The following is a 110,662-nucleotide window of genomic DNA, read 5'->3' as shown; positions in this document are numbered from 1 at the left end:
CCGAGCAGCAGCGCCGAACGCCCTTCGACGTCGCGCAGATTGACGTCGTTGCCGATGGTCGCGCCGACGATCCTGCCGCTGGAGGCGGCGATCATGGCGATCTCGGGTTCCGGATTGTTCCAGGTCGACACCGGGTGCAGCCCGACATCGGCGCCGAAGCCCACCGAGGCCATCGGCTGGCACTTGGTGAAGATCTCGGCGTCGGGGCCGATGCCCACTTCCAGATATTGCGACCAGGCGCCGCGCGAAATCAGCTTGGCCTTGATCTCCATCGCTTCGGGCGAACCGGGTTTCAGCTTCGACAGATCGTGGCCGATCAGTCCTGCGATGTCGGCGCGGATGGCGTCGGCTTTTTCAGCCGAACCGCGCGCCTGTTCCTCGATCACCCGTTCCAGCAGGCTGACGACGAAGGTGACGCCCGATGCCTTGACCGCCTGCAGGTCGACCGGGGAGAGCAGGTAGGGTTTTGCTGGATCGCGCCCGGTCTCAAAACTGTTGGCGGCGATGTCATCGAGCGATCCGATCGGTCTGCCCTCGGCCGAGCGGACATGCCCAGCGGGGTCAGCCATCTCGCAAAGGTCTCGCATGGTTGGTGCCGCACGCGAGGTGATGTCGAAGACCGTGCCATCGCGCACCGTGACGACCAGCGGGTATGCGGCATCGCTACCTCTGGCGCGTCCGACAAAAAGGCCCTCGGTGGGCAGGTGGGTCGGGTTCGTCATAGCGCTCTGTCCTCTGAGTGATCGACAATGTGGCGAAGTGATCGTCAATGTGGGCGGCCGGATCGGCGCGGCACTTTCACCGGATTCCCGTCAAAGGTCTATCCCGTCGCAGGCGATCGGAACTCTGGGTCTCCGATCGCCTCGGCGGCAGTCCACAGACGAAAGCCGGAGTGCTCTTTCAAAAATGTGAAATTCTGACTAGGATTTTCACCAATCGCAGCGCATTCAGGTGACCCTTGGCGACAGCATTCTCCGATCCGATCTGGCTCAAGCCACAGGCAGCTTCCACGTTTCAATCGCTTCCCAATGGCGAACGTGTCGATCTCGCCATTGTTGGCGGTGGCATCATGGGCTTATCGACCGCCTTGCATGCCGCCCGGCTTGGCCTGTCGGTGCAGGTGCTGGACGCCGGCGAGATCGGCCAGGGCGCATCAGGCTTGAATGGCGGTCAGGTCATTCCCGGCCTGAAATACGATCCGGAATGGCTGCTGGAGCATTTTGGCCTTGAGCGCGGCGAGGCGCTTGTCAATTTTGCGGCGTCGACCGCCGATGCGGTGTTCGAGCTGATCCGCGACGAGAAGCTGGCGGTGCCGTTCGTTCGCAATGGCTGGATCCAGGCGGCGCACACCGAGGCCGCGCTGAAGGCGGCGGGAAACCGTGACCGGCAATGGCGCGCACGGGGCGCGGATGTCCAGTTGCTGAACGCAGCGGAGATCGCGGCCAAGACCGGTGCGCAGGGCTATCTCGGCGGCTGGCTCGATCGCCGCGCCGGTGTTATCGATCCGCTCGCTTACACATCTGAACTCGCCCGTGTCGCGACCGCGGCTGGCGTGAGGGTAGCCGAGCGCGAAAAGGTCGTGCGGCTCACCAAGACCGCCGGCGTTTGGCGTATTTCGACCGAAAATGGCCTGGAATTGCAGGCAAAGGCGGTCGTTCTGGCGACCAACGCCCATACGGACGGTCTGATCCCCGGCCTTGCGCAGACGATCGTGCCGCTGCATTCTTTTCAGATCGCCACAGCACCGCTGTCGTCCGGTCAGGCGGCCCCGATCCTGCCGGAAGGGCAGGCGGTGTCGGACTCCAGGCGCATCCTCGTCTACTACCGCAAGAGCGCCGACGGCCGGCTGGTGCTTGGCGGGCGGGGTCGCATGGCGCTGCCGACGAGCGCCAGCGACTGGGCGCATCTCGAGCGGGCGCTGCGGCGGCTCTATCCCATGCTGTCCGGCATCGCCATCGAGAAGCGCTGGTTCGGCCGCGTGGCGATGACGCCGGACCATCTGCCGCACATCCACGAGCCGGAGCAGGGCCTGCTCGCCGTGGTCGGCTGCCAGGGTCGTGGTGTCGGCCTGATGACCGCTCTTGGCGAGCGCATCGCCGGCTATCTCCAAAGTGGCGACGCCAGGCATTTGCCCTTCCCGGTCTCGCCGATCCGACCGATCCCGTTTCACGCCTTCCGCCAAGTCGGCGTCGCCGCGACCATCGCCTGGTACCGGCTGCTCGATGCGTTGGAGCGCTGACCAAAGCAATTCCTGTCAATGGGTTTCCGTTTGGGATTCCGCTTGACAGTTTCATGGATATGAAAAACTCTAAGCCAATTTCAAATTCCGATAGGCAGGTCGATGTCGACCCTAGTTGCAACATCAGCGCCAGAGGCCCGGTCTTCTCAGGGCTTCCGGGTCGCCATGCTGCTCCCGGGCGCTCTGGTCACTTTCCTGCTGATCCTGTTTGCCCTCGGCCTCGTGCTTTTCCTCGCCTTCCGCAACAATGACGGTTCGCTGCTCGGTGCCGGTTTCAGCTTGGCGAACTTCGCAACTGTGGTGTCCGATCCGCTGTACTGGACGGTGACGCTGCGTTCGCTGATCATTGCCGCTCTGGTCACGCTGGCGACCGTCGTCACTGCCTATCCCGTCGCCTACTATCTTGCCTTCCACGCCGGCCGGCGGCGCGGCCTTCTGCTGTTTCTGGTGACGCTGCCATTCTGGACCAGCTATCTCCTGCGCGTCTTCGCCTGGAAGATCGTGCTCGCCTACAATGGCGTTTTGAACTCGGCGCTGATCGAAAGCGGCATCTGGTCCGAGCCGACATTGGCCTTTCTCAACACGCCGGCCGCCGTCGTCGTCACGCTGGCGCACGCCTACGCGCCTTTTGCCATCCTGCCGATCTACGTGGCGCTGGACACCATCCCGAAATCGCTGATCGAGGCCGCTTCCGATCTCGGCGCGCGGCCCTTCACCTCTTTCCGCCGTGTCGTGCTGCCCAATTCGATGCCGGGCGTGCTGGCGGCAGCCCTTGTCGTCTTCGTGCCGACGGTCGGTGACTATGTCACGCCGGCGCTCGTCGGCGGCCCGGCCAGCACCATGATCGGCACGCTGATCCAGGCGCAATTCGGCAAGGCCAACGATTGGCCGTTTGGCGCCGCACTCTCCGTCGCCGTCATGCTGGTCATCCTGTGCGTGGTGCTGGTCGCGCGTTTCGCCGACCGCAGATTTGGCAGCCGCACATGAGCGCTGCACGCACGCAGGGAGGCGGCCGCTGGCTCGGCGTCTACGTCGTCGCCTATCTGGTCTTTCTCTATCTGCCGGTGCTGCTGATCCCGCTGTTTTCCTTCAACAACTCGATCCAGGCAGCGTTTCCGCTGCAAGGCTTCACCTTGCAATGGTACGCGACTTTGTTCGGCAATTCGGCGCTGACCGGTGCACTCCTGAACAGCCTCGTCATCGGCGCCATTGCCGCCACGAGTGCGACGCTGTGCGGCATCACCGTATCCTACATGGACCTCTACGGCCGCTCGCCGCTGGCCGCCACCATCAGCGCCATCGCCCGGCTGCCAATCCTGATCCCCGGCGTCATCGTCGGCATATCGCTGCTGATCCTCATCAATCTCATTGGTCTGGGGCCATCGCGCATCGCCATCGTTCTCGGTCACATATTGGTGGCGCTGCCGACGACCGTGGTGATCATGCGCAGCCGCTTCGCCGCCATCCCGAAAACCATTCGCGAGGCGGCGCTCGATCTCGGCGCCTCCGACTGGACGACGTTCCGGCGGATCATGCTGCCGCTCAGCCTGCCGGCCATCGTTTCGGCCTTCATGCTGGCCTTCCTGATCTCCTTCGACGAATTCATTGTCGTCTTCTTCCTGGCCGGCACCGAGCCGACGCTGCCGCTCTACATCTGGAGCCAGCTGCGTTTTCCAAAGTCGCTGCCGACGGTGATGGCGCTGGGCACGTCGATCCTGGCTGTGTCCTTCATCATCGCTGCAGCGGCTGAAATCCTGCGCCATCGCGGCTTGTCCGCCACGGCGCCAAAGCCCGCGGATCCGTCACAACCAAAACAAACCAAGAGAGGAGAACTGCAATGGCATTCGACCTGAAATCGATCTCTGCAAAGACTGTTTGCGCTGGATTGACGGCGTTCGCGCTGGCGCTGTCGTCGACCGTCGCTTTCGCCGGCGACAAGCTGCAATATTTCACCTGGTCGGGCTATGAACTGCCCGATTTCAACAAGAGCTTCCTCGCCGCGCACCCCGACGGCGTCGAGGCCTCGATCTTCGGTGACGACGATGACGCCTTCACCAAGGTCAAGGCCGGCTTCCGCCCCGACATCGCGCATCCCTGTTATGACAAGGTGGCGCGCTGGAACAAGGAAGGCCTGCTGCAGCCGATCGACACCAAGCGGATCAAGAACTGGGACTCGATCTTCCCGGTGTTCAAGAACCTGCCCGACCTGCAGGCCGGCGACGGCAAGGTCTGGATGGTGCCATGGGACTGGGGCAACACCTCGATCCTCTACCGCACCGACCTGGTGAAGAACCCGGAAGCGAGCTGGAACCTTTTGTGGGACAAGCAGTATGCCGGTCGCATGGCGACGATCGACGCGGTGCACGACACGCCGGTCGTTGCCGCACTGCTCGCCGGCGTTAATCCGTTCGACATGACGCCGGAGCAAATGGACAAGGTGGCCGAGAAGCTGCGCGAGCAGCGCCCGCTGCTCTCCAATTACACCACCGACATGACCTCCGTCGAACAGGCGCTGGCCAGCGGCCAATTGGTCGCCGCCATGACCTGGAACGCGTCGGCCACCTCGCTGAAGAAGCAGGGCGTGCCGGTCGAGTTCATGAAGCCGAAGGAGGGCATGCTGACCTGGGCCTGCGGCTTCGTCATGCTCAAGGACGCCAAGAATGTCGACCTCGCCTATGACTTCATCAACAGCCGGCTGGAAGCCGACTCCGGCAAATACCTGATCGAGGCCTATGGCTATGGCAGTTCGCTGAGCTCCGCTTTTGCCACCGTGCCGAAGGAGGAGCTGGAGAAATTGCAGCTGCCATCCGACCCGGAAGTGATGCTGAAGACCACCATCTTCACCGGACCGATGAAACAGAATGACGACCTCGCCAAGATGTTCGAAAAGGTCAAGGCAGGCGGCTGAACCCTAGAGCACCGCGCGGCGTCAGCCACGCGGTGTCACCCGAGACACTGCAAACGAGGTCGGGAATTGATGGACATACTGGACGAAGCTGCTGAGAAGCCGAAGGACGATGCCGATGTGCGGGTCGGCCGGCGCGTGCGGGCGCTGCGGCTGGAGCGCAACCTGTCGCTGGCCGATCTTGCGGCAAAAGCCGGCGTGTCGATCGGTGCGTTGAGCCAGATCGAACGCGGCATGTCCTCGCTGCGCGTCAAGGTGATCTGGCCGCTCGCCGCCGCCCTCGACATCGAGCCGTCGGCGCTGATCGCCGACGGCAACGATGCCGTCAACGATCTCTATTGCGTGCGTGCCGACAAGCGACGGCAAATCCCGGTCAAGTCGGAAGGCATTGCCAAGGCGCTGCTGTCGCCGCCGGGCGCGACGCTGACCGGCATGCTGGTGACGGTGGAAGCCGGCGGCGGCACCGCGGAGGCCTATGCGCATGCCGGTCATGAATTCGGCTTCGTGCTGGCCGGCGAGGTCGAACTGGTGGTTGATTCGACAAATTACGTGCTGAAGACCGGCGACAGTTTTGCGTTCAAGAGCACGCTTTTGCATGCCTTCCGCAATCCAGGCGCCGAGCGTTGCCATATCCTCTGGGTCAACACCACGAAGCCATCCGAGGTTCGCGATGGCGCCTGATCCACTTGTGCGGCTACAGGCGGTCTCGAAGATTTTTCCTGGCGGCATCGTCGGGCTCGACGCCGTCGATCTCGACATTATCAGCGGCGAGTTTGTCACGCTGCTCGGGCCGTCGGGTTGCGGCAAGACCACCAGCCTGCGCGTCATCGCCGGTTTCGAAAGCCCGTCGAGCGGCAAGGTGTTGCTCGATGGTCGCGATATCACGGCCCTTCGGCCGTTCGACCGGCCGGTCAACACCGTGTTCCAGGATTACGCACTGTTCCCGCACATGAATGTCGCCGAAAATGTCGGCTTTGGCCTATCGCTGCGCAAACTGTCTGGAGCCGAACAGGCAAAGCGCGCCGGCGAAGCCCTTGACATGGTCGGCCTCGCGGACAAGCTTGGCGCCCGCGTCTCCGAACTGTCGGGCGGCCAGCGCCAGCGTGTCGCACTGGCGCGTGCCATCGTCTGCGAACCACGCGTGCTACTGCTCGACGAGCCGTTGTCGGCGCTCGATGCGCATCTGCGCGAACAGATGCAGGTTGAACTGAAGCGGCTGCAGTCGCGGCTCGGCACCACCTTCGTCATGGTCACCCACGACCAGACCGAAGCGCTGTCGATCTCCGACCGCATCGTCGTCATGAACAAGGGCCGCATCGAGCAGATTGCGCCGCCGGCCACACTTTATGACCGGCCCGCCACGAAGTTTGTGGCGAGCTTCATCGGCACCATGAATCTCCTGCAGTCGCGCTTCGTTGGCCGAGACGGCGATCGCCTGCGCTTCGCCGCCGGCGCCCTGCCGCTGGAGGCCATTTCTGAAACCGGCGAAGCTCTCGCCGAGGATGCCATGCACACCGTCGGCGTGCGGCCGGAAGATCTCCTGGCGATGACCGAGGCCGCGCCCGGCACAGCGCCGGCACGCGTCAACAGCATCGTCTTTCACGGCCGCACGTTGCGTCTGCACGCTGAACTCGGGCGGGGGGCACCTGTTGTCATAGACGCGCCGCGCCAGGCCGAGGGTTTTCAATTCCAGGTCGGCGACGTGGCGCATATCAGCCTGCGCCGTGGCGCCAATTGCCCGGTGCTGCCAGGTTAGTTCATCGACCAAATTCACGCTTGACTCCAAGAGTTGTTCCTGTTTTGTTCTAATCGTAGACGAGAAACAGGAGCGTTCTTCGCCGGGCGTATGAGTATGTATCGGCAAGGTGAATTCGATTTCGGCATACCAGAGCCTCCGTGGCAACCGAAGCGGCCGGATCGTGCCTTCTTCGGGTTGTTCTTGCAGCCGAAGGACTATGGTTCATTCGCCAATCTGCAGACCCAGCTTTGTCATCGACATGAAGTCGGTGAATCGCTGCTGTCGGTTGAACGGTTCCATCCGAGCCTGCAACATGCCGGCGACTACAAGCGGTTACGGTCCAGGACCGTCTTTGCGGGATCTAGATCGGGTCAGCGTGTCCACATGCCTGCTTTCGAGGTCACGTTTGGCCACGTCGGCAGCTTTCCCGGTCGCCCGGCAACAAGGGGCAGGCCACCTCATCGCCCATTTGTGCTTCTCGCCGATGATGGACCGGTTTTTGAACTTCACAAATTGCTTGGTGTCGAGATGCTCAGGAATGGGCTCAAAGCGTCGGATCATTTCGTTCCGCATCTGACACTTGCCTACGATCAAAAGTTCATCTCTCGGCAGCCCATCGAACCGATCAGCTTCGTTGCCCATGACTTCATCTTTGTTCACAGCCTGCGCGGCCTGACAAAATACCTCTTCCTGGATCGTTGGCCTTTGCCATGTGGCATCATAGTTCGCAAGCTGGGCGATCCGTCCTGACACGGATTGTCAGCTACCGCACGTTCCGACGATGGCAGGCCAGCAAGCTGTTCCCCATTTGCAGTGCGTCTGACACGAGGAATACAAATGACCATCGCGGAAATTGCCAAGGATTTCACCGAGCTGCTCAAGCAGGGCGATAACGAAGCTGCTGCCGAGAAGTACAACGCCGATGATATAATCAGTCTCGAAGCCATGGCGGGGCCGATGGCCATCTCCCATGGCAAGGAGGCGCTCAGGCAGAAGGGCCAATGGTGGCAGGAGAACAATGAAGTGCATGGCGGCTCGGTCGAGGGCCCCTACGTCAACGGAGACCAGTTCGCGGTGCGCTTCAAGTTCGACATAACGCCCAAGGCTACCGGCGAGCGTGTCACCATGGATGAAGTTGGCCTCTACACGGTCAAAAACGGCAAGATCACCGAAGAGCGCTTCTATTATTGAGGCCGTGAAATACCATCGGCTTGCGGGAGCTCGGTCTCGTCGCTGAAGGTTGAAAAATAAGCATGGCGGCCGGGACGATGTCCCAGGCCGCCATGTGAGAGGCTCAAATGGTCTTCACGTACTGCGCAAGCTGATCGGCCACCGTGCCCCAGCCGTCGAAGAAACCCATCTCTTCATGGTTGTTGCGGGTCGCCTCGTCGCCATGGATGGCGGTGGCGGTGTAGCGCGTGCCCTTGCCGTCCGGCTGCAAGGAAATGACAGCGGTGATGAAGGGTTCCCCTGACGGCCGGTAACCCGGCAACAATGCATCCGTCCACACCAGCCGCTCGTTCGGCACGATTTCGAGATAGCAGCAATGGCGGTCGTTGACCTCATTGCCGTCGGGCGACTGCATGCGCGTCCGGAACAGACCGCCCGGCCTGAGGTCGATCTCGCAGTCGGTGATCATCCAAGGCCTAGGCGTGAACCATTGCTTGACATGCTCAGGCGTCGTCAAGGCGCGCCACAGCAATTCGCGCGGCGCATCGATGACGCGCTCCAGCACGAGGTCCAGCCTGGGATCCGGCTTGAGGGGATAGATCATTTTTCTGTCTCCTGGAGGGTCATCACATAGGCGTCGAACTGGTCGAGGCGGCGCTCCCACAGCGTGCGCTGTTCGGCCAGCCAGTTTTCGGCAAGCTTCAGCGGCTCGGGTGCCAGTTGATAGGTCCTGACCCGGCCGGTCTTTTGCGAGCGCACCAGCCCGCAACCTTCGAGGATTTTGAGATGTTCGATGAAGGAGGGCAGGGCCATGTCGAACGGTTGGGCAAGCTCGCTGACCGAGGCAGGGCTGCGGTTCAGCCGCTCCACCACGCGTCGCCGCGTCGGATCGGACAGTGCGCGAAAGATGCCGTCGATCGGTGGACGGCTCGGAGTTGTGGTCTGAAGGCTTGTCATTGGTCATCCCGGGTGTCGTCGAAAGCGGCTCAAAAATACTTAGGAAAATTCCTTAGTGTTGACAAGCCCAAAAACACTGGGACACCGGTGCGACCGCTGGCAAAGCGCGCAGAGCTCCTTAATCTGCGGTCAGATTCGAAATCGGAAGGGCCGCTGTTTTGACGATCATCATCTACGGCATCACCACCTGCGACACCGTCAAGAAGGCGCGCGTCTGGCTGGAGGGCCATGATGTTTCCTACCGTTTTCACGATTTCAGGGCAGAGGGGCTGGACGCCAAGCGTCTTGACGGCTGGGTTGGCAAGGTCGGCTGGGAAAAGCTGCTCAACAAGGCGAGTACGACGTTTCGCGAACTGGCGGAAAAGGACAAGCAGGGCCTGGATGAAAAGAAGGCCAAGGCGTTGATGCTGGCCAAGCCGACCGTGATCAAGCGGCCGGTGCTGGAGGTCGGTGATCGGATTCTGGTGGGGTTCAAGGCTGATGTTTATCAGGCGGCGGTGAAGTAGCGTAGCGAGAAGGCGACGCTGCCAATCTCCCCCCTTGCGGGGGATGGCCGGCAGGCCAGAGGGGGGTGTGAAGGATCGCCACCCTTTGACTGTTCGTCTCAGAATTTGGCCGGTGATTGGCTGACAGGTCGGCGGGACAGCACCCCCCTCTGCCCTGCCGGGCATCTCCCCCGCAAGGGGGGAGATTGGCCAATCGCCGACCTTACAGATTGTGGGCGCCCTTCAATCCGTCTTTCTGAGAAATGCCGCCAGCGCCACCGCATTGTTGTGCTTCTCATCATGCGCGCCGTAGAGCAGTGTCACCTTGCCGTGGCGAAGCAGGCCGCGCAATTCACCCACCGCATATTCATTCCCGTCCAACTCAACTCGGTACTGCTTCTGAAACTCAGCCCAGCGCGCCGCCTCATGGCCGAACCATTTGCGCAGATCGTCGCTCGGCGCGATGTCCTTCAGCCACAGCGCCAGCGCGGCGTCCTCCTTGCTGACGCCGCGTGGCCAGATTCGGTCGACCAGAACCCGTTGCCCGTCATCGGGCGCGGGTGGCTCGTAGATACGCTTGACCGCTAGGTCGAAGGCCATCGGACCCTCCGTAAGCGGGTCAGGCCCACTCGCCCTTGCGCATGACGGGCACGCGGGCGCCGTCCTTGTGAACGCCATCGATGTCGATCTTGTCCGAGCCGATCATCCAGTCGATGTGGATTAAACTCTTGTTGCCGCCGCGCGCCGCGATCTCGTCCTGGCTGAGCGAGGCGCCGTCGACGAAGCACTTCGAATAGCACTGGCCGAGCGCGATGTGGCAGGCGGCGTTCTCATCGAACAGCGTGTTGAAGAACAACAGCCCGCTCGCCGAGATCGGCGAGGAATGTGGCACCAGCGCCACCTCGCCGAGGCGGCGCGCGCCCTCATCCGTATCGAGCACCTTCTTCAGCACGTCCTCGCCCTTCGATGCCTTGGCCTCGACGATCCTGCCTTCTTCGAAACGCACCGAAATGTCGTCGATCAGCGTGCCCTGGTAGGACAGCGGCTTGGTCGAGGAAACATGACCCTCGACCCGCCTTGCGTGCGGCGTGGTGAAGACCTCCTCGGTCGGGATGTTGGGGTTGCAGGTGATGCCGTTCTTGGCGGTCGAGGCGCCGCCCATCCATTCATGGCCGTCCGCCAGCCCAACGGTCAGGTCGGTGCCTGGCCCGGTGAAATGCAGCGCATGGAAATTATGGCCGTTGAGCCATTCGGTGCGGCTGCGCAGCGCTGCGTTGTGCGCTTTCCAGTTGCCGATCGGGTCCTCCACATCGACCCGCGAGGCGGCGAAGATGGCATCGGCAAGCTTCACCACGGCAACGTCGTCGGCATCGCCGGGGAAGACCTGTCTGGCCCAGGCGAGGTCCGGATAGGCGACGATGTTCCAGTTGATGTCGAAGCCGGTGATCTTTTCCAGCGCCGGCTGGTAGGCCATCGAATTCGCCTTGTTGGCGCGCGCCACTTTCGCCGGGTCCTGTGCCGACAACAGCGACGGATCCTCGCCGCGCACGGCAAGCCGCGCCGCATTGTTGGCAAAGGCTTTCGCCATGCCCTCATAAAGCCAGCCGGCGGCGCGGTCGAAGCTCGCGTCGGCGCCGAAACGGTAGCGGGCCAGCGTCATCTCGTCATCGTTGAAGATCGGCGTCACCAGCCCGGCGCCGGCCTTGTAGGCATGCTCGACGATCCGCCTGGTCAACGGCAGTGCCGCGATCGATGAGGTCAGCACCAGATCCTGTCCTGGCTGCAATTGCAGCCCGACCTTGATGGCGACTTCCGCCAGCCTGTCGAGCTTCACCGGGTCGATCGATGCGGAAACGCCGCGCGAATGTGTGGTCATGATCCTGCCTGTCGTAGTTTGATGTCCGACCTACCATAGAGCGGCGGCGCGGTGCTTTCCACCGCGATCGCGCCGGCGGGTGCTGGGTTTGCGGACCCGAACCGCGCCATGGTTGCCTCGATCTCTTCCCTGATCCAGAGCTTGAAATCCCGGACCTTGCGGCTTTCCGCCTTGACGGACGAGGTCACCAGCCAATAGCCGAGCCCGCTCTGGGCGCGGATTCCGAACGGCGCCACCAGCCGCCCATCGGCCAGCGCATCGGCGGCGAGCAATTGCCAGCCCAGCATCACGCCGTGGCCGGCGATTGCCGATTCCAGGCACAGCATCGGGTCTGTGAAACGCGCGCCCTTCAGGAAGGTGACGGGTGGAACGCCGGCTGTCTCGAACCAGCTTTCCCAGTTGATCATCGCTCGCTCGTCGGTGATCGCGCAGGTCTGGGCAAGGTCCTCGATCGACTTCAGTTTTTGGGCGATCGCCGGCGCGCAGACCGGGAAGACTTCCTGCGCCAAGAGCAGTTCCGCCCGCCCGCCAGGCCATTTGCCGTCGCCGAGCCGGATGGCGATGTCGATGTCCGAGTGATCGAGATTGGCCAGCCGCACCGAAGCGTCGATGCGCAGCAGCACGTTGGGATGCCGGTCGAAGTGGCGAGATAGCCTGGGCAACAGCCACTTCGAGGCAAAGGCCGGCGCCACCGAAACCACCAATGTGCATTGCGTCGCCTCGTCGGCCAGCGCCACGGCCTGTGAAAGCTCACGAAATCCAGCACCAAGGCGGGCCGCGAAGACGGCGCCGAATTCGGTCAGCACCAGACCGCTCGCCGTTCGCTCGAACAGCGCCTGGCCGAGCTGTTTTTCGGTACGGCTGATCTGTTGGCTGACGGCGCTGACGGAAACGTTGAGCTCACCGGCCGCCGCCGCCAGCGATCCGAGACGGGCAACGGTTTCGACGGCGCGGAGGCCGTTGAGATGGACGCGGTTGAGCATGGCCATTGAGTTTTTCTAAACTGATCCGGCTGAAATCTCAATTGAAAGGCATGTCGAAACGGCAGATTTTCTCGGGAGAGACAGATCTGTGGAGCCGGAAATGCTGAGGATATTGTCGTCATCGCTAAAGGTCTTTTTCGCTGCGACTACTTCGCATGAGCCGCGCCAGGACAGCGAAACGCAGAGATGGCTGATCGATCCGCTTTCGCATCCGGTGCTGAACACCATGTCGGAGCGCGAACTGGGCGATGTGCCGTTCAGGCTGACGGCACGGCGGACAGTGCACGAGACGGTTTCACTATGCGGCGGCGGTCGCTGCTGAGCAGGTGCCAAGCGTTCCGGCTCGAGGAAAGTCGAGGCGAGCACGTCCCGCGTACGCACTGGCCCAACAGATGGCGATTGTTTCAGCGATCCCTGCACTTATTGTGCAGTGCAATGACATCAGCCACCTCGACAGCGCTGCGTTTCGCTCTCGCCGGCATGATTGCCATGGCGATTGCCATGGGCATCGGCCGTTTCGTCTACACGCCGATCCTGCCCGGGATGATGCAGGAACTGCATCTGTCGCCTGCCGATGCCGGCTGGATCGCGTCGGCCAATTATCTCGGCTACCTCGTCGGCGCGTTGGCAGCGGCGGGCGGCTGGGCGCATGGGCGCGAGCGCCTGCTGATGCTGGCGGGGCTTGGCGCCAGTGCGGTCCTTGCCGCGCTGATGGGGCTGACCGAAGCGATGGCGGCCTTTCTCGCCATCCGCTTTCTGGCCGGTCTGGCCAGCGCCTTCGTCATGGTGTTCATGGCCAGCATCGTGTTCAGCCATATCGCGGCTGCCGGCCGCAACGACCTGCAGGCCTGGCATTTCGGCGGCGTCGGGCTCGGCATAGCGGCATCGGCGGCGATGATGGCGGTGCTGGTCGCCGAGCATTCGGGCTGGGCGGCAGGCTGGCTGTGGTCGGCGACGATTTCGGCCTGTGGTTTCGTCCTCGTCACTCTGTTGGTCAATGAGGGTCCGCTCGGCAACGGCGAAGTCACCCGCGAGCCGGCACTGCGGATGGACCGGTCGTTGGTCAAGGTCATCATCGCCTACGGCCTGTTCGGCTTTGGCTATGTGGTGACGGCGACATTCCTGGTCGCCATCGTTCGGCAAGGCGGCGGCAGCCGCATCTTCGAGGCCATGGTGTGGATGGTCGCCGGTCTTGCGGGCTTTCCCTCCGTCTGGCTCTGGCAGAAGATCGCGGCCCGGACCGGCCTCTATGCCGCCTATGCGCTGGCGTGCTTCATCGAAGTTGCCGGCGTCACCGCCAGCGTCGCCATCGGCGGAGCCACCGGGCCGCTGCTTGCCGGCGTGCTGCTCGGCGGCACCTTCATTGCCATCACCGCATTTGGCCTGCAAGCCGCCCGGCAGCAGGCGCCAGAGGCGCCGCGGCGGATCTTTGCCCTGATGACGGCTGCGTTCGGCCTTGGCCAGATCATCGGTCCGGTCGCAGCCGGATTTCTGGCGCAAATGTCCGGCGATTTCTTCCTCGCCTCGATCACCGCCGCAACCATGCTGGTCGTCTCCGGCGCCATCACATGGTCGGCTGCGCCAAAATCGCCATGATTGTGGGCTTGCTGTGCCGGGCATCGGGCACGGGCATTTTCTTTCCCACTAATGTGTGACTTTATGCCCGCTGTCGTCAGCTGATTTGCGCCTAGATCGAGGAATTCGCCACAGTGTTCGTATCCTTTTTCCCGCAGCCGAAGCTCTTTTTCACTTCGGCCGCCGTCTGGAGCCTTGCGGCGATCCTGTTCTGGTTCTTCGGTGGTGAACAATTGGGTGCGGTTTTCGGATTGCCGCCCGCCGCGGCCGGCGCGCCGCCCCTCATCGGCATCGCCATCCTCGTATCGAAGCCGTTCCTCTGGTTCTATCTCTATTTCGCGTTCTGCGTGCTCGTCTTCTATGCATTCTGGAGTTGGTATTCGCCGCATCCATGGCAGCGCTGGTCGATCCTGATGACCGCGGTCATTCTGTTCTTCATCTATTTCAATGTGCAGGTCAGTGTCGCCGTCAACGCCTGGTATGGGCCTTTCTTCGACTATGTGCAGGGCCTGATGTCGGGGACTGGAAAGTCTACCAACAGCGAATTTTATATCGGATTGGCCGATTTTTCGTGGCTGGCGCTGGTCGGCATGAATGTGCAGGTGGTCAATGCCTTCATCGTCAGTCACTGGATCTTCCGTTGGCGCACGGCGATGAACAACTACTTCGTCGAGAACTGGGGCAGGCTGCGCCATATCGAGGGTGCCTCGCAGCGTATCCAGGAAGACACGATGCGGTTCTCGCAGATCATGGAAGATCTCGGCTCCAGCTTCGTCCAGTCGATCATGACGTTGATCGCATTCCTGCCGGTCATGATCCAGTTGCAGGCCCATATCACCGAGTTGCCGATTATCGGCGCGATCCCGCAGCCATTGGTTGTCGCGGCCCTTGCCTGGTGTCTGTTCGGGACGATCTCGGTCATGGTTGCCGGTCTGAAGCTTCCAGGGCTGCAGTTCCGCAACCAGCGTGTCGAAGCCGCCTACCGCAAGGAACTCGTCTACGGCGAGGATCATGCGGACCGGGCCCAGCCGGCCACCACCGCCGAGCTGTTCGAGAATGTTCGTCACAATTATTTCAGGCTCTATTTTCACTACATCTATTTCAACGTCGTCCGTTACACCTACCTGCAGGCCGACAACATTTTCTCGCTGCTGATCCTCGGTCCCTCGCTGGTGGCGCACAAGATAACGTTCGGCGCGCTGAATCAGATTTCGAACGCGTTCGGCAAGGTGACCGGTTCGCTGCAATTTCTGCTCACCTCCTGGTCGACCATCGTCGAGTTGCAATCGGTCCACAAGCGCCTGCGCGCCTTCGAGGCGACGCTCCAAGGCGAGCCGCTGCCTGAAATCGACCAGCGCTATCTGGCAAGGCAGGGCGCCGAGGACCCAGCCTAAAGACCGAGTTGGAAATCGAACCGGGTTGGCGGCTCAGCCGCCGACCGAGACCTGCCTTTGGCCAGCATCCTGGCGCGAAACATAGTCGCGAAAACTGATGCATTCGACATCCGCCTTGACGCAGACGTCGCCGGCAAAGCGCTCCAGCGCGTTCCAGTAGGCGCCGTCATTCATCAGCGCGAAGTGGAAGCCGAGTTCCAGCGGAATGCGTTTTCCCGCATACTGCCTGTCGAAGGCGGCGCGGAAGGCAGCATAGGTCCGGTTGGCGAACTCGCCCGCTTGGCTTGGCCGCTCGAAGCCGCCGGAATGCCTGACATAGAGATTGTAGTCCATGGCAATCACCGGCCGCGACTTCGGTCCTTCGGGAATCTGAGGCAGGGAAAAGTGCATGATGCCGTTGCTGGCCGTCGGTCGGGCAGGGCCTTGCGAGACGCCGCTGGCATCGAATTGATATCCGGCCGCCGGCAGCGCTTCGTAAAGCGCCTTGCTGGTCGACAGGTACGGCGCGCGAAAGCCGACCACCGCATGCCGCGCGAAATCGCGCCAGCCCTGTGGTTCGGGTGCAATGCCGTTGATCGCATAGGCGTTTTCGAGAATGTGCTCGAACGAACTGAACTCTTTCAGCCAGTCCGCCTTGCTCCAGTCCTTGCCGTCGAAATGGCCGCAGCCATGGCTGGCGATGTCGTGGCCTTCATGCGCGGCAAGGCCGATCTGTTCGAGCCGCTCGGTGACTTCCTGCTTGGAGGCGGCAAAGCCGATGTTGGATTTGCCGGCGCTTTTGCCGGGTGCGGTGTACTCCTTGCGCGTCTCCGTCGACAGCAGGAAGACGCAGGACAGAAAATAGGTGAAATGCGCGCCGGTGCGCTCAGCCAATGCCCGGCTGCGTTTCCATTGCGAAATATCGCGGGCGCTGTCGAATGAGATGATGACGACCTGTTTCGGCTTTGCCGGCACCGGCGGATCGGCCAAAGCCCCGCCACCAGTGGTGAGCGCGGCAAGCGAAAACGCAACAACGCGGAACGGACGAAGCATAGGCAATCTGATCTTCACTCGGGGAACGTCTGCAAGCCGGCTATCGCCTAAATGTGGCGTGGGTGCGATGAGCCTTTTCGGCTGCTTGTCCGGGGCAAACATCCGTTTGCCCCGGACAATAGGCGATTTTCCGGTTGAACCCCTTCCATGCCGGCAAAATTTCGCTAAAACGCGGGCTGACAAAGGCCCGACGGGGCAGGAATGGTTTGATTTGATGTCCGACGACAGTTTCATCCGTGAAGTCAACGACGAGATCCGTCGCGAACAGGCGCAGGCGCTGTGGGACCGTTTTGGCCCCGCTCTGATTGTCGTTGCGATCCTCGTGGTGCTCGGCACCGCCGCCTTCGTCGGCTACCGCTATTGGGACGAGACGCGCGCCAACCGCTCGGGCGATGCGTTCTCGCAGGCGCTGAAGCTCGCCAATGACGGCAAGAACGATGAGGCGCTGACCGCGCTCGATCAGTTGGAGAAGGATGGCTACGGCGCTTATCCATTGCTCGCCCGCATGCGCGGCGCGACCGTCAAGGCGAACAAGGGTGACGTCCCCGCCGCCGTCAAGGATTTCGACGAAGTCGCCGCCGATACGGCCATTCCCCAGGGCATTCGCGACATGGCGCGCCTGCGGGCAGCACTGCTGCTTGTCGACCACGGCTCCTTTGCCGACGTCTCCAGCCGTGTCGAAGCGCTCACATCCGACACCAACACGCTGCGCCACACGGCGCGCGAGGCACTCGGCCTTTCCGCCTGGAAGGAAGGCAAGACGCAGGATGCGCTGAAACTGTTCGACCAGATCGCCGCCGATGACGGCGCCCCGCGCAACACCCGCGAGCGCGCAACATTGATGTCCGAGCTGATCCGCGGGTCGGGCAGTGCGTCGTGACCTTCAAAGTCGCCATCATCGGCAGACCTAACGTCGGCAAATCGACTCTTTTCAATCGGCTGGTGGGAAGGAAGCTGGCGCTCGTCGACGACACGCCGGGCGTCACCCGCGACCGTCGCGTCCATGCCGCCAAGCTCTACGACCTGCATTTCGATGTCATCGACACCGCCGGCTTCGAGGACGCTGGCGCCTCGACCTTGCCCGGCCGCATGCGTGCGCAGACCGAGATCGCCATCCGCGAAGCCGACCTGATCTTCTTCACCATCGACGCCAAGTCCGGCCTGTTGCCTGACGACAGGACCTTCGCCGAGATCGTGCGCAAGTCCGGCAAGCCGGTCGTGCTGGTCGCCAACAAGGCCGAGGCGAAGGGCGCCCAGGGCGGCATGCTGGAAGCCTGGGAGCTCGGCCTTGGCGAGCCGATCCCGGTTTCGGCCGAGCATGGCCAGGGCATGCCCGATTTGCGCGACGCCGTGATCGGCGCGCTCGGCGAAGCGCGCGCCTTCGGCGAAGAAGAAGATGGCGAAGACGAAGACGTCGCTGCCGGCGAGGTGCTGATCGGCGAGGATATCGCCGATCCGGATGCCGAGCACGCCTATGACGACACCAAACCGATGCGCATTGCCGTCGTCGGCCGCCCCAATGCCGGCAAGTCGACGCTGATCAACGCGCTGATCGGTGAAGAGCGGCTGCTCACCGGACCGGAAGCCGGCATCACCCGTGATTCGATCTCGGTCGATTGGGATTGGCATGGCCGCCGCCTGAAACTGTTCGACACGGCCGGCATGCGCCGCAAGGCCAGGATCCACGAAAAGCTGGAAGTGATGTCGGTGCAGGACGGTCTGCGCGCCATCCGGTTTGCCGAGATCGTCATCATCGTCCTCGACGCCACCATCCCCTTCGAGAAGCAGGATCTGCAGATCGCCGACCTGATCATCAGGGAAGGCCGGGCGCCGGTGATCGCCTTCAACAAATGGGATCTGATCGACCATCCCCAGGAGCTTCTGGCCGAACTGCGCGAGAAGACGGAACGGCTTCTTCCCCAGGCGCGCGGCCTCCAGGCCGTACCTGTCTCCGGCGAGACCGGGCGCGGCCTCGACAAGCTGATGGATGCCGTCATCAGGACGCACAAGGTGTGGAACAGCCGCGTCTCGACCGGCAAGCTCAACCGTTGGCTGGAAGGCATCCTGGCACACCATCCGCCGCCTGCCGTGGCCGGGCGCCGGCTGAAGGTCAAATACGTCACCCAGGCCAAGACCCGGCCGCCGGGTTTCGTTGTCCAGTGCTCGCGGCCCGATGCGATGCCGCAATCCTATGTCCGCTATCTCTCCAACAGCCTGCGCGAAGCCTTCGACATGCCCGGCGTACCGATCCGCATCGCGCTGCGCACGTCGGACAATCCATTCGCCGGCAGGTCCAACAAGCGCAAATAAGCGGTCGGGCTCGAATGAGCCCCTTTGCTCGCGGGAATTCTCCGCAACGTTGGCGGGACAGCACTCCCCTCTGGCCTGCCGGCCATCTCCCCCGCAAGCAGGGAGATCAGCAGTTCGTTCTGACGGCGCCTTTCTTGCAACGTTGAAGATTCGCGAGAGCACTCGCGACATCCAATCTCCCCCTTGCGGGAGAGATGTCCGGCAGGCCAGAGTGGGGGGTGTGAAGGAACGCGACGCTGGATACCTGTTCCGGCTGTCTAAGCGACCTCCTTCAACCGCTCGTCCCGTGGCAGCGCCTGCAACGCCGCCTGCAACAATATGTCGGCCAGCCGCGCTGCCACCGGATCCAGTTCAGCATCCTTCTGGTGCAGCACCAACGCCATTTTGGGCAATGCCGGCAGCCCGGCGATCTCCGGCGTCATTGCGCTGACGCTGGCCGGCAGGCCGATGTCGGTGCGGATCGTCAGCCCCAGTCCCGCCGCCACAGCTGCCCAGATGCCGCCAAGGCTCGGGCTGGAAAAGGCCATCCGCCACGACAGCCCGGCGCGGTCGAGCGTTTCGGTTGCCACCGTGCGCAGAAGGCATGGCGCTTCGAGCGCCACCAGCGGCAACGGCTCGCCGTGCCGCAGGCTGGTCTCGATGCGCTTTGCCGGCCCGATCCAACGCATCGGCACATCGGCGACATGCTGGCTGTAGGGCAGCGTTTCGCCGCAGTGCCAGGCGAGCGCGATGTCGAGACTGCCTGACATGACCCTTTCGGCAAGGTCGTGGCTGCGTGCGATCCTGGCTTCGATCTTCACCTTGGGGTGCGCCCGGGCAAATCGGCCGAGCACGTCCGGCAGCACCGCCTCGCCGAAATCTTCCTGCAAGCCGAGCCGTACCCAGCCTTCCAACTCGACATCATGGATGGCGGATGCCGCCTCGTCATTCAATTCGATCAGCCGGCGCGCATAGCCGAGCATGGTCTCGCCGGCCTCGGTCAAAGCGAGGCCGCGTCCTGATTTGCGGAAGATCGGCGTCGCTGCCTGTTCTTCCAGTTTCTTCAATTGCGCGCTGACCGCCGACGTCGACCGGCCAAGCCGGTCAGCGGCCTTGGCAAAGCTACCCAGCTCCATACCGGTGACGAAACTGCGCAGGACGTCGAGGTCGAAAGTTACGCGTCGCATGTGTGAAGTCCCGATTTTCAGGATTGTATGTCCAAAACTTCCTGATTTTCAGGATGAAATTATGGCGGTAGGGACAGATCGTCAAGGCCGGACCACTGGCCAGCACGGGAAATGAAGTCATGTCCGCCATTGTCAATTGCACCGACCGGCAGCCGTCAGAACTCCTGGAAGATACGGCAGCCGGTTCCGCCGAAAGGGTATTCAAGCCCGGCCATCGCTGGAAGGTTCTGGGCATCGGCGTCGCCGCCAATGCCGCCTTCTCGGCTACGTTCTCCGGCATCCCGGCGACGGCGGTCGTTCTTCGCCAGGGCTATCACCTGGGCAATGCCGAGCTCGGCCTGGCGCTCGGCCTTCTCGGGCTGGGGGTCGCGCTCAGCGAACTGCCCTGGGGCCTGCTCACCGATCGCTGGGGCGATCGCCGCGTGCTCCTGGTCGGGCTCGGCGCGACGGCGGTGTGGCTCCTGGTCATGGCGATGCTGGTTGTGCCGACAAAGGCCGGTACTCCCGGCGTCACGCTGCTCGCCGCGAGCCTGCTCATCACCGGACTGCTCGGCGGCAGCGTCAACGGTTCGAGCGGCCGCGCCATTATGGGCTGGTTCCGGGAAAACGAGCGCGGCTTCGCAATGAGCATCAGGCAGACGGCGGTGCCGCTCGGCGGCGGCCTTGGCGCGCTCGTGCTGCCCTCGCTTGCGCTGGCTTTCGGCTTTGGCGCGGTGTTCGAGGTGCTGGCGGGCGCATCCGCTCTGTCTGCCCTGTTCGCCTGGCGCTGGCTGCACGAGCCGCCGACGGCGGGGGAGGGCCATCTCGCTTCGGCTGTGGCCGGACCGGCGCCGCTGCGCAACCGCGATGTTTGGCGTATCGCGACCGCCATCGGCCTGCTCTGCTTTCCGCAGGTGGCCGTGCTCACCTTCGCCTCCGTGTTCCTGCACGATTTCGTTGGGTTGGGAACGGCGGCGATCAGCGCGAGCCTCGCCGCCGTTCAGATCGGCGCCATGGTCATGCGCATCTGGAGCGGCCGCTTCACCGACCGTCACGGCAACCGCCGCCAATTTCTTCGCTTGTGCAGCGCGTTCAGCGCCCTTGCCTTCGCCATGCTTTGGCTGCTGGTCCTGTTCGGCCCAACCGTTCCGGGCGGCCAGCTCATCTGCTTGGCGGTCCTTCCAGTCGTGCTTATTGTCGCAGGCATCTCCGTCTCCGCCTGGCACGGCGTCGCATACACCGAGCTTGCCACCCTTGCCGGCGCCAGCCATGTCGGGACCGCGCTCAGTCTTGCCAACACCTTTGTTTTTGTCGGCTTCTTTCTGGTGCCGGTGGCCATTCCGGGGCTCTTGCACCTCTGGTCCTGGTCCGGCGTCTGGCTGGCGGCCGCCATCTGCGCGCTGATCGCCCGGCCGATCTTCCTGCGTCCGGCCTGAATAGTCGGCCGCAAAATCGCCTGACTTCGCAACCACGACCTCGGGCCGACCGGGAAAACCCGATCGAAGCCGTTAACGTCCCATCAAGGTTAATGCATCATTTTGCTCTCCAGTGGGGTCAGTCGCGTTCCTGGAGAGTGTTCCGTGCATCGACGTGTGTTGAAGCGGCTGGTTGCCGCCGCCGGTGAGAGAAAACGTGGCTTTCTGGCTCCGCTCGTCATCGGTTTCGGCATCTGGATCGGCTTTCCGACGGTCGCCGCCTATCAGGACATGACGAGCCTGGTTTCCGGCCTCGAAGCATCGAGCACGCGCTGGAATTCCTATGTCGAGAAATCCGTCGCCGGCTCGACCCATGCGGCCGAGATGCCCTTTGCCGATTCTGATGTCACCGGCTCCATCTCCGGATCGGGTGTCCACCTGGCCGGTGTCGGCAACGTGTCGTTTCGCGGCAAGGGCGGCAAAGTCAGCGGCACGCCCGATGAGGACCGCGTCGTGCGCGCCGAGAAGAAAGGGCGCATCGTCCAGATGTCTCCCGTCGCACCGCCGAAGAACTTCAACGCCGGCTCGATCTTCGAGCGCACCTCCTCCTTGCTGCGGCCCAGCATGGACAGCGGCCTGAAAATGGCTTTCGCCAAGCCGCAGATCAAAGGCAAGGAAATCCAGATCGCCGCGGCATTCCATGCGCGCGAGGACAAGAAGCCGGATCCCGGCGTGCCGGCCATGCTGGCAGCGCTGGTCAACAACGACCATCCGGACGTGCTGGCCACCGCCTACGCGCAGTCCGAGCCTGATTATGCCAAGGCATCGCCCTTCGAAGCCCTGCTTCAGGACGAGCAGCCCAATGAGGGCCGCTTCATTCCGCCGATGGCCAAGGGCGATCATTCGTGGATCCAGAACCCGCTGCCCGCCAGTGTCTTCTCCCAAAAGGAGCAGGCATGCCTTGCCAACGGCATCTATTTCGAGGCGAGGAGCGAATCCGTGCGCGGCCAGGCCGCTGTCGCCCAGGTCATCCTCAACCGCGTCCGCAATCCGACCTATCCGAATTCGATCTGCGGCGTCGTCTACCAGAACGACAGCTGGTTCAACCGCTGCCAATTCTCCTTCGCCTGCGACGGCAGGAAGAAGCGCATCGATAGCCCAGCCGCCTACAAGACCGCCCAGGAGATCGCCATGGCCGTCACTGCCGGCAAGATCTTCATCCCGGAGGTCGGATCGTCGACCCACTACTATGCCCAATATGTCCATCCCGGCTGGGCGCGCACGATGCAGAAGATGACCAAGATCGGCCTGCATATCTTCTATCGGACCTATGGCGGCGGCTGGAGCTGAGTGCAGAGCAGCCGCTGATCTTTGATGTGGCGCGCAGCCTATCGAAGAGCCATTGCGCAGGGGATTCGCGCCATGCATCCTCGTCATCATGGCGGGCACGATGTCGCACCTTTCTAATTGATTGATTTTATTGCCTAAAATACATGGCAATGAACTTCCGCCCGTGGCTTGACGGGCGCAAACCCTCTAACTATGTTGCCGGCGACTTTAGAAGCGGACGGACGGTGACGGTCTGACCGGGCAGGGGGGTTGCGATGGCCGACAAGAATGGGCCAGACGGAACCGGAAAAACCGGCCGCGGCAATCAGCATGAACCCGATATCCGCGACGACGATCTTGAGCGCCGCCGCCGTGACCTTGAAGCTTCGCTTGCGACAAGGCGGCCGGGCCGGCTCGAGGGGAAAGACGACGCGAAAGCGGGCAGTGTGGCCGGTTATGGTCAGGCGCTCAAACTCTCCAGCGAGTTTATCGCCGGGGTGGTGGTGGGTGCCGGCATCGGCTGGATCATCGACCGTCTGGCGGGGACATCGCCATGGGGTCTGATCGTGTTTCTGCTGCTTGGTTTTGGCGCCGGAGTGCTCAATGTGATGCGTTCCGCCGGCGTTGTGGCAGAATTTGGACAGGGCGATAAATCGCGCCGTGACCAAGACGACAAGAAATGACCGCGCTTCATGTGCGGTAATGGTAACGAGGCCGTACGCGGCATTGACGGGGTTTGAACGTGGCAGCTGACAAGGTCGATCCGATCCACCAGTTCCATATCAACAAGCTGATTCCGATCGACATCGGCGGCTATGACCTGTCTTTCACCAATTCGGCGCTGTTCATGGTCGCAACCGTGATCGTCGCGGCTGGATTCCTGTTTCTCACGACGTCGAGCCGCAGCCTGGTTCCCGGGCGGCTTCAGTCGGTCTCCGAGATGGCCTACGAGTTCGTCGGCAACATGTTGCGCGATGCCGCCGGCACGCAAGGCATGAAGTTCTTCCCTCTCGTGTTCTCGCTGTTCATGTTCGTGCTCGTCGCCAATCTGCTTGGCCTGTTCCCGTATTTCTTCACCGTCACCAGCCACATCATCGTCACCTTCGGCCTTGCTGTGCTGGTGATCGCAACCGTGGTCGTCTACGGCTTCATGAAGCATGGTTTTGGCTTCCTGAAACTGTTCGTGCCGCATGGCGTGCCGGTCTTCCTGCTGCCACTGGTGGTGCTGATCGAAGTGATCTCCTTCGTGTCGCGCCCGGTCAGCCTCTCGGTTCGTCTGTTCGCCAACATGCTCGCCGGCCACATCACGCTGAAGGTGTTCTCCGGCTTCGTGGTCAGCCTGAGCGCGCTCGGCGCGGTCGGCGTCGCCGGCTCTATCCTGCCTCTGGCGATGGCGGTGGCGCTGACGGCACTGGAACTGCTGGTCGCCTTCCTGCAGGCCTACGTCTTTGCCGTGTTGACCTGCATGTATCTCAACGACGCCCTGCACCCCGGGCATTAGGTCCAAAAGTTTCCGGCCCAGGAATTTCCAACATTGGCGCCGGATGGAATCGCAACGGAATTTTAGATCCAAAGGAGTTGAACAAATGGACGCAGAAGCAGCAAAGTACATCGGCGCCGGCATCGCTTGCCTGGGCATGGGTGGCGCGGGCATTGGCCTCGGCAACATCTTCGGCAGCTACCTGGCGGGCGCTCTGCGCAACCCGTCGGCTGCCGATGGCCAGTTCGGCCGCCTGATCTTCGGCTTCGCCGTGACCGAAGCTCTGGGCATCTTCTCGCTTCTCATCGCGCTTCTGGCCCTGTTCGGCTGAGCACTCGGGAAGATTGGACAGGCCGGCCGCGCAAGCGGCGGGCCTGAATTTCGGGGATAGTCCATGTTCGTGACATCTGCCTTTGCGCAAGAGTCCGCGCCATCAGCCGATACCAGCCACGCTGCGACGGAAGGCGAAACGCATTCCGGCACCAGCGTGCCTGCTGAAGCGCATGGCACGTTTCCGCCATTCGATCCGGCGACGTTCCCGTCGCAGCTTCTGTGGCTGGCGATCACCTTCGGGCTGTTCTATCTCTTCCTGAAGCGGGTGGTGATGCCGCGCGTCGGCGGCATCATCGATGTCCGCAACGATCGCATCACGCAGGACCTTGATCAGGCGGCCAAGTTGAAGGGCGAGGCCGACGCCGCCGTTGCTGCCTACGAGCAGGAACTGGCGGAAGCCAAGACCAAGGCCAACGCGATCGGCCAGCAGGCCAACGACGCGGCCAAGGCCGAGGCCGACACCGCGCGCAAGAAGGTCGAGGCCGCGCTCGACGCCAAGCTTGGCGAAGCCGAAGCCCGCATTTCTTCCATCAAGGCCAATGCCATGAAGGAAGTCGGCAGCATCGCCGAGGATACCGCTTCGGCGATCGTCGAAGCCCTGGCTGGCGGCAAGGCCAGCAAGGCCGAGATCGCGGCCGCGGTCAAATCCGTGGCCCGGTGAGGAGCGCATCATGGATTACACATCTCTCGCGACGCTCTGGGCCACGGTTGCCCTGGTCATCTTCCTGGGCATTGCCGTCTACATCAAGGTGCCTCGCCTGATCGCCAAGGCGCTCGACGCCCGCGCCGCCAGGATCAGCAATGAACTGGACGAAGCACGCCGACTGCGCGAGGAGGCCCAGCAACTGCTTGGCCAGTATCAGCGCAAGCGCAAGGAAGCCGAGCAGGAGGCCGCCGACATCGTCGCCGCCGCCAAGCGCGAAGCCGATATGCTTGCCGCCGAGGCGCACAAGAAAACCGAGGACTATGTTGTCAGGCGCACCGCGCTTGCCGAACAGAAGATCGGCCAGGCCGAGCGTGACGCCATCAGCGAAGTCCGCGCCAGCGCCGTCGATATCGCCGTCGAGGCAGCGCGCGCGCTGCTTGCCGGCAAGATCGACGCCAAGGCCGGTGCCGATCTGTTCAAGGCTTCGCTTGCGGACGTGAAGTCGAAGCTGAACTGAGCCCTCACAGCCCTCATACAATTAAAGCCGCCCGGGCAACCTGGCGGCTTTTTTGCTTGGAGAGTGCGTGAGACGCTGAAGCGGTCAATCTCCCCACAAGGGGGAGATTGACTTGTCGCTGCTGCCGTTGCTCAATCCAGCCCAGCAAAGCTCTCTTCTTCGACCACTTCAGCGCCACCCAGCCTGAACGGCGAAAACGACACGCGATGCAGCCGCGCCACCGGGCCATGCGCTTCGATCGCGGTGCGATGGCGAAGCGTGGCGTAGCCCATATGGACTTCGAACCCGTAGCGGTCGTGGTGGTTGCCGCATCCGCACATCATGCGGTCCCGCATTACCTTGGCGACGATCGAGGCGGCAGCGATCGATTGCGAACGCTGGTCGCCCTTGATCAGCGCGCGCCCTTCACAAGGCAGCCCCGGTGGCACGTCGCGTCCGTCGGCAAGGGCGAGTTTCGGTCGGACCGACAGCCCGACCAGGGCGCGGCGCATGGCTTCCAGGCTTGCCTTGAGGATGTTGCTGCCGTCGATGCCCTCGGCGCTGATGGAGGCCATTGAGACCGCCTGCGCAGAGCCGAGAATTCGCAGGAACAAGGCCTCACGCTGCAAATGGCTGAGGCGTTTGGAATCGTCGAGGCCGTCCGGAATGTTGGCGGGATCGAGCACCACGGCCGCGGCGACCACCGGCCCGGCCAGGGGGCCACGGCCGGCCTCGTCCATCCCGGCGACCGGCCACAGGCCCTCCGCCATCGCCTTCGTCTCGAAGGAGAAGTCAGGCTTCTCGATGATCTCAAAGAGAGGCGGAGAATCAGAACGCGCGCGAGCCATGTTGCGGCGAGGTTCGCATCGGCTCTGATTCTCCGCAAGTCCCTCCGGGTCGGGTGGGGCGCCGGACCGGGAGGGCACCGTCTGCAGGCCGGGGCAGGCCGGACGGGATTCTGGTGCCGCGACGGATCAAACCACCGCGACGAATTGTCTCTCAAAGCAGCGTCAGCTGCACCTGGTCTTTCCCGGCGGCAACGAACTGGTCGGTCCGCAGCGTGCGCCGTTCGGCATTGAGGCCGAGCCGCTTGGCTGTGATCTCGAAGCGCCGGCCGATCTGCCAGGCGTAGGGACCGGCGCCCTTCATGCGCTTGCCCCATTCCGAATCGTAGTCCTTGCCGTCGCGCATCGAGCGGACCAGCGACATCACATGGCGGTAGCGGTCGGGATAATGGCGCAGCAGCCAATCCTTGAAGATCGGGCTGACCTCCAGCGGCAGGCGCAGGATCACGTAGCCCGCTTCGCGCGCGCCGGCCGCACGTGCGGAATCGAGGATGCGTTCCATCTCCGGATCGGTCAGGCCCGGAATGATAGGAGCCACCATGACCGACGCCGGAATGCCGGCATCCGAAAGCTGCCGGATCGCTTCCAGCCGCTTGGTCGGTGTCGACGCGCGCGGCTCCATGGTGCGCGCCAGCATACGGTCGAGCGTCGTCACCGACAGCGCCACCTTGGCGAGCCCGCGTTCGGCCATGCGTGACAGGATATCGATATCGCGCGTCACCAGAGCGGACTTTGTCACGATGCCGACTGGATGGCCGCGCGCTTCCAGCACTTCGAGAATTTCGCGCATGATCCGGTATTGCTTCTCGATCGGCTGGTAGGGGTCGGTGTTGGTGCCGATGGCGATGGTGCGCGGCTGGTAGCTGTCTTTCGAAAGCTCCTTGTCAAGCAAGCGCGCCGCATCAGGCTTGGCGAACAACTTCGATTCGAAATCCAGACCCGGCGACAGGCCCATGAACGCGTGCGTCGGGCGGGCAAAGCAATAGACGCAGCCATGCTCGCAGCCGCGATAGGGGTTGATGGAACGGTCGAAGGAAATGTCGGGCGATTCGTTGCGGGTGATGATTGTGCGCGGCTTCTCGACCTGCACTTCGGTCTTGAAGGGCGGCAGTTCCTCCAGCGAATTCCAGCCATCGTCGAACACGTGCCGGCTGACCGGCTCGAACCGGCCGGACGGATTGATACCCGCTGACCTGCCGCGGTTGCGGTCCGGGCGGACACGCATGCCGCTCTGCTCGACCATCGCGTTGGCCATCTCGGCTCTTCCTGCTCCGAAAGCTGCAATGTCGGCGCGCACGATCTGTTCCATTTTCGCCCGCTCCCAGGGACTGTCCATGTTGTGTCGAATCGCTCTGCTCATGAAATTATTCCTATTTCGTTGATAAGAACAAAGCAAGAACTTTCTATGGTGCGATGCAAAACTGGCGCTGTCGGGCGCTTTCCGCTATTCGGCTAAGGATGCTCAGTGTTCTCATCGAAACCCGCAACGACGAGGAGGGCCTCGCCCGCACGCTCGCCTCGCTGATTGGCGGCGCGGTCGAAGGCGTGGTGCGTGAAGTCATCGTCTGCGACACAGGCTCTACCGACCAGACGCATCATGTGGCCGAGCATGCCGGCTGTCAGTACGTGACGGGCGGTGTCGCTGCCGGCATCCGCCAGGCCAAGGGGGATTGGTTGCTGCTCCTGGAGCCGGGCGCGCGGCTGGTGGAGGGCTGGATCGATGAAGTTGTCGCCCATACGGCCAGGCAGACCATGGCGGCACGGTTTTCGCGCACGCGAGCCAGTCGCACGCCATTCCTGGCCCGGGTCTTTTCGGGAAACCGCGCCTTGGCCGACGGCTTGCTGATCAGCAAGCGTCAGGCGGCGGCCGCGGCCAAGAGTGCCGGCAGTGCCGAGGCCATCGCCCGCGGCCTCGCGACGAAGCGGCTCGACGCCGAAATCTGGATGGCGCCGGCCAAGCAGGAGCGCCGCCCCTCGACGTGATTTTTTGCAGTTGCTCAGGTCATTGTGCATTGCACAAAGTTTGACGCGGGGTTAGCTTCCGTTCAAGCGGGAATTGGGTTTGGGTCATGCCGAGAGGCGAGCACCGATGCGGCATCGGTGGTGCTCTCATAGCCGAGGACCCAATGAAGCTTTCAACCCCCGACACATCCGGCGCGGCCAGTCTCGAGGCCATTGCGCGCAACGGCAGCCTGCTGCGGCGCATCGCCGTGCGTATTCCAACCTATCTGACGGACCTGCGTGAGAACCCTGCCTGGCTGCCGATGTTCGTGTTGGCGCGCACCATGCCCGGACGCCGCATGCATTGGCTCGGCGCAAAGCGCGCCCGCCCGGTCGCCAATGCCGGGGATACGATGTTTGCCGGTGTCGAACGGGGAGCGGTCGTCGATGCGTTGCGCTCCGACGGGCTGTTCTCAGGCCTGGTCCTGCCGCCTGATATCCATGAAGAGATCGCCGACTTCGCCGGGCGCACGCCTTGCTTCGGCAATTTCGACCGCCGTCTCGAATTCATGCCGGGGGAACATGCCGAGGCCGAGAAACGCCTTGGCCGCTCGCTGCTTAGCGGGCATTTTTTCGAGCGCATCCTCGACTGCCCGGCGGCGCTTGCCATCCAGCGCGATCCGCTGCTTCTGGATATTGCCGCGCACTATCTCGGCGGCCAGGCGAAACTGATCACGACGCGGGTCTGGTGGAGTTTTCCCACAGGTGCCGCTTCGGATGCCGACAAGAACCTCGCCTCGCTCGGCAAGTATCATTTTGACCTCGACGACTGGCGCATGCTGAAATTCTTCTTCTACCTCAAGCCGGTCGACGCCGACACCGGTCCGCATGTCTATGTCAGGGGCAGCCACAAGCGCCGCAGCCTAAAGCATCAGCTTACCCTTCTGGTCGGCCATCCCGCGCAACAGGTTCTGGATGTCTATGGCGAGCAGAGCCCGGTGACGCTGACCGGCGAGGCCGGTCTCGGCTTCGTCGAGGACCCCTTTGGCTTTCATATGGGCACCGTGCCGGCACGCACGCCGCGACTGATGATGGAAGTCGGCTTCGGCGTATCGCCGCCGTCGCGCCGACGGTTTCATGGCGAGCCGGTCATCCGCTGAGAGCTGCCTATCCGAAGCTCATCTCGACAGGCGTCCAGTGAGCGCGGCGCCTGGCTTGGCGCTGTGCCCGGCTTTCGGCATCGAAGTCGACACGAGCCGGCTCCTGATTGAACCGCTCTCGGTCGTCCAGGGCGTTGATGATGACGATCGCCCTTGCGTCATCCTCTCCGGCGATTGCGGCGACATAGACGCCGCAATCCCGGCAGATCAAATAGTCGGCCGTCCTCAGCCCGAACTGATATTTTCGCAATCGCGCCTCATCCTTGACCGAGATGGTCAGTCTGCCGTCCGGATCGGCAATGGCGCGCGAACCATGTCTGACACAGAACGAGCATTGGCAGGCGCGAACTTCGATTTGCGATGGGTCGAGTTCGGTTGAAAATGCAAGGCGTATGTTGCCGCAATGGCATCCGCCGGTATGCGTGGTCATGGTTCTGCCTTGTCGTGATGGCGATGATCGCCTTCAGGCAAGGTACTTTTCCGAGGTTCGGTTTGGAATGGTGTTTCGAAGGCACCGGTGCTGTTCTGCCTGCAAAAGCGGCGTGGAACCGACGCTTTGCCTGGCTTTTACAAAGCCGATTTGCCGCGCCGTAAATGCTCGTCCAGGCGCGGCATGATCTCGACGAAGTTGCACGGCATGTGCCGGTAGTCGAGCTGCGCTTTCAGGATGCCGTCCCACGCGTCCTTGCAGGCGCCTGGCGAACCCGGCAGCACGAAGACGAAGGTGGCGTTGACGACGCCGCCGGTCGCCCGACTCTGGATCGTCGAGGTGCCGATCTTGTCGTAGGAAATCCGGTGGAACACTTCCGAAAAGCCATCCATGCGCTTTTCGAAGATCGGCTCCAGCGCGTCCGGCGTCACGTCACGGCCTGTGAAGCCGGTGCCGCCGGTGGTGATGACGACATCGATATTCTTGTCCTGTGACCACGCCAGAACCGTGTCGCGGATTTTCTCGCGGTCGTCGGTGACGATATTGCGGGCCGCCAGCAGATGGCCGGCCTCGGTGATGCGGTCGGCCAGCGTCTGGCCGGATTTGTCGTCGGCGAGGCTGCGCGTATCCGAAACGGTCAGCACCGCGATGCGCACGGGAATGAAGGAGCGGCTCTCGTCAATTCTGGCCATCTGCGCCCTCCGATGCGATGCTGCGCGTCGCGGCAACGAACCAGTCGGGCTGGCGGCCGCGGATTTCGGCGGCGGCGCGCTTGGCGACATTGCCGGTTTCGAACAGGCCGAAACATGTCGCGCCGGATCCCGACATCCGCGAGAACCCCGATCCGGCCTTGTTCAGCCAGGAAAGCGCCCTGCCGATTGCGGGTTGCACCTCCAGCGCCGCGGGCTCGAGATCGTTGCGGGTGATCTCCAGCCAGTTGCGCAGGCTGTGAAAATCGATGCTGCGCGGCAGCGGCGGCAAGGCCTCATTGTCGCGCCGGGAAAGCGCTGCAAAGACATCCGCCGTCGACACCGGGGTGCCTGGATTGACCAACACCAGGCCAAGCGCCGAAAAATCCGGCACCATCGACAGTTCATCGCCGATGCCACGCGCCACCAGCGGCTTTGCCGCCAGGCACATCGGCACATCGGCGCCAAGCGAAAGGCCGATCCGCGCCAGCTCGCTGCCATCGATGTCCAGCGCCCATGTCTCCACCAGTCCGCGCAGCACGGTCGCCGCGTCGCTCGAACCGCCGCCGACGCCGGAGGCAACCGGCAGGTTCTTTTCCAGCCGAATAGCGACCGGCGGTGTTCTCTCGTGCCCGGCTGTCTGCCGCAGGGCATCGCGCGCCTTGAGCACCAGATTGCTGGCGTCGAGAGGAACGGCCGGGGCGTAACGGCCGGATACGGTAAACTCATCGCCGTCGGCGGGCGCGATTTCGACCCTGTCGCCAAACCGTGTGAACACCGCCAGGCTCTCGATCAGATGATAGCCGTCAGGGCGCCTGCCGGTGACATGCAGCGCAAGATTGATTTTGGCGTGTGCGTGCCAGCTACGCGACCCGATGTCGGTGTCCACAATCGTCTGCGGGATGATGCTCAGTCCTTGGCCAGCCGGTATTCGCCGGTCTTCGGATCCTTGACCAAAGTGCCGATCGCGCCGTTGGCCGTTTGCTTTTCTGTGCGCCGCACCTTGGCGGTCACGCGCTCGGCTTCCCTAATGAAGGTGCGGTAGCCGAAATAGGCGGCAACGCCAACGACGGCGAAGAAAATGATCTGCGGCATGCCAAAACTCCTCCCACGCTGGGCCGGCGAAGGCGGCCGGTCGGGTCGGTTGATGCATGTCGACCCGCTTTTGGGAACACGACATGCATGAAACTCAAGCTCTCATGCTAGACGGTTTTGCCGGGTTTTCAAAGCCCGAAGCGAGACCACAATGCGCGCTCTTCCGCCGCATCGATCACGCCGCTGGCGGCAGCGGCTGCGATATCGGGCGCTGAAAAGCCCTTGCTTGAGCCGAACAGGCCGAAGCGGCTAAGGAAACCGCGCGGTGTCGTGATCAGCCTGAGTTGGGTTTTCGCCCCGAAACGGGTCTTGAGCACAGTGCGCATGTCGCCGAGCGCATCGACCAGCCCGAGTTCGAGGCCCTTGATGCCGGTCCAGAACAGGCCGGTGAACAGGTCCGGATCGTCCTTCAGTTTCGTGCCGCGCCGCTCCTTGACGAGGTCGATGAAGGTTGCGTGCACCTCGAGCTGCAGCGCCTTCAGCCGCTCGACATCTTCCTTTTTCTCGGGCTTGAACGGATCGAGCACCGCCTTGTTCTGGCCAGCGGTGTGGACACGTCGCTCGATGCCGATCTTCTTCATCAGTTCCGGGAAGCCAAACGAAGCCGAGACGACGCCGATCGACCCGACGATGGAGGACGGATCGGCAAAGATCTCGTCACCGGCGACCGCGATCATGTAGCCGCCCGACGCCGCGACATCCTCGACGAAGACCAGTACCTTTTTGTTCTTTTCCGTGGCCAGGTCACGGATGCGCTTGAAGATCAGCCTAGACTGCACCGGCGAGCCGCCCGGCGAATTGATCGAGATGGCGACCGCCGGCGCGTCGTAGGAAAACGCCTTCTCGATGAGGCCGGCGGTGGAAGCCAGCGACAGGCTCGGCCGAAACTGCCCACCGCCTGCCATGATGGTGCCGTGCAGCCGGATGACCGGAATGGTGACGACGGTGGAGCGCCAGGATTTCGGCAACAGGCGGTTGATGAGTCGTTTCACGAGGGCGCGGTCTCCGGTCGATAGGTTGCAGGCATGTAGGGATTTCCCGGCCAACGGCAATGTGGCCGGGCAGAATAGCTCAATCTCCGAACAGCGAGGCGAGGCCGTTGGTGATCATTTCGCTGCGCTCGTCGGGGCCGTTGCCTGATTGCGCGTGCAGCATCAGGGGCGGGCGGATGGCAAGCTTTCCCCGTGTCCCGAGCGCTGCCCGCACGACGATGCGGATCGCCGCCGCATCGGGACGAGGGTGGACGGCGAGCATCTCGGCATCGCCGAAGCGGCCGGCGATCGCATCGAGAATGGCTCCGAGCTGTTCGGGCCGGGCGATTACGGCGAACCCGCCGCGCGGCCTCACCACCGCCGCCGCACTTCTGATCCAGCTCTCGAACAGCCCGTCCTCCATGACATGGGCTTCCTTTCGCAGGCGATCCGATGTGGCGCGGTCCCGGGGAGCATTGAACGGCGGGTTCATGATGACGAAGTCGAAGTCGTTGTCGGCGAGGCCGGCGGCTGCCCGCGCCCGGCCCGATACGGTGACATCGGCGCCCAGCACGGATGCGCGATCGCTGAGATGGGCATTGCCGGGATGGGCAAGCGTCGCCGCCGCGAAGGCCGCCATTTCCGGCGCGCGTTCGACAAGCACCGCCTCTGCCGCCGGGCAGCGTGACAGCACCGCCAGTCCGGCAGCTCCGGCTCCGGCGCCGAAATCGGCCAGGCGCCCGCCAAAGGTCGATGGCACGGATGCCGCCAGCATCATCGCATCCATGCCGGCGCGATGGCCGCCCTGCTTGGGCTGGACGAGCCAGAACCGGCCGCGATGGAAAGCGTCGACCGTATGGGCCGGCGTATCCGGGACAAGGGCGGCGGGCGCGGCGGACATTATTTTCCGCGGATTTCGTTGGCGATGCCGGCATCCCTGAGGATGCGCCGTGCCGCGTCGGCCTGGTCGGCATCGACCATGACGCGTTTCTGCAAAAGGCCGATCGACCCTTCTAGAATGCTCATATTCTGATCGGCGACAAAGCAGGCGATGCCGGCGTCGCACATCAGCGATTCAACAAAGGAGATGATCACGGCATCGTTGGTGCGGACAAGTTCTATCATCGTATGAAACTCGCAGTTTGCGCTATTGATGTAAACGGGGAGGGGATTCCGAGGCAGAGCCCCGTTCCCTCTCGGGTCCCCGTTCCCTCTCGGGTCGTTGACATTCCGTCATCGACGCCGCGCCAATTCGCCACTTGCCGTGGCCATGTCCGCCGCCCTAGAGTCCATGCAGGGACTAAGGGTGCCGTCGCACGCTCTATACCAAGACGGGAGTGATTGTTGTGGGTGTCGTTCTCAACATCGAAAACGGGAAGCGGGAGCCCGCCTCCATCAAGGATCTGATCGATCTGACAGTGGCGGATATGGGGCGCGTCAATGAATTGATCCTGTCCAAGGCCGGCTCCGACGTCGAGATGATCCCGGAGGTCGCCAACCATTTGATCTCGTCCGGCGGCAAACGGCTGCGGCCGATGCTGACGCTGGCCGCCGCGCAGATGTTCGGCTATGCCGGCGAGGGCCACGTCAAGCTCGCCACCTCCGTCGAATTCATGCACACGGCGACGCTTCTCCACGACGATGTCGTCGACGAGAGCGGCATGCGGCGCGGCAAGAAGACCGCCCGCATGATCTGGGGCAACCAGGCAAGCGTGCTGGTCGGCGACTTCCTGCTCGGCCAGGCTTTCCGCATGATGGTCGATGTCGGCTCGCTCGAAGCGCTCGATATCCTGTCGAGTGCTGCCTCCATCATCGCCGAGGGCGAGGTTATGCAGCTTGCCGCCGCCAAGAACCTCGAAACCACCGAGGACGAGCATTTCGCCGTCATCAAGGCCAAGACCGCCGCACTGTTTTCGGCTGCTGCCGAGGTCGGCCCCGTCATTGCCCAGGCGACCCGCAACGATCGTGCGGCGCTGCGCTCCTACGGCATGAATCTCGGCCTTGCCTTCCAGCTGATCGATGACGCGCTGGACTATGGCGGCACCAGCAAGGATCTCGGCAAGAATGTCGGCGACGATTTCCGCGAAGGCAAGGTGACCTTGCCGGTCATTCTCGCCTATCGGCGGGGCACGAAGGCCGAGCGCACTTTCTGGAAGCGTGCCATCGAGGACAATGTCACCGATGACGCCGGTCTGGAAAAGGCGATCGGCCTGATGACTCGCCATGGCGCCATTGCCGACACGATCGGACGCGCCCGCCATTTCGGCGAGATCGCCCGCGACGCGCTGGCGCCGCTGGAAGCGACGCCGCAGAAATCGGCGCTGATCGACGTCATCGATTTCTGCATCAGCCGGGTGAACTGAGCGGCGTCACCCGGTTGCCGGCTACTTCGCCTTTCCCGGCAAAGCGATTGCGGCAAGCAGGCTGACAACGATGCCCGCCGCCGCCAGCCAGAAGGCGATCTGTATGCCGTCGGCTATCGCGGCCTTCAGTGCATCGCCGCTCAATCCGCCGACATGGCTGTTGGCGATCGCGATCAACGTCGCCATGCCGATCGCGTTGCCGATGTTGAGCGTCGTGCAGGCCATCCCCGAGGCGACGCCCTGTTCGTCGTGAGCCACGCCCGACGCGGCCGCGATCCACATGGCGGTCCAGACGATGCCCTGTCCGACACCGGAGATGATCAGCCCTGGAACGAGAGCCAGATAGAAGCTGTTGGCTGATGCTCCAAGGACCATCAGCGCCGTGCCGGCCGCCCCTATGACCATGCCGCCGACCAGGGTCGAGCGGGTTGAAAAGCGCGTTGCCAGGCGTTCACCGAGCTGCGTGCCGGCGGCGATGGCGATCGACGGCACCAGGAAGGCGAGGCCGGTTTCCAGCGCGGTGAAGCCATGCACGGTCTGCAACAGGACGGTGAGGAAATAGGGCAGGGCCCCGAACGTTCCCATGAACAGGAAGGTGATCGTCATGCCGGCGACGAGGCTGCGATTGCGGAACAGCCGCAGCGGCATCAGCGGGTCAGCGCTCTTCGCCTCAATCAGCGCGAAGGCGATGATGAAGATCGCTGCCAGCGCGGCGCTGGCGACGATCGCTGGCGAACCCCAGCCATATTCAGGTCCCTGGACCAGCGTGAAGACCAGCAATGTGGCGCCCGCAGTGACGGTCAGCGCGCCAGGCAGATCGAAGTTGCGGCGCTGGTGCCGCTTGGGATCGCGTGGAATGATGGCAAATGCGGCGATGATGGCTATGCCAGCCAGCAGCACATTGACGTAGAAGACCGACGACCAGCCGAAGGCGCCTGTCAGGAATCCACCGGCCAGTGAGCCAAGGGTGAGGCCGCTCGCGCCGGCACCGCCCCACACCGCCAGCGCCCTGTTGCGTTCCGGTCCTTCGGCAAACAGGCGATTGATCAGCGAGAGCGTCGCCGGGAACAGGAAAGCGCCGCCGATGCCTTGTACAGCGCGGGCAGCGATGATGATTTCCGGCGACCAGGCGAGGCCGCCGACCAGCGACGAAAGCGCATAGAGCCAGAGAGCGAAGATGAAAATGCGGCGCTGACCGATAAGGTCGGCGGCGCGGCCGCCGAACAGCAGAAAACCGCCGGTAAACACGGTGTAGGCGCTCACCACCCATTGCAAGGTCTGGCCGGAAAAGCCCAGCCCAGCCCCGATTTCGGGCAGCGCCACGAAGACGATGTTGATGTCGAGAGCGATGATAAGCTGGGCGAAGGCGAGCAATGCCAGCGTGGCGCCGCGCTTCGCGCCAACCCCTCCCTGTGTCGCAGTGGCGCCGAACGGCACCCCTTGATCGAGTGAACTCATGCCAATCTCCTTTTGATTCTTTATCGATCGACAAAGAATTGGGTTTGCAATCCGGAGTCAAGCGGATTATTTGTTGATCGATAAAGAAATGGAGACGGCGATGGCGGGACGGCCAAGGGAGTTCGACAGAGCCCAGGCTCTGCAGAAAGCGCGCGATGCCTTCTGGATGCGCGGCTACGAGGGCACCTCGATGGCCGACCTCGTGTCCATGCTTGGTCTGGCATCGGCGCGCATCTATGCCGCCTTTGGCTCGAAGGAGGATCTGTTTCGCGAAGCCGTTGTTCTCTACGAAACCAGCGAAGGAAGCTTCGCCACCAGCGCGCTTGCCGAGGAGCCGACCGCAAGGCGGTTTGTCGAGCGGTTGCTGCGCGATGCAATCGAAATCTACACAAGGCCGGACTTGCCGAAAGGCTGCATGGTCGTCTCGGCCGCCACCAACTGCGCCACGGAAAACGATAACGTGCTGCACTGGCTGGCCGAGCGCCGACTGGCGCGCAATGCATTGATTGTCGAGCGCCTGAGAAAGGGCGTTCGCGACGGCGACCTCAAGCCGGATACTGATCCGGAAGCGCTTGGCGACTACTACACCACGCTGTTGTTTGGCCTCTCTGTGCAGGCGCGCGACGGGGTGCCGAAGAAGCGGCTGCATGACCTGATCACCGTGGCGATGCCTGCACTCGACGGTTTCGTCTCACAGCCTTGAGTCTTGCTTCTGGCGCCTCGCGATTTCGACTGCAATTGGCTCGACAAGCTGCCCTGCCGCAAATTATCTATAAACATGGCAAAGGGCACGGACGACACCATCGCGGTGCGCATCAGCAAGGTTCTGGCGGACCGGATCATTTCCGGTGCGATCGAGCCAGGGGCCAGGCTTCGGCAGGATCATATCGCCGAGGAATTCCAAACCAGCCATGTTCCGGTGCGCGAGGCCTTCCGCCGTCTCGAGGCGCAGGGACTGGCCATCGGCGAGCCGCGCCGCGGCGTGCGTGTCGCGTCTTTCGATCTGGGCGAGGTCAAGGAGGTCGCCGAAATGCGGGCAGCACTCGAAGTGCTGGCGCTGCGCCACGCCGCGCCGCATCTGACATCGGCCATTCTCGATCTCGCCGAGGAGGCGACCAAGGCCGGCGACAAGTCCCGCGATGTCAGGTCGTGGGAAGAGGCCAACCGCGCCTTCCACCGCTTGATCCTGTCGCCATGCGGCATGTCGCGCCTGCTCGCGACCATCGACGACCTGCACGCGGCAAGCGCCCGTTTCCTGTTCGCGGCATGGCGGTCGGAGTGGGAGACGCGCACCGATCAGGACCATCGCGCGATCCTCACCGCCTTGCGGCAGGGAAACACCGAATCCGCGGCCGTCACACTGGGGCGGCACGTCCAATGGATTGGCCGCAAGCCGGTCAGGACGGCTTCCGGAACGACGCGCGAAGCCTTCGCCATAGTAGGTTAGACGGCCTCCGCCAAAGCCAGGGCTTGCAATCCCCAGGGAAGTGTGGATTCGATAATAGATCGAAAACAGAAATTATCTATAATTTGCAATCGATCGAAGGAATCCCAATGACAGACGTCGCATTCTCACCCGGCAAGCCGTCGTTCAGTCCGCTCCAGCTCCAGGATCGTTCTCTTGCCTGGCAGGTTGGAGCCGTCGTGCTTGGCACGCTGTTCCTGGCGCTGGCGTCCTATATCGAGGTGCCGATGGTGCCGGTCCCGGTAAACATGCAGACCTTTGCGGTGACACTGATCGGCGCCCTCTATGGCTGGCGGCTTGGCGCGCTCACCATCGCCGCCTGGCTGGTCGAGGGTGCGGTCGGCTTTCCGGTTCTGTCCGGAGGGGCAGCGGGTGCGGCGCATTTCGTCGGGCCGACGGGTGGCTATCTCTTCGCCTTCCCGCTTGTCGGCGCACTGGTCGGCTGGCTGGCCGAACGCGGCTGGAACGGCAAAAGGGTGATGCTTGCCTTCGTCGCCATGCTGCTTGGCAACCTTGCCTGCCTTGTGCTTGGCACAGCATGGCTTGCCGTCATGATTGGAGCCGAACAGGCCGTTACCTTCGGCTTCCTGCCGTTCATCGTCGGCGGCTTGCTCAAGTCAGCGCTGGGTGCCGCGACCCTCATGGCCCTTCCCGGCGGCAAGGCGAAGCCGGCCAATCCGTGACGATCAGGCTGCGCGCCCATCACCTCCTTTGCCTGCTCACCTATGTGGGCAAGGGATACAGCCCCGCCTTCATCGCCAATTATGATCGCGTCGCGGAGCGCCTGAGCCGGGGCGAGGGCATCCTCCTCGTTTCCGGCCCCGACGATGTCTGCGCTCCCTTGCTCGACGAGCCGGAACCGCATTGTCTCAACGAGAGTGTCGTCGAGCGGGACCGGCTCGCCGCGCTGGATGTAGAGGAATTGCTGGCGCGGCCAATCCGTGTCGGCACCCACCTCGATCTCGACACGGGGACCTTAGCCCGGATGCGGCAGGCGTTTTCGGCTGGCCTTGTACGCAAGGCCTGCGGCGGCTGCGAATGGAACGAACTGTGCAGCACGATAGCGGCCGGTGGATATAGCGACACGCTGGTGCAGCGGTCCGCCTCGCCAGCCGAGGGTTGATATTGGCGCCGAGCTCAAGGGTCGAAGCTGTGATATATTCGGCGCTGCGCAGGGCCATGGCCGAAATTCAAAATCGGAAAACTGCCCCCTGTCGCCATGATTTGTTAATCGGGTGCCCGGATTGTGAATTCGAGGCGGATTGAAGCGCGACCCCAAAAAGGCCATGCTTTGCCTGGAAAGATCGAGTCTACGCCGATCCCGCTGATGCGGAGATGGCGCCTGGCTGAAAGGGATACGATGCGGCAAGGATGTGCGCGCTGGCTGACAAGGCTGGCAATTGTGACAGGCATGACGATCTCGGCTTTGCCGGCCTATGCCAAGCAGACCAGCGAACCGGTCAAGATCACGTCATTTTCGGGCGCCTATCTGGCAGCCCGGATCGCCGAAGGCGATAACGACCTCGACAGCGCCATCGCCTACTACAAGCAAGCATTGGCCTTTGACCCGAGCGACACCGGCCTGCAGCAGAGCCTGATGCTGTCGCTGATCGCGCAAGGGCGCTTCGACGAGTCCCTGGTCTATGCCGACAAGCTCAAGGAAGTGCCTGACGTCGAGCGTTTCTCGCGCTTGGCGCTCGCCGTCGATTCCTTCCACAAGAAGGATTTCACCAAGGCGCAGTACTGGCTCAAGCTGTCGCTGGAATCCGATCTCGACCGGTTGATCTCCGGGGTGATGTCCGGCTGGGCGCAGCAAGGCGCCGGCGAGCCTGCCGATGCGATGGCGTCCATCGACAAGCTGCAGGGGCCGGATTGGTTCGGCCTGTTCAAGTCGTTCCACCGCGCCCTGATCGCTGATGCATCCGGCATGCCCGAAAAGGCCGAGGCGATCTATGCCGCGACCATGCAGGATACCGCCGCCGGCGGTGCCGCTCCCGAAACCTGGATGCGCAATGCCCAGGCCTACGCCTCGTTCCTGGTCCGCAAGGGCGACAAGACCAAGGCGCTGTCGGTGCTCGACCAGGCCGAGGCGTTTTCGCCGGGCAAGCTGGAAATCGTCGCCTTGCGCGACCGAATTGCAAAAGGCGACAAGATTGCGCCGCTGGTTGCCGGTCCATCCGATGGCGCCTCCGAAATCCTGCTCGACCTCGCCACCGCGCTCAACCGTGGTGGCGGCGAGCCCTTCGTCCGCCTCTATCTGCAATATGCGCTTGCTTTGAAGCCAGATAGCGACGCTGCCCTTGTGCAACTCGCCGCCGTGTCCGAGCAATTGAAGGACGGCGAAGGTGCCATCGCGCTCTATCGCCGGATTCCCGCCGCTTCGCCGCTGAAGGAGCTTTCGGACCTGCAACTCGGCCTCAATCTTGCCGATCTCGACCGTCACGAAGAAGCGATCACCCATCTGAAAGCCTTGGTCGACGCCCATCCCAATGACATGCGCGCCTATCTGGCGCTCGGTGGCGTCTATTCCTCGAAGGACGATTTCCGTTCGGCCGCCACTCTCTACGATAAGGCCGTCGAGGTGCTGAAGGCGCCGACCGCGGCCAACTGGAACATCTTCTACCAGCGCGGCATCGCTTATGAGCGCCTGAAGGAATGGCCCAAGGCCGAGCCGAACTTCCGCAAGGCGCTGGAACTGTTCCCCGACCAGCCGCAAGTGCTGAACTATCTCGGCTATTCCTGGGTCGACATGAACATGAACCTCAAGGAAGGCCTGGCGATGATTCAAAAGGCCGTCGACCTCAGGCCGAGCGACGGTTACATCGTCGATTCGCTGGGTTGGGCCTATTTCCGCCTCGGCAGGTTCGATGACGCGGTGCGCGAAATGGAACGCGCCGTGTCGCTGAAGCCGGAAGATCCGGTTCTCAACGATCACCTCGGCGACGCCTACTGGCGCGTCGGCCGCAAGCTGGAAGCCACCTTCCAGTGGAACCAGGCTCGCGACCTGAAGCCGGATCCCGATGTGCTGGCCAACTTGCAGCAGAAGCTGATGAAGGGCCTGCCGCCGATCGAATCCAACACGGCGCAGGAGACCCCGAAGGTCAAGCCGGAGCCGGTGCCCGCCCCGAAGGGATGAAGTCAGCCATTTGAATTCAACGCAAGCGGGGCTCTTTCGGAGTCCCGTTTTCGTTTGAACCGTATTAGGCTGGCTGCCTCAGAAGAGCTTGCGATAGACGACGAAGCCGGAGTGTTCGGCGACCTTGTCGTAAAGCTTCATCGCCGTGTGATTGGTCTCATGCGTCAGCCAGTACACGCGGCCCGAGCCGGCCGCCTGGGCGCGCTCGTAGACGCCCTCGATCAGCGCCCGTCCGATGCCTTTGCCACGCGATGCCTGCGTGGTGAAAAGGTCCTGCAGATAGCAATTCGGTGCGATCGCCGTGGTGCTGCGATGGAAGAGATAGTGCACGAGGCCGAGAAGCTGTCCCTCGCCTTCGGCCACCAGCGCGTGGACCGGCTCATAGGCATCGAAGAAACGAGACCATGTCATCTGGGTAATCTCACCCGGCAGGGCCGTTTCGCCCGAGCGGCCATAAAATGCATTGTAGCCATCCCACAGCGGCAGCCATTGCTCGAAATCCTGTCGCGCGACAGGGCGGATGACGATCGGGCTGGGCATGGCTGAAACCTGTTGTCGTTGCTGCACAGGCGAACAGAGCGCAGGCCCGAGAGATGGGCAATGGGCCAGCCTCTGCAAAGCTTTCAACATTGTCCATAATGTCGGCGCGACCGCATCGGCGTGCTTTGCTTGACGCTTTGCTGCCGGGTCTCTAGGACGTGCCGGCAAGCTAGCCTGTGCTGTCGAGGCCACCCGTGACAATTGAAATCCCCGCCCATATGCATCCCAGCCGCTCGTTCCAGGGGCTGATCCTGGCCTTGCACAACTATTGGGCAGCCTATGGCTGCGTTATCCTGCAGCCCTACGACATGGAAGTCGGTGCAGGCACCTTTCATCCGGCAACAACGCTGCGCGCGCTCGGCCCAAAACGCTGGAACGCTGCCTATGTCCAACCCTCGCGTCGTCCCAAGGATGGCCGCTATGGCGAGAACCCGAACCGGCTGCAGCATTATTACCAGTACCAGGTGATCCTGAAGCCGAACCCGCCCAATTTGCAGGAACTCTATCTCGGCTCGCTGGCGGCGATCGGCGTCGATCCGCTGCTGCACGACATCCGCTTCGTCGAGGACGATTGGGAAAGTCCGACGCTGGGCGCCTGGGGTCTCGGCTGGGAATGCTGGTGCGACGGCATGGAAGTCTCGCAGTTCACCTACTTCCAGCAGGTCTGCGGCATCGAATGCGCGCCGGTGGCCGGCGAGCTGACCTACGGGTTGGAGCGGCTGGCCATGTATGTGCAGGGCGTCGACAATGTCTACGACCTCAATTTCAACGGCCGCGAAGGCACCGACAAGGTCACCTATGGCGATGTCTTCCTGCAGGCCGAGCAGGAATATTCGCGCCACAATTTCGAATACGCCGACACGGCGATGCTTTTGCGCCACTTCGAGGATGCCGAGGCCGAGTGCAAGGCGCTGCTCGACGCCGGCGCGCCGGCGTCCAACGACAATCTGCCGATGCACCGCATGGTTTTCCCGGCCTACGATCAGTGCATCAAGGCCAGCCATGTCTTCAACCTGCTCGACGCACGCGGCGTGATTTCGGTCACTGAGCGGCAGAGCTATATCCTGCGGGTGCGCAATCTGGCCAAGGCTTGCGGCGAAGCGTTTCTGAAGACGCAGGCGGGTGGCTTGGCGGCCTGAGCTTCAGGCCCGCTTCATCATCTCGAGGGAACCGTTGATCGGCGGTACGGCCTGACCGCCGGCACCGTCGATGGTGCGCAATGCCTGCCGCACGCCCGGCATCGAGAAGGCGCCGTGAGCCTGCGCCGTGAAGCAGGCGCCGAGTGCGAGGATCTGCAGAAGTCTGGATGCCGTTTTCATGATCGTTGAGCCAAATGTTCCCTGCCTGAGCGTGGGTCGCTTCAGCGCTGCGTTCGGTTCATGGAAATCTTTGATCCAAGGACGGGTGGCGTGGTCTCGTCCCGACAGGGCGGTCAAAATTTGTGTAAAGGGTGACAGCAGCCAGCCGAGTTGCTATGCCCCGCCCGGACCACTCTCCCGCATGAGCTGACCCCGATGCCTGACCTGCTTCTAGAACTTCGCTCCGAGGAAATCCCTGCGCGCATGCAGCGCAAGGCGGCGGGTGATCTCAGGAAGATGCTGACCGACGGTTTGGTCGAGGCGGGACTGACCTATGAGGCGGCGCGCGAGTACTGGACGCCGCGGCGGCAGACCCTCGACATCAGGGGCCTGACCGCGCGCTCGAAGGATATAAGCGAAGAGATCAAGGGGCCTTCGACATCGGCGCCTGAACAGGCGGTCCAGGGTTTCCTGCGCAAGGCCGGACTTTCCTCGATCGCCGAGGCGCATGTCCATTCCGATCCGAAGAAAGGCGATTTTTATGTCGCCCACATTTCGAAGCCGGGCAGGGCGGCGGAGGAGATCATCGCCGAACTGGTGCCGGGCATCATCCGCAATTTTCCGTGGCCGAAATCGATGCGCTGGGGGCCGGCCTCGGCCAAGCCCGGTTCACTGCGCTGGGTACGGCCGCTGCAATCGATCCTGTGCACCTTCGGCCCGGAAACAGAGGAGCCTGTCGTGGTCGATTTCGAGATCGACGGTATCCGCTCCGGCAACATCACCTATGGCCACCGTTTTCATGCGCCTGACGCCATCACGGTACGCCGCTTCGACGACTATGTTTCCAAGCTGGAAGCGGCCAAGGTCGTGCTCGATGCTGATCGGCGCAAGGAGATCATCCTTGCCGACGCCCGCAATCTCGCCTTCGCCAACGGGCTTGATCTGGTTGAGGACGAAGGGCTGCTGGAGGAAGTGTCCGGGCTGGTCGAATGGCCGGTCGTGCTGATGGGCGAGTTCGAGGAGGCATTCCTCGCCATTCCGGCCGAGGTGATCCGACTGACCATCCGCGCCAACCAGAAGTGCTTTGTGACATCGCGCCCGATCTCCTCCCTGGAGGGGGAGATGTCGGCGAAGCCGACAGAGGGGGGCGCTGTCCCGCCGTCCTCTCGGCGTGAGGCGCGCCCCTCTGGCCTGCCGGCCATCTCCCCCTCAAGGGGGGAGATCAGCCAACTTTCCAACCGCTTCATCCTAACCGCCAATATCGAGGCGAAGGACGGCGGCAAGGAGATCGCCCACGGTAACGGCAAGGTGGTGCGCGCCCGCCTGTCCGACGCGCTCTATTTCTGGACGACCGACCAGGGCGATTTGCCTGACCTGCGTGAGCTCGAGGCATCGGCGGAAAAATTCGGGCTTGATCTCAAGAAGCCGCTCGACCAGCGCATGGCCCGCCTCGACCATCTCGGCGTGACTTTCCACGCCAAGCTCGGCACGCAAGGCGAACGGGTGGAGCGGATTGCGCGGCTTGCCGAGGAACTGGCGCCGATCATCGGCGCCGATCCGGCACTGGCGCGGCGCGCTGCCGTCCTGGCGAAGGCCGATCTCACCACCGAAGTCGTTGGCGAGTTTCCGGAACTGCAAGGCGCTATGGGTCGCAAATATGCGCTGCTTCAGGGCGAGCATGCATCGGTCGCCGCTGCAGCGGAGGAACACTACAAGCCGCAGGGCCCGTCCGATCGCGTACCGAGCGATCCAGTGTCGGTCGCTGTCGCGCTCGCCGACAAGCTCGATACGCTGGTCGGCTTCTGGGCGATCGATGAAAAGCCGACCGGGTCGAAGGATCCCTACGCACTGCGCAGAGCTGCTCTTGGGGTGGTGAGGCTGGTGCTGGATAACGAGACGCCGGTAAGCCTTCTTTCGATCGTAGCTGAACATCGAAGAATCATTGAAGACCAGATCGACCGCCGGCACGCTGAAGAGCAGGCCAAGTTGGGTGGCGACTATGTGAGTGCACGGGCGCACGCCGGCGACGGAAAGTCTGGGGATCGCGACCTGCTGGCCTTCTTCCACGATCGCCTAAAGGTCTACCTCCGCGATCAAGGCGCTCGGCACGACCTGATCGATGCGGTGCTGGCGACAGGTTCGCGCCCGATCTCCCCCCTAGAGGGGGAGATGTCGGCGAAGCCGACAGAGGGGGGCGCTGTCCCGCCGTCCTCTCAGCGCCAAGTACCCCCCTCTGCCCTGCCGGGCATCTCCCCCACAAGGGGGGAGATTGGCCAATCGTCCAATGACGACCTGCTGCAGATCGTGCGCCGGGTCGAGGCGCTGGGCTCCTTCCTCGACACCGAGGATGGCAAGAACCTGCTCGCCGGCACCAAGCGTGCGGCCAACATTCTGGCCGCCGAGGAGAAGAAGAAAACGGTGGTCGCCGAAACCGTTGAGTCGGCACTCTTGCGCGAGGATGCCGAGAAATCGCTGTTTGCGGCGGTGAATCAGGCTGAGAAGCAAGCCGGCGAAGCGATTCAAAACGATGACTTTTCCGCCGCCTTGCTGGCGCTTAGCGTGTTGCGCGAACCGGTTGATTCATTCTTTGAGCATGTTCTTGTAAACGATGAGGATCAGGCGGTGCGTGCCAACCGCCTGGCGCTGCTCGCCCGCATCCGCGCGGCCACCGGCCAGGTCGCGGATTTCTCGAAGATCGCAGGTTAAGGCGAAGAAAATATTCTTTGCCGCCGGCCGTTCGAGCCGGCTTACAGTCATATGGCGATGATCTCTCCGTGGCAAAAGGGACATGTTCCCCAACCCCACGGAGGCTTCTATGAATTCCGATCACGACATCGAAGTGACAGAAGAAACCCCGGCTTCCGCCGAGGCGCTGAATCCGCTTCCGAAACCATCCTCGATCATGCCGCCGCCGCAGCGGTCGAAGCCGCTGACCTGTCTGATGACGACGAAGACGGCGACGATGAAGATGGCGAAGAGTCCACCGAAACTGCCACGCTCTCGGATGACGACGAAGATGAAGACGACGAGGACGAAGACGAAGACGACGCCGAGGATAGCGTGAAGGCTGAAGGCGACGAGTCCGAAGAAGACGATGACAAGGAAAAAGCGGCCTGATTTTTTCAGCCGCCGGTTCCATCGATGGCAAGGCGGTGCTGAGGCGCCGCCTTTTCCTGTCAGTCGTCCCCGAAGCCGACTGTCAGCCGCCCCGGGCGACGGCCCGGTCAGTTCTCGAGAATGCTGACGCGCACGCTGTTTTCGTAGACATCGACCTGGATCAGCGGTTCGCCATTGACGATGGCGCGCTTGGTCGAGGAACTCATCGCGCCGCCGCGTTCCAGCATGCGTTGCAGGTCGGCGCGCTGGCCGTTGGTCCTGAACCAGCCATCACCCTCGTCGTCGCTGTCACGGCGGTGGAATTTGTGCCAGTTGGCGCGGTCCTGCCGCACCATCTGCGCGGCATTGTCCAGCGCATAGCCGTCACTCGCCTGATGGTCGCGATCGGAAATGCGCGCGACATAGGATCCCAGCATGTCGTCGGCGTGAGCCGCGACGACGCCAAGCAGTGACGCCAGCAGAAGGCCTGCCCCGGTTACGATTCCAGCTTTTCTCATGGTCCCCCCTTTACCCCTGATGAAATCCCGTCTGCCAGAAATGCCTAGAACGGGGTTGCCTGACAATGGTGCGCCGGGCGCCAGACCACCGTCAAGTCTCGCCATCGATGTCGGCTGCCTTTGAGCCAAGGCTATTTGGTGTAGCCGTTGGGAGGCATGCGCTGCCCTGCTGCCGGCGCCGGAGCGCTCGGCGGGGTGGGTTGGTTCTCGGCGTTCCCTGAGGGGGCTGCGGAGGCGGTGGCCGTTGCCGGCGCGGTGTCTGCCGCCGGCGCCGTGCCAGCGGCCGGCGCAGTACCTGTCGCTGGTGCAGCGGTTGGCGCGGGTGCCGGGAAGTCGGGACCGGTAACGCCGCCACGAATGACCATCGGGCCTGGCTGGAAGTCGTGCCCGGTCGCGGGCTTGTCCGGGATCGCCGCCACCTTTTCATCGGTGACGTCGGGCTGCGCTTCCCCTTTTGCCACCACCGACCGCCCATCGCTGGCATTGACTGCATCGGCGGTTCTAGGCTGGTTGAGGGCGCCGATCCTGACGATCGATGGTGTGGAGGATGGCGCGCCTGGAAAAACCAGGGATGACGCCTGGGCTTCGCCGGCCGCAACAGCAAGAATGATACCCAGCAGGATACGCGCAGACACTGATTTCGCTCCCCTTTGCCCAGAAGCTGTTCGATAGCAGGCCGGAATTGATGCCGGCTTTCGCGGAAACATAGCATTTTAGGGATTGATAAATCGCCAATGCTCCTGCTCGCCCAACAATCGTTTACCCAACAGCGACTTGCCCAACGGCCGCCATCGTACTACGCACCCCGCAGCTGTGAGGTGACGAGAGTGGCTGAAATACTTGCCTCGGGCGAGGCGCTGGAGCGGGCGCTGGCGCTGCTCATGGAAGGCGATGTCGTCGCCATCCCGACGGAAACCGTCTACGGGCTGGCCGGCGACGCCACCAACGGCATCGGTGTCGCGCGCATTTTCGAGGCCAAGGGGCGGCCGCGCTTCAACCCGCTGATCGCTCATGTCGCAGACATGGCGATGGCAGAACGCCTCGCGCTGTTCGATCCGCTGTCCAGGAAACTGGCGCTGGCATTCTGGCCAGGTCCGCTGACGCTGGTGCTGCCGCAACGGCCCGGCAACGGCATCCATCCGCTGGTCACCGCCGGGCTCGATACGATTGCCTTGCGCATGCCGAGGGGCTTTGGCGGCGACCTGATCGCCAGGCTCGGCTGCCCGCTTGCAGCGCCCAGCGCCAATTCATCCGGCAGGATCAGCGCAACGACCGCGCAAGCGGTAGCCGCCGATCTCGGTGCGCGGATAAAGCTGGTGGTCGATGGCGGCGCGACCCCGGTCGGGCTGGAATCGACCATCGTCAAGGCCGAAGGAAACGGATTGCGGCTGCTGAGGCCCGGCGGCATCGCCGCCGAGGAGATCGAGGCGGCTATCGGCATGGAGCTGTTGCGCGGCGGCATCGCCGGTATCGAGGCGCCGGGCATGCTTGCCTCGCACTATGCGCCAGGTGCTGCGATGCGGCTCCATGCCGGCACGGTCGGCGAGGGCGAGGCTTTGCTCGGCTTCGGCAGCCAGAGGGCGCAAGGCTGGCGCCGCGCCGAAGCCTTCCTCAATTTGTCCGAAACCGGTGACCTGCGCGAAGCGGCGAGCAATCTGTTCGCCTATATGCAGGAGCTTGACCGCAGCGGCGCGCGGACCATCGCCGTCGAGCCGGTTCCCTTCGACGGGCTCGGCGAAGCGATCAACGATCGGCTGTCGCGTGCCGCCGCCCCTCGTGACATCCCACAACCCGCAACATAGTTTTTCCCCATGACCGAAATCACAGAGACACTCGATCCCGCTCTCATCGATCGCTTCACGGCGATCGTCGGCGACAAATATGCGCTGCGTGAAGAGCAGGATATCGCGCCTTACCTCGTTGAACGGCGCGGGCTCTGGCACGGCGCGACATCGTTGGTGCTGCGGCCGGGCAGCGTCGACGAAGTCAGCCGGATCATGCGGCTGGCGACCGAGACAGGCACGCCGATCGTGCCGCAAAGCGGTAACACCGGCCTGGTCGGCGCCCAGGTGCCGGACAGGTCCGGGCGCGAAATCGTCCTGTCGCTGTCGCGGCTGAACCGCATCCGTGAAATCGATGTCTTGTCCAACACGGTGACGGTCGAGGCCGGTGTCATCCTGCAGACGCTGCAGGAGGCGGCCGACGCCGCCGACCGGCTGTTTCCACTGTCGCTGGCCGCGCAAGGCTCCTGCCAGATCGGCGGCAATCTTTCCTCCAATGCCGGCGGCACCGGAGTGCTTGCCTATGGCAATGCGCGCGAACTCTGTCTCGGTGTCGAGGTGGTGCTGCCGACCGGCGAGGTGTTCGACGACCTGCGCAAGCTGAAGAAGGACAACACCGGCTACGATCTGAAAAACCTGTTCGTCGGTGCCGAAGGCACGCTCGGCGTCATCACCGCCGCCGTGCTCAAGCTGTTCCCGAAGCCGAAGGGGCGCGAAGTCGCCTTCGTCGGCCTGTCGTCGCCCGAGGCAGCACTTTCGCTGTTCAGCCTGGCCATGGACCGTGCCGGGGCAGCACTCACCGCTTTCGAACTGATCGGCAAGCGGCCCTATGATTTCACGCTGGCGCATGCCCAGGGCGTGGTGCGGCCGCTGATCGAGGACTGGCCGTGGTACGTGCTGATGCAGATTTCGTCCGGTCGTTCATCGGAGGATTCGAGAGCCTTGATCGAGGACGTGCTTTCGGCCGGCCTTGAACAGGAATTCGTCGGCGACGCCGTCATTGCCGCGAGTCTCACGCAGGGCGATGCCTTCTGGAATTTCCGCGAGCTGCTGCCCGAGGCGCAGAAGCCGGAGGGCGCCTCGATCAAGCACGACATTTCGGTGCCTATTGCATCGATTCCGCGTTTCATCGCGGAGGCTGCCGGCGCCGTGGCGTCGGTGAGCGCCGGTGCCCGCGTCGTCTGCTTCGGCCATATGGGCGACGGCAATCTCCACTACAACATTTCGCGGCCCGTCGACGGCGACGATGAGGCGTTCCTCGCTCTCTATCATCCCATGAACAAGGCGGTGCACGATGTGGTGCGCAGCCTGCACGGTTCGATCTCGGCCGAGCACGGCATCGGCCAGTTGAAACGCGACGAACTGATCGCCACCGCGCCGCCGATGGCGATCGATCTGATGCGAAGGGTTAAGGCCGCTTTCGACCCGGCCGGCATCATGAATCCGGGTAAGGTTATCTGATCCTTTCGACATCTTGTGGCTGGTGGGATTCCGATAACCATCCCTGAGATCAGCAAAATTTAACCGACTTTCTTAAGCGGGGCGGTAAGGAGCCCGCGCTACTGTCTCCATACAAACGAGGCCGGAAAAACCGGCCCGGAGAGAACCGGACACCGGCTCTCAGGAGACAGACAGGAAGGCCACTCTATGAACACCGGACTGAAGCCAGTCTGGGCGGGACGCAACATGCGTCTCGACCCATTCCGCCTGCCGCAAGTGGTGAGCTACGCGACTCGCGACGACTACGGCGATGTAACCTTCACCATCGACCAGCGCGGCGCCGTGATCCGCCGCCTGCTCGAGATGAGCGGCCTGCCCGCAATCATCGTTCTGCCCGCCAATGCGTTCCGCGGCGTTGCCGCCCGCGCCATGGAAGACCCGGACGGCAATGTCACGGTGACCCTGGAACTCCTGCACAACGACCCGATGCTGTCGGTGCCGCTGCTTGTGGCCGACGATCTCGACGATGTCGCAGCCGACTGGCGCGCCTGGGCCGACGCTTACCGTCTGCCGATGCTGCTGATCGAATCGGACGGCGTTGCCCGCACCCTGGAAGAATCGCTCGGCGCCGCCATCAAGACGCTGCCGCCGCAGGATAGGCGCAAGGGGCGGATTTCGAACACGCGCCGCCCGCGTTTCCTCGCTCGCCGCAGAGCGGGCGCCCTCGGTCTCAGGCTGGTCATCGACGGCCAGGAGATTATTTCGCGCGACTGAGCATGATCCCGCTGGGAATGCTGAGACGGGAAGCCGCTAAACCAGCGGCTTCAGCGCCACCCACACAGCGCCGCCGATCAGGCCGAGGAAGATCAGCCAGCCGACCTGGTTGTTCGACCTGAACAGTCGCAGGCATTGGTCCGGATTGTCGATATCCAGAACCGCGATCTGCCGCGCCATATGGGCGCCGGCGGCAATCAGCCCGGCCAGCGCCACCACCGGCGCCTGCGCCGACGCGAAGGCGATCGCAAAACAGATCAGCGCGCCACCATAAAGCCCTGCCAGCCACGACTTGGTGTTGTCGCCGAACAAGCGTGCCGTCGAGCGCACGCCGACGATGGCGTCATCTTCCTTGTCCTGATGCGCGTAGATCGTGTCGTAGCCGATCACCCACAGGATCGAGCCGATATAGAGCATGATGGCAGGCCCATCGAGATCGCCGAACTCGACCGCCCATCCCATCAGCGCGCCCCAGGAAAAGGCAAGGCCAAGCACCAGTTGCGGCCAGTTGGTTATCCGCTTCATGAATGGATAGATGGCGATGACCGCCAGTGAGCAGATGCCGAGCAGGACGGCGAAGCTGTTGAACTGGATGAGCACGACGAGGCCGACCAGAGCCTGCAGGACGAGAAACAGCCATGCCCGCCGGCGGGTCGCCTTGCCCGACGGCAGCGGTCGCGAGCGCGTGCGCTCCACCTGGCTGTCGATGTCCTCGTCGACGAGGTCGTTGTAGGTGCAGCCGGCGCCACGCATGGCGATGGCCCCGACCAGGAAAAGCACGAGATACACTGGTGCCGGCAGCAGTGAGAGCAGCGGGTCGCCGGGACGCGGATAGGCGCTTGCCGCCAAGGCCGCCGACCACCAGCACGGCCACAGCAGCAGCTGCCAGCCGATCGGCCTGTCCCATCGGGCAAGCTGCGCATAGGGCCATATCGAGCGCGGCAGCACGCGGTAGACCCAATGGCCGTTCGGAGCATCGGCGACACGGCCCTGGGCCGCTTTCGACTGGATGTTTTCCATGTCCATGGAGTGGCAGCAGCGGCAGAAACCGTCAAGCGGCAAGCGGGAGAGTGGTGCACGTCAGCCTTTCACAAGGCAAAGATGTCGCGGGTGGCGAACCAGTCCCTGGCCATCTCGACGAAGGCCAGCGCTGCATTCGACACACGCTGATGCGTGTCATAGGTGAGCAGGATCCGCTGCATGGGCAGCGGATCGGATAGCGGCTTGCAGATCAGCGGCAGCCCGTCATAGCTGCGGTCGCCGTGCGGGCGGGTATAGCTGACCGCGACGCCGAAGCCGTTGGCGACCATGCTGCGCTGCAGTTCGAACGAGCTCGTCGTCATGTCGGCCGCTGGCGAAAGGCCGCGGCTGCGAAACAGGTCGAGCATGTGCTGCCAGCTGTGCGGCTGGTCCGTCGTGATCAGCGGATAGGCGGCCAGATCGGCAAGACTGACCATTGGCCGGTCCGCCAGGGCATGGCCTGCCGGCAACAGCGCGTGCGGGCGAAGTTCGCGCAGCAGGATGCGGGCGAAATGCGTCGGCAGGCTGAGATCATAAGTCAGGCCGAGATCGATGGCCGCATCACCCAGCCGTCGTCCCAGGGTCTCGAACGTCTCGTCGCGAACGACGATTTTGACGGCCGGATAGCGTTCGGAGAAGGCGCGGATCAAAGCCGGCGCGAAGAAAGGCGCCAGATCCTCGAAGCATCCCAGCACCAACTCACCGCTGACAGCCGATTTGCTTGAACCCAGGCCGACGAGTTCGTCCGTTTCGGTGAGAACCTGCCTTGCCTTGGCCACGACGGCGCGGCCGAACGATGTCGGCGACACGCCGCTTCCGCGCTGGCGGACGAACAGCTTCTGGCCGAAATTCTTTTCGACCGCGTCGATCGCCACCGAAATCGACGGCTGAGAAACGTTGAGCATCTTTGCCGCGCCGGTGACGCTACCGTGACGCGCCACGGCAACCAGATAGCGCAGCTGCGTGAGGGTCACACTCATAGGAGTACTCTATATGTCGGATGGAAAGTTATTATTTTACTGAATGAATTGATATTGCGATAATGGCTTCATTCCAAGAGGAGAACGCCATGGCTTCCCAGACTGCCACCCTCGACGCCACCATGATCGGCGCGTCCACGATTGCCGACTATCAGCGTGACGGCGCTGTCTGCATTCGCGGCGCCTTCAAGGGCTGGGTCGACACGATTGCCGCCGGCATCGAACGCAACATGCAGAACCGCAGCGCCACCGCATCCGACATCGCCAACGGCCGCGGCAGTTTCTTCGACGACTACTGCAACTGGGAGCGCATCCCCGAATTCGTCAGTCTGGTGCGGGGTTCGCCAGCCGCCGAACTGGCGGCTGCGGTGATGCAGTCGCGCACCGCGCAGTTCTTCCACGATCATGTGCTGGTCAAGGAGCCCGGCACGCAGAAGCCGACGCCCTGGCATCAGGACATCCCCTACTATTTCGTCGATGGCCGGCAGACGGTGAGCTTCTGGATACCCATCGACCCGGTGAAGGAAGCGACGCTGCGTCTGATCGCCGGCTCGCACAAATGGGACAAGATGATCCTGCCGGTGCGCTGGCTCGACGATAGCAACTTTTATGCCGGCGAGGGCGACTATCTGCCGGTGCCCGATCCCGACAAGGATCCGTCGATGAAGGTGCTCGAATGGGAAATGGAGCCGGGCGACGCCATCCTGTTCGACTTCAGGACCGCGCACGGCGCCCGTGGCAATATGACCGCGGCGCGGCGCCGGGCGCTGTCGCTGCGCTGGGTCGGTGACGATGCGCGCTATGTCGAGCGGCCGGGCCGCACCTCGCCGCCCTATCATGGCCATGGCATGCAGCCGGGACAGAGGCTACGCGAGGACTGGTTTCCGGTGGTTTTCTCCGCCTAGTCGAATCGCCAGAAAATCGGCGGCGGTGTCCGCCGCCATTTTCGGCGGGGGATAACGTTCCCGTGCGCAATCGCGATCTAAACACCCTGATGCCTTGACCCGTCCTGCAGAGAGCAATAGCGGGTTCTTTTTTAGGGACAGCATCAAGAGGTGGCCATGAACGTTCTTCTTCTCGGCTCCGGCGGCCGCGAACATGCGCTCGCCTGGAAGATTGCCGCATCACCGCTGCTGACAAAGCTCTATGCGGCTCCCGGCAACCCGGGCATCGGCAGCGAGGCTGAGCTGGTGAAGCTGGATTTAGCCGACCACGCCGCCGTGGCCGCGTTCTGCCGGGAGAAAAAAATCGACCTCGTGGTGGTCGGTCCGGAGGGGCCGCTGGTCGCCGGCATTGCCGACGATCTGCGCGCCGAAAATATCCGCGTCTTCGGTCCCTCCAAGGCTGCCGCACAGCTGGAAGGTTCGAAGGGATTCACCAAGGACCTCTGTGCCCGCTACGACATCCCGACTGCCGCCTATGGCCGCTTCAGTGATCTGGCCTCGGCCAAGGCATATGTCGAAAAGACCGGAGCGCCGATCGTCATCAAGGCCGACGGGCTCGCTGCCGGCAAGGGCGTCACCGTCGCCATGACGCTCAGTGAAGCACAGGCAGCACTCGATGCCTGCTTCGATGGTTCCTTCGGCGCTGCCGGCGCGGAAGTTGTGGTCGAGGAATTCATGACCGGCGAGGAGGCGAGCTTCTTCTGCCTCTGCGACGATAACACCGCGCTGCCCTTCGGCACCGCGCAGGACCACAAGCGCGTCGGCGATGGCGACACTGGCCCCAACACAGGCGGTATGGGCGCCTATTCGCCGGCCCCGGTGATGACGCCGGAACTGGTCGAGCGCACCATGCGCGAGATCATCGAGCCGACCATGCGCGGCATGGCCGAACTTGGCGCGCCGTTCTCCGGCGTGCTGTTTGCCGGGCTGATGATCACCGACAAGGGACCGAGGCTGATCGAATACAACACCCGTTTCGGCGACCCGGAATGCCAGGTGCTGATGATGCGGCTGAAGGACGATCTGCTGGTCCTGCTCAACGCGGCGACCGACGGCCAGCTTGCGCATACTTCGGTGCGCTGGCGCGACGAGGCGGCCTTGACCGTGGTGATGGCGGCGAGAGGCTATCCCGGAACACCGGAAAAAGGCTCGGTCATCCGCGGCGTCGAAGACGCGGCGAGCGACGGCGTCCAGATATTCCACGCCGGTACCGCCATCAATGGCGGCGCGCTGGTTGCCAATGGCGGCCGCGTCCTCAACGTGACGGCATCAGGCGCCACGGTCGGCGAGGCACAGAAACGAGCCTATGCCGCGCTTGACCGCATCGATTGGCCGGACGGGTTCTGCCGCCGCGATATCGGCTGGCAGGCCGTGGCGCGCGAACAGGGAACCTGAAGTTCCGCGTTGGCTCACCGCTGGCCGCGATCGAGTTCGGTGGAAGCGGTGCTGAGCGGATCGGACAAGGCAAAGGCAGCGTCGAGTTGTGCGGGCGAACGCCGCTCGGTCCGCTTCCAGGCGACATATTGGACAATGCCGAAACTCGGTCTCCGGGGCACCGTCTTCACGACTGGCATGCGGAAGCCGTCGCGGAAACGGGACCAGCGTGTGCCCAACGCTGCAACCATGTCCTCGAAAGTCGGCGGCGCGGCCACAGACGCAAAGGTGATGGTGACATTGCCGGCGAGGCCGGCCTCGCGTGAGACCGGAAGCGGTATCGAGGCGAGATAGTCCGGCGGCACGTCGATAAGCCCACCGAACGGCCATTGCGCGCGCAGCGTGGCGGCGTCTGTCGGCGCGACATTGACGTCTATGTCGTTAGGCGTGCCGGCAACCCTGTAAGGGCAGCGGAAACGGCCGCAATTGGCTTGCGCCGAAAACTGCCAAAGTGCGTAGCCTTGCCAGTTGCCCATCGGGAAATGCACGTCGATGTCGTTGGTGTAGCGCGCATACCAGAGCGGCAGCCGCGACAGGAGCCGGTATCGGTAGCTGTTGTCGGCAATGTACTGGGCGGTCCTGCCGTTGGTGTACAGCACCGGGAAACGGCCGATGCGGCGATGCACCTGGCGTACGAACTCCTCGGCGTCGTCAAGCGACATCCATTGCGAGGGATCATTGCCCTCAATGTCGAGAGCCATGAGATCGTCCGGCGCAGGCCCGGCGAAATCGAGGAAATTGTTGGCCTGCTCGACCGGATTGCCGGGGCGGGCAAGGTGATAGGCGCCCCATTTCAGGCCGAGTGCCTTGGCCACCACCCTGCGCGTCTGGAACAGTTCGCGCGTCACCGCATGACGTTTCCACAGCGCCTTGCAAAGCTTCACCTCGATGTCGTTGCCCAAGCAGAAATAGGCCGGCGGCATGCCGTCGGAGGCTTTGTTGATGAAGCCGACGACCCGCTTGTCGGTGGCGAGCTGGGCCCAATCGATGGAATTGTATTCGTAGGCATCGACGACCAAAGCGCGGTCGGCGTTCTTCCACGGCTCGGAAAAATCCGAGGCCTTTGCCGCCATGGACAGCGCCATCGTCGCCGCCAAGGCGAGAAGCGCTGTGCGGCGAAGAAGGCACGCCGTCCTTTTCAAAACAGGGAGTCCCCGTTGATCAAAGGCAAATCCTGAACCGTCATGGTTAAGGATTTGCTTCCGGGAGGCCGGCTTCAGAAAAGCTGGCGTCGCATCAGCGGCTAGAATCCAAACGGATCGGGCGCGGGCTCTTGCCGCAGCGTGCCTTCGGCGGCGCGTTTGCGGTGATGGGCCAGAGAGCATTGCGGGGAGCACAATATGCCGCGATCCGACCAGTAGGCGGCACCGTGGTCCAGTCTGCCCCCATGGTAACAGAACCCCTCCGCTCGATAGGGCAGGCCGCATTCGATGCAGCGGTAAGCGTCGGGTCTGGCAAGCATGGGCGATTCCGGTTGCTGGTTCTGATCTCACGCCGGTCGATCCGGCATGGCTTGAACTTAATACGCGCCGCCCCGATTGCAAAATCCGCGTGACAAATTTGAGGCTTACAAAAAATGTGCGCGCCATGACCATCCTCCGGGAGCAGCTTGCCTCCGTATCGGGATGCGGCGTACATCTTCCTAGCGGCTCGCGAGGCGCGAAGCCAAGCACTGTCAGGACCGGCATCCTGCATCTGACGCCCGGCGACGTGACCGTTCATGGGTTCAGGTCGAGCTTGCACGAGTATCTTGGCGACGAGACGGACGTGAGCTACGAGACGGCCGAAGAAACGATCTCGCATCGCGTGGGTGATCGAACGGCATCGAGGGGCACGTCAGTTCGATGACGTCGCGGATCAATGCTAGGTAATTACGCGCATCGTAGTTGGGTCGGTCGAGAGCCGCTTGTCTCAATGAAATCGAGTGTCGCTTCTGCGACTTCAGCAACCTGAAGCCGCTGAACACAATAGACCCCACCGGGGTTGTATTCTTTACAAACACCTGGAGCGATACATGGACAAGGCATGGGCGGCCGGAGCGTTTTGTTGGGGATACCAAACGGGCCCCATAGATCAGGAGACTGCAGACCGAACAATCCCACCGCCGGAGTTTCAACAGAGGCTGCAACGTGCATCGGGCCGCTGTCATTGCCAAGGAAAATTGCCGCTTCTGTCAACAACGCGACAAGGACTTCAAGCGAGGCCTTTCCGACGACAGTGGCCACCGGCGATGTTGCCGCTTCAATTATGCTTTGCGCAACGGGCCTTTCGTCAGGCCCACCGATGATCAGAGACCGCAGCCCGGTTTTGGCGTAGATCTCATCAATGACGGCGGCAAAATGTTGCGGCGGCCAACGACGCCCCTCGGACCTCGCGCCCGCATGCACAGCCACGTATGATTTCTTCGCCAAGGCGTTTTCGAAAAGAAGCCTGGCACACTCCTCTTGGGCAATCTTGGTGGGCTGCAGCCGAGGGGTTGGGTTTTGAATCGCTAACCCGAGGGCGCCCAATGGAGACAGGTATCTGTAGAGATAATGGGAGCCACCATGGCCGAACGGCGGCGCGAGGACGTTTGCCATCTGAATTTCCCAGAACTTAAACGGACGCTCGGGAGGATCGAAGCCAACCCGAAGTGGGGCGCCGGTCAAACGGTGCATGATCCGTGAGGTTTTTGTATCGGTAAGATCGATGCTGAGATCGAATTTTTGACGCCGCAGAGCAGAAATAAGGGCATAATAGTCGGTCAATCGCTTAAGCGGAGTCCTTCCTCTGCCCCCGGTTTCAAAGCCAACCGCCACGTCGGCAATCTGTTGCGCGACAATGAATTGCTTAAGGCCAGGCGCGCATATCATTGTTATCGAAGCGTCGGGATAGGCGAGGCGTAGATTGCGGACCAAAGCAGATGTCAGCGTGACATCACCCAGGAATTTTGTTTGGACAATGCATATCGAGCGAATTTCATTGCCAGATTTTGGGCTCATGATCGCGTTGCAGTCCATTTTGACTTTGTCACGATCTCACCTATCCGCCGAGATAACGGCGCCATGGAATAAGAGCCGTACTCCCTTTCGAATCATAGGAACCGATACAAGCCCTTGCCGCATCGGTCTTTAAGGTTTTGCGGTGCGCGAAGCAACATTGATCGAAACCAGCAATTGCTATCGTAAATAGGGCTAGTCTTATAGGTTCTGGCGCTTTCAATGCATGTCGGTGCGAGCAGATCGAAGTTTTGTTGGATTGGATCACCCACAAGTAGTCCCCCCTGATCGCGAGCCATGTTCTCGCTGTGTTCATCGCATGGCTTGGACGTTCGGCTCATTGATAAAGGCAGTGATGCAGATCATGGCGCATCGCCTCCAAGTACGGCGCGGATGCTCCGCCATGGCCACCGATCTCGCGCCACGAAACGGCGGCACGGCCCGCCAACGGCGCCGTCGGATCGAGCCACACGCCCGACGTCAGGAAGCATTCGGGCATGGGCATCGCGAACGCCGAACAATAGCGCGATGGGCGCGTGTTTGTCCTTGGAGCGATCTCGTGTCGCGACTATCGACTCGATCCCATGTGCTGACGCTGTGTGACGTAGCGCGGGGAGATCAGGCAGGCGCCGATCATTCGCCCGGCTCGAGCTGACGCGCTGTGGGGAAAGTGTAGGGGCGAGCCATTAGCGAGGGCGGCGATGTTTTGGTAGTCCCGGCATCGCGGGCCTTAGTTGCCGTTTTTGAGGAAAGGTGGGAGACCGCTGATACGGCGGGTGGTTTTGCAGCGGCACCGGCTCTAGGGTTGGGCGGGCCGATGCATCAGGAGGAGTGAGCGGCATGTATAGGGCACCGGTCGAGGATATCGCCTTCACGCTCAAGCACGTGGCCGGCATGAAATCGGCGCTCGATGCCGGCACCTTCGGCGATCTCGGCGAGGATCTGGTCGATGCCGTTCTGGGTGAGGCCGGCCGTTTCGCCACCGAAGAGGTCGCACCGCTCTACACGATCGGCGATCGGCAGGGTGCGGTGCTGAAGGGCGCCGCCGTCACCACGCCGCCCGGCTGGAAGGAACTCTATCGCCGCTGGATCGATGGCGGCTGGAACGCGCTCTCCGGGCCTGCGGAATATGGCGGCCAGGCGCTGCCGACCATGCTCGGCGTGGCCGCGCTCGAAATGTGGAACTCCGCCGCCATGGCCTTCGGCATCGGCCCGACGCTGACCATGGGCGCGGTCGAGGCGCTCGACAAACACGCCTCCGACGACCTCAAGGCCAAATATCTCGAAAAGCTCGTCTCCGGCGACTGGATGGGCACGATGAACCTGACCGAGCCGCAAGCCGGTTCGGACCTCGCCGCCTTGCGCGCCCGCGCCGAGCCGGCGGGTGACGGCAGCTACCGCATCTTCGGCCAAAAAATCTTCATCACCTATGGCGAGCACGATTTCACCGACAACATCATCCATCTGGTGCTGGCGCGGCTGCCCGACGCGCCGGCCGGCACGCGCGGCATATCGTTGTTCCTGGTGCCGAAATTCCTGGTCGGCGACGATGGCGCGCTTGGCGCGCGCAACGACGTCTTCTGTTCCGGACTTGAGCATAAACTCGGCATCCATNGCATCCATGCCTCACCGACCTGCACCATGATCTATGGCGACGGCTTCGAAGGTGCCGAACCCGGCGCCGTCGGCTGGCTGATCGGCGAGGAGAACAAGGGGCTAGCCTGCATGTTCACCATGATGAACAATGCGCGGCTTTGTGTCGGCATGCAGGGGGTAGCGGTCGCGGAAGCCGCAACACAGAAGGCGATCGCCTATGCCAATGAGCGCCGGCAGGGCAAGGCCACGAGCTACACTGGCACGGGTATGGCGCCTATCGTCCATCACCCCGATGTCCAGCGTAACCTGCTGACCATGAAGGCGCTGACCCAAACCGCACGCGCCATCAGCTATTCCTGTGCCCACGCCATCGACATGGCCCGAGTCTCCGCCGGTGACGAGGCGGCACACTGGCGCGACCGTGCCAATCTGCTGACGCCCCTGGCAAAGGCGTTCTCGACCGATATCGGCGTCGAAGTTGCCTCACTCGGCCTCCAGGTTCATGGCGGCATGGGTTTCATCGAGGAGACGGGAGCGGCCGCCTTCTATCGTGACGCGCGCATCGCGCCGATCTACGAGGGCACCAACGGTATCCAGGCGATCGATCTGGTGATGCGCAAGCTGCCGCTCGGCGGTGGCGACCATGTGCATGGTTACATCGCCGAACTGGCTGGTATGGCCGCAGCGGTGCGGACCTCGAACATGCAGGGTTTCGGCCGCACCGCCGACGCTCTCGACGCGGCACTTGGCGATCTCAGCGAAGCGACCCGCTTCCTGCAAAAACTGACGGCCGATGGCCGGTCGGAAGAGGCGCTGGCAGGCGCCACGCCCTATCTCAGGCTGATCTCGCTTGCCGCCGGCGGCGCCTATCTGGCGCGCGGTGCTCTTGCCGATCACAACCGCATAGCGCTTTGCCGTTTCTTTGCCGAAAACCTGCTCGGCGAGGTCAGCGCCTTGAGGGCGCGCGTCATCGATGGCGCCGAAAGCCTCGCCGCTGCCGGCAAGACGCTCGTCTCCGCCTGACGTTTCACAAGGAAAACACCGTGACAGACCATATCCTCGTCGAGCGCCAGGGCGCCATCCAGATTATCCGCATGAACCGGCCGGACAAAAAGAATGCGCTGACGCGCGCCATGTATGCGAAAATGTCAAAAACCCTGGCCGAAGGCGACGCCGACCCGGCGATCCGCGCCCACGTCTTTCTCGGCGTGCCCGGCGCTTTCTCCTCCGGCAACGACCTTGCCGACTTCATGGTCGTCGCCACCGGCGGCGACGGCGGCACCGAAGTCTGGGATTTCCTGATGGCCCTGGCCAAGGTCGAAAAACCCATGGTCTCCGGCGTCGATGGCATCGCGGTCGGCATCGGCACCACGCTCAATTTGCATTGCGACCTGACCTTCGCCACGCCACGCACCGTGTTCAGGACGCCTTTCGTCGACCTTGGCCTGGTGCCTGAGGCGGGATCGAGCCTGCTGGCACCGCGCATCCTCGGGCAGCAGGGTGCCTTCGCGCTGCTCGGCCTCGGCGAAGGCTTTTCGGCTGAACGGGCGAAGGCCGCCGGCCTGATCTACGAGGTGGTCGAGGAAGCAGCGCTGGAGGCCTCGGTGCTGGCGGCGGCCGGGCAGATCGCGGCCAAGCCGCCGCAGGCGCTGAAGATCGCGCGCGACCTGATGCGTGGCTCGCGAGACGACCTCGTCGCCCGCATCGGCGAGGAAAGCGAGCATTTTCGCGAGCGGCTGAAGTCCGATGAGGCCCGCGCTGCGCTCACCGCGTTCATGACGAGAAAGAAGGCCTGAGCCTCAGGGATAAAGCCGTGTCTTGTCCCAGCCGTCCTTCGCACTGCGCGTAAAAACGAGCCGGTCGTGCAGCCGGAACGGCCTGTCGTGCCAGAACTCAATGGTGCTGGGCACGATTCGGAAGCCGGACCAGTGCTTTGGCCGCGGGATCTCGCCGACCGGGTAGCGTGCCGTGTATTCTGCCACCGCCTTTTCCAGCGCAAAGCGGCTTTCCAGCGGTCGCGACTGTTTCGAGGCCCAGGCGCCGATGCGGCTGCCGCGCGGCCGCGTCGCGTAATAGGCGTCGGCTTCGGCGTCGCTGACGATCTCCACCGGTCCGCGAATGCGCACCTGGCGGCGCAGCGACTTCCAATGGAAACACATCGCCGCCTTCATGCTGCCAAGAATCTCCTGGCCCTTGGCGCTCTCGAAATTCGTGTAGAAGACAAACCCGCCTTCATCGAATCCCTTGAGCAACACCATACGCACATCCGGCATGCCGTCGGCATCGACGGTCGCCAGAGCCACGCCGTTGGGGTCGTTCGGCTCGCTTTTCGTTGCGTCGTCCAGCCATGCGGCAAAGAGGCGAAACGGCTCGGCAGCCTCGGTAAAGTCACCGCTTGTTAACTCAGTGTCACTCATAGTTTTTCTCAAATTGTCACGAAGCCAAGATTCTTACAAAACCAAGATTCTTAACGAAGCAAGGGGGAGGCTGCCGATTGTCGCGTATCGCGCAAGCTTTTGACAGCAGGCAATGGAGCGTTATCGCTTCGGCCAGCGCGAAAGCCGCGATCGTGGCGGTCGCCTTGCCGCTTGCCGCGTGTGGCGCCGGCGGCTTCAGCCTGGAAAAAGCCGAAGTCGACCGCTCGATTCTGACCAGCAGCACGTCGGCCTCGGCCGCGCCGGCCAATTTGGATCGCGACTCCGACCAGACGACGATCGGCAATGCAGTCTCCTCGGCCGACATTGAGCAGCTCGGCGGGCAGGCCGTCCCATGGGCCAATGCCGATACCGGCTCGCGCGGTTCCATCACCGATCTGGCGGAATTGAAGGACAACGGCCAGACCTGCCGCCGCTTCAAGGCCTCGCGCGAAAGCTTTGACGGCGTTGCCATGTTCGAAGGCGAACTGTGCCTGGCCAGCGCCGGTGGCTGGCGCATGCAGGACTTCAAGGCACTCTGATTTTCCGCGTCTGATATGCTGCTCCAGCACTGGAATTTCTTCCTATGCGAGCGCATATAGGAGGCAACCAGAGACTCAACTCTACTCCAGGGCAGTAAGCATGCGCGACCCCTATGAGGTGCTGGGCGTTGCCAGGAACGCATCGGCCAAGGACATAAAGTCGGCGTACCGGAAACTCGCCAAGAAGCATCATCCGGATCAGAACCCGAATGATCCCAAGGCGAAGGACCGTTTTGCCGCGGCCAACCAGGCCTATGAGATCGTCGGCGACGAAAAGAATCGCGCCGCTTTCGATCGCGGCGAAATCGACGCCGACGGCAAGCCGCGATTCCAAGGCTTTGAGGGCGCTGCCGGTGGCGGCGATCCCTTCGGCGGCTTCCGCCGGCAGCAAGGTCCGGGCGGTTCGCGGTTCGAATTCCGCTCTGGCCGACCGGGTGGCGATCCGTTCGACGGCAACAGCGACATCTTCAGCCAGATTTTTGGCGACACTTTTTCGGGCGCGCGCGGTCCCGGAACGGGCGATCGCCGCCAGCAGGCGACAGCAGCCGATCTGAACGTGACGCTCGACGTCACCATCGAGGAAGCGGCGACCGCCGAAAAGGTGACGGCGATGTTCCCCGACGGCCGCAAGGTGGCGGTCAAGCTGCCGGCCTATGTCGAGGATGGCCAGACCATCCGCCTCAAAGGCCAAGGCGAGCAGGGGCCGGGCCAGCCAGGCGACGCGCTGGTCAAGATCCATCTGCGCCGCCATCCACGCTACCGCATCGAGGGCCGCGACCTGCACGCCGATCTGCCGGTGGCGCTGGCGGATGCGGTGCTCGGCGCCAAGGTGCCGGTCGAGACGCCGACCGGCAGGCTTGCGGTCAACATTCCTGCCTGGTCGAGCTCCGACAAGGTCCTGCGGCTGAAGGGCAGGGGCCTGCCGGAAAAGGCCGGCGGTCACGGCGATCTCTATGCCCACGTGCGTATCATGCTGCCGGAAGGCGGTGATAGCGCGCTCGAAGCGCTGTTGCGCAGCCAAAAAGGCTGATCGGCGGCTTTTGTCCCTGAACTGTCCGGTTTGAGCGCTTGAAGGGGCTCTGTGCCTGTGCGATAGGGCAACCCACAAAGCTGAAATCTTGCGGAGAGCGCTGACATGGCGGGTGGACAGGGCCTAATGGCCGGCAAGCGCGGCCTCATTCTTGGCGTCGCCAACAACAGGTCGATTGCCTATGGCATCGCCAAGTCGTGCGTCGACCATGGCGCCGAGATCGCGCTGACCTATCAGGGCGAGGCGTTCAAGAAGCGCGTCGAGCCACTGGCGGCGGAACTGGGTGCCTTTGTCGCCGGCCATTGCGACGTCACCGATCCGGCGAGCCTGGACGAGGTTTTCGCCAATGTCGCCAAACATTGGGGCAAGCTTGATTTCCTCGTCCATGCCATCGCCTTCTCCGACAAGGACGAGCTGACCGGCCGTTATGTCGAGACGACGCGCGACAATTTCCTGCGCACCATGGACATTTCGGTCTATTCCTTCACCACCATTGCGAAGCGCGCCGAGGCGCTGATGACCAATGGCGGCTCGTTGCTGACGCTGACCTACTACGGTGCCGAAAAGGTCATGCCGCACTACAACGTCATGGGTGTCGCCAAGGCGGCGCTCGAGGCCAGCGTGCGCTACCTGGCGGTCGACCTCGGCGCCAAGAAGATCCGCGTCAACGCCATTTCGGCCGGCCCGATCAAGACGCTTGCGGCCTCTGGCATCGGCGATTTCCGCTACATCCTGAAGTGGAACGAGTACAATTCGCCGCTGAAGCAGACGGTGACGCAGGAGGAAGTCGGCGATTCCGGCGTCTATTTCCTGTCCGACCTGTCGCGCGGCGTCACCGGTGAAGTGCATCACGTCGATTCGGGCTACCACGTCGTCGGCATGAAGGCGGTCGACGCGCCTGATATTTCGACGGTCAAGGACTAACACCCGGCCAACCGTCGTCCGTCCCGATCCCGCACCGGAAGACCTGATGTACCCGCTGGTTTATATCGCGCGCCACGGCCAGACCGCGTGGAACGCCGAAATGCGGCTTCAGGGGCAGGCCGACACCGATCTCAACGCTCTTGGCCGCGAGCAGGCGACCGGAAACGGGCTTCGGCTAGCCGCGTTGGTCCCAAATCCCTGGGAATTCGATTTCCTCGCCAGTCCGATGAAACGGACGCGCGAAACGATGCAGCGTATTCGCGCTGCGATGAAGCTCGATCCGGGTGCCTATCGAACCGATCCGCGCCTCGTCGAGGTCAATTTCGGCGACTGGCAGGGATTTACCTTTCCCGAACTCGAGACACGGTATCCCGGAGCGAGCATGACGCGGGCTCTGGACAAGTGGAACTTTCAGCCCCCCGGCGAAGGCGCCGAGAGCTATCAGATGCTGCTCGAACGGGTGAGGCCATGCTTCGACGCGATCGACCGCCAGTCGATCTGCGTGACTCATGGCGGCGTCATGCGGACCCTGTTTCGCTTTGTGCTGGGCATTGCCGAGGCCGAGGCGGCGAACCTGGAGATACCGCAGGATCGTCTGCTCAAGCTTGAAGGCAAGAGCCTGGAATGGCTGTAAGCCCACCTCTGAGGGCGAGCCACCGCCCGATTTTTACTGGAAGCTCTAGTTGGCAGAGCTGTCCGGCAGTTCCATGTCGGTGACGATGTTTTCACCATTGGTTACATCGTAGGCGATGACGATGTCCATGCCCGGCTTCAGCGCGTCGAGATCGGTCTCGGCGTTCAGCTTGTAGGACTTGCCGTCATCCAGCGTCAGCGTCGCCGTGTCCTTGTCGATCTTCTTGATCAGGCCTTCGGTCTGGCCGGCGAAAGCGGCGGTGGAAAGCAGCAGCGTGGCGGCAACGGCGCCAATCAGGGTACGCATAATCGTTCCTCTTTATCATTGCACCGGCACGGCGGCGGCGGATACTCAACGGCGGATCGAAGAAAGCAGAAACCAGCCGAATGTGTCAAAACTTAAACGGCTGGGATGACAGTTTGACCACTGCGAAAAACGCCAATAGAAGGCAGGCTTCAGCCGGCTCCGCTGCCGGGCAGGGCACTTTCCATGTCTCACAACACGTTCGGCCACCTTTTCCGCGTCACCACCTGGGGGGAAAGCCATGGCGCCGCCCTCGGCTGCGTGGTCGACGGCTGCCCGCCTGGCATCCGCTTTACGCGCGACGATATCCAGGTCGAACTCGACAAGCGCCGGCCGGGGCAATCACGTTTCGTGACGCAGCGTCGCGAACCAGATGAAGTGAAGGTGCTGTCTGGCTTCATTTTCGACGAGGACGGCGAGACGATGATCACCACCGGCACGCCGGTGTCGATGCTGATCGAGAATGTCGACCAGCGTTCAAAGGATTATGGCGAGATCGCCCGCCAATACCGGCCGGGCCATGCCGACTACACTTATGACGTGAAATACGGCGTGCGCGATTATCGCGGCGGCGGCCGCTCCTCGGCCCGCGAGACGGCAGCCAGGGTGGCGGCCGGTGCCTTGGCGCGCAAGGTGGTTCCGGGCGTGGTGGTGCGCGGCGCGCTGGTGTCGATGGGCGAAAAATCCATCGACCGCGCCAACTGGAACTGGAATTTCATCGGCGATGCCGAAAATCCGTTCTTCACCCCCGATCCGGCGTCCGTTCCTGTCTTCACCAGATATCTCGACGGCATCCGCAAGGCGGGCTCCTCGGTCGGTGCGGTGATCGAAATCGTCGCCGACGGCGTTCCGCCAGGCCTCGGCGCGCCGATCTATGCCAAGCTTGACCAAGACATCGCCTCCGGCTTGATGTCGATCAACGCCGTCAAGGGCGTCGAGATCGGCAACGGCTTCGAGGCCGCCCGCATCACCGGTGAACAGAATGCCGACGAGATGCGCATCGGCAATGACGGCAAGCCGGTGTTCCTGTCCAACAATGCCGGCGGCATCCTCGGCGGCATCTCGACCGGCCAGGCGATCGTCGCCCGTTTCGCCGTCAAGCCGACCTCGTCGATCCTGACGCCGCGAAAGTCGATCGACAAGGACGGCAAGGACGTCGAGATCATGACCAAGGGCCGCCACGATCCATGCGTCGGCATCCGCGCCGTGCCGATCGGCGAAGCAATGGTTGCCTGTGCGATCGCCGACCACTATCTGCGGCATCGGGGACAGACGGGGAGGGGAATAGGGGAATAGGGCAATATGTTGCGCTCTTAGTCCGGCCGGCCAAATCTTTTTGCTTTTCCCTACTCCCGTACTGCCCTACTCCCTTATTCCCCTGCGAGCGAAGCGAGTACCCATGCCTTACGACCAGAAAAAAATCGTCGAAGCCCTGCGTGCTTTCGAACGCGGCGAGATCGTCGTCGTCATGGATGATGACGGGCGCGAGAACGAGGGCGACCTGATCGTCGCCGCCGTCCACTGCACGCCCGAAAAAATGGCGTTCATCGTTCGCCACACGTCCGGCATCGTCTGCACGCCGATGCCGCGCGAAGAAGCCAAGCGGCTTAACCTTGCGCCGATGGTCGCCGACAACGATTCCGCCCACACCACGGCTTTCACCGTCAGCGTCGATTTCAAGCATGGCACCACCACGGGCATCTCGGCCGAAGATCGCACTTTGACCGTTCGCAATCTTGCCAACGGCAATGTCGGCGGCTCGGATTTCGTCCGGCCCGGCCACATCTTCCCTTTGATTGCGCGCGAAGGCGGCGTGCTGATGCGCTCCGGTCATACCGAAGCAGCGGTCGATCTGTGCAAGCTCGCCGGCCTGCCGCCGGTCGGCGTCATTTCCGAGCTGGTCAATGATGACGGCACCGTCAAGCGCGGCCCGCAGGTGCAGGCTTTCGCCCAGGAGCATGGGCTGAAGCAGGTTTCGGTCGCCGACCTCATTGCCTACCGGCAGCGCAAGGAAACTCTGGTCGAACGCGTCGCGTGCTCGGAAATCGACACGCTCGGCGGCAAGGCACAGGTCTTCACCTACACGCTGCCGTGGGACTCCATGCATCACGTCGCGATAGTCTTCGGCGACATCCGCGACGGCGAGGAGGTCCCGGTGCGTCTGCATTCCGAGGATGTGGTGACCGATGTCTTCGGCACCAGCCACCGGCTCGACGCCATCATGAAGGCGATGGGTGAGCGCAGGCGCGGCGTCATCGTCTATCTCAGAGAAGGCTCCGTCGGCGTTGCGCATCAGGAACGCAAACGGCCGGCCAGCGGCGACCGCGAGGATCACGAAGAGGCTCGCCGCCGCGAAAACGAGTGGCGCGAGATCGGGCTCGGCGCGCAGATCCTCAAGGATCTCGGCATCTCCTCGATCAACCTGATCGCCTCGCGCGAACGCCACTATGTCGGCCTCGAAGGTTTTGGCATCCACATCGCCAAGACCGAGATCCTCTAGGCAGCTAGCGCCCGGCTCGAAACCGGGCGCTATCTGATTATTCCGCGGCAATCGCGGCCGCTTCACATCCGTCCATCTCGCACTCAGTCGTGGCAAGGCTGCGTTGGCCAAGCAGCACCGTGGCCAGCGCGATCGTGCCTGAAGCCACCGACACCCAGAACCCGTTCGGTGCACCGAACGCATCCACCACCGCGCCGGCCGCGAACGAGCCCAGCGCCATGCCGATGCCGATGCCGGTCATGACCCAGGTGATGCCTTCGGTCAGCATCGCTTCCGGCACATGCCGCTCGATCAGGCCGAAGGCCGTGATGAAGGTCGGCGAGATCGCCACACCGCTGATGAACACGGTCAGCGCCAGCAGCGGCACGGTGTCGGCGGCGAGCGGCAACAGCGTGCCGAGCGCGACGAGGGCGACTGCGATGGCGAGCTGGCGTTGCAGCGGCGCCTTCAGGCTGAGCGCGCCGACGATGATGCCGAGCACGAACGATCCCAGCGCATAAACGCCGATGACAAGGCTGGCGGCGCCGGGTTGGCCAAGCTCCTTGGTGATCGCCACGGTGGTCACTTCCGTCGTCGCGAAGGTTGCGCCGACGAAGATCAGGGCAAGCGTGATGATCTGAACCGGCCGCAGGCGGATCGCCGAGCCGCTTGAGTTATGGTCGACCGGCCGCACCTGGGGCTCGGTCGAGCGTTGCAGGATGAAGGCCGCTGATCCGAATGCGAGAAATAATGTGCTCACCAGAACGCCGGCTTCCGGGAATAGGGCGGCACTCAGGCCGACCGATAACGATGCCCCGGCGATATAGACCAGTTCATCGGCCACGGACTCGAAGGCGAATGCGGTGTTCATCTGCGGTCGTCCTCGGAAAATCTCTGTCCAGCGCGCCCGCACCATCGCAGGTATGCTTGGCATGGCGGCGGCCAGGAGTGCCGACACGAACAGCGTCCACACCGGCCAGTCCTGGTTGGCCGCCGCTATGAGGACGGCGAAAGCCAGCACCGCGATGATAGTGGTGGGCACGACGATTCGTGTCTGGCCCAGGCGGTCCACCAGTCTCGATATTTGCGGCGCGACGAAGGCGTTGGCCAGCGCGTATGTCGCCGAGACGGCTCCAGCCAGCCAGTATTCGCCGCGCGCCTGCGACAGCATCGCCACGATGCCGATGGGCGCCATGGCGATCGGCAGGCGCGCTAGGAAGCCGGCGGCCGCAAAGCCCTTGGCGCCGGGGGCACGAAAGATTTCCGCATAGGGATTTTGCATCGGTTGGTTCCTCGACAAAGGACGATTGGACAATTACATACGGAGCGTATGATTATTAGATAGAGCATACGCCGCGTATGTCAATTAGCATACGAAGCGTATGTGAATAGGTCCAGGACACATGCACAAACCCCGCAAGGAGATGATCGCCGAGACGCGCGCAAAGCTTATTGCGGCGGCCCGTCATGCCTTCGGCACAACAGGCTATGCGGAAGCCTCGATGGATGATTTCACCGCTTCGGCCGGGCTGACGCGCGGTGCGCTCTATCATCATTTCGGCGACAAGAAGGGGCTGTTGCAGGCGGTCATAGCCCAGATTGACGGCGAGATGGCGGCGCGCATCAATGAGGTCGCGTCGAGAGCACCGACCCGCTGGCAACATTTCGTCGACGAGTGCTCGACCTATATCGAGATGGCGCTGGAGCCGGAAATCCAGCGCATCATGTTCCGCGATGGCCCGGCCGTGCTGGGGGATCCAGCGCAATGGCCGAATGCCAGTGCGTGCATCGCTTCAATGACCGACCATCTGACCGCGCTGCAGGAGGAGGGGGTCGTTGTCTCCAGCCTCGACCCCGAGACCGCCTCGCGACTGATCATCGGAGCGAGCAGCCAGGCAGCGCAACGGATCGCCAATTCGAACGACCCCGAAACGACGTCGAAGAAGGTGGTGACGGCGTTCAAGCAACTGCTCGAAGGCCTGCTCAGGAAGCCGGATCCGCAGTCGAATTGAAGTTCTCACCGGAGCTTTCGTGCCGGCAGCTGTTCACGATAGGAATTTTTTCTTGACACCGTGCCCTCAGCTAAGGTATATATTCATCCATGGTGCTGATTTGCGCCAGTGACCCGCCGCACAGGCGGGTTTTTCGTTTGATGCTCCGTCAGCCAACGCGCTGGCGGGCTCCGAACCAACCCGTTACCCCGAATTCGTCGCCCTTTGGCGTCAGGGCCGGCAATTGACAATCGCCGGGTTGAGTCCATCCTCTTCCACCATCTCTGAGGCGGAGATTCGGGGCACATGTGGGATTTTGAGATCGGCCGGTCGGTGTCCATCATGATGCGGACCTGGCCGTTCATCGTTTTTCGCATGATCGTCTATTTCGGCATCACGCTGGCCTACATCATGGCGACCGGCACCGGTGCCTCTGTCGGCTATGGCGTCGGCCATATCTCCACTGATCCCGACGGGCCCATGTCCTTTGCCCTGTGGGGCGGCGTGGTCGGGTTTGGCATCGTCTCGATCGCGGTCTACTGGATCCGCGAATACATCCTCTACATCGTCAAGGCCGGCCACATCGCCGTCATGGTTCATCTGATCGACGGCCGCGACATTCCCGGCGGTCAGGACCAGATCGCCTACGCCAGGGATATCGTGACCCAGCGTTTTGCCGAGGCCAACACCCTTTTCGTCGTCGACCAACTCGTCAAGGGTGCCATCCGCGCCATCACCGGCCTGCTCGGCGGTATCGCCGCCTTCCTGCCGATACCGGGCCTGAGCGGCCTGGTCTCCTTCATCAACACCGTGATCCGCCTGTCGCTGACCTATGTGGACGAGATCATCCTCGGCTACAACATCCGCATCAATTCAGCCTCGCCGTTCGAGACTGCGCGCCAAGGCGTCGTGCTGTATGCCCAGAACGGCAAGGTCATGGTCAAGAACGCCGTCTGGCTGGCGGTCATCATGTGGGGCGTGTCATTCATCATCTTTCTGATGATGCTGGCGCCTGCTGGCGCAATTCTGTTCCTGATGCCTGGTCAGCTCGCCGGCTGGGCTTTTGTGCTCGCCATCGTCTTCGCCTGGGCATTCAAGGCGGCGTTCATTGAACCCTTCGCCATCGCCTGCTTGATGCAGGTCTATTTCAAGACCATTGCGGGCCAGGTGCCGGATCCCGCCTGGGACGCCCGGCTGGCCGAGGCGTCGTCGAAGTTCAGAGAGCTCAAGGACAAGGCGCTGGCCTCCTTCGGCGGTTCGCGCTGGGGTACGGCCGGCGCCACACCCTGATCCGCTGGGCGGGTGATGTCTGGTGAGGCAGGAACGGTGTTGAGGCGCGCCACGGTGGATTTGAGCTGTGTCTCGCCTTGCCCGGAAAAGGTCTCGCTCATGATCAGCTCCGGCAGCGGCAGCCGCCGTCCCCAGCCATGCGTTTCAAGGTCCGGTTTGGGAGCGAACTCGGAAACACGGCCGACGCAGAGATAGGCGATCGGCGTTACGTGGTCCGGAATGGCCAACAGCCGCTTCAGCGCCTCAGCATCGATGATGCTCACCCAGCCGACGCCAACGCCCTCGGCACGCGCGGCCAGCCAGAAATTCTGCACCGCGCAGACCGTGCTGTAGAGATCCATCTCCGGATTGTGCCAGCGTCCCAGCGGCGAACCCTTCGAGCGCTGCCGGTCGCAGGTGATACAGATGTTGAGCGCGCTCTCGCAGATGCCTTCCAGCTTGAGCTTGCGATACAGCGCCTGTTTTTCCGCCTCGATCGCCGGCAGTTCCTGCTCGCGCGCGGCCAGGAACAGGTCGCGCACCTCCGCCCGTCGTTTGACGTCGCGAATGACAATGAAATTCCATGGCTGCATGAAGCCGACCGACGGCGCGTGATGGGCGGCAAGCAGCAGCCGCGCCAGCACGTCGTCATCGATCGCGGTGGGCAGGAAATGGCTGCGCACGTCGCGCCGCGTGAACATGGCGCGATAGACCGCATCGCGCGCATTCTGGTCAAATCCATCGTCAATGGCAGCGGTCACATGTTCCGGCATCGCTTGTCCCCTTGCGATTGCAGATTCAAAACTGACAGAGCGTACTTTGTGCGTCCAAGTAGACGCACGTCGCTCTGATGCCATCCGCCTGACCACGCGGATGACAATGCCTGCCAGGCCGGTCTTCTGGCTCGGGATCAACCCGCGTCCGGTGCCTTCCCGTCATCGACAGTGGCATTTACCGGCGCGGTCCCCCTCACAGCGTTGGGCACGCCACGGAATTCAACCGTGTTCCCGATTCTCCCGCTTGCGGCGGGCACCAGGCAGTACCAGGGACCTTACGCCGAAGCGCCCGCGGGGCCAATGCCTGCGGCGACGCGAATGGACGCAGTCGCGATTTTCCCCAGTCATCGGCCGCCCGTGCATGGCCTTTGTCGATCCGGGTCACTAGATTAGGACGATGACCACCCGTCTCTACACCCATCCGATCTTCCTCGAGCATCTCACCCCGCCCGGACATCCCGAGCGGCCCGACCGCTTACGCGCCATCGAGCGCGTGCTCGACGACGAAGCCTTTGCCGGGCTCGATCGTATCCAGGCGCCGGAAGGCGACGAGGCCACCATCCTCTACGCGCATCCCGCCGATTTCGTCGCCCGCGTGCGCGCCGCCATCCCCGACGAGGGGATTGCCCGCATCGATGCCGACACCACTGCCAGCCCGAAGAGCTGGCAAGCNGCCATCCCCGACGAGGGGATTGCCCGCATCGATGCCGACACCACTGCCAGCCCGAAGAGCTGGCAAGCGGCGATCACCGCGATCGGCGCCGCCAACGCCGCCGTCGATGATGTCTTTTCGGGCCGCGCCGACAACGTCTTCGTCGCCGCCCGGCCGCCCGGCCATCATGCCGAAAAGACCACGGCGATGGGCTTTTGCCTGTTCAACACGGCGGCGATCGCGGCGCGTTATGCGCAGAAGAAACACGGTGTCGAGCGCGTTGCCGTCGTCGACTGGGACGTGCATCACGGCAATGGCACGCAGGATATTTTCTGGGACGATCCGTCGGTGCTCTATTGCTCGACACACCAGATGCCGCTTTATCCCGGCACCGGAGCGAAGACCGAAACGGGCGCCGGCAACATCGTCAACGCACCGCTGGCGCCGCAGACCGGCAGCGAAGTGTTTCGCGATGCCTTCCTGTCGCGCGTCCTGCCCGCGCTCGACAATTTCGCGCCCGACCTGATTATCATTTCGGCGGGGTTCGACGCGCACCACCGCGATCCGCTGGCCGAGATCAATCTGACCGAGGATGATTTCGACTGGGCGACCGGCCAGCTGATGCAGCGCGCGGCACGCCACAGCGGCAACCGGCTCGTCAGCCTGCTCGAGGGCGGCTACGATCTGCAGGGATTGGCATTTTCGGTCGCCGCCCATGTCGGGCGACTGATGAAAGGATGAATGATGGCCGATGAGACCAACGAAGACGTCAAGGCGATGAGCTTCGAGCAGGCACTCGATGCGCTGGAGAAGATCGTCGATGATCTGGAGCGTGGCGACGTACCACTCGACCAGTCGATCAGGATCTATGAGCGCGGCGAGGCGCTGAAGGCGCATTGCGACCGGCTGCTGAAGGCCGCCGAGGACAAGGTCGAGAAGATCAGGCTGTCGCGCGACGGCAAGCCGGTTGGAACGGAGCCACTCGACGCGGATTGAGGCTCGGTCCGAACGATGGCCTCGCCTCACCGGTTTTTGGACATGATCATGATCGAGGATATAACTCGTTCCGATTGAAACAGCTCAAGGACAAGAGGAGATACGGAAGCGATGTGCAGAAACGTCAAGACCCTGTTCAATTTTGATCCGCCGGCAACCCATGACGAGGTGCGCGACGCGGCTCTTCAGTTCGTCCGCAAGCTGAGCGGAACCACGCGACCCTCGAAGCAGAACCAGCACGCCTTCGACCATGCCGTCGAAGCCATCGCCGCCTCGGCGCACGAGCTGCTCGAATCGCTCGAAACCCACCAGCATCCGCGCAATCGCGAAGAGGTGGCGGCCAAGCTGCGGGCAAAGGCGGCGATCCGCTTTGCCTGATGCGGCCAGGCGGCCTTCGACCACCGACAAGGAGAGTCCATGAGCTTCTTCCCCGGGAAAGACCCTGAGGCAGGCGATGCCTTCGCCAGCGATCAGATCGAATTGATGGTCATCCCGAACGCCAAGGACATCGGTGGTTTTCAGGTGCGCCGTGCCCTGCCGACGGCAAAAAGGCGGCTGGTGGGGCCGTTCATCTTCTTCGACCGCATGGGTCCCGCGGTCCTGCGCGCCGGTCAGGCACTGGATGTCCGTCCGCATCCGCATATCGGCCTGTCGACGGTCACCTATCTGTTCGACGGCAAGATCCGGCACCGCGATTCACTCGGCACCGAAATGGTCATTCAGCCCGGCGACGTGAATTTGATGACCGCCGGCCGCGGCATCGTCCATTCGGAGCGTACGCCGGAGGAACTGCGTGGCGCGCCGATGTCGGTATCCGGCCTGCAGACATGGTTGGCTCTGCCGGACGACAAGGAAGAGGTGGCACCGGTTTTCGAGAATACCGCAGCGCTTCGGCTTCCCGAGATCGAAGCCGAAGGCGTCAACGGGCGCCTCATCATCGGCGATTTCCAAGGATTGCGGTCGCCGGTCAGGGCCGACACGGAGACGCTCTACGCCGACCTGCGCCTGGCGCCCGGCGCCAGCGTGAAAATCCCTGCCGATGCGGAAGAACGCGCCATTTACACGCTGGAGGGCGAAGTCTCGATTTCGGGCGATGTGTTCCCAGCCGAACGGCTGCTAGTGTTCCGTCCCGGTGACGAGATCGTCGTGTCGTCGCAGACCGGGGCGCATTTCATGCTGTTCGGCGGCGCCTCTCTTGGTTCGAAGCGTTACATCTGGTGGAATTTCGTCTCGTCGTCCAAGGAGCGCATCGAACAGGCGAAAGAGGAATGGAAGACGGGCCGCTTCGACATCGTTCCCGGAGACGAGGAAGAGTTCATCCCACTGCCGGAAAGCTGATGCCTGTCACCCAAAAGTGGCAGAACGAAATGCATAGACAAAAGATTAGGGCCTGATCCGCGTCACTGACACGCATTTACTTTCGCCGGCCGGCGGCCTATTCGCCCATCAACCGAAAGCCCGAGCACCGTGAACGCAACGCCGCATACGCCGCTTCTCGACAAGGTCCGCATCCCGGCGGACCTGCGCACGCTTGCCGAAAGTGAACTGCCGCAATTGGCGTCCGAGCTTCGCGCCGAGCTGGTCGACGCCGTGTCCCGCACGGGTGGTCATCTGGGCGCCGGGCTTGGCGTGGTCGAGCTGACAGTGGCGCTGCACTATGTCTTCAACACCCCCGATGACAGGCTGATCTGGGATGTCGGCCACCAGGCCTATCCGCACAAGATCCTGACCGGCCGCCGCGACCGTATCCGCACGCTGCGCCAGGAAGGCGGTCTGTCCGGCTTCACCCGCCGCGCCGAGAGCGAGTACGATCCCTTTGGCGCCGCCCACTCCTCGACGTCGATATCGGCCGGCCTCGGCATGGCCGCCGCCCGCGATCTCTCCGGCGGCCGCAACAACGTCATTGCCGTCATCGGCGACGGCGCCATGTCTGCCGGCATGGCCTATGAGGCGATGAACAATGCCGGCGCGCTCGATGCACGGCTGATCGTCATTCTCAACGACAACGACATGTCGATCGCGCCGCCGACCGGCGCGATGAGCGCCTATCTGGCGCGGCTGGCCTCCGGCAAGGCCTATATCGGCCTGCGCGATTTCGGCAAGAAACTGACGTCCTATCTCGGCAAGCGCGCGGATCGTGCGATCACAAGGGCAGTCGAGCATGCACGCGGCTACGTCACCGGCGGCACGCTGTTCGAGGAACTCGGCTTCTATCACATCGGCCCGATCGACGGCCACAATCTGGAGCATCTGATCCCGGTCCTGAAAAACGTCCGCGACAATGGCGAAGGCCCGGTGCTCATCCATGTCGTCACCCAGAAGGGCAAGGGCTATGCGCCGGCCGAAGCCGCTGCCGACAAATATCACGGCGTCAACAAGTTCGACGTCATCACCGGCGCGCAGGCCAAGGCGCCAGCCAACGCACCGGCCTACACCAAGGTGTTCGCCGAAAGCCTGGTCCAGGAGGGCCGCGAGGACGACCGTATCGTCGCCGTCACCGCAGCCATGCCGAGCGGTACCGGCCTCGATTTGTTCGGTGAAGCGTTCCCGTCGCGCACCTTCGATGTCGGCATCGCCGAACAGCACGCGGTGACCTTCGCCGCCGGCCTTGCCACCGAAGGCTACAAGCCGTTCGCGGCCATCTATTCCACCTTCCTGCAGCGCGCCTACGACCAGGTCGTCCACGACGTCGCCATCCAGAAATTGCCGGTGCGCTTTCCCATTGACCGGGCCGGCTTCGTCGGCGCCGATGGCGCCACCCATTGCGGCGCCTTCGACACCACCTTCCTGGCGACACTGCCGGGTTTCGTCGTCATGGCCGCCGCCGACGAGGCGGAGCTGCGCCACATGGTGCGCACCGCGGCAAGCTATGATGACGGCCCGATCGCCTTCCGCTATCCGCGCGGCAACGGCGTCGGCGTCGACATGCCGGAGCGCGGCTCGGTTCTCGAAATCGGCAAGGGCCGCGTCGTCAAGGAGGGCACCAAGGTTGCATTGCTGTCCTTCGGCACGCGGCTGCAGGATTGCCTGATCGCCGCGGAGGAGCTAGGGGCTGCCGGGCTGTCCACGACGGTCGCCGACGCCCGTTTCGCCAAGCCGCTCGACGAGGATCTGATCCGGCGGCTGGCCCGCTCGCATGAGGTGCTGGTGACGGTGGAGGAGGGCGCAGTCGGCGGCTTCGCCAGCCACGTGCTGCAGTTCCTCGCCCATGAAGGCCTACTGGAAAGCGGCCTGAAGGTGCGCCCGCTGGTACTGCCCGACGCGTTCACCGACCACGCCAAGCCGGAAAAGATGTATGCCGATGCCGGGCTCGATGCTGCCGGCATCGTGCGCACCGTGTTCGTGGCACTCGGGCACACAGTCCACGCCCAGCGCGCCTGAATCAAAGTCTCAATGACTTGAATCGGTTTGCCGGCCAACGATCTTAACGCGTTGTTTACGCTGACGTTTGGCGCTTTGCTTACCGTGTCTGTTGGCCGTTTTTCAATGGCGCCCTGCTAGATCGTGATCAGGCAGGGAGACAACAACAATGAAAACGCTTCTGTGCGGTGCAGCGCTTTGCGCCGTCATCGTCGCGCCGGCCACAGCCGAAACGCGCTATGATCGCAGCCTCGAAAAGGCGGCGATGGGCATCATCGCTGGCAAGATGGGCGACATCCGCGGCGGCTTTTCATTCAAGCAGGTGCCGCAACTGGTGGTTCTGCCGGCCCCTGTTTCCGCGCCTGCGGTTGCCATCGAGCCTGCACGCGAGCAAGCTTCAGGAGGGCGTGAGGATGGGTTGTCTCCAGCCGTCGAGCGTCCGGTTCCGCGAAGCGTATTCTGAGCTGGAGAGCAGCAAGCCTTGATCGGGATTGCCCGATCGTTTCAATGTGCTTGCCGCTGTGCGGGTGATCTAAGAAGGCGCTGGCAATGCTACTCCGCCGCAACCAACTCCGCTTGCTGCGCCGGTTTCTCGGGGCGCCAGGATTGCGCCGCGTGGCGGGCGCGGTCTGCCAGGGCGGCTAGGCGTCCGCGCAGGTTTCGTCCACCCACCACCGACGACAAGGTCACCGAATGCGTCGCAAAGCGGCGCTTGAAATCCTCGCCGCCGCAGAGAAAATCGATCGTGGTCAAGCCCCGGTCAAACGACCACTGGATGTAATCCATCATCAAGACCATGCCTGGCGAGGCCCGTTCGAAGGCCGGATCATAGGTGGTGACGAAAGCCATCATCGTTCCATGCTGCTCGAAATTGATCGATATGGCGATGATCTCGTCTTCGCGTTCGAGCACGAAGATGCGCAGCAATCCAAGCTTGGCCAGAACGGATATGAGTGCCGCCAGCGCGGGGGAACCTTCGTCGAAGAGGTCCGAAACGCGGCCGTGTTTTGCAAGCCATACCCGCTTCAGTGCCGCGACGCGCTCCAGCACCGGCTCGCGGGCTTCGTGCGCGTCCATCAGGCGGAAACGCAGCGCGCCGCCTTCCTCCATGAATTTGTAGCCACGGCGATAGTTTTGCCGGGTTTTTTTCGACTGGCTTTCAAACCATTGTGCGCCGCGTTGCCCGGCGCCGGAAACTCGATAGCTGACCTCGCTGCGGTGGCTTGGCTGCAAGATATTGTCTTGGCCTGGGGCGGCGGGACCGAGCAGGGTCCGGAATCGGGCATCGGGCAACAGACGATTGAGGTAGGCAAGATCGAAGCCGCCATCGTCGAGGATATGTTGCCAGAGTTGCGGCAGGATCTGTGGCTCGGCATCGGGAGCAAGCAGGACATCGCCATAGTCGCAGTGATCTTTCGCCGCCCACTCCAGCATACGGATGCCCGAGCGCCAGAAGGTCGCGAGCGCAATGACGGCCTCGAGGCGCTCGCCGCTCCAGACCATGCCGATCCTGAGACCGCGGCGGTCCTGATGCGGTGTGGTGTGCCACCAGGCCGAGATCCAGTCGGGATGCTGGAAAACGAGGCCGCCGGCGCGTTGCCAGAGCGCTGCCCAGGCGGGCGCGATTTCTGCCAGTCGCGCTGACGACGTCGCAATTTCGATCCGGTGCGTTCGCGGCATCCGGAACACGGCGGGTCCGTTCATGGCTTGCCCCCTTGCGGCGATTGCTGTGGCTCGGGCTTGTCGGTGCGGAAATGTCTGGCGATCTGCCGCCACATCCGCTTCAGCGGCAGAACATAGAGGCCTGCGAGCGACTGGTAGTCGCGCACGTTGCGTTCGATCAAACCGAACTTGAAGTCCTCGTCGGGTCTGGGAACGCATAGCGTTCCGAAGAGCCGATCCCAAAACGAGAAGAGCAGCCCGAAGTTCTTGTCGTAGTGGCGCGGGTCGGTGCTGTGGTGCAATTGATGCCAGTGCGGACACAGGATCAGATTGTTCAATGGTCCAAACGAGATCTTGAAATGCGTGTGCCTGACGAAATCCATCATCAGGATGTTGCGTATGATGTAGACGTTGACGCCGAAGACCGTCAGCTCGACGAGGTTCAGCGACACCAGCGACCAGATCCCGAAGCAGATGCCGGGAATGACGCCGTCCCAGGCCCGGTTCATCAATTCGTCGAGCGGGTGGACGCGATCCTTGGTGATGCCGACCATCACCTCGGCCGAATGGTGGACCTTGTGCAGTTCCCAGAGCACCGGGTAGCGGTGCTGGGCGACGTGATAGAGATAGTACGAAATGTCGTAGGCAAGCAGCATGGTGATGGTGAAGATCGTCACCGTCACCGGCCCTGCCGGTCCTTTGATCAGGGGCGGCTGGATTGCCAGCAGCGTGGAGAGCAACCAGTTCGTCGCATAGCCGACGGCGCTGACGAAGACGACGCCGGCGGGCAGCATGAGGAATGGCATCAGCGCCTTCCGCGTCACCCAGAACAAAAGGTCGGCTTTCGCCGAGGGATGCGTGATGACCTCATGCGGGACTGCGAACTCGAAGAACTCTTTCCAGCTCTTTTTCTCGACCGTGCGCCAGTAGGCGACCAGGGCGCTGACCAAAGCAGTCAGCAACAGAAGTCCGGTCGCCAGCAGGCCGGCGCCGGAAATCCGGTCAAGAACCTTGTAGACGATATCGCTGGCCATTTCCAAGGTTGCCGCCTCTCCATCCGGGTTTTCCGGTCGTCGCGGTCATAACATTGAAGTCCTCAAGCAAATGCGATGAAAATTGGTTAAGAAATCATGAGGCTTTCTAGGTGTTTGGTATTTATCCGCAGGCGGCGAGACCCCATGCTTCGGCGGTCATCCGTCTCAACGGGCGTAACGCATGGATATTCATAAGGATGGTCGGCGGGACGGAACGCCTCACCATCGTCACGGTGCAAGATGCTGGGTGTGACGATGGAACGGGAGACGAAATGCTTCCATCTGGCGCTCTTGCCATCGTCGTCGGCTTTCGCCATGAAGGCCGATGAATTCGCCTTTGCCAGCCAGCGCACGCCAGCGGCTCGACGACCTGCTCGTCCAGCGCGGGCTGTTTGCCAGCCGCTCACGTGCCCGCGACGCGGTCGAGCGTGGCACGGTGACCGTCGACGGCGTCATTGCGCGCAAGCCCGGCCAGAGCGTTTTGCCGCAATGCCTTCTTACCATCGATGATCCGGCGCAAGGCTATGTGTCGCGCGCGGCACTCAAGCTGATCGGTGGGCTCGATCATTTCGGCCTCGACCCTGCCGGCTGTGAAGCGCTCGACATCGGCGCCTCGACCGGCGGCTTCACCCAGGTGTTGCTCGAGCGCGGCGTGGCCCATGTCACCGCGGTCGATGTCGGTCATGGCCAGATGCATCCTGATATCGGCGGCGACCCGCGTGTGACGGTGATCGAAGGACTGAACGCCCGCGACCTCGCTGTTGCCGATCTCAGCGGGCGTATTCCGGATTTCATCGTGTCCGACGTCAGCTTCATCTCGCTGAAACTGGCGCTGCCGCCGGCGCTTGGTCTGGCGAAGGCTGGCGCCAAGGCCATGTTTCTGGTCAAGCCGCAATTCGAGGCGGGCCGTGATGCGATCGGCAAGGGTGGTCTGTTGAAAGATCCCTACGACGCCTCTCGTGTCGCCGGCCTGCTGCAGGATTGGCTGGACTCCGTTCCCGGTTGGCGCTCGCTGGGCCTGCATTTGTCGCCGATCGAGGGCGGCGACGGCAATCGCGAATTCCTGCTCGGTGGGATCAAGGACCGATGAGCGCGCGCTTCAGCATCAGGAAACTTGGCGCTCAGGGCGACGGTGTCGCCGAGACCGAGACAGGGGATCTGTTCATTCCCTTCACACTGCCCGGTGAAACGGTTACCGCCGCGCGCGAAAGGGATCGCGCCATGCTGATGGCGGTGCTGGAATCATCGCCGCTGCGCATCGATCCCGCCTGCCACCATTTCACCGAATGCGGCGGTTGCGCGCTCCAGCATTTCGAAGCCGAAGCCTATCGCCAGTGGAAACGCGAAAAGGTGGCGCACATCCTAAAGGGCAAAGGCATCGATTGCGAGATCGGTGACCTGGTCGCCTGCGCGCCGCAGACGCGCCGCCGTGTCGTGCTTGCCGCCCGCCGCACCGATACAGGCATGCTGCTCGGCTTCCATCGCCATCTGTCGCCAGAGATCATCGCCATATCGGAATGCCCGATCTCGCTGCCGGAGATCGTCGCTTCGCTCGATCGGTTGAAGGCGCTCGCCGAATTGGTCTGCGCAACCACCAAATCGTTCCGGCTGGCGGTCACCGTGACCGGTTCGGGTCTCGATGTCGCGGTTCATGAATCCGGCAAGCTGGGGGAGCATCAGCGCCGCATCGCTGCCAATTTCGTCATGGCGCAGGGCTTTGCCAGGCTGTCCATCGATGACGAAATCATCATCGAGCCGAGGAAGCCGGTGGTCATGTTCGGCAGCGTCGCTGTAGCCTTGCCCCCGGGCGCGTTCCTGCAGGCAACCGAGGCCGCCGAACAGGCGATGGCCGATATCGTCGGCGGGCATCTGAAGCGTGCCAAGAAGGTGGCGGATCTTTTCGCCGGTTGCGGCAGTTTTGCTCTGCGCCTGGCCGCGAAGTCGGAAGTCCATGCGGTGGAGGGCGATGCGGCAGCCCTTTCGGCCCTCGACCGTGGATCGCGTTTCGCCACTGGCCTGAAGCGGGTGACGGGCGAACGCCGCGACCTGTTCCGCCGGCCGCTGACGTTCAAGGAGTTGAATGCGTTCGACGGCCTGGTGTTCGATCCGCCACGCGCCGGCGCCGAGGACCAGTCGAAGCAGATCGCCCGCTCGGATGTTCCCTACGTTGCGGCGGTGTCCTGCAATCCGGTGACGCTCGCGCGGGATTTGCGCATCCTGCTCGACGGTGGCTACACCTTGAAAAGCGTCACCCCGATCGACCAGTTCCTGTGGTCGCCGCATGTCGAGGCAGTGGCGCTGCTGGAGAAGCCGAAGAAGAGGCGGTAGATCATTCGCTGGTTTGGCGACGCCGTGCTTCCGCGAGCACGCCCGTTTCTATTTCTCTCAATGTTTTCGACTTGCCTCTGTTGGGCAGCGACCCGAACACATCCTCGGGTCGCGTTGGGGGAAAGACCGGAGCAGGCCGTGTGAGCTGATCGGCGGTTGACTGGAGGCAACGGATTTTTCTCCAGTGGCCATCGCATCAGACCCGCGTGCCGCCGACCGTCATCTGATTCATGCGCAGATGCGGCTGGCCGACGCCGACGGGCACGCCCTGTCCGGCCTTGCCGCACATGCCGATGCCGGTGTCGAGCTTCATGTCGTTGCCGATCATCGACACGCGGTGCATGGCGTCCGGGCCGTTGCCTATCAGCATCGCGCCCTTGATCGGCTGCGTCACCTTGCCGTTCTCGATCATGTAGGCCTCGGTGCAGCCGAACACGAATTTGCCAGAGGTGATGTCGACCTGGCCGCCACCGAAGGAGACAGCATAAATGCCGTTCTTGACCGAGGCGATGATTTCGTCCGGCTCCATGTCGCCTGATGTCATGTAGGTGTTGGTCATGCGCGGCATCGGCTGGTGGGCGTAGCCTTCGCGACGGCCGTTGCCGGTTGCCTTCATGCCCATCAGCCGGGCGTTCTGGCGATCCTGCATGTAGCCGACCAGCTTGCCGTCTTCGATCAGCACATTGCGGGCCGAAGGCGTGCCTTCGTCGTCGACGGTCAGCGAGCCGCGCCGCTCGGGCATCGTGCCGTCGTCGACGACGGTCACCCCCTTGGCGGCGACCTGCTGGCCTAGCAGGCCGGCGAAGGCCGAGGTCTTCTTGCGGTTGAAATCGCCTTCCAGCCCATGGCCGACGGCCTCGTGCAGCATGACGCCCGGCCAGCCGCTGGACAAGACGATGTCGAAAGTGCCGGCCGGGGCCGGTATGGCCTCGAGATTGACCAGAGCTTGCCTGAGCGCCTCCTTGGCGGCGTGCTTCCAGCTGCCCTCGACCAGGAATTCGCCAAACGCCTTGCGGCCACCCATGCCGTAGGAGCCGCTCTCCTGGCGGTCACCATCGCCGACCACGACGGAGACGTTGATGCGGACCAGCGGGCGGATGTCGCGCACCATTTGGCCATCAGCGCGCACGATCTCGACATGCTGCCAGGATGCGGCGAGCGATGCCGAAACCTGCCGCACGCGCGGATCCTCGGCGCGCAGCCAGGCATCGATTTCCTGCAAGAGCTTTGCCTTGGCCTCGAAGGAAGGCGAGGGGATCGGGTTCTCTTCGCCATAGAGATGGCGGTTGGTGCGGGCGGGTGCGGCGGCAAGCGTCCCGGAATAACCGCCCTTGACGGTTGAAACGGCATCGGCCGCGCGCAGCAGCGAAGCTTCGGAGAGGTCGCTGGAATGGGCATAGCCGCTGGCTTCGCCGGCAACCGCACGCAGGCCAAAACCCTGGTCGGTGTTGAAGTTGGCGGTCTTCAGCCGGCCGTTGTCGAACATCAGCGCTTCGCTCTCGCTATATTCGAGGAACAGCTCGCCGTCATCGGCGCCGTTGATGGTCTCAGCGACGATCTGCTTGATGCGATCGTCTGAAATGTCGAATTGGCCGATCAGGCTGTTCATGGCGCGTCCGTTCACAGGAGGAATGGGTCTTTGCCACGATGTAGGCGCGAAGGTGCGCCGAGACAATCGTTCTGCCGCATTGTGAAGACAAAAGCGGTTTGCCAGCAGCCCGCCAATGTCACTTCTGGTTGATGAAGTCGGTGATGTCGCCGGGCTGTCAGGGGAGCGCGGCGAAGCCGTCGGCAAAACCCTTGAGGTCGACCGGGATGCCGATGCCTTCTTCCGGGGTCTGGAAGACGATGAAGGTGGCCGACGTGCCGGTCTTCAGCGTGTCGAGAAGCGGCTTTTCGAGAATGACCTCGGCATAGCAGCCGTCCTGGAAGCAGCGCACGAAATAGGCGCGGCCGATATCCTTGCCGTCGACATTGAGGCCGAGCCCGTTGGGCAAAAGCACGCCGAGCGGCGCCAGCACGCGCAGGATCTCCGCCTTGTTGTCAGCGGTGCGCAGCACCACGACCGACAATCCCATCTCGGGACGGTCCTCGGCGACGACGTTCTGCATCATCACGCATTGTTCCGAGGTGGCGCCGGCCGGTGTGTCGCAGATGATCGACCATGCGCCATGCGTCGAGCGCACGGTGCCGCTCGGCTGCGCGGCGTTGGCCGTGCCGGACACGATCGCGGACAAGCCGATGCCAGACAGGGCGGCGAGAAAGATGACCTTCGCCCAGTTTCTCGAAAACCGAGAGTTTCTCGAAAGCCAGTAATTCATGACGGCTCCATTGCGAATCACGGCACTTTAAGCCGCGCCAAAGCCAAGTAAAGGACGAGACCGCACCAGGTCTGCCCCGAAAAAGCCAATAGGGCGCTTTTCCCTGCCAATTTCGCCCGAATTGCGACGTTCGGCACGTGCGGCCCGCGGGAATGCTGCTGCGGGCTCACTGTAGGCGATTCGGTGCTGCCGCGGCTGCCGCCAAAGGCACATCCGGGCTTGCGCGCAAAAATGCCGCACGGTTTCGTCCGCTCCTTTCTTGCGGAGGGAAAAAGAGTATGGTTTGAACCAGCTTGAAACTGTCGGGATTCCCGTCCCGGCATTGTTCGTTATTCTCGTGAGTACCGCAGCGAGGAACTGGGAGACGATGAGGGCGATGAGAAATTTCCTGGCAAACGCCAAGGTTCCAGCAAGTGCCAAGTTTCTAAGTGCTTGTGCCGCTATCACGTTTTTCGCCGGCGCATCCGCCCATGCCGACCAGCCCAAGAACTGGGAGACAACCTTCCAGGCGCCGGCGACCGACATGATGCGGCAGATCGAGTGGTTCGGAAACTACACAATGTGGTTCATCGTCCCGATCACCATCCTGGTGCTGCTTCTGCTCGCCTACTGCATCGTCAGATTCCGCGCGAGCGCCAACCCGGTTCCGTCCAAGACCAGCCACAACACGTGGATCGAGTTGATCTGGACGATCGGGCCAGTCGTCATCCTGCTGCTCATCGCCATTCCCTCGTTCCAGCTGCTGACCGCGCAATATACGCCGCCGGAAGAAGCAAAGCTGACCGTCAAGGCGACCGGCAACCAGTGGAACTGGGACTACGAGTACCAGACCGAAAACACGCTCTCCTTCAACTCCGCGATCCTCCAGGACGGTGATCGGGCCGGCGCCGGCAAGGAGGACCGCAAGGTCTATCCGCGCCTGCTGGCCGTCGACAACGAACTGGTGGTGCCGGTCAACACCATGACCCGCGTGCTCGTCACCGCGACCGACGTGATCCACTCCTTTGCCATGCCGTCGTTCGGTATCAAGATCGATGCCATTCCGGGCCGCACCAACGAGACTTGGTTCAAGGCGGAGAAGGAAGGTATTTTTTACGGCCAGTGCTCGCAGCTCTGCGGCAAGGATCATGCCTTCATGCCGATCGCCATCCGCGTCGTCTCCGATGCGCAGTTCAAGACCTGGCTGGCGGCAGCCAAGACCGATCTGCCCGGCGCCAACAAGACGCTGATGGCCGAGGTCGACGGCCAGAACAAGGTAGCGGCCGCCGGCAACTGATGCCGCGGGTTAGCAAGATTTAGGGAACGGAGCGGAACATGGCAGACGCTGCAGCTCACGACGGGCATGACCACAAGCCTTATCACGGCTGGGTCCGCTGGGTTTATTCGACCAATCACAAGGACATCGGCACGCTCTACCTGATCTTCGCGATCATGGCCGGCATCATCGGCGGTGCCTTGTCGGTCGCCATCCGCATGGAGCTGCAGGAGCCTGGCATCCAAATCTTCAGCGGCCTGGCGCAGATGGTCTATGGCATGAACGGTGACGCCGCGATCGACGGCGGCAAGAGCATGTACAATGCCTTCGCCACCGCGCACGCCCTGATCATGATCTTCTTCATGGTCATGCCGGCGCTGATCGGCGGTTTCGCCAACTGGATGGTTCCGATCATGATCGGCGCGCCCGACATGGCGTTCCCGCGCATGAACAACATCTCCTTCTGGCTGTTGCCGCCGGCCTTCATCCTGCTTCTCACCTCGATGTTCGTGCCGAGCGCGCCGGGCGCCTTTGGCGTCGGTGGCGGCTGGACGCTCTATCCGCCGCTTTCGACCTCGGGCCAGCCCGGGCCGGCCATGGATCTGGCGATCCTGTCGATCCACATTGCCGGTGCGTCGTCGATCCTCGGCGCCATCAACTTCATCACCACCATCTTCAACATGCGCGCGCCTGGCATGACGCTGCACAAGATGCCGCTGTTTGCCTGGTCGGTGCTGATCACCGCCTTCCTGCTCCTGCTGTCGTTGCCGGTTCTGGCCGGTGGCATCACCATGCTGCTTACCGACCGCAATTTCGGCACCACCTTCTTTGCGCCCGACGGCGGCGGCGACCCGATCCTCTTCCAGCACCTGTTCTGGTTCTTCGGTCACCCTGAAGTGTACATCCTGATCCTGCCGGGCTTCGGCATCATCAGTCACGTCATCTCGACCTTCTCGAGGAAGCCGGTGTTCGGCTATCTCGGCATGGCCTATGCCATGGTGGCGATCGGCGCCGTCGGCTTCATCGTGTGGGCGCACCACATGTACACGACCGGCCTGTCGCTCGACACGCAGCGCTATTTCGTCTTCGCCACCATGGTCATCGCGGTGCCGACAGGCGTGAAGATTTTCTCCTGGATCGCGACGATGTGGGGCGGGTCGATTTCGTTCAAGACGCCGATGCTGTGGGCGCTGGGCTTCATCTTCCTGTTCACCATCGGCGGCGTCACCGGCGTCCAGCTGGCCAATGCCGGCCTCGACCGCTCGCTGCATGACACCTATTTCGTCATTGCCCACTTCCACTACGTGCTGTCACTGGGCGCGGTGTTCGCCATCTTCGCCGGCTGGTACTACTGGTTCCCGAAGATGACCGGCTACATGTATTCGCCCGTCATCGCCAACACCCACTTCTGGGTCACCTTCGTCGGCGTGAACCTGATCTTCTTCCCGCAGCACTTCCTCGGTCTCGCCGGCATGCCGCGCCGCACCATCGACTACCCCGATGCGTTTGCCGGCTGGAATTATGTGTCGTCCATCGGCTCGTATATCTCGGCCATCGGCGTCCTGATCTTCCTCTATGGCGTGTTCGAGGCCTTCCAGAAGAAGCGGATCGCCGGCGCCAACCCATGGGGCGAGGGCGCAACGACGCTCGAATGGCAGCTGCCTTCGCCGCCGCCCTTCCACCAGTGGGAACAGCTGCCGAAAATCAAGTAAGGCGGCTGCCCGCTCGAATACGAAACCGCCGGTCCGCCGGCGGTTTTGGCCAACGGATGATGGACTTAAGTACGCATGGCCCTTGTCGACGACCCATTGATTGACGAAGCGGGCTTTCGCATGTCGGAAGCGACGGCGGGCGATTTCTTCGCGCTGCTGAAGCCGCGCGTCATGTCGCTGGTGGTGTTCACCGCCTTTGTCGGCCTTGTCGCCGCACCCGTGACCATCAACCCTCTGCTGGCGGTGATCGCCATCCTGGCTATTGCAATAGGTGCTGGTGCCTCCGGCGCGCTCAACATGTGGTACGATGCCGACATCGATGCCGTGATGACCAGGACCGCCACCCGCCCGGTCCCGGCCGGTCGCATCCAGCCGCACGAAGCGCTGACCTTCGGGCTGGTGCTGTCGGTGCTGTCGGTGATGACGCTCGGCGTACTGGTCAACTGGCTGGCGGCGACGCTGCTTGCCTTCACCATCTTTTTCTACGCCGTCGTCTACACGATGTGGCTGAAGCGCTGGACGCCGCAGAACATCGTCATCGGCGGCGCCGCCGGCGCCATTCCGCCTGTGATCGGCTGGGCCGCGGTGACCGGGACAGTCAGCCTCGAAAGCATTGTCCTGTTCCTGATCATCTTCCTGTGGACGCCGCCGCATTTCTGGGCGCTGGCGCTGTTCAAGTCCGAGGACTATGCCAAGGCCGGCATTCCGATGATGCCCAACGTCGCCGGCCACGCTTCGACCCGCCGCCAGATCTTCGCCTATGCGCTGGTGCTGGCCCCGGTCGGCGTGCTGCCGTGGCTGCTTGGCTACACCACGCCGTTCTATGGCGTGGCCGCCCTGCTTCTGGGAGTCGGTTTTGTCTGGTACGCGTGGAAAGTGCTTGGCATGGCCGACGATGACGGCGTCATGAAACCGGCCAAGGCCCTGTTCGCCTATTCGCTGCTTTACCTCTTCGCCATCTTCGCTGCCTATCTGGCCGACAGCGTTGTCGAACGCGCGCTTGCCATGGGTGGAGCATGACCATGATCGAGGAAAAGCTCGAGACCGTCACGTTGACCGAGCGTCAGAAGAAGGCGCAGCGCAGCCGTTCTATCGCCATCGGTGTGGCGCTGGCGCTGCTGGTGGTCATTTTCTACATCGCGACGATCGTGAAGTTCGGCCACAATCTGGGCACGATGTGATGAGCGTCGAGACCTCAAAAAAAACGGCTGGCAAGAACGGCAACGTCATCGTCGCGGCTGTCTGCCTCGCCTTTTTCACCGGCATGATCGGCATGGCCTATGCCGCGGTGCCGCTTTACAAAATGTTTTGCCAGGCCACCGGCTATGGCGGCACGACGCAACGTGCCGAGAAGCAGTATGCCGGCCGCGTGCTCGACCGCGAGATCACTGTCCGCTTCGATGCCAACATCGCTGGCGTGCCGTGGGAGTTCCAGCCGGTCCAGCGCTCGATGACGATGAAGATCGGCGAGACCGTGCAGGCGCACTATCAGGCGACCAACAAGTTCGATCGTCCCGTGACCGGCCGCGCTACCTTCAACGTGCAGCCTGAACTGGCAGGTCCCTATTTCAACAAGGTCGAGTGCTTCTGCTTCACCGACACGACGCTGAAGCCCGGGGAGACGCTGGACATGCCGGTGCTGTTCTACGTGGACCCCGACATCGTCAATGTGCCGGAGCTCAAGGACGTGAAGACGATCACTCTGTCCTACACGATGTTCCCGGTCGAGAAGACCAAGCCGGTCGCCTCCTCGGAGCCGGCCGAGGGCAACAGCAAGACAATTTCGAATACCGAAGCAAATCTCGGGGGTTGATATGGCAGACGCGCACGCAAAACCACAGCATGACTATCATCTCGTCGACCCGAGCCCGTGGCCTTTCCTGGGATCGGTAGGCGCACTTGTCACCGCCTTTGGCGGCGTCTGCCTGATGGAGTACCTGAAGGGCGGCTCGTTCCCGATCTTCGGCTTCAACATCGCCAATCCATGGCTGTTCTTCATCGGCCTCGTGATCATCCTCTACACCATGTTCGCCTGGTGGTCGGACACCATTAAGGAAGCGCATGAGGGCCATCACACGCGTGTCGTGTCGCTGCATCTGCGCTACGGCATGATCATGTTCATCGCCTCTGAGGTGATGTTCTTCGTTGCCTGGTTCTGGGCCTATTTCGATGCCAGCCTGTTTCCGAGCGAAGCCCAGCAATATGCCCGCACCGCGTTTACCGGCGGTGTCTGGCCGCCGAAGGGCATGGAAGTTCTCGATCCTTTCCATTTGCCGCTCTACAACACCGTCATCCTGCTGCTGTCCGGCACCACGGTGACCTGGGCGCACCATTCGCTCATCCATGGCGATCGCAAAGGCCTGATCAACGGCCTGGTGCTGACTGTTGGCCTCGGCATGCTGTTCACCATGGTGCAGGCCTACGAGTACATGCATGCTCCGTTCGCCTTCAAGGATTCCATCTATGGCGCCACCTTCTTCATGGCGACCGGCTTCCACGGTTTCCACGTCATCATCGGCACCATCTTCCTGTTGGTCTGCCTGATCCGGGCGATGAAGGGTGATTTCACCCCCAAGCAGCATTTCGGCTTCGAGGCGGCCGCCTGGTACTGGCACTTCGTCGACGTGGTCTGGCTTTTCCTGTTCGCCTCGATCTACGTCTGGGGATCGGTTGGCGCGGTGATCGAGGGCCACTGATCCTGGCCTGAGGAGTTTTCGTTTCGAGAAGGCGGCCGCGGCAACGTGGCCGCCTTCTTCTTTTTGGCGCAATGATCGCTGATCGATAGCCGATGCGGCTGACAATTTTCCGGGCCATTTGCGCATTGATGATCGCGGCACTCCCGGCCTTTGCCGGCGAGAAGGTGGATCTGGTGCGTGTCCACAAAGCCGAACGCCGGCTGGAACTCATCGGCTACGGCAAGATCCTGCGCAGCTACGGCATCGCACTCGGCGGCGATCCTGTGGGGCATAAGCACCAGGAGGGCGATCAACGCACGCCCGAGGGGAACTATGTCCTCGACTGGCGGAACCCGAACAGCATCGCGCACAGGTCGATCCATATTTCCTACCCCAACACCGACGATCTGGCGGCCGCCAGGGCGCGCAATGTCGACGCGGGCGGCATGATCATGATCCACGGCCAACCGAATGGTTATGGCTGGTGGGGCTGGCTGCTTCAATTGGTCGACTGGACCGACGGCTGCATTGCGGTTACGGACTCCGATATGGACGAAATCTGGGCGATGGTGGCCGATGGCACACCGATCGAGATCGAGCGGTAAGCATGAGCGACGACGCTCCCATGAGTGAAGACAGGGCGATCTGGCCGCCGATCGATCCGATCTCGGCCGGCCTGCATGGCCGCTGCCCGCGTTGCGGCGAGGGGCGGTTGTTCTCCGGCTTCCTCACCGTCGGCAAGCGCTGCGTCAATTGCGGCCTCGATTATTCCTACGCTGATGCCGGCGACGGGCCGGCGGTGTTCGTGATCCTGATCATCGGCTTTATCATCGTCGGCCTGGCGCTCTGGGTAGAAGTCACGCTCAGCCCGCCGCTCTGGCTGCATCTGCTGGTCTGGATTCCGCTGGCTGTCGTGCTGTGCTTGACGGCGCTGCGGCTGATCAAGGGCGTGCTGCTGACGCTGCAATACCGCAACAAAGCGGCCGAGGGCCGGCTGGATCGCGGCGAATGAGCGAGGCTTCCGTTAAAACTGACGGTCGTTCGCGACCGCGATCGGCATTGCTGCTCGGCCTTGGCCTTATGCTGTTCCTGATCCTGCTGGTGCTCGGCACCTGGCAAGTGCAGCGCCTGTATTGGAAGGAAGGCCTTCTGCAGACCATCGACCAGCGTACCCATTCGGCGCCCTTGCCGTTGGTTGCGGTCGAGAAAGAGTTCGCCGCCACCGGGGATGTCGACTATACGCCGGTTACCGTCACCGGCACGTTCCTGCATCAAGGCGAACGCCATTTCTACGCAACCTGGGAAGGTGACGCCGGCTTCAATGTCTACACGCCGCTGGCGCTCGACGACGGCCGCTTCGTCCTGATCAATCGCGGCTTCGTGCCTTACGATCTGAAGGACGCCGCCAAGCGCGCCAAGGGACAGGTGACTGGCAGAGTGACCGTGACCGGGCTGGCCCGCAACCCGCTGCCGGCGAAGCCGTCGATGATGCTGCCCGACAACGACGTGGCGAAGAACATCTTCTACTGGAAGGACCGCGACGTGATGGCTGCGAGCGCCGGTCTGCCGGCGGGCGCCGCGCTGGTGCCGATCTTCATCGACGCAGACAAGACGCCAAACCCGGGCGGCTTGCCGGTTGGCGGCGTCACCATCATCGACCTCCCGAACAGCCATCTGCAATATGCGATGACTTGGTACGGGCTTGCCGCGGCGCTCGCAGCCGTGCTCATCCTGCGGCTTCGCCGTCCCGCGAAAGACGAATGAACGCGGCTGATGCCCTTGACAGGGCAGGGGTGCGCACCTCATTTCGGCTTTGATCAACCGGCCCGGATTTAATGCTTCAGACAACCACCAAACCACCTCTGACGATCCGGCTCTGCCAGCCGCGCGGTTTCTGCGCCGGTGTCGACCGTGCCATCCAGATCGTCGTGCTGGCGCTGAAGAAATATGGCGCGCCGGTCTATGTCCGCCATGAGATCGTGCACAACCGCTACGTCGTCGAGGGGCTGCAAAGCCTTGGCGCCGTCTTCATCGAGGAACTCTCCGAGATACCGGCCGAACATCGGCAGTCGCCCGTCGTGTTCTCGGCGCATGGCGTGCCGAAATCGGTGCCGGCGGATGCGAAGGCGCGCAATCTCTTCTATCTCGATGCCACCTGCCCGCTGGTGTCGAAGGTCCACAAGCAAGCGATGCGCCATCAGCGGCTCGGCCGTCATGTGCTGTTGATTGGTCACGCCGGCCATCCCGAGGTGATCGGCACCATGGGCCAGCTGCCGGACGGAGCGGTGACGCTGATCGAAACCGAAGCCGATGCCGCAAAGCTCTCGCCCGCCGATCCGCAGGCGCTCGGCTTCGTTACCCAGACCACATTGTCGGTCGAGGACACCGCCGGCATCATCCGCGCCTTGCAGGATCGCTTTCCGGCGCTGCAGGCACCGGCGGCGGAATCGATCTGCTATGCCACCACCAACCGCCAGGAAGCCGTCAAGGACACCGCGCCGGGCGCCGATCTCTATCTGATCGTCGGCGCGCCGAATTCCTCCAATTCGCGACGACTTGTCGAAGTCGCGGAGCGTGCAGGCGCCACCATGTCGCTTCTCGTGCAGCGCGCCGCCGAGATTCCGTGGAATGACATCGGCAACATCTCGACGCTCGGCCTGTCGGCCGGCGCGTCGGCGCCCGAAATCATCGTCGACGAGATCATCGACGCGTTCCGGCAGCGCTTCGATGTCACGATCGATCTGGCCATCACGGCCACGGAAACGGAGGATTTTCCGGTCATGCGGGTATTGCGCGATGTCGAACTGACGCGGGCCGACATGGCCTTCGTCAATGGAGCCGCGTAAGCCACATGGCGGTCTACACCGACGTTGCGGAAGGCGAACTCGGCGCATTCCTGAAGCACTATCCGGTCGGCGATCTCCTGTCCTACAAGGGCATCGCCGAAGGTACCGAGAACTCGAACTTCCTGCTGCACACCTCCAGCGGCTCCTACATCCTGACGCTCTATGAGAAGCGCGTCGAAAAGGCGGATTTGCCGTTTTTCCTGGGGCTAATGGGCCATCTCGCCAACAAGGGCGTGTCCTGCCCGCTGCCGGTGACCGCGCATGACGGCAGCGTCATCGGCACGCTCGCCGGCCGGCCGGCGGTCATCATCACCTTCCTGGAAGGGCTTTCGTTGCGGCGGCCCACAGCAACGCATTGCGCCGAGGTCGGCAAGGCGCTGGCGCAATTGCATCTGGCCGGCGCCGATTTTTCGATGACGCGTCCGAATGCCCTGGCCATCGACGGCTGGCGCAAGCTCTGGGATGCAGCGCGCGATCGCGCAGACGAGGTCGAGCCGGGTCTGGCCGCCGAGGTCGATGCCGACTTTGCCGATTTCGAGCGCAACTGGCCCAAAGACCTGCCGCAAGGCATCATCCATGCCGATCTTTTCCCCGACAACGTTTTCTTCCTCGGCGAAAAACTGTCCGGCCTGATCGATTTCTATTTCGCCTGCGACGACCTCTACGCCTACGATGTCGCCACCTGTCTCAACGCCTGGTGCTTCGAGAAGGATTTTTCCTTCAATCTCACCAAGGGCAAGGCGCTGCTCGCCGGCTACCAGAGCCTCCGGCCCCTGAGCGACCAGGAAAAGGCTGCGCTGCCGATGCTGGCGCGCGGTTCGGCGTTGCGCTTCATGCTGACCCGGCTGTACGACTGGTTGACCGTTCCCGATGGCGGGCTGGTGATGAAACGCGATCCGACCGAATACATCAGAAGGATGCGGTTCCACCGGGCGATCAAATCGTCTTCGGAATATGGATTGGCCTGATATGAGTATCATGAGCAAACAGGTTGAGATCTTCACCGACGGCGCCTGTTCGGGCAATCCCGGCCCCGGCGGCTGGGGCGCGATCCTGCGCTTCAACGGCACCACCAAGGAGCTTTCCGGCGGCGAAGCCGAGACGACCAACAACCGCATGGAACTGTTGGCCGCCATTTCGGCGCTGAACGCGCTGAAGGAACCGTGCACGGTCGACCTTCACACCGACAGCAAGTATGTCATGGACGGTATTTCCAAGTGGATCCACGGCTGGAAGAAGAACGGCTGGAAGACCGCCGACAAGAAGCCTGTGAAGAACGGTGAACTCTGGCAGGCGCTCGACGAGGCCAACAAGCGCCACAAGGTCACCTGGAACTGGGTCAAGGGCCATGACGGTCATGTCGAGAACGAGCGCGCCGACGAGCTTGCGCGTGAAGGCATGGCACCGTTCAAGAAAGGTCCGTTCAAGCCTGCAGCCGCGCCAAAGCCTGCTGCGCCGGCCAAACAACCGGCAATCGCGAAAGTGCGGCGCTCGACCCAGAGCTATTGAATTTCCGGAGCGGCGCGGCTAGGCGCGCATCGCGTTATCAACGGTTGACGGCCGACGACAGGCTGCCTTGACCAGCGTCCAGCGGACGTAAGGCCTTTGGTGGCGTCGCAGTTGCTCCAGAATACGGAGGGAGTAATATTTCCTACCATAGAGCAAAATGCGATAAGGAAACGGGCGTGGCAAACGTAGAAAAATGAGCGTGGCTGTGACCCCGCAACAAGCAGCTGTGATGCGTGAGGCTGTCGAGGCGGGCGAGTATGCCACCGCAAGCGAGATTGTGCGTGAAGCGGTGCGGGATTGGCTGGCCAAGCGTGAACTTCGGCACGACGATATCCGCCGGCTAAGGCACCTGTGGGATGAAGGCAAGGCAAGTGGGAGGCCGGAGCCTGTGGATTTCGACGCGTTGCGAAAGGAAGCTCGGCGAAGGCTGGCGGAAGCCTCGCGGAATGACCGTTAGGCTGGTCTGGTCACCCGCGGCCAAGGCGGACCTCATCGACGTCTACGTGATGATAGGCAGCGAAAACATACGAGCGGCCGATCGCTATTATGATCAACTAGAGCGATTCCTATTTTGAGAGAATCGTAGGATTCCCAAAGCCGGATGTTTGTGATTCAAGATGCTGGCTGGATTGGAGGCCAGNCTATTTTGAGAGAATCGTAGGATTCCCAAAGCCGGATGTTTGTGATTCAAGATGCTGGCTGGATTGGAGGCCAGCATCTGATGACGCGAGCGCTTTCAAATGATCTTCGTGAGCGTGCAGTAGCGGCGGTTGGCGACGGGGAGACCTGCCGTGCGGTTGCCTCGCGCTTTGGCGTTGCGGTTTCCTCTGTAGTGAAGTGGTCGCAGCGTTACCGTGCCACTGGCTCGGTGGCGCCGGGCAAGATGGGCGGACATCGCAAGCGCGTCCTTGAGCCGCATCGGGCCTTCATTATGGAGCGGCTTAATCAGACCTCTGAACTGACGCTGCGTCGGCTGAAGGACGAGCTGGATGCTCGCGGGGTCAAGGTCTCGCACAATACGGTGTGGCTGTTCCTGCGCCGCGAAGGCCTGAGCTTCAAAAAAAACTCTGTTCGCCCTTGAGCAGGCGCGTGCCGATATTGCCCGCAGGCGCCAGCGATGGCGCTCTTGGCAAAGCGGTCTCGATCCACAGTGCCTGGTCTTCATCGATGAGACCTGGATCAAGACCAACATGGCTCCACTGCGAGGTTGGGGGCCGAAAGGCAAACGGCTGCGCGGCTTGGCTCCACACGGCCACTGGCGCACGCTGACCTTCCTCGGTGCACTACGCTGGGACCGGCTCGCAGCACCTTGCGTCTTCGACGGACCGATCAACGGCCAATGCTTCCGTGCTTATGTCGAGCAGCAGCTCATCACCGTGCTGAAGCCCGGCGACATCGTGGTCATGGATAACCTGGGAAGCCATAAGTCGGCGGCCATCAGGCAGACGATCAAAGCTGCCGGCGCCAGGCTTTGGTATCTGCCGCCCTACTCGCCGGACCTCAATCCGATCGAGCAGGCCTTCGCCAAGATCAAACACTGGATGCGACAAGCTCAGAAACGCACCGTCGAGGACACGTGGCGCCACATCGGCCACCTCGTCGAAACCATCGAGGCAGCCGAATGCAAGAACTACTTCGAAAACGCAGGCTACGCTTCCGTCAAAATATGAAACGCTCTAGAAGCGCGGGCCTTGCAGCTGGCAGACCATCCGCGCATGGGTGTTAGGCACCCGATATCAGGTCTTCCGTACGGATGCTGGTGGAGGCGCCGTTTGTACTGCTCTACGAAACGATTCCGGACACGGATGATGGCCCTGTTGAGTGGGTTGAAATCGTCCGTGTGGTGGACGGCCGGCGGGATCTGAACCGTTTATTCTAGCGAGCTGTTTATCGGATCAGCAGCGCTGTACCCCAAAGCCCGAGCGCGAACACCGTATGCGACACCAGGTTCAGCGCACGGATCAGCATCGGGTTGGGCCGCTTCGAGGCGGCCCAACCGGCGCCCATGCCGGGTGCCAGTAGGAACCAGCCGGCGCCAACGGTGACGATGCCGAGGATGAAGGCCGGCAGGAATGTCGGCGCGGCAAGCCAGCNGCCCGCTCCGGCCAACACCACCAGGATGATGCCGTAGACGATGCCGACAAAATAGTGAAAGGCCCAGCCCAGCGCCTTTTCATGCGCGTAGGGCGCTGCACCGCCGATATCATCGTGAAAGACCTTGTCGCGGAGATGCCAGACCCAGCGACCGACCGGCCCCCAGTTCGGCCGTGGCTGCCCGAACGCCTTGTGCAGGAAGATGGCCCAGAGATCCATCGCCACCGTAGCGCCGATGCCGATCGCGATAGCACGCCAGAACATGTCAAACATCGAGGTCCCCCCAAAGGCAATCCCTGGAATACAAGGGCGATCGTCGGGCGGCGGCAACCGTTGCGGTCCAGCCCGACGTTGTCGCTGAAGTTCAGAGCTGCCCCAGAATATGAGCCGCACCGGACTCGTCGACACCGGGCTTGGTCTCGACATTGAGCGCGGTGACCTTGCCGTCGTCGATGATCATTGAGAAGCGCCTCGAGCGCAGGCCCATATCGTTGCTGATGTAATCGAGGCCCACCGCCTTGGCGAAATCGCCACTGCCGTCGGCGAGGAACAGGATCTTGCCCTCTCCGCCGGTGAAGTGCGCCCAGGCACCCATGACATGGACGTCATTGACCGAAACGACGGCGATGGTGTCGACGCCGCGCGCCAGGATGGCATCGTGGTTCTCGAGATAGCCCGGCAAATGGTTGTTGCTGCAGGTAGGTGTGAAGGCGCCGGGAACCCCAAACAGCACGACCTTCTTGCCCGAGAAAATCTCGGCCCCGGTGATCGGCTTGGCGCCATCGGCGGTCATCGTCTTGAAGGTCACGTCAGGCAGCTTGTCGCCAACGGAAATGGTCATGGATTCCTCGCTTGGGAAAATGGGAAGGACGTGTCTTTGCGTAGCGAACTCAACGGCTTCCTGCAATCGTTGGGACAGGCTGGATCAAGGGAAAGGCAGAACCCCTTCGACCGCACCTGCCGCACTCGTCAGCGTATAGTGAAGCCCGCCATCGGTCGGCGTCGTCGAGGGGCGATCGAGGATCGGCACGGTGAAAATCAGCTTGCCGTCCTTTTCGCTGCGGGCCGGGGTGCCGAACATGTAGTCCCGCTCGCCGGCAACGAAGAAATCCGCCGCCGCCGGATCGCCGGGAAAGCTCGCCTCGACAATCAGCGTCTCGTGGTCGCCCGGCAGCACATTGATGCCGAAATCGGACCTCGCGGGCCCAGGCAGTGCCGTAAAACTCGCCTTCACCAGCGCCGCGTCCTCGGCATTGTCCGGATCGGAGGCGGGGTCGACGGTCAGCCGCGTCTGCACCGGAATGCAGATCGTTTCGCAGATGCCGAGAAAGATGTCGGCATCGATCACCGCCGGCTGGTTCGGCGTCGCCAGCGTGAATGTCACCGGCAGAGAAACCGGATAGTTGTAGCCTGCCCATTTGCCATAGCCGTCGTCATGGCGCTGCGGCGCCGGAAACGACAGAGTGGCGTCGGCGATGTTGGTGCTGGCTGAAATGTCGAGTTGCGGCGGCACGCCCGCGTCGCCCGGATCGCGCCAATATGTCTTCCAGCCAGGCTTGAGCGCAATATCGAGAACGCCTTGGATACGGCCGGCATCGTCGGCTTTGCCTGATGTCACCAGCCGAACCTTGCCGCCTTCACTGTTGTACCACGCCGACGAAGAGGCGGCGGCGGGAAGAGCGGTTGCCGATCCGATGGCGGCGCCGAGCAGCAGGATTTTCAAGCTTCGCATGGCGGTGATTTGATCGTCCGTTCGTGGCCGCGCAATGATTTCATGGCCTTGCCGGTATCATATTTGCGTGACTTCGAGGGAGAAGAATGTTCGAGCCGCCGCAACAGGCTTTGGTCGAATCCAGCACGGCGCATCTTTTCGGCGCTTTGGAAACGCGTTACGCTCCCTTCATGGACTTGTTGCGCCACAAGAAGACGGTCGCCAGTCGCGGCTTTCTCGACGATCAGTTCCTGATTGCCATGCCCGGCATGAAGGACGACCGTTTCACGCGCTCGGTCATCTATGTCTGCGCGCACTCCGATGAAGGCGCCATGGGCCTGATCATCAACCAGACGCAGCAGATGCTGTTTCCGGACCTGCTCGTGCAACTGGGCATCATGAACGAGCAGGAGGCGATCCGCTTGCCGGCTCAGGCCCGCGATTTCGTCGTGCGCAATGGCGGCCCCGTGGACCGCAGCCGGGGCTTCGTCCTGCATTCGGGAGACTATCGGGTGGAATCGTCGCTGACCGTTTCCGACGACATCTGCCTGACGGCGACCGTCGACATATTGCGCGCAATATCGTCCGGCCGCGGGCCTCGTCATGCGCTGATGGCGCTCGGCTATTCCGGCTGGGGCGCCGGCCAGTTGGAGACCGAGATCGCCGAAAATGGCTGGCTGACCTGTCCGGCCAATGCCGAGCTTCTGTTCGACACCGACATCGAGCGCAAATACGACCGGATCCTCGCCTCGATCGGTATCGACCTTGCGCATCTCAGCTTGGCGGCCGGACACGCGTAATCGCGAACAGTCATGCGCAACATTCGCGGCTAGCCGAAGCCGCCTACACCTTCGTCATCCTAGGGCGATGCAGGAGCGAAGCTCCGTCGCGGAGACCCTGGGATCCATTCCGTGACCTATGTCGAAGGATGCAGCGGCGAAGAAATCTGAACCGTTTTCAACGCTTTAACCTCACGGCATGGCTCCTAGGGTCTGCGCCGCGTCGCTGCGCTCCTTGCTTCGCCCTAGGATGACGAAGCGATAGGCGTCTCGGCCAATCGCAGAGGTCCGCGCCTGGGCGACGCGCGCCTGAATCCCATCACGCTTGCGTCAGCGGATACTGTTCCTTCAGCGTCTTCAGCACCTGGTCGCCCGGCATTGGTGCGCCGAACATGAAGCTCTGGACATATTCGCAGCCCATCTGGCGAAGTTCCAGCGCGTCGCTCTCGTCCGAAATGCCCTCGGCGACGACGGACAGGCCGAGTTCATGCGCCATGTTGACCATCGATTTCAGCAGCACCGCGCGCTTGGGCGTGTTGTCGTCGACGAAGCTCTTGTCGATCTTGATGGTGTCGAAGGGGAAACGCGTCAGATAGGCCAATGAGGAATAGCCGGTGCCGAAATCATCCAGCGACAGGCCGATGCCGAGCTGCTTCAGCTTGGTCAGCACATGGGCGGTCTGCTCGGGATTGTCCATCACAAGCGATTCGGTGAGCTCCAGCCGGAAGCAGCGCGGCTTCAGATTGGCCCGAGCGATGACCGAGCGGACGTCGCTGACCAAGTCGCGTCGGATCAGCTGACGGCTGGACAAATTGACCGAGACCGACAGCGGCGCGTCACCGATCTGCTTTTGCCAGCTGGCGAGGTCTTCCGCCGCCTGCTGCATGGCAAACAGGCCGAGCTGCACGATAAGCCCGCAGCTTTCGGCGACCGGGATGAAATCCGCCGGCGGGATCATGCCGCGGCGCGGATGGTCCCAGCGCAGCAGCGCCTCGAAGCCGGCGACGCTGCCATCCTCGAGCCGCACGATCGGCTGGTAGGCAAGCGTGAATTCGCGTCGCTCGATGGCGCGGCGCAGGTCGGATTCGAACTGCAGCCTGTCGGTCCCTACAGTGCGGAAAGCCGGACGGAACGGCTCGATCCTGTCGCCGCCGAAGCGCTTGGCCTGGTGCATGGCAAGCTCGGCATCCTTGACCATGTCCTCGGCCGACATCTGCGGCGAATTCCAGGTGATCAGCCCGATCGACGCGGTCAGCACGATCTCGCGCTTGGCAAAGGTGATCGGGTTGTTGATGGAATGCTTGATTGCATCAGCGACCGCAGCGATGCGGGCCGGGTCCTGTTCGGACAATAGCATCAGCGCGAACTGATCGCCGGCAAAGCGCGACAGCGAATCCTTCGGCTTGAGCAGCCGGTGCAGCCGGCGTGCGATGGTCAGCAAAATGGTGTCGCCGGCCGAGATGCCGAGCCCGTCATTGACCTGCTTGAAACGGTCGATGTCGATGACGAAGACGGTTGGCCGCACCTTTTCTTCGGTGCGCGCGATCGAGATGATCGCTTCCAGCCGATTCATCAAAAGTTCGCGGTTCGGCAGGCCGGTAAGATTGTCGTGAACGGCGTCGTGCAGCAGCCTTTCCTCGGACTTTTTCTGCTCGGTCACGTCGACCATGGTGCCGACGCAGCGGATAACCTCGCCGTCGGATCCGATGACAGGGCGCGCGCGCAGCGAAAACCAGTGATAGTGGCCGTCGGCGCCGCGCAGGCGAAAATTCTGCGATACCCGGCCGCGCCGGTGTTCGAGCACGACGTCGAGCGTGGTGCGGAACGTGTCGCGGTCGTCGGCATGCAGCACCGGGAGCCAGTTGCGGGCCGCGCCGCCAAGGCTGTTCGGCGCCAGTCCGAGCTGGATGCTGACATCGGGCTTGGTGACGACGCGGTCGCGCAGCACGTCCCAATCCCATACCGTGTCGCCCGAACCGGCGACCGCCAGCGCCTGCCGCTCGAGGTCGGAGAACAGGCCCTGATGCAGCGCGCCGCCGGCAAAAGCATGCTGCATGACGGTGAAGCCGATCAGAAGGATGATCAGGATCAGCCCGCCGCCCAGGGCCGGCTGGGCAATGTCGTTGTCGAGCATGCCGGTGATCGCCATCCACGATCCGCATAGCCACAACAGCACCATGACCCAACTGGGCACCAGCATGATGGCACGGTCGTAGCCGCGTATGCCGAGGAAGATGATCAGGCCAAGCCCGGTCAGTGCGGTGGCGGCGAAGGACAGCCTGGCAATGCCGGCGGCGACCGCCGGATCGACGATGGCGACGCCGGCGATCAGCACCAGTCCGAGGATCCAGACCAGCGCGCCATAACTGAAATGGCCGTGCCATCGGTTGAGGTTGAGATAGGCGAACAGGAACACCACGAAGGTTCCCGCCAGCGCCACCTCCGTTCCCGCTCGCCACATCTGCTCGTTGCCGGGCGATATCTCGATGATCTTGTTGAGGAAGCCGAAATCGACGCAGATATAGGCCAGCACCGCCCAGGCAAGTGCCGCGGTTGCCGGGAACATCGAGGTTCCCTTGACTACGAAAAGGATGGTCAGGAACAGCGCCAGCAGGCCCGCGATGCCGATGACGATGCCGCGAAACAGCGTGTAGGAATTGACCGAGTCCTTGTAGGATTCCGGATCCCAGAGGTAGACCTGCGGCAGCTTCGGCGAGGCCAGTTCGGCGATGAAGGTAATCACCGTGCCGGGGTTCAGCGTCACCCGGAAAACGTCGGCGTCGGGGCTGGTCTGGCGATCGAGCGCGAAGCCTTCGCTGGGCGTGATGGCGGCGATGCGGGTCGAGCCGAGATCCGGCCAGAAGATGCCGGAATTCACCAGGCGGAAATGCGGTGCGACGATCAGCCGGTCGAGTTGCTGGTCGGTGGTGTTGGCGAGCGCGAAAACAGCCCAGTCGCCGGTGGAACGGGCATCATTGGCCTCGACCTCGATGCGTCGCACGATGCCGTCCGGACCCGGCGCGGTCGACACCTGGAAATTCTCGCCTTGGTTCCGGTAGATCTCGACGGCGCCGGAAAGGTCGAGCGCGACGTCGTCCCGGGCAATCTTGATCGGTTCGACGGCAAAGGCCGACGATGCCGCCCACAGCGTCAGGAGTGTCGCGAGGACAAAGGCGAACAGCGACCCGTTTCGCAGGAAATTCGTCAAAAATCAGTCCTTCGTTCCAACGCCCGGCGGATCGTCCGCGATCCGGGCGTAGAGGTAGTGGTCCTGCCAGATGCCGTTGATCCTGAGATAGGATCGCAGCAGTCCTTCGCGCCGAAATCCGGCTTTTTCAAGCACGCGGATCGACCTGATGTTGTCGGGAATACAGGCCGCTTCAATCCGGTGCAACCTCAGCGTATCGAAGGCGAAGCGGGTCACCACCTTGACCGCGTCGGTCATCAGGCCGCGGCCGCCGAAGCGCTCGCCGATCCAGTAGCCGACATGGCCGCTTTGCGAGACGCCATGGCGTATGTTGCCCAGCGTGATGCCGCCCGCCAGCTTGCCGCTGCTCCTCTCGAAGATGAAGAAGGCGATCGCGGTTCCCTGCGCATAATCTTCGCGATAGCGGCTGATGCGCAGCCGCCATGCGTTGCGGTCGAGTTCATCGGGAGTCCAGCGTGGCTCCCAGGGTTCGAGGAAGGCGCGGCTTTCGCCGCGCACCGCCGCCCACTCGCGGAAGTCGTTGGTGAACGGCACGCGCAGCGTGACGCGGTCGCCTTTCAGCGCCGGCAGGTCGCGGCGAAAGAAAGGGAGCGCGAACACGACGCTTCGAGGGGCTTAGACGGCGAGCTTACGGGCCGTGGTCTGCGTGCCTGCGAGCGATTCGAGGATCGCCTCGTATGGCGCCAGTGTGCCCACAGGCCCGACAGCGGTAAGCGTCGGCTTGGTCGAGAACAAGCGCGACGATAGATCGGTCAGCCGCTCGACCGTCAGCGCCGACAGCCGTTCCATCAGTTCCTCCTTGGCGATCGGCCGGCCGAACAGAAGCAGCTGCCGTGCGATCTGCGAAGCGCGGCTGGCCGGGCTTTCGGCGGACATGATCAGTCCGGCGCGATATTGGGCGCGCGCCCGGTCGAGTTCTTCCTGCAGGATTTTCTCGCCGGCCTTCTGCAGTTCGTCGATGATGACAGGCACCAGTTCGGCGATGTCGCTTTGGCCGGTTGCGGCATGGACGCCGAAGACGCCGGTGTCGGAAAAGCCCCAATGGAAAGCATAGACGGAATAACACAGGCCGCGCTTCTCGCGGACCTCCTGGAACAGGCGCGACGACATGCCACCGCCGAGGATCATCGACAGCACCTGCGAGGCATAGAAGTCGCGCACATGATAGGCCCGGCCTTCGAACCCCAGCACGATCTGCGCGTCCATCAGGTCGCGGTCCTCACGGAAGTCGCCGCCGACATATTGCGCATATTGCGGGATGGTGCTGTCGGCCTTGCTGCGGAAGCCGCCGAGTTGCTTTTCGACCTCGCGCACGAAATTGTCGTGCTTGATGTCGCCGGCGGCGACGATCACCATGCGCTCGGCGCCATATTGCCGCTCGATGAAGTCGTGGAGTTGCTTGGAGGTGAAGGATTTGACCGTTTCGGGCGTGCCGAGAATGGAGCGGCCGATGGTCTGGTGGCGAAACGCCGTCTCGGTGAAACGGTCGAAGACGATGTCGTCGGGCGTGTCGTGCGCGGCGCCGATCTCCTGCAGGATCACATGCTGTTCGCGTTCGAGTTCCTGCGGGTCGAATTCGGACTCCTGCAGGATGTCGGCAAGAATGTCGACGGCCAGCGGCACGTCGTCGGAGAGCACCCTGGCATAGTAGGAAGTGGTTTCGACGCTGGTGGCGGCGTTGATCTCGCCGCCGACGTCCTCGATCTCCGAGGCGATTTCGAAGGCGCTCCGCCTTTTCGTGCCCTTGAACGCCATGTGCTCGAGCAGATGGGCCATGCCATGCTCGTCCTCACGTTCATTGCGGGCACCCGACTTGACCCAGGCACCAAGGGCAACCGATTCGATGCTTTGAAGGGTTTCGGTGGCGACTGTCAGGCCGTTCGACAGACGGCTTACCTCAACACCCATATGGCTAGTACTCCTTAACGCGCCGCCCGCGCGCGGCGGCCGACATAATCTTCCACCATTTTCAGGTCGGAGGGAAGTACCGTGTATTTTTCCTCCGATGTCATCAACCCACCTAGCCATGCGGGCAGTGCGGGCGACACGCCGCTGGCGGCTTCGACGGCGGCCGGGAATTTTGCCGGGTGTGCGGTACCCAGCACCACCATCGGCACGGCGCCTGACGCCTTGCCCGCAGCGACATGCACAGCTGCCGCGGTGTGCGGATCGAGCAGATAGTTGCTGGCCGCGAGCGTCGAGCGGATGGTGGCGGCGACCTCGTCCATATCAGCCCGGCCGGCGTCGAATTCCGACCGCATCCCGGCGATTTGCTGGGGTTCGATGGTGAAAGCGCCGGACTGCTTCAGACCGTCCATGTAGCGCCGCACGGTCGCCGCGTCACGGCCGGAGGCCTCGAACAGCAGGCGTTCGAAATTGGACGACACCTGGATATCCATCGACGGCGACGTGGTCGCAAAGACACCCTTGGTGCGATATTCCCCTGTCGCGAAGGTCCGCGCCAGGATGTCATTGTCGTTGGTGGCGATGACCAGCCGCTCGATCGGCAAGCCCATCTTCTTGGCCGCGTAGCCGGCGAAGATATCGCCGAAATTGCCGGTCGGCACGGTGAAGGAGACCGGCCTGTCCGGCGCGCCAAGCGACAGCGCCGAGGAGAAATAATAGACGATCTGGGCCATGATCCGGGCCCAGTTGATCGAGTTGACGCCCGAAAGCGCCACCCGGTCGCGAAATCCGTGATCGTTGAACATGTCCTTGAGCAGGCCCTGGCAATCGTCGAAATTGCCTTCGATCGCCAGCGCATGGACGTTTGCAGCCGTCGACGTCGTCATCTGCCGCTGCTGCACCGGCGAGACGCGGCCGTGCGGGAAAAGGATGAAGATGTCGGTCCGGCTGCGACCGGCAAAGGCATCGATGGCCGCCCCGCCGGTATCGCCCGAGGTGGCGCCGACGATGGTGGCGTGCTGGTCGCGTTCGGCAAGCACATGGTCCATCAGCCGGGCCAGAAGCTGCATCGCCACGTCCTTGAAGGCGAGCGTCGGCCCGTGGAAGAGTTCCAGGATGAAGGTGTTGGGGCCGGTCTGCACCAGCGGGCAGACGGCCTCGTGGCGGAAGGTGGCATAGGCTTCGCGCACCAGCCGCTCGAAAACGGAGGCCGGGATCTCGTCGCCAAGGAACGGCGACAGCACGCGGATGGCAAGTTCGGGATAGGCAAGGCCGCGCATGGCGCGGATCTCGGCGGCGGAAAACTGTGGCCACTCGCGCGGCACGTAGAGCCCGCCGTCGCGCGCCAGCCCGGCCAGCACGGCGTCGGAAAATCCAAGAACGGGGGCTTCCCCGCGGGTACTCACATAATGCATGTCACAATTCCGTTACTGCTTGGCTTTTCCATCCACCGCAAGGTGGTTAATTTCTGCGCTGGCTCAGTCGCATTTTTGCCGCGCGGTTGATATACGTCACCAGCTTTGCGAGAGGGAAGTGCAGTTTCATGGCGTTTCGTACATTCAGTGGTCGCTTTTTGGCGGGTCTTGCGCTCACCGGCTTTATGCTTGCCGCCGCCGGCTGCCAATCGGGCGACAATGGCATCCTGAACCTCGGCATAGGCAAGAAGGAGGACCCGACGGCGCCACCGCCGCCCCAGGATCCCAAGATACTGGCCAGCCAGTTGCAGGCCTATTGTCCCAGGGTGACGGTGCGGGACGGCACGGCTTTCTTCAACACCTATTCCAAGGAAGCTCAGAAGCCCAAGCCCAGGATCAAGAAGACCGGCGACGCCGCGCAGGATGCCGCGGCCCAGGCCGAGGCTGACGCCGCTGCTGCAACTCCGCCCGACGAATCGGCCAACATCATCTACCAGGCATCGGTCAGCGACGTGACACGCGACTGCAGCCGTGCCAACGGCCAGTTGACGATGAAGATCGCGGTCGCCGGCAAGATTGTCCCCGGACCGAAGTTTTCTCCAGGCACCATCACCATGCCCATCCGCACGGCTGTGATGCATGGCACCGAGGTCCTCTATTCGCAGATCCACCAGTATCAGGTCCAGGTCACCGATCCTTCGGTCGCCACGCAGTTCGTCTTCACCGATTCCAATATTGTCGTGCCCGAGCCGACGGCGCAGGACTATCAGGCCTTTGCCGGCTATGACGAAACCGCGCATCAGGCAACGGCCGACAAGCCGAAGAAGAAGCAGAGGAAGAGAGCCGCCGCGACGAACTAAGCGGCGAACACAAGACATGGGCGGGCTATGTGAGGCTCTCCGGCCATTCTCTGGCCCCATGGACAACGGCGATGATTTCAACGTCACTGCCGCGCACCCGATAAACAACGATATAGGATGTCCGCGCTATCACAAGCTCGCGGGTTCCGCCCGCTCGTCCCTTGCGTCCGACCATGGGATTTGACGCCAAGAGTTCGTCGGTGCGACCAATCAGATCGGCTGTTAGCCGATACGCCGCAACGGGACTGTCCTGCGCGATAAAATCCTGAATCTGGTCGAGGTCGTCGAGAGCGGCGCTCGTCCATGAAACCTGCATCAGGTGGGGCGGTACTTGTTCAACACCCGCTCGATATCGGCACGGCTGGCAAATTCACCACGGTCGGCCGCTTCAATTCCTGCGTTCACCTTGTCTAAAAACCGCTCCTGCCACTCAAGGGAGTGGCCGTTCTCAAGCGCGTCCGCAACGACTTCCGACGCGGACAGGCTGGACCGCGCCGCGATAGCATCGATGCGGGCCTGTAACTCTGGCGTGATTTCAAGCTCAATCGTCATGACGCAATCATCGCATAGCCATCAGGGTTTTGAAATGAAAACCAGCTCCCAAAATTGCAGTATCGCCTCCTACCACTCTGAAGCACGAGAACGGTAGACCGACCGGGCGAGAAAAGTCCCGCCACGAGGGCGAAATTCAATCGCCCTCAGGCGTCCGACCACTCCGACAGCGCCGCGATCACGCTTTTCAACTCTGCCCAGCGGCGGATCACCGTTTCGGCGCCGGCCTCGGTGAGCGCGTCGGCATGGCCGGGATAGCTGTGGGCGGCTCCGGTGAAGCCGATCACCCGCATGCCCGCCGTCCTTGCGCCGTGAACGCCGTGCACGGAATCCTCGATAACGAAAGTGTTCGCCGGGTTGGCGCTGAGTTTCTCCGCCGCGAACAGGAACACGTCCGGCGCCGGTTTCGTTTTCCCGGTCGGTGTTTCCATCGCCGAAAAAATCCGGTCGGTGAAAAACGGCAGAAGATGCACCTTTTCCAGCATGAATTCGATCCGCTCGGAGCGTGAATTCGAGCAGACGCAGCGCGGCACGCTTACCGCGGCAACGGCCTCGCGCACGCCATCGATGGCGCGGACGTCGCTGCGCAGTTTGCGGTCGACCAATTGTTCCTCCCTGTCGATCAGAGAGGCCTGGAAGGGGATGCGGGACTTTTCCTCGACCCGCAGCATGATGTCCTTGAAGGTCAGGCCGGCATAGCTCTCCGAAATCTCCTCAGCCGATATCTCGTATCCTGCCAAGGTCAAAAGCTCGGCGTCGACGCGGGCGGCGATGATCTCGGAATCGACGAGCACGCCGTCGCAATCGAAGATGACAAGGTCTGGCTGGGGCATGGTGATCCGGACAATAGGAGGGCGAAGTGGCCTCGGAAGGCTCAGGCGGCGCGGCATACACCAACAGGGCCGCCTTCGCAAATTCGCCACACCCGTCCCTTGGCCTTCACGGAATATTTACGCTGATCGGTAACCATAACGGAGAGTAAACAGTAACGCGTGCCTTGGGTGTCAGAATGTCTGCCGTGCGTCTTCTCGACGAGCTATCCCACGCTCCCCAGCAATCCGAATGGCTGGACACGATCCTCAAGGGCGACTGCGTCGCCGCGCTCGACCGGTTGCCCGAAAAATCGATCGACGTCATCTTCGCCGATCCGCCCTACAATCTGCAGCTCGACGGCGACCTGCACCGCCCCGATCAGTCCAAGGTCGACGCCGTCGACGACGACTGGGACCAGTTCGAGAGTTTCGAGGCCTATGACGCTTTCACGCGTGCCTGGCTGCTGGCGGCGCGCCGGGTGCTGAAGCCCAACGGCACCATCTGGGTCATCGGCTCCTATCACAACATCTTCCGGGTCGGCGCCAAGATGCAGGATCTCGGCTTCTGGATCCTTAACGACGTCGTCTGGCGCAAGACCAACCCGATGCCAAATTTCCGTGGCCGCCGCTTCCAGAACGCGCATGAGACGATGATCTGGGCTACGCGCGATCAGAAGGGCAAGGGCTATACCTTCAACTACGAAGCGATGAAGGCGTCCAACGACGACATCCAGATGCGCTCCGACTGGCTGTTTCCGATCTGCACCGGCGGCGAGCGGCTGAAGAACGACAATGGCGACAAGCTGCATCCGACGCAGAAACCGGAAGCGCTGCTTGCCCGCATCATGATGGCCTCGACCAAACCGGGCGACATCGTGCTCGATCCCTTCTTCGGCTCAGGCACCACGGGCGCGGTGGCCAAGCGTCTCGGCCGCCATTTCGTCGGCATCGAACGCGAGCAGGCCTATATCGACGCCGCCAACGAGCGCATCGACGCGGTGCGGCCGCTGGAAGAGGCCGACTTGACCGTTCTCACGGGCAAGCGCGCCGAGCCGCGCGTCGCCTTTGTCAGCCTGATCGACACCGGCCTGATGATGCCGGGCGCGACGCTCTACGATGCCAAGAAGCGCTGGGCGGCCAAGGTGCGCGCCGACGGCACGGTGGCGATCGGCGACAGCGCCGGCTCGATCCACAAGATCGGTGCCGAAGTGCAGGGGCTGGACGCCTGCAACGGCTGGACCTTCTGGCATTATGAGCGCAGCGGTGGCCTGACCCCGATCGACGAGCTTCGCCGCATCGCGCGGCTCGGCATGGAGCGGGCAGGGGCCTGATCGGCAGCTCAGGCCTTGTCTTCCTCCAGGATGATTTCGCTGACCTCGCCTTTCGCCATCAGTGAGAGCTGACTGGCAAAACGCGACAGACGCGAATAGTCCGTCCGGAGTCGCACACGCGCGAAGTCACGGGCTTCGATCTCCTCCGCGACCTCGATCCGGACGAACAGGTGACCGACGCCATCCGCCGGGAAAACCGAGATGCTTATCAGGCCGGGCGATCTCAGGACCAGATCCGCGCGTTTAAGCGGATAGGCCTGCAATGACACAATAAATTCGCTTACCTCGTCGGTCGGGAAATAGGCATCGCCACGTCCTCGAAAGTGGCCATGCTCGACACTGGCGTCAAGTATTGACCATTCCGGGTTGAAGGTCAGAACGAGCTTGCCCATTGCCGGTCTCGATCAGGTCGCGATGCCATGCCGCTCAAGGTCTGCTTGAAGCGCCTTTGCATCGGTGAACAGCACCGACTGCCAGCCGGCCGCCTTGGCGCCGTCGACATTCTTCTGGCTGTCGTCGATGAACAGCGTCGCGGCCGGTTCGAGGCCGAAGGCGGCGATGTGATGATCGTAAATGCCGCGATCGGGCTTGATCATGCCGATCTCGCCGGAGATGGTGACGCCGCGCGGACGATTGAGAAAATCGAAGCGCTCGCGGGCTTCGGCCAGCGTGTCGCTGGCGAAGTTGGTCAGCATGGTCACGTCGTGGCCGCTCTCGATCAGGCCGACCATGATGGCGACGCTGTCGTCATAAGCATGCGGCACCATCTCGTGCCAATGGCGGCGGAAACCGCGGATGTTTTCCGCGTGATCGGGATGGTCCGCGATCAGCAGCGCCTCGGCCTCTTCCCAGGTGCGGCCGCGATCCTGCTCGATGTTCCAATCATGCGTGCAGACATTGTCGAAAAACCACTTTCTCTCTTCGGCATCCGGAATGAGGCGGCTGAACGGAATGTTGGGATCGTAGTGGATCAGCACGCGGCCGATGTCGAAAACGATGTGGCGTATTTCAGTCATGGGGCCTCTTTGCACTGTGTGGCGACGGCTTTTTCGTCGCGCCGGGTATCGCAGCCTCGATTGCCTTTTTCATGACAGTCGGCAGCGCCTCGCCGGAAATCTCGTGAGCGAGCGACCAGAAATGCCCGTCTGGCGCATCACCTTTGATGTGAGCGTGAAAGACTTCGAGTTCGAGAGCGAAATGCGTGAAGACATGCGCAATGCGGCCCGCATGCCGCCAGTCGGCGGGAAAGGGCGCGGCCGCTTCCGTGGTTGCCCCATCGATCCGCGCGGTCCAGCCCGTCGTCGGCACCTCGGTCATGCCGCCGAGCAAACCCTTCTCTGCCCGTTTGCGCAGAAGGATGGCGCCGTCGGCCCGCACGGCGACAAAGGCCGCGCCGTGCCGCTGCGGCTTGTCGGCCTTGGGCAGGCGCACCGGGAAGTGCTCGGGATCGCCTGAAACGACCGCGCTGCAGTCTTCGCGCAGCGGGCACAGCATGCAGCGCGGCCGGCGTGGCGTGCAGATGGTGGCGCCGAGATCCATCATCGCTTGGGCGAAGTCGCCAGGCCTTGTCCCGGGCACCATGCGCTCGACATGGGCACGGATCTCGGGCTTGGCTTCGCTGAGCGGGGTTGTGATCGAAAACAGCCGGGAGATGACACGTTCGACATTGCCGTCGACAACGGCGGCGGGGCGATCGAGGGCAATCGCCGTGATGGCCGCCGACGTATAGGCGCCGATGCCGGGCAGTTCTCTCAAACCCGTCTCCGTGTCGGGAAACCGGCCGCCACGCGCGGCCACAAGATCGGCACAGGCCTTGAGATTGC

General features: G+C 62.8%; 120 protein-coding genes, 2 pseudogenes and 1 riboswitch (2 of these 123 cut by a window edge). Of the genes and pseudogenes, 73 read left to right on the top strand and 49 right to left on the bottom strand.

Annotated elements, in window-relative coordinates:
- Positions 1-722 carry the 5' portion of a fumarylacetoacetate hydrolase family protein gene (locus tag X735_RS164395; RefSeq protein ID WP_023808702.1) on the bottom strand. 436 nt of this gene lie to the left of the window's left edge, so 722 of the gene's 1,158 nt are visible here — the first part of the coding sequence; the start codon lies at positions 720-722; its stop codon lies beyond the left edge, outside the window.
- A gap of 236 nt (positions 723-958) precedes the next feature.
- On the opposite strand from X735_RS164395, the gene X735_RS164400 reads away from it, so the two are divergent.
- The 8 genes from X735_RS164400 to X735_RS164435 all read left to right on the top strand — a co-directional run bounded on the left by X735_RS164400 (position 959) and on the right by X735_RS164435 (position 8,073).
- Positions 959-2,239, top strand: a complete 1,281-nt coding sequence (locus tag X735_RS164400; protein ID WP_023808701.1) for an FAD-dependent oxidoreductase — start codon at positions 959-961, stop codon at positions 2,237-2,239.
- 102 nt (positions 2,240-2,341) lie between these two features.
- Positions 2,342-3,226: an ABC transporter permease gene (locus X735_RS164405; protein WP_023808700.1), complete on the top strand. Its 885-nt coding sequence runs from the start codon at positions 2,342-2,344 to the stop codon at positions 3,224-3,226.
- Positions 3,223-4,092 (top strand): ABC transporter permease, encoded by an 870-nt coding sequence (locus X735_RS164410; protein WP_023808699.1) that lies wholly within the window; start codon positions 3,223-3,225, stop codon positions 4,090-4,092. Before X735_RS164405 ends, X735_RS164410 begins: the two co-directional genes overlap by 4 nt.
- Positions 4,077-5,147, top strand: a complete 1,071-nt coding sequence (locus tag X735_RS164415) for an ABC transporter substrate-binding protein (RefSeq protein ID WP_023808698.1) — start codon at positions 4,077-4,079, stop codon at positions 5,145-5,147. The genes X735_RS164410 and X735_RS164415 overlap by 16 nt, the downstream gene beginning before the upstream one ends.
- Before the next feature lie 69 nt (positions 5,148-5,216).
- Entirely contained in the window at positions 5,217-5,825 is a 609-nt protein-coding gene (locus X735_RS164420; RefSeq protein ID WP_023808697.1) for a cupin domain-containing protein, read from the top strand.
- The gene (locus tag X735_RS164425; RefSeq protein ID WP_023808696.1) at positions 5,815-6,900 is read left to right on the top strand and encodes an ABC transporter ATP-binding protein; all 1,086 of its coding nucleotides are present in this window, start codon (positions 5,815-5,817) and stop codon (positions 6,898-6,900) included. Before X735_RS164420 ends, X735_RS164425 begins: the two co-directional genes overlap by 11 nt.
- A gap of 96 nt (positions 6,901-6,996) precedes the next feature.
- On the top strand, positions 6,997-7,632 hold the full coding sequence (locus X735_RS164430) for a 2'-5' RNA ligase (RefSeq protein WP_023808695.1): 636 nt from the start codon (positions 6,997-6,999) through the stop codon (positions 7,630-7,632).
- Between the two features lie 87 nt (positions 7,633-7,719).
- Positions 7,720-8,073, top strand: coding sequence for a nuclear transport factor 2 family protein (locus tag X735_RS164435; RefSeq protein WP_023808694.1), 354 nt, complete (start codon positions 7,720-7,722; stop codon positions 8,071-8,073).
- 103 nt (positions 8,074-8,176) lie between these two features.
- On the opposite strand, the gene X735_RS164440 is transcribed toward X735_RS164435, so the two are convergent.
- Complete coding sequence (locus X735_RS164440; RefSeq protein ID WP_023808693.1) at positions 8,177-8,656, bottom strand: SRPBCC family protein; 480 nt, start codon at positions 8,654-8,656, stop codon at positions 8,177-8,179.
- Positions 8,653-9,009: a metalloregulator ArsR/SmtB family transcription factor gene (locus tag X735_RS164445; protein WP_023808692.1), complete on the bottom strand. Its 357-nt coding sequence runs from the start codon at positions 9,007-9,009 to the stop codon at positions 8,653-8,655. The genes X735_RS164440 and X735_RS164445 overlap by 4 nt, the downstream gene beginning before the upstream one ends.
- A gap of 158 nt (positions 9,010-9,167) precedes the next feature.
- On the opposite strand from X735_RS164445, the gene X735_RS164450 reads away from it, so the two are divergent.
- Positions 9,168-9,515 carry an ArsC family reductase gene (locus tag X735_RS164450; protein WP_023808691.1) on the top strand — a complete coding sequence of 116 codons (348 nt, stop codon included), beginning with the start codon at positions 9,168-9,170 and terminating at the stop codon, positions 9,513-9,515.
- A gap of 222 nt (positions 9,516-9,737) precedes the next feature.
- Here X735_RS164450 and X735_RS164455 read toward each other — a convergent pair whose 3' ends face one another.
- Genes X735_RS164455 through X735_RS164465 form a run of 3 tightly spaced genes read right to left on the bottom strand, consistent with a single transcriptional unit; the run spans position 9,738 to position 12,359 of the window.
- Positions 9,738-10,094: a DUF488 domain-containing protein gene (locus X735_RS164455; RefSeq protein ID WP_023808690.1), complete on the bottom strand. Its 357-nt coding sequence runs from the start codon at positions 10,092-10,094 to the stop codon at positions 9,738-9,740.
- Positions 10,095-10,113: 19 nt separating this feature from the next.
- The gene (locus X735_RS164460) at positions 10,114-11,370 is read right to left on the bottom strand and encodes an aminopeptidase (protein ID WP_023808689.1); all 1,257 of its coding nucleotides are present in this window, start codon (positions 11,368-11,370) and stop codon (positions 10,114-10,116) included.
- Positions 11,367-12,359 (bottom strand): LysR substrate-binding domain-containing protein, encoded by a 993-nt coding sequence (locus X735_RS164465; RefSeq protein WP_023808688.1) that lies wholly within the window; start codon positions 12,357-12,359, stop codon positions 11,367-11,369. The genes X735_RS164460 and X735_RS164465 overlap by 4 nt, the downstream gene beginning before the upstream one ends.
- A 94-nt stretch (positions 12,360-12,453) precedes the next feature.
- Between X735_RS164465 and X735_RS164470 the strand changes: the two genes are divergently transcribed.
- The 3 genes from X735_RS164470 (at position 12,454) to sbmA (ending at position 15,322) form a co-directional block, all read left to right on the top strand.
- Entirely contained in the window at positions 12,454-12,675 is a 222-nt protein-coding gene (locus X735_RS164470) for a hypothetical protein (RefSeq protein ID WP_023808687.1), read from the top strand.
- Positions 12,676-12,788: 113 nt separating this feature from the next.
- Positions 12,789-13,949, top strand: coding sequence for a YbfB/YjiJ family MFS transporter (locus tag X735_RS164475; RefSeq protein ID WP_023808686.1), 1,161 nt, complete (start codon positions 12,789-12,791; stop codon positions 13,947-13,949).
- Between the two features lie 113 nt (positions 13,950-14,062).
- A complete protein-coding gene (gene sbmA / locus X735_RS164480; protein WP_023808685.1) occupies positions 14,063-15,322 on the top strand; it encodes a peptide antibiotic transporter SbmA in 1,260 nt (419 codons plus the stop codon).
- A 33-nt stretch (positions 15,323-15,355) separates the two neighbouring features.
- Here sbmA and X735_RS164485 read toward each other — a convergent pair whose 3' ends face one another.
- Complete coding sequence (locus X735_RS164485) at positions 15,356-16,354, bottom strand: polysaccharide deacetylase family protein (RefSeq protein WP_023808684.1); 999 nt, start codon at positions 16,352-16,354, stop codon at positions 15,356-15,358.
- A 214-nt stretch (positions 16,355-16,568) separates the two neighbouring features.
- Between X735_RS164485 and X735_RS164490 the strand changes: the two genes are divergently transcribed.
- Together X735_RS164490 and der are read left to right on the top strand one after the other, a co-directional pair.
- A complete protein-coding gene (locus X735_RS164490; protein ID WP_023808683.1) occupies positions 16,569-17,234 on the top strand; it encodes a tetratricopeptide repeat protein in 666 nt (221 codons plus the stop codon).
- Positions 17,231-18,664 carry a ribosome biogenesis GTPase Der gene (gene der / locus X735_RS164495; RefSeq protein WP_023808682.1) on the top strand — a complete coding sequence of 478 codons (1,434 nt, stop codon included), beginning with the start codon at positions 17,231-17,233 and terminating at the stop codon, positions 18,662-18,664. Before X735_RS164490 ends, der begins: the two co-directional genes overlap by 4 nt.
- 257 nt (positions 18,665-18,921) lie before the next feature.
- Here the strand turns inward: der and X735_RS164500 are convergent, their stop codons facing one another.
- Positions 18,922-19,830, bottom strand: coding sequence for a LysR substrate-binding domain-containing protein (locus X735_RS164500; protein ID WP_023808681.1), 909 nt, complete (start codon positions 19,828-19,830; stop codon positions 18,922-18,924).
- A gap of 119 nt (positions 19,831-19,949) precedes the next feature.
- Between X735_RS164500 and X735_RS164505 the strand changes: the two genes are divergently transcribed.
- The 7 genes from X735_RS164505 to X735_RS164535 all read left to right on the top strand — a co-directional run bounded on the left by X735_RS164505 (position 19,950) and on the right by X735_RS164535 (position 25,529).
- Positions 19,950-21,245 carry an MFS transporter gene (locus X735_RS164505; RefSeq protein ID WP_023808680.1) on the top strand — a complete coding sequence of 432 codons (1,296 nt, stop codon included), beginning with the start codon at positions 19,950-19,952 and terminating at the stop codon, positions 21,243-21,245.
- Positions 21,246-21,389: 144 nt separating this feature from the next.
- Positions 21,390-22,574, top strand: a complete 1,185-nt coding sequence (locus X735_RS164510) for a cell wall hydrolase (RefSeq protein ID WP_023808679.1) — start codon at positions 21,390-21,392, stop codon at positions 22,572-22,574.
- A gap of 254 nt (positions 22,575-22,828) precedes the next feature.
- Positions 22,829-23,236 carry an AtpZ/AtpI family protein gene (locus X735_RS164515; RefSeq protein ID WP_023808678.1) on the top strand — a complete coding sequence of 136 codons (408 nt, stop codon included), beginning with the start codon at positions 22,829-22,831 and terminating at the stop codon, positions 23,234-23,236.
- 59 nt (positions 23,237-23,295) lie between these two features.
- Positions 23,296-24,054 carry a F0F1 ATP synthase subunit A gene (locus X735_RS164520; RefSeq protein ID WP_023808677.1) on the top strand — a complete coding sequence of 253 codons (759 nt, stop codon included), beginning with the start codon at positions 23,296-23,298 and terminating at the stop codon, positions 24,052-24,054.
- Between the two features lie 85 nt (positions 24,055-24,139).
- Complete coding sequence (locus tag X735_RS164525; protein WP_006206606.1) at positions 24,140-24,364, top strand: F0F1 ATP synthase subunit C; 225 nt, start codon at positions 24,140-24,142, stop codon at positions 24,362-24,364.
- Between the two features lie 63 nt (positions 24,365-24,427).
- Positions 24,428-25,027 (top strand): F0F1 ATP synthase subunit B, encoded by a 600-nt coding sequence (locus X735_RS164530; protein ID WP_023808676.1) that lies wholly within the window; start codon positions 24,428-24,430, stop codon positions 25,025-25,027.
- 10 nt (positions 25,028-25,037) lie between these two features.
- The gene (locus tag X735_RS164535) at positions 25,038-25,529 is read left to right on the top strand and encodes a F0F1 ATP synthase subunit B (RefSeq protein ID WP_023808675.1); all 492 of its coding nucleotides are present in this window, start codon (positions 25,038-25,040) and stop codon (positions 25,527-25,529) included.
- 131 nt (positions 25,530-25,660) lie between these two features.
- Here the strand turns inward: X735_RS164535 and X735_RS164540 are convergent, their stop codons facing one another.
- Positions 25,661-26,356, bottom strand: coding sequence for a ribonuclease HII (locus X735_RS164540; RefSeq protein ID WP_023808674.1), 696 nt, complete (start codon positions 26,354-26,356; stop codon positions 25,661-25,663).
- A 151-nt stretch (positions 26,357-26,507) separates the two neighbouring features.
- Positions 26,508-27,662, bottom strand: a complete 1,155-nt coding sequence (locus tag X735_RS164545) for a PA0069 family radical SAM protein (protein WP_023808673.1) — start codon at positions 27,660-27,662, stop codon at positions 26,508-26,510.
- Positions 27,663-27,811: 149 nt separating this feature from the next.
- Here X735_RS164545 and X735_RS164550 point away from each other — a divergent pair, with 149 nt between their 5' ends.
- Together X735_RS164550 and X735_RS164555 are read left to right on the top strand one after the other, a co-directional pair.
- Entirely contained in the window at positions 27,812-28,336 is a 525-nt protein-coding gene (locus tag X735_RS164550) for a glycosyltransferase (RefSeq protein WP_023808672.1), read from the top strand.
- Positions 28,337-28,479: 143 nt separating this feature from the next.
- Positions 28,480-29,454: a hypothetical protein gene (locus X735_RS164555; protein WP_023808671.1), complete on the top strand. Its 975-nt coding sequence runs from the start codon at positions 28,480-28,482 to the stop codon at positions 29,452-29,454.
- Positions 29,455-29,461: 7 nt separating this feature from the next.
- Here the strand turns inward: X735_RS164555 and X735_RS164560 are convergent, their stop codons facing one another.
- From X735_RS164560 to X735_RS164590, 7 genes are all read right to left on the bottom strand, one after another.
- A complete protein-coding gene (locus tag X735_RS164560) occupies positions 29,462-29,884 on the bottom strand; it encodes an aldehyde-activating protein (protein WP_023808670.1) in 423 nt (140 codons plus the stop codon).
- Between the two features lie 137 nt (positions 29,885-30,021).
- Positions 30,022-30,576, bottom strand: a complete 555-nt coding sequence (gene moaB, locus X735_RS164565; protein WP_023808669.1) for a molybdenum cofactor biosynthesis protein B — start codon at positions 30,574-30,576, stop codon at positions 30,022-30,024.
- Positions 30,563-31,462, bottom strand: coding sequence for a 4-(cytidine 5'-diphospho)-2-C-methyl-D-erythritol kinase (locus X735_RS164570; RefSeq protein WP_023808668.1), 900 nt, complete (start codon positions 31,460-31,462; stop codon positions 30,563-30,565). Before X735_RS164570 ends, moaB begins: the two co-directional genes overlap by 14 nt.
- A gap of 20 nt (positions 31,463-31,482) precedes the next feature.
- The gene (locus tag X735_RS164575; protein ID WP_023808667.1) at positions 31,483-31,668 is read right to left on the bottom strand and encodes a membrane protein; all 186 of its coding nucleotides are present in this window, start codon (positions 31,666-31,668) and stop codon (positions 31,483-31,485) included.
- A gap of 128 nt (positions 31,669-31,796) precedes the next feature.
- On the bottom strand, positions 31,797-32,660 hold the full coding sequence (locus tag X735_RS164580) for a S49 family peptidase (RefSeq protein WP_023808666.1): 864 nt from the start codon (positions 32,658-32,660) through the stop codon (positions 31,797-31,799).
- A gap of 79 nt (positions 32,661-32,739) precedes the next feature.
- Entirely contained in the window at positions 32,740-33,540 is an 801-nt protein-coding gene (locus X735_RS164585; RefSeq protein WP_023808665.1) for a methyltransferase, read from the bottom strand.
- A complete protein-coding gene (locus X735_RS164590) occupies positions 33,540-33,764 on the bottom strand; it encodes a DUF2007 domain-containing protein (RefSeq protein ID WP_023808664.1) in 225 nt (74 codons plus the stop codon). The genes X735_RS164585 and X735_RS164590 overlap by 1 nt, the downstream gene beginning before the upstream one ends.
- A gap of 221 nt (positions 33,765-33,985) precedes the next feature.
- On the opposite strand from X735_RS164590, the gene X735_RS164595 reads away from it, so the two are divergent.
- Positions 33,986-35,002, top strand: a complete 1,017-nt coding sequence (locus X735_RS164595) for a polyprenyl synthetase family protein (RefSeq protein ID WP_023808663.1) — start codon at positions 33,986-33,988, stop codon at positions 35,000-35,002.
- A 21-nt stretch (positions 35,003-35,023) separates the two neighbouring features.
- Here the strand turns inward: X735_RS164595 and X735_RS164600 are convergent, their stop codons facing one another.
- Positions 35,024-36,460, bottom strand: coding sequence for an MFS transporter (locus X735_RS164600; RefSeq protein ID WP_023808662.1), 1,437 nt, complete (start codon positions 36,458-36,460; stop codon positions 35,024-35,026).
- A 73-nt stretch (positions 36,461-36,533) separates the two neighbouring features.
- Here X735_RS164600 and X735_RS164605 point away from each other — a divergent pair, with 73 nt between their 5' ends.
- The 5 genes from X735_RS164605 to X735_RS164625 all read left to right on the top strand — a co-directional run bounded on the left by X735_RS164605 (position 36,534) and on the right by X735_RS164625 (position 41,061).
- Complete coding sequence (locus X735_RS164605; protein ID WP_245273037.1) at positions 36,534-37,163, top strand: TetR/AcrR family transcriptional regulator; 630 nt, start codon at positions 36,534-36,536, stop codon at positions 37,161-37,163.
- Between the two features lie 75 nt (positions 37,164-37,238).
- Positions 37,239-37,907: a GntR family transcriptional regulator gene (locus X735_RS164610; RefSeq protein ID WP_023808660.1), complete on the top strand. Its 669-nt coding sequence runs from the start codon at positions 37,239-37,241 to the stop codon at positions 37,905-37,907.
- 107 nt (positions 37,908-38,014) lie between these two features.
- Positions 38,015-38,608 carry a biotin transporter BioY gene (locus X735_RS164615; protein ID WP_023808659.1) on the top strand — a complete coding sequence of 198 codons (594 nt, stop codon included), beginning with the start codon at positions 38,015-38,017 and terminating at the stop codon, positions 38,606-38,608.
- On the top strand, positions 38,605-39,048 hold the full coding sequence (locus tag X735_RS164620; RefSeq protein WP_023808658.1) for a DUF1284 domain-containing protein: 444 nt from the start codon (positions 38,605-38,607) through the stop codon (positions 39,046-39,048). Before X735_RS164615 ends, X735_RS164620 begins: the two co-directional genes overlap by 4 nt.
- A 237-nt stretch (positions 39,049-39,285) precedes the next feature.
- Positions 39,286-41,061 carry a tetratricopeptide repeat protein gene (locus tag X735_RS164625; RefSeq protein WP_023808657.1) on the top strand — a complete coding sequence of 592 codons (1,776 nt, stop codon included), beginning with the start codon at positions 39,286-39,288 and terminating at the stop codon, positions 41,059-41,061.
- 78 nt (positions 41,062-41,139) lie between these two features.
- On the opposite strand, the gene X735_RS164630 is transcribed toward X735_RS164625, so the two are convergent.
- Entirely contained in the window at positions 41,140-41,601 is a 462-nt protein-coding gene (locus tag X735_RS164630) for a GNAT family N-acetyltransferase (protein WP_023808656.1), read from the bottom strand.
- Positions 41,602-41,819: 218 nt separating this feature from the next.
- Between X735_RS164630 and X735_RS164635 the strand changes: the two genes are divergently transcribed.
- A complete protein-coding gene (locus X735_RS164635; RefSeq protein WP_031212237.1) occupies positions 41,820-42,740 on the top strand; it encodes a glycine--tRNA ligase subunit alpha in 921 nt (306 codons plus the stop codon).
- A 3-nt stretch (positions 42,741-42,743) separates the two neighbouring features.
- Here the strand turns inward: X735_RS164635 and X735_RS1000000169210 are convergent, their stop codons facing one another.
- Positions 42,744-42,920: a hypothetical protein gene (locus X735_RS1000000169210; protein WP_023808654.1), complete on the bottom strand. Its 177-nt coding sequence runs from the start codon at positions 42,918-42,920 to the stop codon at positions 42,744-42,746.
- Positions 42,921-43,115: 195 nt separating this feature from the next.
- Here X735_RS1000000169210 and X735_RS164640 point away from each other — a divergent pair, with 195 nt between their 5' ends.
- Positions 43,116-45,605, top strand: coding sequence for a glycine--tRNA ligase subunit beta (locus X735_RS164640; protein ID WP_023808653.1), 2,490 nt, complete (start codon positions 43,116-43,118; stop codon positions 45,603-45,605).
- 51 nt (positions 45,606-45,656) lie between these two features.
- Complete coding sequence (locus X735_RS01000000165460; protein WP_245273035.1) at positions 45,657-46,016, top strand: ATPase; 360 nt, start codon at positions 45,657-45,659, stop codon at positions 46,014-46,016.
- A 107-nt stretch (positions 46,017-46,123) separates the two neighbouring features.
- On the opposite strand, the gene X735_RS164645 is transcribed toward X735_RS01000000165460, so the two are convergent.
- Both X735_RS164645 and X735_RS164650 read right to left on the bottom strand, forming a co-directional pair.
- Positions 46,124-46,513, bottom strand: coding sequence for a hypothetical protein (locus X735_RS164645; RefSeq protein WP_023808652.1), 390 nt, complete (start codon positions 46,511-46,513; stop codon positions 46,124-46,126).
- 131 nt (positions 46,514-46,644) lie between these two features.
- A complete protein-coding gene (locus X735_RS164650) occupies positions 46,645-47,148 on the bottom strand; it encodes a hypothetical protein (protein WP_023808651.1) in 504 nt (167 codons plus the stop codon).
- A 192-nt stretch (positions 47,149-47,340) separates the two neighbouring features.
- Here X735_RS164650 and X735_RS164655 point away from each other — a divergent pair, with 192 nt between their 5' ends.
- The 3 genes from X735_RS164655 to X735_RS164665 all read left to right on the top strand — a co-directional run bounded on the left by X735_RS164655 (position 47,341) and on the right by X735_RS164665 (position 50,508).
- Complete coding sequence (locus X735_RS164655) at positions 47,341-48,315, top strand: L-threonylcarbamoyladenylate synthase (protein WP_023808650.1); 975 nt, start codon at positions 47,341-47,343, stop codon at positions 48,313-48,315.
- Between the two features lie 9 nt (positions 48,316-48,324).
- Entirely contained in the window at positions 48,325-49,755 is a 1,431-nt protein-coding gene (locus X735_RS164660) for an FAD-binding oxidoreductase (RefSeq protein ID WP_023808649.1), read from the top strand.
- 186 nt (positions 49,756-49,941) lie between these two features.
- Entirely contained in the window at positions 49,942-50,508 is a 567-nt protein-coding gene (locus tag X735_RS164665) for a DUF6101 family protein (protein ID WP_023808648.1), read from the top strand.
- 36 nt (positions 50,509-50,544) lie between these two features.
- On the opposite strand, the gene ubiA is transcribed toward X735_RS164665, so the two are convergent.
- Both ubiA and X735_RS164675 read right to left on the bottom strand, forming a co-directional pair.
- The gene (gene ubiA / locus X735_RS164670; protein WP_023808647.1) at positions 50,545-51,528 is read right to left on the bottom strand and encodes a 4-hydroxybenzoate octaprenyltransferase; all 984 of its coding nucleotides are present in this window, start codon (positions 51,526-51,528) and stop codon (positions 50,545-50,547) included.
- Between the two features lie 68 nt (positions 51,529-51,596).
- Complete coding sequence (locus X735_RS164675; protein ID WP_023808646.1) at positions 51,597-52,508, bottom strand: LysR family transcriptional regulator; 912 nt, start codon at positions 52,506-52,508, stop codon at positions 51,597-51,599.
- A gap of 89 nt (positions 52,509-52,597) precedes the next feature.
- On the opposite strand from X735_RS164675, the gene X735_RS164680 reads away from it, so the two are divergent.
- Both X735_RS164680 and purD read left to right on the top strand, forming a co-directional pair.
- On the top strand, positions 52,598-53,413 hold the full coding sequence (locus X735_RS164680) for a phytanoyl-CoA dioxygenase family protein (RefSeq protein WP_023808645.1): 816 nt from the start codon (positions 52,598-52,600) through the stop codon (positions 53,411-53,413).
- Positions 53,414-53,569: 156 nt separating this feature from the next.
- The gene (gene purD / locus X735_RS164685) at positions 53,570-54,847 is read left to right on the top strand and encodes a phosphoribosylamine--glycine ligase (RefSeq protein WP_023808644.1); all 1,278 of its coding nucleotides are present in this window, start codon (positions 53,570-53,572) and stop codon (positions 54,845-54,847) included.
- Between the two features lie 14 nt (positions 54,848-54,861).
- Here purD and X735_RS164690 read toward each other — a convergent pair whose 3' ends face one another.
- The 4 genes from X735_RS164690 to X735_RS1000000168530 form a co-directional block, all read right to left on the bottom strand.
- Positions 54,862-55,971, bottom strand: a complete 1,110-nt coding sequence (locus X735_RS164690) for a glycoside hydrolase family 25 protein (protein ID WP_032908676.1) — start codon at positions 55,969-55,971, stop codon at positions 54,862-54,864.
- Between the two features lie 158 nt (positions 55,972-56,129).
- Entirely contained in the window at positions 56,130-56,348 is a 219-nt protein-coding gene (locus tag X735_RS1000000169555) for a hypothetical protein (protein WP_081734729.1), read from the bottom strand.
- A 409-nt stretch (positions 56,349-56,757) separates the two neighbouring features.
- On the bottom strand, positions 56,758-57,867 hold the full coding sequence (locus X735_RS164700; RefSeq protein WP_023808641.1) for a glycosyltransferase family 9 protein: 1,110 nt from the start codon (positions 57,865-57,867) through the stop codon (positions 56,758-56,760).
- A gap of 334 nt (positions 57,868-58,201) precedes the next feature.
- Entirely contained in the window at positions 58,202-58,369 is a 168-nt protein-coding gene (locus X735_RS1000000168530) for a hypothetical protein (protein WP_023808640.1), read from the bottom strand.
- A gap of 335 nt (positions 58,370-58,704) precedes the next feature.
- On the opposite strand from X735_RS1000000168530, the gene X735_RS164705 reads away from it, so the two are divergent.
- The gene (locus X735_RS164705; RefSeq protein WP_023808639.1) at positions 58,705-60,483 is read left to right on the top strand and encodes an acyl-CoA dehydrogenase; all 1,779 of its coding nucleotides are present in this window, start codon (positions 58,705-58,707) and stop codon (positions 60,481-60,483) included.
- A gap of 20 nt (positions 60,484-60,503) precedes the next feature.
- On the top strand, positions 60,504-61,256 hold the full coding sequence (locus X735_RS164710) for a crotonase/enoyl-CoA hydratase family protein (RefSeq protein ID WP_023808638.1): 753 nt from the start codon (positions 60,504-60,506) through the stop codon (positions 61,254-61,256).
- Positions 61,257-61,259: 3 nt separating this feature from the next.
- On the opposite strand, the gene pdxH is transcribed toward X735_RS164710, so the two are convergent.
- Positions 61,260-61,877 (bottom strand): pyridoxamine 5'-phosphate oxidase, encoded by a 618-nt coding sequence (gene pdxH, locus X735_RS164715; protein WP_023808637.1) that lies wholly within the window; start codon positions 61,875-61,877, stop codon positions 61,260-61,262.
- Between the two features lie 77 nt (positions 61,878-61,954).
- On the opposite strand from pdxH, the gene X735_RS164720 reads away from it, so the two are divergent.
- The 4 genes from X735_RS164720 (at position 61,955) to X735_RS164735 (ending at position 65,004) form a co-directional block, all read left to right on the top strand.
- Positions 61,955-62,416 (top strand): RT0821/Lpp0805 family surface protein, encoded by a 462-nt coding sequence (locus X735_RS164720; RefSeq protein ID WP_023808636.1) that lies wholly within the window; start codon positions 61,955-61,957, stop codon positions 62,414-62,416.
- 100 nt (positions 62,417-62,516) lie between these two features.
- Positions 62,517-63,446 carry a J domain-containing protein gene (locus tag X735_RS164725; protein ID WP_023808635.1) on the top strand — a complete coding sequence of 310 codons (930 nt, stop codon included), beginning with the start codon at positions 62,517-62,519 and terminating at the stop codon, positions 63,444-63,446.
- Between the two features lie 105 nt (positions 63,447-63,551).
- Positions 63,552-64,370 carry an enoyl-ACP reductase FabI gene (gene fabI / locus X735_RS164730; RefSeq protein WP_023808634.1) on the top strand — a complete coding sequence of 273 codons (819 nt, stop codon included), beginning with the start codon at positions 63,552-63,554 and terminating at the stop codon, positions 64,368-64,370.
- 46 nt (positions 64,371-64,416) lie between these two features.
- Entirely contained in the window at positions 64,417-65,004 is a 588-nt protein-coding gene (locus X735_RS164735; protein WP_023808633.1) for a histidine phosphatase family protein, read from the top strand.
- A gap of 45 nt (positions 65,005-65,049) precedes the next feature.
- Here the strand turns inward: X735_RS164735 and X735_RS164740 are convergent, their stop codons facing one another.
- On the bottom strand, positions 65,050-65,310 hold the full coding sequence (locus tag X735_RS164740; protein WP_023808632.1) for a DUF1344 domain-containing protein: 261 nt from the start codon (positions 65,308-65,310) through the stop codon (positions 65,050-65,052).
- A 183-nt stretch (positions 65,311-65,493) separates the two neighbouring features.
- Here X735_RS164740 and aroC point away from each other — a divergent pair, with 183 nt between their 5' ends.
- The gene (gene aroC, locus X735_RS164745; RefSeq protein WP_023808631.1) at positions 65,494-66,603 is read left to right on the top strand and encodes a chorismate synthase; all 1,110 of its coding nucleotides are present in this window, start codon (positions 65,494-65,496) and stop codon (positions 66,601-66,603) included.
- 103 nt (positions 66,604-66,706) lie between these two features.
- On the top strand, positions 66,707-67,807 hold the full coding sequence (gene ribB / locus X735_RS164750) for a 3,4-dihydroxy-2-butanone-4-phosphate synthase (RefSeq protein ID WP_023808630.1): 1,101 nt from the start codon (positions 66,707-66,709) through the stop codon (positions 67,805-67,807).
- A 37-nt stretch (positions 67,808-67,844) separates the two neighbouring features.
- On the opposite strand, the gene X735_RS164755 is transcribed toward ribB, so the two are convergent.
- Positions 67,845-69,068, bottom strand: coding sequence for an MFS transporter (locus X735_RS164755; RefSeq protein WP_023808629.1), 1,224 nt, complete (start codon positions 69,066-69,068; stop codon positions 67,845-67,847).
- A 121-nt stretch (positions 69,069-69,189) separates the two neighbouring features.
- Between X735_RS164755 and X735_RS164760 the strand changes: the two genes are divergently transcribed.
- On the top strand, positions 69,190-69,798 hold the full coding sequence (locus X735_RS164760) for a TetR/AcrR family transcriptional regulator (protein WP_023808628.1): 609 nt from the start codon (positions 69,190-69,192) through the stop codon (positions 69,796-69,798).
- A gap of 285 nt (positions 69,799-70,083) precedes the next feature.
- Positions 70,084-71,067, top strand: coding sequence for a hypothetical protein (locus X735_RS164765; RefSeq protein ID WP_023808627.1), 984 nt, complete (start codon positions 70,084-70,086; stop codon positions 71,065-71,067).
- A 122-nt stretch (positions 71,068-71,189) separates the two neighbouring features.
- Here X735_RS164765 and bluB read toward each other — a convergent pair.
- Positions 71,190-71,819 (bottom strand): annotated as a pseudogene (bluB, locus tag X735_RS1000000169550) (5,6-dimethylbenzimidazole synthase); the annotation flags it as partial.
- Positions 71,820-71,917: 98 nt separating this feature from the next.
- Positions 71,918-72,098, bottom strand: a riboswitch (cobalamin riboswitch).
- 121 nt (positions 72,099-72,219) lie between these two features.
- Between bluB and X735_RS164770 the strand changes: the two are divergent.
- The 6 genes from X735_RS164770 (at position 72,220) to X735_RS164795 (ending at position 77,293) form a co-directional block, all read left to right on the top strand.
- On the top strand, positions 72,220-73,215 hold the full coding sequence (locus tag X735_RS164770) for a histone deacetylase family protein (protein WP_023808625.1): 996 nt from the start codon (positions 72,220-72,222) through the stop codon (positions 73,213-73,215).
- 3 nt (positions 73,216-73,218) lie between these two features.
- Positions 73,219-73,470: an exodeoxyribonuclease VII small subunit gene (locus X735_RS164775; protein WP_023808624.1), complete on the top strand. Its 252-nt coding sequence runs from the start codon at positions 73,219-73,221 to the stop codon at positions 73,468-73,470.
- A gap of 111 nt (positions 73,471-73,581) precedes the next feature.
- On the top strand, positions 73,582-73,848 hold the full coding sequence (locus X735_RS164780; RefSeq protein WP_023808623.1) for a DUF2277 domain-containing protein: 267 nt from the start codon (positions 73,582-73,584) through the stop codon (positions 73,846-73,848).
- A 39-nt stretch (positions 73,849-73,887) separates the two neighbouring features.
- On the top strand, positions 73,888-74,808 hold the full coding sequence (locus X735_RS164785; RefSeq protein WP_023808622.1) for a pirin family protein: 921 nt from the start codon (positions 73,888-73,890) through the stop codon (positions 74,806-74,808).
- Between the two features lie 129 nt (positions 74,809-74,937).
- Positions 74,938-76,851 (top strand): 1-deoxy-D-xylulose-5-phosphate synthase, encoded by a 1,914-nt coding sequence (gene dxs / locus X735_RS164790; protein WP_023808621.1) that lies wholly within the window; start codon positions 74,938-74,940, stop codon positions 76,849-76,851.
- 148 nt (positions 76,852-76,999) lie between these two features.
- On the top strand, positions 77,000-77,293 hold the full coding sequence (locus X735_RS164795; RefSeq protein WP_023808620.1) for a hypothetical protein: 294 nt from the start codon (positions 77,000-77,002) through the stop codon (positions 77,291-77,293).
- A gap of 89 nt (positions 77,294-77,382) precedes the next feature.
- On the opposite strand, the gene X735_RS164800 is transcribed toward X735_RS164795, so the two are convergent.
- Both X735_RS164800 and X735_RS164805 read right to left on the bottom strand, forming a co-directional pair.
- Positions 77,383-78,510 (bottom strand): GNAT family N-acetyltransferase, encoded by a 1,128-nt coding sequence (locus tag X735_RS164800; RefSeq protein WP_348625572.1) that lies wholly within the window; start codon positions 78,508-78,510, stop codon positions 77,383-77,385.
- Between the two features lie 20 nt (positions 78,511-78,530).
- Complete coding sequence (locus tag X735_RS164805; RefSeq protein WP_023808618.1) at positions 78,531-79,526, bottom strand: sterol desaturase family protein; 996 nt, start codon at positions 79,524-79,526, stop codon at positions 78,531-78,533.
- A gap of 325 nt (positions 79,527-79,851) precedes the next feature.
- On the opposite strand from X735_RS164805, the gene X735_RS164810 reads away from it, so the two are divergent.
- Both X735_RS164810 and X735_RS164815 read left to right on the top strand, forming a co-directional pair.
- A complete protein-coding gene (locus tag X735_RS164810; protein WP_023808616.1) occupies positions 79,852-80,616 on the top strand; it encodes a TlyA family RNA methyltransferase in 765 nt (254 codons plus the stop codon).
- Entirely contained in the window at positions 80,613-81,854 is a 1,242-nt protein-coding gene (locus X735_RS164815) for a class I SAM-dependent RNA methyltransferase (RefSeq protein WP_023808615.1), read from the top strand. Before X735_RS164810 ends, X735_RS164815 begins: the two co-directional genes overlap by 4 nt.
- Before the next feature lie 196 nt (positions 81,855-82,050).
- Here the strand turns inward: X735_RS164815 and tldD are convergent, their stop codons facing one another.
- Positions 82,051-83,463, bottom strand: coding sequence for a metalloprotease TldD (tldD, locus tag X735_RS164820; protein ID WP_023808614.1), 1,413 nt, complete (start codon positions 83,461-83,463; stop codon positions 82,051-82,053).
- A 157-nt stretch (positions 83,464-83,620) separates the two neighbouring features.
- The gene (locus X735_RS164825) at positions 83,621-84,175 is read right to left on the bottom strand and encodes an invasion associated locus B family protein (protein WP_023808613.1); all 555 of its coding nucleotides are present in this window, start codon (positions 84,173-84,175) and stop codon (positions 83,621-83,623) included.
- Positions 84,176-84,434: 259 nt separating this feature from the next.
- Here X735_RS164825 and coxB point away from each other — a divergent pair, with 259 nt between their 5' ends.
- The 15 genes and pseudogenes from coxB to X735_RS1000000169545 form a co-directional block, all read left to right on the top strand.
- Entirely contained in the window at positions 84,435-85,451 is a 1,017-nt protein-coding gene (gene coxB, locus X735_RS164830) for a cytochrome c oxidase subunit II (protein WP_032908600.1), read from the top strand.
- A 38-nt stretch (positions 85,452-85,489) separates the two neighbouring features.
- On the top strand, positions 85,490-87,142 hold the full coding sequence (gene ctaD, locus X735_RS164835) for a cytochrome c oxidase subunit I (RefSeq protein WP_023808611.1): 1,653 nt from the start codon (positions 85,490-85,492) through the stop codon (positions 87,140-87,142).
- A gap of 75 nt (positions 87,143-87,217) precedes the next feature.
- Positions 87,218-88,162 carry a heme o synthase gene (locus X735_RS164840; RefSeq protein WP_023808610.1) on the top strand — a complete coding sequence of 315 codons (945 nt, stop codon included), beginning with the start codon at positions 87,218-87,220 and terminating at the stop codon, positions 88,160-88,162.
- Between the two features lie 2 nt (positions 88,163-88,164).
- The gene (locus tag X735_RS164845) at positions 88,165-88,323 is read left to right on the top strand and encodes a hypothetical protein (protein WP_013532777.1); all 159 of its coding nucleotides are present in this window, start codon (positions 88,165-88,167) and stop codon (positions 88,321-88,323) included.
- Positions 88,323-88,955, top strand: coding sequence for a cytochrome c oxidase assembly protein (locus X735_RS164850; protein WP_023808609.1), 633 nt, complete (start codon positions 88,323-88,325; stop codon positions 88,953-88,955). The genes X735_RS164845 and X735_RS164850 overlap by 1 nt, the downstream gene beginning before the upstream one ends.
- Position 88,956: 1 nt before the next feature.
- Positions 88,957-89,838 (top strand): cytochrome c oxidase subunit 3, encoded by an 882-nt coding sequence (locus tag X735_RS164855; protein WP_023808608.1) that lies wholly within the window; start codon positions 88,957-88,959, stop codon positions 89,836-89,838.
- A 92-nt stretch (positions 89,839-89,930) separates the two neighbouring features.
- Complete coding sequence (locus X735_RS164860; RefSeq protein ID WP_023808607.1) at positions 89,931-90,422, top strand: L,D-transpeptidase family protein; 492 nt, start codon at positions 89,931-89,933, stop codon at positions 90,420-90,422.
- Between the two features lie 20 nt (positions 90,423-90,442).
- Positions 90,443-90,829 (top strand): DUF983 domain-containing protein, encoded by a 387-nt coding sequence (locus X735_RS164865; protein ID WP_023808606.1) that lies wholly within the window; start codon positions 90,443-90,445, stop codon positions 90,827-90,829.
- Positions 90,826-91,581 carry an SURF1 family protein gene (locus X735_RS164870; protein ID WP_023808605.1) on the top strand — a complete coding sequence of 252 codons (756 nt, stop codon included), beginning with the start codon at positions 90,826-90,828 and terminating at the stop codon, positions 91,579-91,581. The genes X735_RS164865 and X735_RS164870 overlap by 4 nt, the downstream gene beginning before the upstream one ends.
- Positions 91,582-91,652: 71 nt before the next feature.
- Positions 91,653-92,663: a 4-hydroxy-3-methylbut-2-enyl diphosphate reductase gene (gene ispH / locus X735_RS164875; protein ID WP_023808604.1), complete on the top strand. Its 1,011-nt coding sequence runs from the start codon at positions 91,653-91,655 to the stop codon at positions 92,661-92,663.
- 5 nt (positions 92,664-92,668) lie between these two features.
- Entirely contained in the window at positions 92,669-93,631 is a 963-nt protein-coding gene (locus X735_RS164880; RefSeq protein ID WP_023808603.1) for a homoserine kinase, read from the top strand.
- A gap of 10 nt (positions 93,632-93,641) precedes the next feature.
- The gene (gene rnhA / locus X735_RS164885; RefSeq protein ID WP_023808602.1) at positions 93,642-94,172 is read left to right on the top strand and encodes a ribonuclease HI; all 531 of its coding nucleotides are present in this window, start codon (positions 93,642-93,644) and stop codon (positions 94,170-94,172) included.
- A gap of 193 nt (positions 94,173-94,365) precedes the next feature.
- A complete protein-coding gene (locus X735_RS164890; RefSeq protein ID WP_023808601.1) occupies positions 94,366-94,629 on the top strand; it encodes a type II toxin-antitoxin system ParD family antitoxin in 264 nt (87 codons plus the stop codon).
- A 264-nt stretch (positions 94,630-94,893) separates the two neighbouring features.
- Positions 94,894-95,842 (top strand): IS630 family transposase gene (locus X735_RS1000000167035; protein WP_031249521.1). Its coding sequence is split into 2 segments (ribosomal slippage): positions 94,894-95,229 and positions 95,231-95,842, totalling 948 coding nucleotides; the frame shifts between segments, so codons are not numbered across the junction.
- Positions 95,843-95,848: 6 nt separating this feature from the next.
- Positions 95,849-96,051: pseudogene (locus tag X735_RS1000000169545) on the top strand (type II toxin-antitoxin system RelE/ParE family toxin); the annotation flags it as partial.
- 8 nt (positions 96,052-96,059) lie between these two features.
- Here the strand turns inward: X735_RS1000000169545 and X735_RS164905 are convergent.
- The 3 genes from X735_RS164905 to X735_RS164915 all read right to left on the bottom strand — a co-directional run bounded on the left by X735_RS164905 (position 96,060) and on the right by X735_RS164915 (position 97,998).
- Positions 96,060-96,539 (bottom strand): DUF2938 domain-containing protein, encoded by a 480-nt coding sequence (locus X735_RS164905; protein ID WP_023808597.1) that lies wholly within the window; start codon positions 96,537-96,539, stop codon positions 96,060-96,062.
- 91 nt (positions 96,540-96,630) lie between these two features.
- Positions 96,631-97,107, bottom strand: a complete 477-nt coding sequence (locus tag X735_RS164910; RefSeq protein ID WP_023808596.1) for a peroxiredoxin — start codon at positions 97,105-97,107, stop codon at positions 96,631-96,633.
- A gap of 84 nt (positions 97,108-97,191) precedes the next feature.
- A complete protein-coding gene (locus X735_RS164915) occupies positions 97,192-97,998 on the bottom strand; it encodes a protein-disulfide reductase DsbD domain-containing protein (protein WP_023808595.1) in 807 nt (268 codons plus the stop codon).
- A 170-nt stretch (positions 97,999-98,168) separates the two neighbouring features.
- Here X735_RS164915 and X735_RS164920 point away from each other — a divergent pair, with 170 nt between their 5' ends.
- The gene (locus X735_RS164920) at positions 98,169-98,777 is read left to right on the top strand and encodes a YqgE/AlgH family protein (protein WP_023808594.1); all 609 of its coding nucleotides are present in this window, start codon (positions 98,169-98,171) and stop codon (positions 98,775-98,777) included.
- 298 nt (positions 98,778-99,075) lie between these two features.
- Here the strand turns inward: X735_RS164920 and X735_RS164925 are convergent, their stop codons facing one another.
- The 4 genes from X735_RS164925 to thrC are packed head-to-tail and all read right to left on the bottom strand — an operon-like array spanning position 99,076 to position 105,284.
- A complete protein-coding gene (locus X735_RS164925) occupies positions 99,076-101,964 on the bottom strand; it encodes an EAL domain-containing protein (RefSeq protein WP_023808593.1) in 2,889 nt (962 codons plus the stop codon).
- A 3-nt stretch (positions 101,965-101,967) separates the two neighbouring features.
- Positions 101,968-102,564, bottom strand: a complete 597-nt coding sequence (locus tag X735_RS164930; RefSeq protein WP_023808592.1) for a GNAT family protein — start codon at positions 102,562-102,564, stop codon at positions 101,968-101,970.
- A 15-nt stretch (positions 102,565-102,579) separates the two neighbouring features.
- Positions 102,580-103,872, bottom strand: coding sequence for a pitrilysin family protein (locus X735_RS164935; RefSeq protein ID WP_023808591.1), 1,293 nt, complete (start codon positions 103,870-103,872; stop codon positions 102,580-102,582).
- A gap of 14 nt (positions 103,873-103,886) precedes the next feature.
- Complete coding sequence (gene thrC / locus X735_RS164940) at positions 103,887-105,284, bottom strand: threonine synthase (RefSeq protein ID WP_023808590.1); 1,398 nt, start codon at positions 105,282-105,284, stop codon at positions 103,887-103,889.
- Between the two features lie 128 nt (positions 105,285-105,412).
- On the opposite strand from thrC, the gene X735_RS164945 reads away from it, so the two are divergent.
- Positions 105,413-106,144 carry a hypothetical protein gene (locus tag X735_RS164945; RefSeq protein ID WP_023808589.1) on the top strand — a complete coding sequence of 244 codons (732 nt, stop codon included), beginning with the start codon at positions 105,413-105,415 and terminating at the stop codon, positions 106,142-106,144.
- Positions 106,145-106,169: 25 nt separating this feature from the next.
- Here the strand turns inward: X735_RS164945 and X735_RS164950 are convergent, their stop codons facing one another.
- The 3 genes from X735_RS164950 to X735_RS164960 all read right to left on the bottom strand — a co-directional run bounded on the left by X735_RS164950 (position 106,170) and on the right by X735_RS164960 (position 107,529).
- Positions 106,170-106,460: a type II toxin-antitoxin system RelE/ParE family toxin gene (locus X735_RS164950; protein WP_023808588.1), complete on the bottom strand. Its 291-nt coding sequence runs from the start codon at positions 106,458-106,460 to the stop codon at positions 106,170-106,172.
- Entirely contained in the window at positions 106,460-106,696 is a 237-nt protein-coding gene (locus tag X735_RS164955; protein WP_023808587.1) for a transcriptional regulator, read from the bottom strand. Before X735_RS164955 ends, X735_RS164950 begins: the two co-directional genes overlap by 1 nt.
- A gap of 146 nt (positions 106,697-106,842) precedes the next feature.
- Complete coding sequence (locus X735_RS164960; protein ID WP_023808586.1) at positions 106,843-107,529, bottom strand: HAD family phosphatase; 687 nt, start codon at positions 107,527-107,529, stop codon at positions 106,843-106,845.
- A 176-nt stretch (positions 107,530-107,705) separates the two neighbouring features.
- On the opposite strand from X735_RS164960, the gene X735_RS164965 reads away from it, so the two are divergent.
- Positions 107,706-108,839 carry a site-specific DNA-methyltransferase gene (locus tag X735_RS164965; protein ID WP_023808585.1) on the top strand — a complete coding sequence of 378 codons (1,134 nt, stop codon included), beginning with the start codon at positions 107,706-107,708 and terminating at the stop codon, positions 108,837-108,839.
- An 8-nt stretch (positions 108,840-108,847) separates the two neighbouring features.
- On the opposite strand, the gene X735_RS164970 is transcribed toward X735_RS164965, so the two are convergent.
- The 3 genes in view from X735_RS164970 to mutY are tightly spaced (at most 12 nt apart) and all read right to left on the bottom strand, a layout consistent with a single transcriptional unit that may run on beyond the window.
- On the bottom strand, positions 108,848-109,231 hold the full coding sequence (locus tag X735_RS164970) for a hypothetical protein (protein WP_023808584.1): 384 nt from the start codon (positions 109,229-109,231) through the stop codon (positions 108,848-108,850).
- Positions 109,232-109,243: 12 nt separating this feature from the next.
- Positions 109,244-109,855 carry an HAD family phosphatase gene (locus tag X735_RS164975; protein ID WP_023808583.1) on the bottom strand — a complete coding sequence of 204 codons (612 nt, stop codon included), beginning with the start codon at positions 109,853-109,855 and terminating at the stop codon, positions 109,244-109,246.
- A protein-coding gene (mutY, locus tag X735_RS164980; protein ID WP_023808582.1) for an A/G-specific adenine glycosylase crosses the window boundary here: on the bottom strand, positions 109,848-110,662 show its 3' portion. The gene runs 367 nt beyond the window's last position; only the last 815 of its 1,182 coding nucleotides appear in the window; its start codon lies off the right edge, out of view; it ends in the stop codon at positions 109,848-109,850. The genes X735_RS164975 and mutY overlap by 8 nt, the downstream gene beginning before the upstream one ends.

Source organism: Mesorhizobium sp. L2C084A000, assembly GCF_000502875.1.
GTDB lineage: Bacteria > Pseudomonadota > Alphaproteobacteria > Rhizobiales > Rhizobiaceae > Mesorhizobium.
Note: the sequence above shows the minus strand (reverse complement) of the source record. Positions and strands in the feature narration are given on the sequence as shown.

Coding starts and splice junctions, on each gene's coding strand:
- X735_RS164405 (WP_023808700.1), top strand. CDS start 2,342: ATGTCGACCCTAGTTGCAACATCAGCGCCAGAGGCCCGGTCTTCTCAG.
- X735_RS164410 (WP_023808699.1), top strand. CDS start 3,223: ATGAGCGCTGCACGCACGCAGGGAGGCGGCCGCTGGCTCGGCGTCTAC.
- X735_RS164415 (WP_023808698.1), top strand. CDS start 4,077: ATGGCATTCGACCTGAAATCGATCTCTGCAAAGACTGTTTGCGCTGGA.
- X735_RS164420 (WP_023808697.1), top strand. CDS start 5,217: ATGGACATACTGGACGAAGCTGCTGAGAAGCCGAAGGACGATGCCGAT.
- X735_RS164425 (WP_023808696.1), top strand. CDS start 5,815: ATGGCGCCTGATCCACTTGTGCGGCTACAGGCGGTCTCGAAGATTTTT.
- X735_RS164430 (WP_023808695.1), top strand. CDS start 6,997: ATGTATCGGCAAGGTGAATTCGATTTCGGCATACCAGAGCCTCCGTGG.
- X735_RS164435 (WP_023808694.1), top strand. CDS start 7,720: ATGACCATCGCGGAAATTGCCAAGGATTTCACCGAGCTGCTCAAGCAG.
- X735_RS164440 (WP_023808693.1), bottom strand. CDS start 8,656: ATGATCTATCCCCTCAAGCCGGATCCCAGGCTGGACCTCGTGCTGGAG.
- X735_RS164445 (WP_023808692.1), bottom strand. CDS start 9,009: ATGACAAGCCTTCAGACCACAACTCCGAGCCGTCCACCGATCGACGGC.
- X735_RS164455 (WP_023808690.1), bottom strand. CDS start 10,094: ATGGCCTTCGACCTAGCGGTCAAGCGTATCTACGAGCCACCCGCGCCC.
- X735_RS164460 (WP_023808689.1), bottom strand. CDS start 11,370: ATGACCACACATTCGCGCGGCGTTTCCGCATCGATCGACCCGGTGAAG.
- X735_RS164465 (WP_023808688.1), bottom strand. CDS start 12,359: ATGGCCATGCTCAACCGCGTCCATCTCAACGGCCTCCGCGCCGTCGAA.
- X735_RS164470 (WP_023808687.1), top strand. CDS start 12,454: ATGCTGAGGATATTGTCGTCATCGCTAAAGGTCTTTTTCGCTGCGACT.
- X735_RS164475 (WP_023808686.1), top strand. CDS start 12,789: ATGACATCAGCCACCTCGACAGCGCTGCGTTTCGCTCTCGCCGGCATG.
- X735_RS164485 (WP_023808684.1), bottom strand. CDS start 16,354: ATGCTTCGTCCGTTCCGCGTTGTTGCGTTTTCGCTTGCCGCGCTCACC.
- X735_RS164490 (WP_023808683.1), top strand. CDS start 16,569: ATGTCCGACGACAGTTTCATCCGTGAAGTCAACGACGAGATCCGTCGC.
- X735_RS164500 (WP_023808681.1), bottom strand. CDS start 19,830: ATGCGACGCGTAACTTTCGACCTCGACGTCCTGCGCAGTTTCGTCACC.
- X735_RS164505 (WP_023808680.1), top strand. CDS start 19,950: ATGTCCGCCATTGTCAATTGCACCGACCGGCAGCCGTCAGAACTCCTG.
- X735_RS164515 (WP_023808678.1), top strand. CDS start 22,829: ATGGCCGACAAGAATGGGCCAGACGGAACCGGAAAAACCGGCCGCGGC.
- X735_RS164525 (WP_006206606.1), top strand. CDS start 24,140: ATGGACGCAGAAGCAGCAAAGTACATCGGCGCCGGCATCGCTTGCCTG.
- X735_RS164530 (WP_023808676.1), top strand. CDS start 24,428: ATGTTCGTGACATCTGCCTTTGCGCAAGAGTCCGCGCCATCAGCCGAT.
- X735_RS164535 (WP_023808675.1), top strand. CDS start 25,038: ATGGATTACACATCTCTCGCGACGCTCTGGGCCACGGTTGCCCTGGTC.
- X735_RS164540 (WP_023808674.1), bottom strand. CDS start 26,356: ATGGCTCGCGCGCGTTCTGATTCTCCGCCTCTCTTTGAGATCATCGAG.
- X735_RS164545 (WP_023808673.1), bottom strand. CDS start 27,662: ATGGAACAGATCGTGCGCGCCGACATTGCAGCTTTCGGAGCAGGAAGA.
- X735_RS164550 (WP_023808672.1), top strand. CDS start 27,812: ATGCTCAGTGTTCTCATCGAAACCCGCAACGACGAGGAGGGCCTCGCC.
- X735_RS164555 (WP_023808671.1), top strand. CDS start 28,480: ATGAAGCTTTCAACCCCCGACACATCCGGCGCGGCCAGTCTCGAGGCC.
- X735_RS164560 (WP_023808670.1), bottom strand. CDS start 29,884: ATGACCACGCATACCGGCGGATGCCATTGCGGCAACATACGCCTTGCA.
- moaB (WP_023808669.1), bottom strand. CDS start 30,576: ATGGCCAGAATTGACGAGAGCCGCTCCTTCATTCCCGTGCGCATCGCG.
- X735_RS164575 (WP_023808667.1), bottom strand. CDS start 31,668: ATGCCGCAGATCATTTTCTTCGCCGTCGTTGGCGTTGCCGCCTATTTC.
- X735_RS164585 (WP_023808665.1), bottom strand. CDS start 33,540: ATGTCCGCCGCGCCCGCCGCCCTTGTCCCGGATACGCCGGCCCATACG.
- X735_RS164590 (WP_023808664.1), bottom strand. CDS start 33,764: ATGATAGAACTTGTCCGCACCAACGATGCCGTGATCATCTCCTTTGTT.
- X735_RS164600 (WP_023808662.1), bottom strand. CDS start 36,460: ATGAGTTCACTCGATCAAGGGGTGCCGTTCGGCGCCACTGCGACACAG.
- X735_RS164610 (WP_023808660.1), top strand. CDS start 37,239: ATGGCAAAGGGCACGGACGACACCATCGCGGTGCGCATCAGCAAGGTT.
- X735_RS164615 (WP_023808659.1), top strand. CDS start 38,015: ATGACAGACGTCGCATTCTCACCCGGCAAGCCGTCGTTCAGTCCGCTC.
- X735_RS164625 (WP_023808657.1), top strand. CDS start 39,286: ATGCGGCAAGGATGTGCGCGCTGGCTGACAAGGCTGGCAATTGTGACA.
- X735_RS164630 (WP_023808656.1), bottom strand. CDS start 41,601: ATGCCCAGCCCGATCGTCATCCGCCCTGTCGCGCGACAGGATTTCGAG.
- X735_RS164635 (WP_031212237.1), top strand. CDS start 41,820: ATGCATCCCAGCCGCTCGTTCCAGGGGCTGATCCTGGCCTTGCACAAC.
- X735_RS1000000169210 (WP_023808654.1), bottom strand. CDS start 42,920: ATGAAAACGGCATCCAGACTTCTGCAGATCCTCGCACTCGGCGCCTGC.
- X735_RS164640 (WP_023808653.1), top strand. CDS start 43,116: ATGCCTGACCTGCTTCTAGAACTTCGCTCCGAGGAAATCCCTGCGCGC.
- X735_RS01000000165460 (WP_245273035.1), top strand. CDS start 45,657: ATGGCGATGATCTCTCCGTGGCAAAAGGGACATGTTCCCCAACCCCAC.
- X735_RS164645 (WP_023808652.1), bottom strand. CDS start 46,513: ATGAGAAAAGCTGGAATCGTAACCGGGGCAGGCCTTCTGCTGGCGTCA.
- X735_RS164660 (WP_023808649.1), top strand. CDS start 48,325: ATGACCGAAATCACAGAGACACTCGATCCCGCTCTCATCGATCGCTTC.
- X735_RS164665 (WP_023808648.1), top strand. CDS start 49,942: ATGAACACCGGACTGAAGCCAGTCTGGGCGGGACGCAACATGCGTCTC.
- ubiA (WP_023808647.1), bottom strand. CDS start 51,528: ATGGAAAACATCCAGTCGAAAGCGGCCCAGGGCCGTGTCGCCGATGCT.
- X735_RS164675 (WP_023808646.1), bottom strand. CDS start 52,508: ATGAGTGTGACCCTCACGCAGCTGCGCTATCTGGTTGCCGTGGCGCGT.
- X735_RS164680 (WP_023808645.1), top strand. CDS start 52,598: ATGGCTTCCCAGACTGCCACCCTCGACGCCACCATGATCGGCGCGTCC.
- purD (WP_023808644.1), top strand. CDS start 53,570: ATGAACGTTCTTCTTCTCGGCTCCGGCGGCCGCGAACATGCGCTCGCC.
- X735_RS164690 (WP_032908676.1), bottom strand. CDS start 55,971: ATGGCGCTGTCCATGGCGGCAAAGGCCTCGGATTTTTCCGAGCCGTGG.
- X735_RS1000000169555 (WP_081734729.1), bottom strand. CDS start 56,348: ATGCTTGCCAGACCCGACGCTTACCGCTGCATCGAATGCGGCCTGCCC.
- X735_RS164700 (WP_023808641.1), bottom strand. CDS start 57,867: ATGAGCCCAAAATCTGGCAATGAAATTCGCTCGATATGCATTGTCCAA.
- X735_RS1000000168530 (WP_023808640.1), bottom strand. CDS start 58,369: ATGCCCATGCCCGAATGCTTCCTGACGTCGGGCGTGTGGCTCGATCCG.
- pdxH (WP_023808637.1), bottom strand. CDS start 61,877: ATGAGTGACACTGAGTTAACAAGCGGTGACTTTACCGAGGCTGCCGAG.
- X735_RS164725 (WP_023808635.1), top strand. CDS start 62,517: ATGCGCGACCCCTATGAGGTGCTGGGCGTTGCCAGGAACGCATCGGCC.
- fabI (WP_023808634.1), top strand. CDS start 63,552: ATGGCGGGTGGACAGGGCCTAATGGCCGGCAAGCGCGGCCTCATTCTT.
- X735_RS164735 (WP_023808633.1), top strand. CDS start 64,417: ATGTACCCGCTGGTTTATATCGCGCGCCACGGCCAGACCGCGTGGAAC.
- X735_RS164740 (WP_023808632.1), bottom strand. CDS start 65,310: ATGCGTACCCTGATTGGCGCCGTTGCCGCCACGCTGCTGCTTTCCACC.
- aroC (WP_023808631.1), top strand. CDS start 65,494: ATGTCTCACAACACGTTCGGCCACCTTTTCCGCGTCACCACCTGGGGG.
- ribB (WP_023808630.1), top strand. CDS start 66,707: ATGCCTTACGACCAGAAAAAAATCGTCGAAGCCCTGCGTGCTTTCGAA.
- X735_RS164755 (WP_023808629.1), bottom strand. CDS start 69,068: ATGCAAAATCCCTATGCGGAAATCTTTCGTGCCCCCGGCGCCAAGGGC.
- X735_RS164760 (WP_023808628.1), top strand. CDS start 69,190: ATGCACAAACCCCGCAAGGAGATGATCGCCGAGACGCGCGCAAAGCTT.
- X735_RS164765 (WP_023808627.1), top strand. CDS start 70,084: ATGTGGGATTTTGAGATCGGCCGGTCGGTGTCCATCATGATGCGGACC.
- X735_RS164775 (WP_023808624.1), top strand. CDS start 73,219: ATGGCCGATGAGACCAACGAAGACGTCAAGGCGATGAGCTTCGAGCAG.
- X735_RS164780 (WP_023808623.1), top strand. CDS start 73,582: ATGTGCAGAAACGTCAAGACCCTGTTCAATTTTGATCCGCCGGCAACC.
- X735_RS164785 (WP_023808622.1), top strand. CDS start 73,888: ATGAGCTTCTTCCCCGGGAAAGACCCTGAGGCAGGCGATGCCTTCGCC.
- X735_RS164795 (WP_023808620.1), top strand. CDS start 77,000: ATGAAAACGCTTCTGTGCGGTGCAGCGCTTTGCGCCGTCATCGTCGCG.
- X735_RS164800 (WP_348625572.1), bottom strand. CDS start 78,510: ATGCCGCGAACGCACCGGATCGAAATTGCGACGTCGTCAGCGCGACTG.
- X735_RS164805 (WP_023808618.1), bottom strand. CDS start 79,526: ATGGCCAGCGATATCGTCTACAAGGTTCTTGACCGGATTTCCGGCGCC.
- X735_RS164810 (WP_023808616.1), top strand. CDS start 79,852: ATGAATTCGCCTTTGCCAGCCAGCGCACGCCAGCGGCTCGACGACCTG.
- X735_RS164815 (WP_023808615.1), top strand. CDS start 80,613: ATGAGCGCGCGCTTCAGCATCAGGAAACTTGGCGCTCAGGGCGACGGT.
- tldD (WP_023808614.1), bottom strand. CDS start 83,463: ATGAACAGCCTGATCGGCCAATTCGACATTTCAGACGATCGCATCAAG.
- X735_RS164825 (WP_023808613.1), bottom strand. CDS start 84,175: ATGAATTACTGGCTTTCGAGAAACTCTCGGTTTTCGAGAAACTGGGCG.
- ctaD (WP_023808611.1), top strand. CDS start 85,490: ATGGCAGACGCTGCAGCTCACGACGGGCATGACCACAAGCCTTATCAC.
- X735_RS164840 (WP_023808610.1), top strand. CDS start 87,218: ATGGCCCTTGTCGACGACCCATTGATTGACGAAGCGGGCTTTCGCATG.
- X735_RS164845 (WP_013532777.1), top strand. CDS start 88,165: ATGATCGAGGAAAAGCTCGAGACCGTCACGTTGACCGAGCGTCAGAAG.
- X735_RS164850 (WP_023808609.1), top strand. CDS start 88,323: ATGAGCGTCGAGACCTCAAAAAAAACGGCTGGCAAGAACGGCAACGTC.
- X735_RS164855 (WP_023808608.1), top strand. CDS start 88,957: ATGGCAGACGCGCACGCAAAACCACAGCATGACTATCATCTCGTCGAC.
- X735_RS164860 (WP_023808607.1), top strand. CDS start 89,931: ATGCGGCTGACAATTTTCCGGGCCATTTGCGCATTGATGATCGCGGCA.
- X735_RS164865 (WP_023808606.1), top strand. CDS start 90,443: ATGAGTGAAGACAGGGCGATCTGGCCGCCGATCGATCCGATCTCGGCC.
- X735_RS164870 (WP_023808605.1), top strand. CDS start 90,826: ATGAGCGAGGCTTCCGTTAAAACTGACGGTCGTTCGCGACCGCGATCG.
- ispH (WP_023808604.1), top strand. CDS start 91,653: ATGCTTCAGACAACCACCAAACCACCTCTGACGATCCGGCTCTGCCAG.
- X735_RS164880 (WP_023808603.1), top strand. CDS start 92,669: ATGGCGGTCTACACCGACGTTGCGGAAGGCGAACTCGGCGCATTCCTG.
- rnhA (WP_023808602.1), top strand. CDS start 93,642: ATGAGCAAACAGGTTGAGATCTTCACCGACGGCGCCTGTTCGGGCAAT.
- X735_RS164890 (WP_023808601.1), top strand. CDS start 94,366: ATGAGCGTGGCTGTGACCCCGCAACAAGCAGCTGTGATGCGTGAGGCT.
- X735_RS164910 (WP_023808596.1), bottom strand. CDS start 97,107: ATGACCATTTCCGTTGGCGACAAGCTGCCTGACGTGACCTTCAAGACG.
- X735_RS164915 (WP_023808595.1), bottom strand. CDS start 97,998: ATGCGAAGCTTGAAAATCCTGCTGCTCGGCGCCGCCATCGGATCGGCA.
- X735_RS164920 (WP_023808594.1), top strand. CDS start 98,169: ATGGACTTGTTGCGCCACAAGAAGACGGTCGCCAGTCGCGGCTTTCTC.
- X735_RS164935 (WP_023808591.1), bottom strand. CDS start 103,872: ATGGGTGTTGAGGTAAGCCGTCTGTCGAACGGCCTGACAGTCGCCACC.
- thrC (WP_023808590.1), bottom strand. CDS start 105,284: ATGCATTATGTGAGTACCCGCGGGGAAGCCCCCGTTCTTGGATTTTCC.
- X735_RS164945 (WP_023808589.1), top strand. CDS start 105,413: ATGGCGTTTCGTACATTCAGTGGTCGCTTTTTGGCGGGTCTTGCGCTC.
- X735_RS164950 (WP_023808588.1), bottom strand. CDS start 106,460: ATGCAGGTTTCATGGACGAGCGCCGCTCTCGACGACCTCGACCAGATT.
- X735_RS164955 (WP_023808587.1), bottom strand. CDS start 106,696: ATGACGATTGAGCTTGAAATCACGCCAGAGTTACAGGCCCGCATCGAT.
- X735_RS164960 (WP_023808586.1), bottom strand. CDS start 107,529: ATGCCCCAGCCAGACCTTGTCATCTTCGATTGCGACGGCGTGCTCGTC.
- X735_RS164965 (WP_023808585.1), top strand. CDS start 107,706: ATGTCTGCCGTGCGTCTTCTCGACGAGCTATCCCACGCTCCCCAGCAA.
- X735_RS164970 (WP_023808584.1), bottom strand. CDS start 109,231: ATGGGCAAGCTCGTTCTGACCTTCAACCCGGAATGGTCAATACTTGAC.
- X735_RS164975 (WP_023808583.1), bottom strand. CDS start 109,855: ATGACTGAAATACGCCACATCGTTTTCGACATCGGCCGCGTGCTGATC.